The sequence below is a fragment of the Microbispora corallina genome, from assembly GCF_016863035.1.
GTDB classification, from domain to species: domain Bacteria; phylum Actinomycetota; class Actinomycetes; order Streptosporangiales; family Streptosporangiaceae; genus Microbispora; species Microbispora corallina.
The window spans coordinates 1-114,301 of record NZ_BOOC01000023.1; the positions used below are offsets into that span (position 1 = coordinate 1).

Genomic DNA, 114,301 nt, shown 5'->3' on the forward strand with positions numbered 1-114,301 from the left:
AGCCGCGTACCTGGACCGCGAACTGCCGCGGGCGGCGGGCAGCCGGGAGACAACCCGTACGACGACGGGATCGGGCGGGGGGCTGGCGGCGCTGCACCGGCGGATGCACGACACCGGCAAGCACGACGAGGCGGCGCTGCTGCTCGTGGCGGCCTCGCACGCGCGCGGCGGCTTCGGCGCAGCGGAGCGCGACCGGCACGCGCCGGCCCCGGTGACGCTCGCGACCGGGCCGGGACGGGTCTCACTGGTGTGCTTCCCCGCGCTCAGCGCCATCTCTGGGCCGCACGAGTACGCGCGCTTCGGCCAGGCGTTCCGCGACGAGCGCGACGTGCACGTGGTGCCGTCCCCCGGCTTCACCCAAGGGGAGGACGAGGCCCTGCCCGACTCGCTGGAGACGCTGATCCAGATGAACGTCGAAGGCCTGCGGAAGGTGGTCCGGGATGGCCGGCCGTTCGCGGTCGTCGGCCGGTCGATGGGCGGCTGCGTGGCGCACGCGGTCAGCGTGGCGCTGGAGGAGCAGGGGCTTCGCCCTGCCGGGCTCGTCCTGATCGACAGCTATCCGATCGACGCCGCCTCCCGGGAGGACATGGGGTGGTGGCAGGGCGCGATGATCGGCGGGATGCTCGACCGCATCGATCGGTTCGACATGACGCTGCACGACGACAGGCTCACGACGATGGGCGTCTACAACCGGCTGTTCATCGGCTGGCAGCCCAAGCCGGTGGAGACCCCGATCCTGCTGCTGCGGGCGACCGAGCCGCTGCGGGGGACCACGGTCGACCCCGAGGGCCGTACGGACTGGCGGGCGTACTGGCCGGTCGGCCACGAGGCCGTGGACGTCCCGGGCGACCACTTCAGCACGCTGGAGGAGCACTCGGGGAGCACGGCGGAGGCCGTGCGCGCCTGGATCGAGCGGCTGTCCGGGTGACGCGGCCCGCCGTGATCGTCACCGGCGCGGCGGCGGGGATCGGCCGGGCCGCCGCGCTGCTGTTCGCCGAACGCGGGTACGGCGTCGTGGCCGTGGACGAGTCCCCCTCGGTGACGCGGCCGGCCGGCGTCCTCCCTTTGGTGGGCGACGTCTCCGGCCAGGCCGTCAACGAGGCGGCGGTCGCGCTGGCGGTCCGGGAGTTCGGGCGTCTCGACGCGGTGGTGCTCAACGCCGGCATCGGCGGCACCCCTCCGCTGGAGGCGCCGTGGGCCGTCGAACGGTTCGACCGGATGGTGGCCGTCAACCTCCGCGGCCCGGTACTGGGCATCCGCGCCGCCGTCCCCGTCCTGCGGGAAGGGGGCGGCGGGGCGATCGTGGTGACGGCGTCCGTCTCGGGCCTGGCAGGGGACCCGGGCGTCTGGGCCTACAACGCGACGAAGGCCGCCGTCGTCAACCTGGTGCGGGGGACGGCCATCGACCACGCGCGGCACGGCATCCGGATCAACGCCGTGGCGCCTGGCCTGACCGACACCCCTCGTACGGCGGCGCACCGCGACGACCCGGCCCTGGAGGCGGAGCTCACCCGGCGGATCCCGATGGGCCGCTGGGCGCGGCCGCGCGAACAGGCGGAGGCGATCTGGTTCCTCGCCTCGCCGGCGGCCTCGTACATCACCGGAGTGACGCTCCCCGTGGACGGCGGCCTGACCGCGAACACGGGCCTGCTTCCCCCGCCCTGAGACCGGGCAGGCACGACGCGGCGCCCGGGGTCCGCACGGGGAGCCCGGGCGCCGGCCGTACCGGAGGAGTCAGGCGGTGAGCTGCTGGACGATGCCGAGCCGGTCGGGAAGCACGGCGTACTCCACGATCTTGCCGTCCCTGAAGCGGATCGTGCTGATGCTCTGCCCCGTGAACCGGCGGCCGCTCGGCGGCGCGCCGAAGACCTCACCGCGCTGGACTCCTTCGATCGTCCAGTACACGACCACCCGATCCTCCTCGGCGACCGTGTCGGTCACGGTGGCCGTCACGCCCTCGACGGCCGACCGCAGCCAGGTGATGTGCTGGACGAACCCGGCTCGCCCCCGGTTGCCGCCTGCCGGTCCCGCGGCGTCCGTCGCGTCGTCGGCGATGATCTCGTCGAGGACCTCCAGCCGTCCCCGCGTGACGGCCTCCTCGTAGAAGCGCTTGGCCACCGCGCGGTTGGTCTCGGTCGTGCTCATCGGCAGTCCTTTCTCATCACTGGTGGGGAACGGGCGGGTCAGCGGCGGACGGGCGGCAGCGGGAGTATGCCGAGGCTGGCGTCGAGGCCTCCGTCCACGACCAGGGTCGTCCCGGTGACGTACGAGGCGGCGGGCGAGACGAGGAACCACACGGCCTCCGCCTGTTCGCGCGGCTCGGCGAACCGCTGGAGCGGCACCCGGCGCTCGATCTCCGCGGTGAGCACCGGGTCGCTCCGGACCCCGGCGTTGATCCGCGTCCAGGTCAGCCCGGGGGCCAGGGCGTTCACCCGGATTCCGTCCGGGGCGTGGTCGATGGCCGCCGCCCTGACCAGCTGGATCACGGCGCCCTTCGACGCGTTGTAGGCCCAGTTGCCGGGGTCGGCCCGCAGACCGGCGACCGAGGCGGTGACCACGATCGCGCCTCCGCCGGCGGCGCGCAGCGCGGGCGCGGCGGCGCGGATGCCGAGGACGGGACCGCGCAGGTTCACGGCGAGGATCCGGTCGGCGGCCTCGACGGCCCCGGGAGCCTCCCATGGCCGGGTGCCGCCGATGCCGGCGTTGAGCACGACCGAGTCGAGCCGGCCGAACTCCCCGACCGCCCGGGCGACCGCCTCCTGGTTGGTCTCCTCCAGCGACACGTCGCCGGCGAGCGTCACCACGCCGTCGAGCCCGGCGAGCTCCTTGAGGGCGTGCTCGTCGTGGTCCACGGCGAGGACGGCGACGCCGCGCTCGGCGAACAACTCGGCGGTCGCCCGTCCGATGCCCGATCCGGCGCCGGTGACGACGGCGGCGCGGGGGGCGGCGGGCGAGGTGGGTGAGGTCATGTCGGGCCCTTCAGGTCCATGGCGGGTGCGGGGACGGCGGCCCGCCGGCCCGCGTGGAGACGCGGAACGGCGGCGAGCAGCGCGCGGGTGTAGGGGGCGCGGGGGGCGCCGAGGACCGCGGCGACGCCGCCGATCTCGACGAGGGACCCGTCCTTCATCACGGCGACCCGGTCGCACACCTGGCGGACCACTCCCACGTCGTGCGAGATGAACAGCAGCGACACCCCGGACTCGCGGCGCAGACGGGCGAGCAGCGCGAGGATCTGCGCCTGGACCGTGACGTCGAGGGCCGACACCGGCTCGTCGCAGACGATCACCTCGGGCCCCGGGGCGAGCGCGCGGGCGATCGCCACCCGCTGCCGCTGACCGCCGGAGAGCCGGGCGGGCAGCCGGTCCAGGATCTCCGGGCCGAGCCCGACCTCGCCGAGCAGCGCCGCCACGCGTTCGCGCCGGCGGGCGCCGGTCAGGCCGCGGGGCAGCCCCTCGCCCACGACCCGCTCCACAGTGAACCGGGGGTCGAACGAGCTGAGCGGGTCCTGGTCGACGAGCTGGATGCGGGAGCGGCGGGGCCGGCGTTCCCGCTCGCGCACCCCGCTCCACGCCTCGCCGTCCAGCAGCACCTCGCCGGCGTCGGGGGCGATCTCGGCCAGCACGATCCTGGCCGTGGTGCTCTTTCCGGAGCCGGACTCGCCCACGAGCCCGAGCGCCTCCCCCGCGCGCAGCTCGAACGACACGCCGTCCACGGCCCTCCGCCACGACCCGCCAGGCGAGCGGAACCGCTTGGCGATCCCGCGGACCGACACGACCGCGCGCTCGGACGCCACGGTGGACGCTCGGACGGGCACGACGTCGGGCGCGACGTCGGGCACGGCCGGCCGGGCCGTCGGGCGTGGGGCGTCCTCACCGGGATGGAAGCAGCGGACCGTCCGTCCCGGCCCGTACGGCACGGGCGGCGGCAGCTCGCCGCGGCACCGGTCGTCGGCCAGCCCGCACCGGGACGCGTAAGGGCATCCCGACGGGGAGGCCGGCGCGGGACGGACCGCGCGCGGCTCCCGCACCGGGCCGTCCAGGTCCGGCACGGCGGCGAGCAGGTCGGCGGCGTACGGATGGGCGGGTGAGGAGAGGAGGTCCGCCGCGGGGCCCTCCTCCACCACGAGCCCTCCGTACATGATCGTCACCCGGTCGGCCATGCGGGCCACCACGGCCAGGTCGTGGCTGATGAGCAGCACCGCCGTGCCGTCCCGCCTCCTGGCGTCGAGCAGGTCGAGCACCTGGGCCTGAACGGTCACGTCGAGGGCCGTGGTCGGCTCGTCGGCGATCAGCAGCGACGGCCGGGCCGCGATGGCCGAGGCGATCAGGGCGCGTTGCCGGAGGCCGCCCGACAGCTCGTGGGGGTACTGCAGGAACCGGGTCTCCGGGTCGGGGACGCCCGCCTCGGCCAGCAGGGCGACGACCTGGTCGTCCAGGTCGTCCCCGGTCGCCAGGCCGTGCACCTCCAGCGGCTCGGCGACCTCGTCCCCCACCCTGCGGAGCGGGTCGAGGGAGGTCAGCGCGTCCTGCAGGACGTATCCGATCCGCCGGCCGCGCAGCCGCCGCCACTCGCGGGGCGTGAGCGCGCGCAGGTCGCGTCCCTCGAAGCTCAGCGTGTCGGCCCGCACCCGGGCGCCCGGGCCGGCCAGGCCGAGCAGCGTCCGTGCGGTGACGCTCTTGCCCGATCCCGACTCGCCGACGACGGCCAGGCACTCCCCCGCATGCAGGGCGAAGCCGGCGTCGCGGACGGCCCGGACGACGCCGCGGCGGGTGGGGAACTCCACGGAGAGGCCGGCGACCTCGGCGAGCGGGCCGCTCACGCGGCGTCCCTTCCCTCGTAGCGGGCCTGGAGGGCGCGCCCGGCGACGGTGGCGGACATGACGGTGAGGGTGATGGCCGCCCCCGGGAACAGGGCCAGGGTCCAGCTCGCGTCGAGGTAGTCGCGTGCCTGGGCGAGCATCGCGCCCCACTCGGGGTCGGGGGGCTGCGGCCCCAGCCCGAGGAAGCTCAGCGACGCCCCCGCGATGATGGCCGTGCCGACGTTGACCGTGGCCAGGACGAGTAACGGCGCGACGACGTTGGGCACGATGTGCCGCGTCAGGATCCGCACGGGCGGGAGACCGAGGTTGACCGCCGCCCGGACGTACGGCGAGCCGCGCACGACCAGGGCCTGCACGCGGACGACGCGGGCGAAGCCGGGCGCCAGCGCGACGGTGATCGCGAGGACGGCGTTGCGGGTGCCGGGCCCGATGACGGCCACCACGAGGAGGGCCATCAGGATCGCGGGGAACGCCAGCAGCACGTCGGCGGCCCGCATCGCCGCCCCTCCCGCCATCCGGCCGCCGAGCGCCCCGAGGAGGCCCCAGGCCGCTCCGGCGAGCCCGGCCAGCAGCGTGGATCCCGCGCCGACGAGCAGTGAGGGACGCGCGCCGTACACGATCCGGGCCAGCACGTCCCGGCCGAGCTCGTCGGTGCCGAACAGGTGGCCGGCCCCCGGGCCGCGGAGAGCGGCGGCCGGGTCGACCTGGTCGGGCGCGTGGGCGAGCAGGCCGGGGAACGCCGCGGCCGCGCACACCAGCACGAGGAACGCGGCGGCGAGCACCGGCCCCGGCCGGAGCTGACGGCGCGGCGCCCGCGAACGGGCCTCGGCCGCGCGCACCGGGTCGTACGGCGCTGTGGTGGGCGCGGTCATCCGGCAACCCCCCACGGGCTGCGTCCCACCCGGGACGGAAGGGTCGCGCTCATGCCGGCTCCGGGCGCATGCGGGGGTCGACGAGCCGGTAGAGGAGGTCGAGCACGATGTTGATCAGCGAGAACGTCAGTGCCGACAGCACCACCACGCCCGTCACGACGGGGAAGTCCCGGCCCCGGACCGCCGCGACGACGACGTGGCCGAGCCCCTGCCGGGCGAAGACGGTCTCCACGACCACCGCGCCGGCCAGCAGCTCCCCCAGCGCCCAGCCCGAGAGCGTGAGCACCGGCAGCGCGGCGTGCCGCAGCGCGTGGCGCAGCCGTATGCGGTTCTCCGTGGCGCCCCGGGCCCGTGCGGTGACGGCGAAGGGCTGGTCGAGCGCCCGTTCCAGCCCCTCCCTGGTCACCTGGGCCAGCACGCCCGCGATCGGCAGCGCGAGCGCGACCGACGGCAGCACGAGCGAGCGGAGCCCGCCGTCGCCGATCACGGGGAACCAGTGCAGCCGGAACGAGAAGACGGCCAGCAGGAGGACGCCGATCCAGAAGTTCGGCGTCGAGATCGACCCGAACTCCAGCGCCCGCGAGACGGCCCGCCCGTGTGGGCGGCCGGCGGTCACCAGGGCGACCGCGACGGCCAGGGTGAACCCGAGCGCGGCGGCCCCGGCCGCCAGGGCCACGGTGGGTCCGAGCTGGTCGAGGATCACCCCGCTCACGGGCTGGTTGAGCTGGTAGGAGCCGCCGAGGTCGCCGCGCAGGAGCCGCCCGGCGAAGACGCCGTACTGGACGAGGACCGGCTCCCGCAGGCCGTACTGGTCGCGGATCGCGTCGAGCACCTCCGGGGTGGCGTTGGCCTGCACCCCGCCCGCGATGACGCGGGCGGGGTCGCCGGGCACCAGCCGCATCCCGGCGAACGCGAGGGTGGCGGCGCCCCACACGGCGACCAGGGTCAGCGCCAGCCGCCGCAGCAGCCGGCGCGCCAGGGACGGCATCGGGATCAGCCTCCCAGCCACGCGCCGTAGAACACGGGGTAGGTCTGGGCGTCGAAGGCGATGCCGCGCACCTTGGCGGAGAAGGCGGTGAGCTGGACGGGCGTGTAGAGCGGCACGACGTACGCCTGGCGGAGCACCTCCTGCTGGACCGACGAGTAGTCGCGTTCGGCGGTCGCCGGGTCGGAGGTCTCGGCCGCCTCCTCGACCCAGTGGTCGATCTGGGGCGACTTCACCAGGGCGACGTTGCCGCCGGCCTTGGCGTAGGTGTTGCCCGAGGCGAACGCGAACCGCAGCACGTCGGGCGTGGGCCGGGCGAAGCTGACGTCGACGAGGTCGTAGGCGCCGCCGATCAGGTAGGTGCCGACGAACGCCCCGGTGTCCACAGTGGGCCGCTCGATCTTGATGCCGACGAGCTTGGCCTGGGCCTGGATGCCCTGGGCGAGGACGTCGCGCTGCTCCTTGTTGCCCTCCGCCCAGTAGGGCCAGACGAGAGTGAGCGTCTTGCCGTCCTTGACGCGGTAGCCGTTCTCTCCGGTCGTCCAGCCCGCCTCGTCGAGCAGCCGCCTGGCCTCCGCCGGGTCGTAGGAGGCGAACGCGCTCTCGGCGGAGGCGTCGTATGCGGCGGTCGTCCGGCTGAGCGGGTTGCGCGCGACCGGGAACAGCCCGAAATAGATGTTCTTCACGAGCTGGTCGACGTTTATCGACGCCGACAGCGCCCGCCGCACCCGCACGTCGCGCAGCGGCCCGCGGGTCTGGTTCAAATAGAGGTTGTAATTCAGCCCCGGCGTTTCCTGGGCGCTGAAGGAGAAATCCGCCGGCGACTTGAGTTTCGCCGCGTTCACGGGCGGGACGCCGGCGATTCCCTGCGCCTGGCCGCTGGTGAGCGCGCCGTATCGCGTCGCGTCCTCGGAGACGAACTCGAAGACCAGGTCGTCCAGGTAGGGCGCGCCCTGATGGGAGGCTCCGGCCGGCGGCGAGGCGTACCGCGCGTTCTTCCTCAGCGTGACCCGCTTGTCCTTCTCCCACGAGACGAACGAGAACGGCCCGGTCCCCACCGGCCGGTAGTCGGCGACCGGCTTCGCCAGCGCCGCCGGGCTCTGGATGCCCAGGTAGGGCACCGACAGCGCCTGGAGGAACGGGGTGAACGGCCGCGCGAGCGTCACCTCCACCACGTGGTCGTTCACGACCCGCGCCTCCTTGTACGGCGCGATCAGCGAGGCCGCGTACGCCGACTTGGTGGCCGGGTCGACGACGTGGTCGAGCGTGGCCTTGACGGCCTGGGCCGTGAACGGCGTGCCGTCGTGGAAGGTCACCCCCTGGCGCAGGGTGAAGGTGTAGGTCCGGCCGCCGTTCGAGACCTTCCATCCGGTGGCCAGCCAGGGGCCGAAGGTCGCGGGGCCGGTCTGGGCCACGAGCGAGTCGAAGACGTTGCGGTCGATCAGGCCCGTCACGGCGGTGGCCGCAACGGCTGGATCGAGCGACACCTGGGTGCCGGCGACGGCGTAGGTGAGCGAGCCGCCCGCGATGGGCCCGGCGCCCGCCTGGCGCGCCGGCCGGTCGTCGCCGCCTCGAGCCGAGGCGACCAGGACGGCGGCGACGACCGCGACCGCCACGACCGCCGCCGCCACGGCGACGGGGCGTCTGGAGCGCAGGCGGCGCCGCCGCCGGACGGGCCGCTCGCCGGCCCTGGTGGCTGTGTCGTCGCTCAGTGACATGGAGGGACCCTTTTCCTGTCGCACGGGGGAACCGGTGCGGACCCCGACGGCCGGAACCCGGCGCGCCCCGCGACGTGCTCTCCCCTGCGCCGGGACACGCCGGGCCGGAAACGCCCTTCCGGGATTTCCTCCGGGCGGGAACCACGAAAAGCCGATTCCGTTTCTCAGGCGGCCGTCATTCGAATCCGCGCCTCGATCACACCATAAGCAGGTGTGCCCGTCAACGGATTACCCCCCATTTCGGATGGCATTTCCCGGCCACCCGCCGAGCGATTTGTTTCTCTTATGGGTGTCAATTTGAATTCCCGATGGGAATCTGTTCGGCGAGCGGTCCGGGAAAATCGGTGACCGAGGAGAAGAACCGCCGCAACGCCTCCCCCGCTCCCGCCTCGATGGCTGTGTCGAGCCCCTTCCTGCTGACCAGGCGCAGCCCGATCGACCCCTGGGGCGGCAGGTGGCAGAGTTCCTCCAACCCCTGGGGGACGCCGTACGCGGTGGGCAGCAGCGCCACGCCGAGACCCGCACGGGCCGCGCCGAGCACGCCCTCCAGGTTGGTGGCCTCGGTCGTGATCCGGACCGTCCAGCCCAGCCCCTCCAGGGTCCGCACGGCCTGGCGCCGCAGGGCGCAGGGCTCCTGGAACGCCACCAGCGGCACCGGACCGTCCGACGGCGGCATGAACCAGCCGGGCGCCGACAGCCATCGCAGGGGCAGCGTGCCCACCTGGACGCCCCCGATGTCGGGCACGACGCCGAGGATCAGCGCCAGGTCGAGCGTCCCCCGCAGCGTGGCCTCGGCCAGCGCGGTGCTCCGGTCGAGCCGGAACGTCACCTCACGGCCGGGAAGTGCCGCCATCAGCGCGCCGAGGAGGTCGGGCAGGACCTGGTACGCCGCGTGCTCGATGGCCCCCACCGTGAGCACCGCGGGCCGTTCGGCCCCGAGGCGGCACATCGCCTCGTCGTGGACGGCGAGCAGCCGCCGGGCCTCCACCAGCAGGGTCTCCCCCGCCGCCGTGAACCGGGTCGACCTGCCGGTCCGCTCGACGAGCGGCTGTCCGACGACCCGTTCCAGGGCCCTGACGTGCTGGCTCACGGTCGGCTGGCTCGTCCGCAGGGCGGAGGCGGCCCTGCCGAAGCCGCCACACTCGGCGATGGCCACGAAAGTTCGCAGTTGCACGAGGTCGAGCAATGCTCCCATGAGGCGATGATAGCTAAAAACCTACATTACCTACATAGAATTAGGGCTGTGATCCTCGGTCCACCAGCGGACCGCGGCGGTCGCGAGGTCCGGGGGGACCTCGTGGCCGCCGGGGAACTCCTCGTAGGCGACCGGGTAGTCGCCGTCCCGCAGGCTCTTGGCGATGCGCCTGCCGCAGGCGACCGGGAGCACCCGGTCGTCCGCGCCGTGGGAGACGAACAGCCGCGGGCGGCCGTGCCGGAGCATGGGCGCCATGAAGCCCGGGGAGAAGGCGAGCACGGCGCGGAACAGGTCGCCGTTGGCGACCCCGAGCGACAGGGCGTAAGAGGCGCCGTCGGAGAATCCGGCGACCGCCACGCCGTCCAGGTCGACGGCGGCCCGGGCGAACACCTCCTCCAGCGCCCCGTCCAGCCGCGCGACGTCCGGCCCGTAGCCGCCGAGGATGACGTCCCAGGTCGTGGAGACCGACTTCGGCGCGAGCAGGAGGAAGCCGAGATCGTCCGCCTGGGCGGACAGCAGCCCGAGCGCCTGGTCGGCAGAGCCGCCCGCGCCGTGCAGCACGACGGCGATCCGGTGCGGGCCCGGCCCGGCGGACGGCGGCACGTAGAGCAGCGCCTGCCCGTCCAGCCGGTGGATGCCCGCCTCCGGCCCGCGGAGGGGCGGATGCGGTCCTCCGCCCGGGGACGTCGGAAGCGCGACGGGACGGGCGGTGAGACGGCCGTGCCGTACGCCCTCCTCCGGCTGCGGATGGGCCGCGGCCCCTCGCGTCACCGTCATCGGCCTCGCCTCCCGCCGTTCAGGGGGCCGGGCCGGCGCCGGCCCGCGGCGCCCGCCGGGCGGCGGGCGCTTCCCCCACCTGCCCAGTCTCCGCCCGCCCATCGGGCGGCCGGGTCAGGAATCGGCAATCTCAGGCCCTGGCGGCGGCGATGACCTCCGACACCAGCGCGCCCGAGGTGACGCGGCGCACGAACTCCGACTGCCGCAGCTCGCCCCCCATGTACGGGTACGGGTTGCGGTGGACGACCGGGCTCGGCTCGTCGACGAGGGCGGCGAAGTGGATCTCTTTGGCCCCTGTCGCCTCGACGACCCGGCCGGCGTTCCTGGGGGTGATGCCGCCGCCGGGCATGACGACGAGACGGTCGCCGGCCCGCTCGACCAGCGAGGCGATCAGCGGCGCCCCCTCCAGCGCCGTGCTGTCCTGGCCGGAGGTGAGCACCCGGTCGACGCCGAGCGCGACCAGCGTCTCCAGCGCGGCGAAGGGGTCGGCGGCCATGTCGAAGGCCCGGTGGAAGGTGACCGACAGGCCCTCGGCCGCGCCGATGAGCCGCTTGGCCACCTCCTCGTCCACCTCCCCCTGGGGGGTGAGCGCCCCGATGACGACTCCCTGGGCACCCGCCTCGCGCACGGCCGCGACGTCCCGCTCCATGGCCTCGATCTCGTAGCGGTCGAAGACGAAGTCGCCGCCGCGCGGCCGGATGATGACGTGCACCCGGATCGAGGAGACCGCCGCCAGCGTGGCCTCGACCGTGCCGAGGGTCGGCGTGAGGCCGCCCTCGAACAGCGCGGCGCACAGCTCCACCCGCTGCGCCCCGGCCCGCTCGGCCGCCACGGCGCCGGCCGTGCTGTCGATGCAGATCTCGTAGGTCAGACTCATCTCATTCCCCCAAAGCGTGGATCTCGCCGACCGGGACGCCCCCGCCCAGCACCGGTACCGTCGTGAACTCCGCGGCCCCCGTCACGTCGCCGCCGGCCGCGCGGAGCGCGGCGAGCGCGACGGCCGTCGTCGCCCGCGGGCTGCCGTCGATCACCTTCACCGCGGCCGCGTGCCCCGAGGCCAGCGCGACCACGAGCACCCCCTCGGCGCCACCCTTCGCCACGGCTCCCGGCAGCGCCCGCATGAGCCCCGTGTTCACGTGGCCGGTGCCGCCGACGTACTCGGGGTGCGCCCGCATCGCGTCGGCCACGGCCAGCGGGGCCGTCCCGGGGGCCGCCAGCACGAGGGCCTGGACGGCCCGGGCCAGCCCGGCCAGGGACAGCCCGAACAGCGGCGCGCCGCAGCCGTCGACGGCGACGTGGGCGGCCTTCTCCCCTGAAAGGTCCTCGACGACCGACCGGACCCGCTGTTGCACGGGGTGGCCGGGGTCGAGGTACGACTCCGTGGGCAGGCCGGACGCGACCGCCGCGGCCAGCATGGCGGCGTGCTTGCCCGAGCAGTTCATCCGATCGCACGAGGGCCCGAGGCCGGCGCGGATCAGGGCGTGCCTGGCCGGCTCGTCCTCCGGCCAGTCGGGCGGGCAGCCGAGCGCCTCGGTGGTGAGGCCCGCGCCGGCGAGCATCTCGGCCACCAGCCGGACGTGGCGGTCCTCCCCCGTGTGGCTCCCGGCCGCTATGGCCAGGCTGCGGCCCTCCAGAGGGGCGCCGGCGAGCAGGCAGGCGAGCGCCTGGAACGGCTTGGCCGACGACCGGGGCAGCACCGGCGCGGCGACCGCGCCGCGGGCCACGGCCGTGCGGCCGTCCGGCGTCAGCGCGACCGCGCTGCCGTAGTGGACGCTCTCCACGAAGCCGGACCGGACGACTTCGGCGAGCGGGACGAGATCAGCCGGCACCGGCGGTCCTCCTGCGGGGCTGGCGCGCCTCCAGCGCGCGGGCTAGCTTCGACAGCGACGCGTTGACCACCAGGTAGATCAGCGCGACGACGATGTAGGTCTGGATGAGCAGGCCGTTGTAGTTGGCCAGCACCTTGCCGCTGTACAGCAGCTCCGCGTAGCTGACGACGAAGCCGAGCGAGGTGTCCTTGAGCAGCCCGACCGACTGGCTGACGATCGACGGCAGCACGCGGCGCAGGGCCTGCGGCAGCACGACCAGGCGCATCGACTGCCCGTGGGACAGGCCGAGCGCGAGGGCCGCCTCCCCCTGGCCGCGCTCGACCGACAGCACGCCGGCCCGGAAGATCTCGGCGAACGCCGCCGCGTTGGACACCGCCAGCGGCACCACGAGCTTCCAGAACAGCGGCAGGTCGACGCCGTACCGCGGCAGCGCGAACAGCACGAGGTAGACCAGCAGCAGCGCGGGGATCGTCCGCACCACCTCGACGTACGCACCGGCGGGCAGGCGCGCCCAGCGGCGGTGCGACAGCCGTCCGAGCGCGAGCGCGAGCCCGGCCGCCATGGCGAGCGCGGCCGACACCACGGCGGCGAGCGCCGTCGACCAGAGCCCGCCGAGCAGGTAGCGCCACATGGGCCAGGTCGCGTACGGCTGCCAGCGGTCGGCGGCGAGCTGGCCGTTCGCGGCGAACTGACGGACGGCGAGCGCCACCAGGGCGAGCGCGACCAGTGCCCCCACGACGGTCGCCACCCGGATCCTGCGGCGCCCGCGCGGCCCCGGCTCGTCGAACAGGAGCGTGCTCGACGGGGCGCTCGCCCGGCGGCGCCCGGGCGCGGCGGTCACCGGGCCACCGCCAGCCGCCGTTCGAGCCGCCCGGTGACGAACCCCGCCACGGCCGCGACGGCCGCGTACGCGAGGCCGGCGCCCACGAAGATCGGGATCGGCTGGGCCTCCAGCAGGTTGACCCGGTTGGCCGCGGCCGTGAGGTCCACGACGCCGACGGCGGCGACGAGCGAGGTGTTCATGGTGAGCGCGATGAAGATGTTCCCGAGGGGCTGGACGACGGTCCGCAGCGCCTGCGGCAGCACCACGTGGCGCAGCGACTGGCCGAACGTCAGCCCGAGCGCCCGAGCGGCCTCGCCCTGGCCCGCCGAGATCGCGTTGACGCCCGAGCGCAGGGCCTCGGCGATGTAGGCGCCCTCGTACAGGGCGATGACCACCATGGACGTGACGAGCAGGCCGGCCTCGATCCCGATCTCCGGCAGGCCGAAGACGGCGAGCACGAGCAGCACGAGCAGCGGCAGGTTCTGGAAGGCCTCGACGTACGCCGTGCCGGCCGCGCGCAGGACGGGCACCGGGCCGACCCGCATCGCGGTGATCACGACTCCGACGACCGCGGCGCCGGCGAATGACGCCGCGGTCAGCTCGAGCGTCACGACGAGCCCCTGCCAGAACTCCGGCAGGTGATCCAGGATCGCGGACATCAGGAGCCCGGGACCGACCCGATCGCCGGCGGCGTCGGGGCCGCGCCCTGGACGACCGTGCCGAGGGAGTTCTTCCAGATCCGCTGCCACAGGCCCTGGCCCTGGATCTTGGTGAGCCAGTCGTTGACGAACTTCTTGAACTGGTCGTCCCCGTGCTTCAGGCCGATGCCGTACGGGTCGGTGGTGAAGGGGCTGCCCACCACCTGGAGCGACGGGTCCTTCTTCGCGTCGGCGACGAGCAGCGTCTCGTCCTGGACGTACGCGACGCCGCGGTCCTGCTTGAGCGCCTGCACGCACTCGGGGTCGCCGCCGAAGGTGACGATCTTCGCCTGCGGCGCGAGCTTCTGGATGGCCGGGATCGCGGGGGTGTTGGCCCCGGCGATCACGGTCTTGCCGTTGAGGTCCGCCGGCGAGGTGATCCCCGTCGTGCCCTTCTTGACCGCGATGCTCAGGCCCGAGGAGTAGTACGGCCCGGCGAAGGCGACCTGCTGCGCCCGTTCGGGGGTGATCGTGTAGGTCTGGAAGACGACGTCGACCGTGCCGTTGCTCAGCAGGGCCTCCCGGGTCTCGGACGCCGAGTTGACGATCTTCACCTTCGGCTGCCCGATGATGTACTTCGCCAGGGCCTTGCCGAGGTCGGCGTCGAAGCCCTCCACCTCGCCGGTCGACGGGTTCTGCTGGGACAGCAGCGGCGCGTCGAGCGAGCCGCCGACGATGAGCTCGCCGCGCTGCTTGATCTTCTCCATCGTCGAGCCCGGGAGGATGTCGGCGGCCGCGGCGACCGGCGCCGCGGAGAGAAGGTCGCCGCCGCCCTTGGCCGCGCCCGGCACGGCGGAGTCCGCCGAGTCCGTCCCGCCACAGGCAGAAAGGCCCACCAGGCCCGCCATCGACACGGCGGCGACGGCGGCCACCCGCTTCATGGACACCATCGTGCCCACCATCCTTTGCGATCAGTGCGTGAGTACCTTGGCCAGGAAGTCCCTGGCCCGATCGGTCGTGGGAGCGTCGAAGAAGGCGTTCGGCTCCCCGGTCTCGACGATCCGGCCGCCGTCCATGAACACCACACGGTCGGCCGCCCTGCGGGCGAACCCCATCTCGTGGGTGACGACCACCATGGTCATGCCGTCCGCGGCGAGCCGGACCATCACGTCGAGGACCTCGCCGACCATCTCGGGGTCGAGCGCCGAGGTCGGCTCGTCGAACAGCATCACCTTGGGCCGCATGGCCAGCGCCCGGGCGATGGCGGCGCGCTGCTGCTGGCCCCCCGACAGGCGGGCCGGCAGCTTGCCGGCCTGCTCCGCGATTCCCACGCGGGCCAGCAGCTCGCGGGCGTCCCGCTCCGCCTCGGCGCGGCTCACGCCGCGCACCTTCATCGGCGCGAGCACGACGTTCTCCAGCACGGTCTTGTGCTGGAACAGGTTGAAGGACTGGAACACCATGCCCACGTCGGCGCGAAGGCGGGCGAGCGCGCGCCCCTCCGCCGGAACCGGCACGCCGTCGACGAGGATCTCGCCGGCGTCCGCCGTCTCCAGCCGGTTGAGGCAGCGGCACAGCGTGGACTTGCCCGAGCCGGACGGCCCGATCACCACCACCACCTCGCCCCGCGCCACGTCGAGATCGACGTCGTGCAGCACGTGGTGATCACCGAACCATTTGTTCAGTCCTCGTACCTGAATCATCGCCATCTTCCTTCGAAATCGAAGATATGGCGGACCGTAATGGATGATTCTGGCCCAAGTCAACGCACTGGCGCAGAAAGTCAACTCGTGGTATTCCTCTCCTCATGTCAGGCAAAGAGAGGTTGCCGGTGCGGGGGGCCCAGGGCGACCTCCTGCGCCTGGTCGCCGCCGGCCAGGCCGAGTCGCGGGCCGAGCTCGCCCGCATGTCGGGCCTGGCCGCGTCGAGCGTCTCCCTCCGGGTCGAGGAGCTCATCGGCACCGGGCTCCTCGTGGAGGAGGGGGCCGGCACCTCCCGCGGCGGGCGGCGCCCCCGCCGGCTGCGGCTCAGCCCCAGCGCGGGCGTGCTCGCGGTGGCCGACCTGGGGGCGCACCACGCCCGGCTCGGCCTGCTCGACCTGAGCGGCACCCCGCTCGTCGTCGAGGAGCGGCCCTGCGACATCGCGCTCGGGCCCGAGGCCACGATGGACTGGATCGCCGCGTCGTTCGAGGACCTGCTGCTGCGGCACGGGCCGCCCGGGGTTCCCCTGCGCGGCGTGGGCACCGGCATCCCCGGGCCCGTCGACCCCGCGACCGGCCGCGTCGTCGCGCCCTCCCGGATGCCGGGGTGGAACAACTTCCCGGTCGCCGAGCGGCTCGGCTCGCACTTCGACCTGCCGGTCCTCGTCGAGAACGACGCCAACCTGATGGCGGCCGGCGAGGCGCGCTCCTGGCCGGGCCGCGAGACGCTGATGGTGCTCAAGGCCGGCAGCGGCATCGGCTGCGGGGTGATCGTGAACGGCGCCCTGCACCGCGGCCGCGGCGCGGCGGGCGACATCAGCCACGTCCGGGTCCGCAGCGACTCGTCCGTGACCTGCTCCTGCGGCCACCTCGACTGCCTGGAGGCGTACGCCAGCGGCGCCGCCCTGATGGCCGTCCTGGGCGAGCAGGGCATCGCGGTCGAGCGGCCCGGGGACATCGTCGCGCTGGTGGAGGACGGCGTGCCCGAGGCCACGGCGCTGGTCAGGAACGCGGGCCGGCTGATCGGCGAGGTCCTCACCGTGCTGGTGAACTTCCTGAACCCGGACGCCATCGTGGTCGGCGGCGGCCTGTCCTCGGCCGAGCCGCTGATCTCGGCGATCCGGGCCGCCGTCTACGAGCGCTGCCTGCCGCTCGCGACCCGGGACCTGGAGATCGCCGCCAGCCGCTCCGGGCCCGACGCGGCCCTGCTCGGCGCCGGGGCCCTGCTGCTCGACGCCGTGCTCGCCTGACCACCCACCGCGATTGGACAGCCGTACGTGACCCGATACTGCCTCTTCGACCTCGACGGCACCCTGACCGACCCCGAGACCGGCATCGTCGCCTCCATGCGGCACGCGCTTTCCACGGTCGGGATGCCGGAGGTGGAGCACGGGCGGCTCCGCGCCCTGATCGGCCCGCCCCTCCAGGACGGCTTCCTCCGGCTCGGCGTGCCGCCGGAGCGTCTCGATGACGCGATGCGCGCCTACCGGGAGCGCTACACCGCCGGAGGAATGTACGAGAACGAGGTCATCGCGGGAGTCCCCGCCGTGCTGGAGGCTCTCCTCGCCGGCGGCCGGACCCTGGCGGTGGCGACGTCGAAACCGGCCGTCTTAGCGGAGAAGATCCTCGTGCACTTCGGGCTCGACGGCTTCTTCGCGTACGTGGCCGGGGCGACGCTCGACGGGTCCCGGCGGCACAAGGCGGACGTGATCCGGCACGCGCTCGACGTCCTCGGCGCCCCGCCCGAGGACGCCGTCATGATCGGCGACCGCAGGGAGGACGTCGCCGGCGCGGCCGCGTGCGGCGTCCGGAGCGTCGCGGTGACGTGGGGGTTCGGCGAGGCGGCCGAATTCGCCGATCCCGGCCTCATCGCGGTGGTGGACACGCCCGGACGCCTCCTCGATGTGCTGACGCGGACGGCGGGCGCCCCTCCGGCACGCTGAACGCCGGAGCGGCAGGGCTGCGTCGGCAGGAAATTGGTTCAGGCCCGGAAGGCCGAACCTCTACCGTGTACGCCGTGACGACTCAGGTGATCGTGCTCAACGGCGGATCGAGCGCCGGCAAGTCCGAGATCGTCCGGCACCTGCAGGCTGTCCTGCCGCAGCCGTGGCTCGCCTTCGGGGTCGACTCGCTCATCGAGGCGATGCCCCGGGCCATGCAGGCATCGGATGCGGGGATCGAGTTCGCCCCCGACGGCGGAGTGAACGTCGGGCCGGAGTTCATGGCGCTGCAGTCGGCGTGGATGGAGGGCCTCGCCGCGATGGCCCGCGCCGGGGCGCGGGTCGTCATCGACGACGTCTTCCTCGGTGGCGTGGCGACCCAGCAGCGGTGGCGGCGCGTTCTCGGCGGGCTGGACGTCCTGTGGGTCGGCGTCAGGTGTGACAGCGCGGTCGCCGCCGAGCGGGAGAGGGCCAGGGGAGACCGGATCCCGGGAATGGCCGTGACGCAGGCGGCGGTGGTCCACGAAGGCGTGGTCTACGACCTGGAAGTGGACACCACGCACACCGAGTCCTCGAAGTGCGCGGAGACCGTCGCCGCTCACGTCACGTCGTAGCCCCCCACCGCTTCCCTAGGCCACGTGTTGCGCCGGGGCGGCCGCTGCGACCCGTACGGCGTTGGCGGCGTCGTCGTCCCGCTCGCGCTGCGCGGCGAGGTCCGCCTCGACGCCGCGCCGGTAGGCGTCGATCTCGGCGCGGACCCGGTCGTCGTCCCAGCCGAGGACGGGCGCGACCAGCGCCGCCACCTCGGGGGCGGCGGCGAGCCCGCGGTCCCGCTCCTCCATGAACACGCGGGTGCGCCGGACCAGGACGTCCTCGAGGTGCAGCGCGCCCTCGTGCGACGCCGCGTAGACGGCCTCCGCCCTGAGATAGCCCTCGGCCCCCGGGATCGGCTCGCCCAGCCGCGGATCGTCCGCCACCAGAGTGAGAAGCTCCTCGGCGCAGGAGCCGTACCGGCCGAGCAGGTGGTCGACGCGCGCGACGGGCAGCCCCGAGCGCTCGGCGAGCCGCCGCCGGTTGTTCCGCAGCGCCTCGAAACCGGCGGCCCCGAGGACCGGCACCCGCTCGGTCACCGACTCGGGGACGGCCTCCCCGAGACCGGCCACCGCCACGTCGACGGCGTCCTTGGCCATGACCCGGTACGTGGTGTACTTGCCGCCCGCGACGATCACCAGGCCGGGCTCCGGGCGGATGACCGCGTGCTCGCGCGACAGCTTCACGGTCTGCGCGGAGCCCGAGCCGGCGAGCAGCGGGCGCAGGCCGGCGTACACCCCCTCGATGTCGGCGTCGGTGAGCGGCGTCCGGAGGACGGCGTTGACGTGGTCGAGGATGTAGTCGATGTCGGCCCGGGTCGGCGCCGGCTCGACCTTGTCCAGGTTCCACGGGGTGTCGGTCGTGCCCACGATCCAGTGCGGCCCCCAGGGGATGACGAACAGCACGCTCTTCTCGGTCCGCAGGATCAGCCCGGTGTCGAGCCGGATCCGGTCGCGCGGGACCACGAGGTGCACGCCCTTGGACGCCCGCACGGTGACGCCGTGCGACGCCCCCGCGAGCCGCTGGATCTCGTCCGTCCACACGCCCGTGGCGTTGACCACCTGGCGGGCGCGGACCCGGATCTCGGCGTCGTTCTCCAGGTCGCGCACGACGGCGCCGGTGACCCGGCCGCCCTCGCGCAGGAACCCGGTGACGCGGGTGCGGGTGGTGACGCAGGCGCCGTACTGCGCGGCCGTCCTGGCCACCGTCATCGTGAAGCGGGCGTCGTCCACCTGGGCGTCGTAGTACTGGATGGCGCCGACCAGGGCGTCGCTGCGCAGGCCGGGGGCCGTGCGCAGGGCCCTGCTGTGGCTGAGCTGGCGGTGCCGCGGCAGCGCCCGGGCGCCGCCGAGCGTGTCGTACAGCAGCACCCCCGCCCCGACGTAGCCGCGCTCCCAGACGCGGTGACGGAGCGGGAACAGGAACGGCACCGGGCGAACCAGGTGCGGGGCCAGCCGCGTCACCAGCAGGCCCCGCTCCCTGAGCGCCTCGCGAACCAGCTTGAAGTCGAGCTGCTCCAGGTAGCGCAGCCCGCCGTGGATGAGCTTGCTCGACCGGCTGGAGGTCCCGGCCGCGAGGTCGCGGGCCTCCACCAGCGCGACGGAAAGGCCGCGCGAGACCGCGTCGAGCGCGACCCCCGCGCCGACCACGCCGCCGCCGACGACGAGCACGTCGAACTCGTCGTCCGACAGCCTCCGCAGCGCCGCCTCCCGGGCGCTCGGGCCCATGGCTACAGACATGTGGTGTGATCTCCTTTGTGATCGGCGGGGGGCGCGGAGGCGCGGTCAGTCGACGTCGACCCAGTCGAGGGTCCGGGTGACGGCCTTGCGCCAGCCGGCGTAGCCGCGCTCGCGCTGCTCGTCGGTCCACTGGGGCTGCCAGCGGCGGTCCTCGTTCCAGTTCTGCTTGAGGTCGTCGGTGGACTTCCAGAAGCCGACGGCGAGCCCGGCGGCGTACGCGGCGCCGAGGGCGGTGGTCTCGGCCACGACCGGCCGGGACACCGGGACGCCGAGGATGTCGGCTTGGAGCTGCATGCACAGCTCGTTGGCCGTCACGCCGCCGTCCACCCGCAGCACGTCGAGGACGACGCCGGAGTCCTGCTCCATCGCGCCCACGACGTCCTTCGTCTGGTAGCAGATCGACTCGAGCGTGGCCCGGGCCAGGTGGGCGTTGGTGTTGTAGCGGGACAGCCCGACGATCGCGCCGCGGGCGTCCGACCGCCAGTACGGCGCGAACAGGCCGGAGAACGCCGGCACGAAGTAGACGCCGCCGTTGTCCTCGACCTGCCGGGCGAGGGCCTCGCTCTGCGCCGCGCCGGAGATGATGCCGAGCTGGTCGCGCAGCCACTGCACGGCCGACCCGGTGACCGCGATCGAGCCCTCCAGCGCGTACACCGGCTTCGACGAGCCGAACTGGTAGCACACCGTGGTCAGCAGGCCGTTCTGCGAGCGGACCAGCTCGGTGCCGGTGTTGAGCAGCAGGAAGTTGCCGGTGCCGTAGGTGTTCTTGGCCGTGCCGGGCTCGAAGCACACCTGGCCGACGGTCGCGGCCTGCTGGTCGCCGAGGTCGCCCGTGAGGGGCACCTCGCCGCCGAGCGGGCCCCCGGGGCGGGTCGCGCCGTACAGGTCGGGGTTGGAGGAGGGCCGGATCTCGGGGAGCATCCGGCGGGGGATGCCGAAGAACGACAGCAGCTCGTCGTCCCAGTCGAGCGTCTCCAGGTCCATCAGCATGGTGCGGCTGGCGTTGGTCGGGTCGGTCACGTGGACGCCGCCGTCGGTGCCGCCCGTGAGGTTCCACAGCAGCCAGGTGTCGGTGTTGCCGAAGATCGCGTCGCCGCGCTCGGCGGCCTCGCGGACCCCGTCGACGTTCTCCAGGATCCACTGGATCTTGCCGCCGGAGAAGTACGTGGCCGGGGGCAGCCCGGCCTTGCGGCGGATCACCTCGCCCTTGCCCTCCCGCTCCAGCGCGGAGGCGATGCGGTCGGTGCGGGTGTCCTGCCAGACGATCGCGTTGTAGTACGGACGGCCGGTGCGGCGGTCCCACACGACCGCGGTCTCCCGCTGGTTGGTGATGCCGAGCGCGGCCAGGTCGGACGCGGTGAGGCCCGCCGTCCGCATCGCGGTCTCGATGACCGCCCGGGTGCGCTCCCAGATCTCGGTGGGGTTGTGCTCGACCCATCCCGCCTGCGGCAGGATCTGCTGGTGCTCCAGCTGGTGGCGGGCGATCTCGTTGCCGCCGTGGTCGAAGATCATGAAGCGGGTGCTGGTCGTCCCCTGGTCGACCGCTCCGACGTAGTCAGCCATTCTCGCGTGCCTCTCGTCTCGTGTGGGTGCCGGGCTCCGGCGCGGCGTCCGCCCCGGTGGCGGCCGCCGCTGGGCTCAGCCGGCCTGGCCGGCGGCGGGCTCGTACGTCGCGGGCTCCGGGGTGCGGCCGGGCTCGGGAGCATCCTCGCGCGGCAGGAAGCGGGCGACCAGGACCTGGTAGAGGCCCGCCCCGATCAGGCCGCCGATCAGCGGGCCGACGATCGGCACCCAGAAGTACAGCCCGCCGTACTGGTCGCGGAACGCCGTGCCGTACCCGGTGATGAAGGACGCCAGGCGGGGGCCGAAGTCGCGGGCCGGGTTGATGGCGTAGCCGGCGTCGGTGCCCCACGCCATGCCGATGGCCACGACGAGCAGGCCGACGATGAACGGCGCGAGGTTGGCCAGCGGGGCGGAGTTGCGCTCGTCGGAGATGGCGAAGATCAGGAAGAGCAGGATCGCGGTGCCGATGATCTGGTCGCGCAGGGCGCCCCACTGCGTGACGGGCAGCGTCCCGTTGCCCGGCAGGGTGGAGAACACGCCCTGCGTCTTGACCGTGTGGCCGGGGTCGACCTTGGCCAGGACCTCGCTGTAGTTCCAGCGGACCAGCAGGGCCGCGACGAACGCGCCCGCCGTCTGCGCCAGCGAGTACGGCAGGACCTTCCGCCAGGAGAAGCCCTTGAAGGCGGCCAGGGCGACGGTGACCGCAGGGTTGAGGTGGGCGCCGCTCAGCCGGGCGGCCGTGTAGACGCCGAGGACCACGCCCAGCCCCCAGGCCCAGGCGATGCTGTCGTGGTCCCCGATGCCGCCCGCCACCACCTGGGCCACCACACCCACGCCGAACAGGATGAGGACCGCCGTCCCCGCGAACTCGGCCGCCAGCTCGCCGAGCAGTTCTCTGCGTCCTTGCGCCATCTCTCCTCCTTCGTCCTCGCCCGTCCTCGCCCGTCCTCGCCCGTCCTCGCCGTCCCCGCACAGGCGGGACCCGTTCGCTGTGAACTCTCCGGGCTGTCCGGACGCTAAATCCGGTTTCGGATGACGTCAACGAATGCCTGTCGGCATTGTCGAACACTGGCCACGTTCGGCGGGCCGTACTAGGCTCGCGCATGTGACGCAGGCCACTACTTTCCGCTACGAATCCCCTGTTTTACGGACGATCTTCGCGCGGCGGCCGAGGGCCCGGTCGGTGGAGTGTCGGCATTGTCGAACACCTTCCGGCGCCGCTAGGATCCCGGTCGTGCCGGGTTCCGTCCAGTCCATCGAGCGTGCGGCCGCTATCCTGCGGCTGCTCGCGCAGGGGTCCGGGCGGCTCGGGCTCAGTGAGATCGCCAACTCCCTCGGGCTGGCCCGCGGCACCGCGCACGGCATCCTGCGCACGCTCCAGCTCGTCGGCTTCGTCGAGCAGGACGACGCGACCGGCAAGTACCAGCTCGGGGCCGCCCTGCTGCACCTGGGCACCAGCTACCTCGACGTCAACGAGCTGCGCTCACGGGCGATCAACTGGGCCGACGCGCTCGCGGCCCGCAGCGGCGAGGCCGTGCGGATCGGCACCCACCTGCAGGGGAAGGTCCTCGTCGTCCACCACGTCTTCCGGCCGGACGACAGCCTCCAGACCCTCGACGTCGGCGTGCTCCTGCCCATGCACGCCACCGCTCTCGGCAAGGTCCTGCTCGCCTACGACGCCAACGCGGCCGCCGCCGTCCAGGACGGCGAGCTGGAGCAGTTCACCCGCCGCACGATCCGTACGGCCAAGGAGATGGGCCGCGCCCTCGCCGGCGTCCGCGACTGCGGGTGGGCGGCCGACGTCGACGAGATCGGCATGGGCGAGGCGGGGGTGGCCGCCCCCATCCGCGGGTACGGAGGGCTCGTGGTGGGCGCGATGGGCATCTCCGGCGCCGCCGAACGCATCTGCGACGCCCCCGGACGCCCTCGCCCCGACCTCGTGGGCTATGTGCGCGACGCCGCGCGGGCGGTGTCCCGCGACCTCGGCGCCTCCCGCTGGTAGCCCCCTCCCCCCGTCCGCCCGCATGGAGGTAGGCCACCGTGGCTGAACGCTATGTGATGTCCATCGACCAGGGAACCACCTCGACCCGGTGCATCCTGTTCGACCACCACGGCCGCCTCGTGTCGGTCACGCAGCGTGAGCACAAGCAGCATTTCCCCCGCCCGGGGTGGGTGGAGCACGACGCCGTCGAGATCTGGCGCAACCTGGAGCGGATCGGGCCCGAGGCGCTCGCCCAGGCGGGCATCGGCCCGGGCGAGGTGGCGGCCGTGGGCATCGCCAACCAGCGCGAGACCACCGTCCTGTGGGACCGCCGCACCGGCCTGCCCGTCACCCCGGCCGTCGTCTGGCAGGACACCCGCACCGACACGCTGGTCGACGAGCTGTCCCGGCGCCCGGACGCCCACGTGGTGCGGGAGCGCTGCGGCCTGCCCCTGGCGACCTACTTCTCCGCGCCCACCATCCGATGGCTGCTCGACCACACCCCCGGGCTGCGCGAGCGGGCCGAGCGCGGCGAGGTCCTGTTCGGGACCATGGAGAGCTGGCTCATCTGGAACCTCACCGGCGGCCCGGACGGCGGCGTCCACGTCACCGACGTGACCAACGCCAGCCGGACGCTCCTGATGGACCTGCGCGCCCTCGCCTGGGACGACACGCTGCTCGACTTCTTCGGCGTGCCCCGGGCCATGCTCCCCGAGATCCGCCCGTCCAGCGAGACGTACGGCGTGGCCCGGCGGGTGGTGCCCGGCGTGCGGATCGCCGCCGCACTCGGCGACCAGCAGGCGGCGCTGTTCGGGCAGACCTGCTTCCACCGCGGCGAGGCCAAGTGCACGTACGGCACCGGCGCGTTCCTCCTGCTCAACACCGGCGACGAGCCGGTCTCCTCGACCCACGGCCTGCTCACGACCGTCGGCTACCAGATCGGCGACCAGCCCGCGGTGTACGCGCTGGAGGGGTCGATCGCGATCACCGGGGCCCTCGTCCAGTGGTTCCGCGACCGGCTCGGCATCATCAGCACCGCCCCCGAGATCGAGACCCTGGCCCGGACCGTCGAGGACAACGGCGGCTGCTACATCGTGCCCGCGTTCTCCGGGCTCTTCGCGCCCCACTGGCGCAGCGAGGCCCGGGGCATCATCGTCGGCCTGACCTCCTACATCACCAAGGGGCACCTCGCCCGGGCGGTGCTGGAGGCCACCGGCTGGCAGACCCGCGAGGTGGTCGACGCGATGAACGCCGACGCCGGCATCGCGCTCACCACGCTCAAGGTCGACGGGGGCATGACGGCCGACAACCTGCTCATGCAGTTCGTCGCCGACGTGCTCGACGTGCCCGTGGTGCGGCCGATGGTCGCGGAGACCGTCTCCCTCGGCGCGGCGTACGCGGCCGGGCTGGCCGTGGGCTACTGGCCCGACCTGGAGGGCCTCCGGAGCAACTGGCACCGGGCGGCGCAGTGGCTGCCGTCCATGGACGCCGGGCGGCGCGAGGAGGAGTACGACAACTGGCGCCGCGCGGTCGAGCGCACCTTCGACTGGATCAAGCCGCCCGCCACCTGACCACGCCGGTCGCGGGCGGCCGTGTCACGAGGTGGGTCCGACGCCCGGCTCCGGCTCCGGCATGCCCGACTCGTCGTCGGGAGTCTCGACGTCGGACGGGCCGCCCAGCAACCCGGGCAGCGCCGTCGCCCCCTTCGCCGGGCCGCCGGCCGGCTCCGGCGTCTCCGGCGCCGGCGTCTCCACGTCCCCGGGACCGCCGACCAGGCCGTCGTCGGGCTGGGGAGTGCGCGGTAGGTGCCCGCCTCCGCCGGCCGTTCCGCCGCCCGCGCCGGACCTGCGGCTCACCGCGTCGCTCTCGCCCCGTACGGCGCCCTCGTCGTCCTGGCCCGCCGGCTCGCGCTCGATCTCGTTCATCACCGTCACCTGCCCCGACGCCCGGCGTCCATCCATCCTCGCAGAGGACTCCCGGGGCGTCCGCGTGCGGGCCGCCGCCCTCGGGGTAGACGACAGATGACCCCGCGGGGCGCGGCGGCCGTCCGATGCCGGGGACCCCCGGCCGTCCCGGACCGGTGACCGCGGTCGTGGTCGCGGCTTCCGGTCGCGTGAGGAGCGGGTTGGACCACAGCGCGAGCCAGATGAGAGGGGACCGATGAGCCTCGTCCGCGGACCCGGCCGGAGGCCGGCGTGAACCGGCGGCGGCGCGACCTGCTCGACCGCGACCTGGAGTGCGCCGCGGCCGACCTGATCGCCCACGACTCTCGGCTGCGCCCTCTCGACGTGCGGGTGCGCTTCGACGGAGGCGTGGCCCACGTGGACGGCGAGGTGGCGGACGAGCGCGACCTCCCGCTGTTGCGCGAGACGCTCGGACGGCTGGGCGGGGTGCTCGCGGTGTGGGACCGGGTGCGCGTGGGCGGCGCCGAACCCCGGGTGGTGGACATCGGCTGCGGCGACGTCAAGCAGCACCCCGGCAACATCGGCGTCGACGTGCGCCCGACGCCCTCGGTCGACGTGGTGGCCGACCTGGTCGACGGCGTCCCGCTGGCCGACGAGTCGCTGGACCAGGTCTTCGCGGTCCACGTCCTGGAGCACCTGCTCGACTTCCTGCCGCTGCTGCGGGAGTGCCACCGCATCCTGCGTCCCGGCGGCGTCCTGCACGTGCTGGCGCCCTGGTGGGGCCACGTCAACGCGGTCGCCGACCCCACCCACGTCCGGCTGGTCGACGTGCAGACCTTCAAGCACCTGTGCCGGCCCGACCGGGAGGGGCTGTGCTGGTACCCCCTGCTGGTCACCCGGGACGAGTCGACCGTCTTCGCCGACATGATCCCGGTCAAGGGCCCCTGGACGCCGGCCGACGACCGGCGGCTGGCCCGCTTCTTCGACTGACGTCCCGCGTTGGTGAGAGGCTGCCGACGGCCGGGCGTCCGGGACCGCCCGGGAAGCGGAGACGGACGGGGGCGCCATGGGCGAGATCGGCGACGAGGGCCACCGGAGGGCCGCCTGGCGGCTGGCCGAGACGCATCTGGAGAAGGGCGACCCGCTCGGCTGGTTCGAGCCCCTCTACTCGGCGGCCGGGCGCGGGGAGGCGCTCGTGCCCTGGGCGCACGGCGTGCCCGACCCGCACCTCGTGGAGTGGCTCGGCCTCCTCAGGGGCGACGGCCGCTCCGCCGTGGTGGTGGGATGCGGGCTGGGGGACGACGCGGAGTTCCTTGCCGGGCGCGGCAGCGGTGCGCCAGGCGGCACGTGTGCTCTTCTTCTGGAGGCCGTCTCAGCCGGTCACCGGTTCACGGGGGGCGAGGGCGGCCGTGATCATGTGTCCGGTGGCGCCGAGCAGCGTCGGGTCGCCTTCGGCGCGCCGGGCCGCGTCCAGCAGCGCCGTCCGCCGTTCCGGGTCGTCCAGCCACGCGTCCAGGGTCTCGTACCAGGCGAAGACCCCCTCCAGCGCGTACCGTCGGGGGCCGGGCAGCCCCGCGTCGGCGAACTCGCCGAGGATCTCGTCCGGGTGGTGGAAGTAGGCGGTGGTGAACCCGCTGCCCGGGTGCGAGCGCAGAAGCCCGTCTCCGGCGACGTCGTCGGCCACCCCGCGCACCGCCTCGTCGGCGTAGGCGCCCTTGCGCACCAGGTCGTGAACGGCCGCCCACCTGCTGATGGTCGCCGCCGCCACGACCCCGCCCGGCCGTACGGCACGGCGGGCCTCGGCCAGCGCGCGGACCCGGTCGGCCCGATCGGGCAGGTGGTAGAGCGGGCCGAGCAGCAGCACGGCGTCGGCCGTCGCGTCGCCGGCGTCGAGTGCCCGGGCGTCCCCAAGCGCCGCCGTCACCCCCGGCAGCCCGGACGCCCGCTCGACGTGGGCGGGGACGGGGTCGACCAGCTCGACGGCGTACCCGTCGGCGGCCAGCCATTCCGCGTGCACCCCGGTGCCGCCGCCGACGTCGAGGACGCGGGCGGGCGGGGGCGGGAGCAGGCGGCGCAGGACGTCCTGTGTCCGCCACAGTTCCAGCCGGCCCCGGCCTGACCGGAGCCGGGCGTCCTCGCCTCCCCCGAGGTAGTACTCGAGGATCTCCGACGCGAGCTCAGGCGGTTTCCCCATGATCAGAGGGTGCCGAACCCGCCGCGCCGCGATCAACCGGATTAGGCGGCGCAACCGCTCGGCGAGTACCGAACGTATCCGAAATAGCGTCTGCCTCTCGTCACGCCGTGGCGTAATGGTGGAGGATCGTAGGTGGCGACAGCCCTCCGAGGAACGGGGGTGGCCATGCGTGGGCGGGAAGCACCGAACGAGACCGGCGGCGGTCTGCTGCGGACCCTGACCGAGCTTCTCGAGACCAGTCACCGGGCGGCGGTCGAGGACCTTCCGGCCATGGTGGGGGCGAGCGCCCGGCAGGCCGGGCTGGGCGACGTCGAGATCTACCTCATCGACCTGCAGCAGAACGTCCTGCGACGCCTGCGGGGGCGTCACTTCGGCGGAGAAGCCCCCCTCGAGACGGCCGACGCGATCCGCGCCTTGGGGGCCGACGCCGAGCAGGACGAGATCCGCGTCGACACCACCCTGGCGGGCAGAGCCTTCCAGGAGGTCCGGACCCTGGCGAAGACCGGCCCCGGCAACCGTCCCGAGCACTGGTGGGTGCCGCTGGTCGACGGCAGCGAGCGCATCGGCGTCATGCGCGTCGCCCCGGCCGGGGACGACGAGGGGGCGATCGAGGCGATGCGGCACCTCGCCTCCCTCCTGTCGCTGCTCCTGGTCAGCAAGGGCAGCTTCAGCGACACCTACGCCAGGATCGTCCGCAGCCGGCCGATGAACGTGGCCGCGGAGCTGCAATGGAACCTCATGCCGCCGCTGACGTTCAGCGACAGCGTGGTGACGATCGCCGGCATGCTCGAGCCCGCGTACGAGATCGGCGGGGACGCGTTCGACTACTCGATCGCCGGCACGGTCGCCCACCTCGCGATCTTCGATGCGATGGGCCACGACGTGTCGGCCGGGCTGACGGCCAACCTCGCGGTGGCCGCGTGCCGCAACAACCGGCGGCAGGGCATCGGCCTGCCGGACAACAGCGAGCGGATCGAGCAGGTCCTGATCGACGAGTTCGGCAAGGCCAACCGGTTCGTGACCGCCATCCTCGCCGACCTGGACACCACCACGGGGACCCTCACCTGGGTCAACCGGGGGCACCATCCGCCGGTCGTCATCCGGCGGGGCCGCTGGATCGCCACCTTGCAGTGCCCGCCGGCCCATCCGATGGGTCTCGGGCTCGGCCTGCCCGTGACACTCTGCCGCGAGCAGCTCGAACCGGGCGACCGCGTGCTCCTCTACACCGACGGCATCACGGAGCTGCGCACGCCGGGCGGGACGGAGTTCGGGCTGCCGCGGTTCGTCGACTTCGTGATCCGGCAGGAGGCGGCCGGGCTGCCCGTGCCCGAGACCCTCCGCCGGCTGACCCGCGCCGTCCTCGACTACCACGACCACCGGCTGGACGACGACGCCACGGTCCTGTTCGTGGAGTGGCACGGCCCGCCGCAGCGTCTCGACGACGAGGCCTGACCGGCATCGTTCCCGCGGCTGGGCCGCAGGCCGGCAGCGGGACGGGCGGTGCGCCGGCGCCGACCCCAGGCCGGCGAGGGGACGAGCGCCGTTCCGAATCCGGTTCGGGCGAGGTGAGCGACGCGGGGGTCAGGCCGGCGAGGGGGTCTGCGCCGGGCCGACCGTGCTCTCGCGCACGACGAGGCGGTGGCTCGCCCGCACCTCCCGCGGCGGGCCGCCGGGGCCCCCGTCGACACGCCGCCGCAGCAACTCGACCGCCGTACGGGCGAGCTCGGCCTTGTCGGGCGCGACCGTGGTCAGCGTCGGCGTGCTGAACCGGCCGTCCTCGATGTCGTCGACGCCCGCCAGGGCCACGTCCTCGGGCACCCGCAGCCCCGACGACAGGACGGTCCGCATCGCGCCCAGCGCGAGCAGGTCGTTGAAGCAGAAGACGGCGTCCGGAGGCTCGGGCTCCGCCAGCAGCCGGGCCATCGCGGCGGCGCCCTCCGCCCTGCTGTAGCGCTCCACGGCGGCGGTCAGCCGCGGCAGCCCATGGGCGGCCACCGCCTCGGCGTACCCGGCCAGCCGCAGGGCTGCCGTCCCGGTCGCCGGGTCGTCCTGGACGCCGAGGGCGGCGACCCTCCGCCGGCCCAGCCCGGCCAGGTGCTCGGTGACCTCGCGGGCCGCCCGCACGTTGTCGATCGCCACGTGGTCGGCGGGGCCGTCGTAGATCCGCTCGCCGAGCAGCACGAGTGCGGTGTCGTCGATGCGCGCGGCGAGCTCCTCGGCGCCGATGGCCACCGGGCTGAGGATCACGCCGTCGACGCGGTGGTCCCGTACGCCGTCGAGGACCTGGCGCTCCCGCTCCAGGCTTCCGTCGGTCTGCTCGATCACGACGATCCACCGGTGCCCGGCCGCGGCGTGGATGACGAACCGCGACAACTCGGCGAAGTAGGGCGGGTCGAGCTCGGGCAACGCCAGCGCGATCACACCCGTCCGCCCGAGCCGGAGGTTGCGGGCCGACAGGTTGGGACGGTAGTCGAGCTGGGAGAGCGCGTACTCGACCTTGGCCCGGGTGGCCGCCGACACGTGCGCGTAGCCGTTCACCACGTTGGAGACCGTCTTCACCGACACGCCCGCCAGCAGCGCGACGTCGCGCAGACTCACTCCCATCGAGTTCAGCCCTTCGATGCCGGACGGCGTCCCCCGCCGTACCGGATCCGATCGTAACGCCGGTCGCCGACGCCCCTCTCGGCTCTCGCACCACCCTCGTACGGTCTGGGAACGAAACGGCGTGGCTCTCACCGAGGCGGGCGGCGAAGATGGGGCGATGGCGATCTCCCCCCTCGTGCTGCTGGACGTGGACGGGGTGCTCAACCCGTCGCGCCGCTCGTCCCCGCGCTTCCGGCGGCACACGTACGTCCTCGACGGCCGGCCCCACCCGCTGCTCCTCGACCCCTCCCACGGCCGGGCGCTGCTTGCGCTGGCCCGCGATACGGGCGCGGAGCTCGCCTGGGCCACGACGTGGAGCGAGGACGCCAACCGGGAGATCGGGCCGCGTATCGGGCTGCCCCTCCTCCCGGTCGTCCCGCTGGACGCCGACACCCCTGTCCCGGCGGAGGTGCACCCCAAGACGGTCCACGTGGCGGAGTACGTGCGGGGACGGCCGTTCGTGTGGTTCGACGACAACCATGGCGAGGCGGACCGGGAGTACCTGCGTGCGCACGCTGACGTCGGCGACTTCCTCCTCGTCGACGTGGACTCCCGGAACGGCCTGGGGGCCGGCCATCTGGACACGGCGCGGGACTGGCTCACCGCCCGGGCGTCCATGGGCGCCTGACACGGTCGGTCGCGGCTCAGCCCTCGGGAAGCTCGGACTCCAGTGCGCCCTCGGGCGAGACGGGACGGCGGGGCTCGCGGACGCCGCCGGGATCGCCGGGGTCGTGGCGGACCCACACCGTGACGGTCGCCCAGCGGTGGAGACGGGTGCCGGGAGGCGGGGCCTGCGAGACGACGACGCCGTGCATCACGGGGTCCGGTCCGTCGGGGTCGGGCCCCTGGAGAAGCAGCCCATGGTCGTGACCGGCGAGCCAGGCGTTCAGCGCCTGCATGCCGCGGAAGTCCGGAACGACGATCTCGTCGGAATGGTCCAGCTCAGGTCACCCGCAGCCCAGGGTACGGCCGCCGGCCCGGCCCGGACAAGGCCGCCGTGTCTGCTTGGGTCAGATCGCCACGCCTGCGCGTGCGACGGGTTCACGGAAGTGATCACGCGGGGACCAGCACGAATGGAACTGTATGCTGTAGGCGGTCGACGAGAAACCGTGAGGTCTCCACCGTGACAACGCCCCGGCCGAGTGCGGCCGCGAAGATCCCCCGCCCCGTCCCGCTGCGGGAGAGCGTCTTCGAGGCCCTGCTCGAACTCATCATCTCCACCCAGCTCAAGCCGGGCCAGCACCTGGTCGAGAACGAGCTCGCCGAGCTGCTGGGCGTGTCCCGCCAGCCGGTGCGGGAGGCCCTGCAGCTGCTCAGCGGCGAGGGCTGGGTCGACCTCCACCCGGGCCAGGGCGCGTTCGTCCACTCCCCCAGCGCCGAGGAGGCCGACCAGTTGCTCGCCGTACGGGCGCTGCTGGAGACGGAGTCGGCCCGGCTGGCGGCGCGCAACGCGGACGAGAAGGGCGTCGCCCGCCTCCGCGACCTGTGCGCACAGGGCCTGGCGGCGGTCGAGGCCGACGACGTCGACACCGCGGTCACTCTGAACTCCAAGCTGCACGCCACCGTGGTGGAGCTGTCCGGGAACGCGGTGCTGGGCGACCTCGCCGCCCAGGTGTCCCGGCGCGTCCGGTGGTACCACACGCCTGTGGCCCGGCGGCGGGGCCGGACGTCCTGGGAGGAGCACGAGGCGCTGATCGACGCCATCGCCGCCCACGACGCCGACCGGGCGGCCGAGCTCATGAAGCGCCACACCGAGCAGACCCGCGACCTGTACCTGAACCAGCTCGGGGAGGAGCACCCGCCGCAGCCGCTGCCCGCCCGGCGCAGGCGCCGCTCCTCGGCCTCCTTCGGCAGTTGACACGGATGTCACCTGCCGCTCGCGTCGGTGAAACACATCCACCCGACGATGGAGTCGGGTGGATCGACCGCACGACGTCCGGCGACGCGCCGGCCTTCCGAGGACAGGGGATGCCTCACCGGGCCGGTCGCGTCGCCGAACGCCCCCGTCGTCTCCCTTGGCGGACGCGCTTCTGTGCCGCGTCGCCGGGGCGTCCGGGGCGACGTGCCGGGACGCCTGGCTAGATCACCCCGTTCGTCTTGAGCTCAGCCAGCTCGCCGGGCGGGACGCCGAGGGCCGCGTAGATCTCCTGGTTGTGCTCACCGAGCAGCGGCGACGTGGTGACCTCCACCGGCGACGCCGACAGCTGCAGCGGGCTGCCGACCGTCACGAACGAGCCGCGCTCGGGGTGCTCGACGCTGACCACCACACCCTCCTCGCGGAGGCTCTCGTCCTCTAACAGCTCGCGGGCGGACAGGATCGGCCCGCAGGGGATGTTCTCCACGTTGAGCCGGTCGAGCACGGCCCATTTGTCCTGGCGGATGCTCCACTCCTCGATGAGCTGGAACAGCTTGTCCAGCTTGGACAGGCGCGCCTCGGGCGTCGCCCACTCGGGGTCGTCGGCCAGCTCGGGACGCCCGATGATCGCGGCGAGGGCTCTCCAGCCCACCGGCTGGACGATGACGTAGACGTAGTCGTTGGGCCCGCCCGGCGCGCAGCGCACGGCCCAGCCGGGCTGGCCCCCACCGGAGGCGTTGCCCGACCGCGGCACCTCGTCGCCGAACGTCCGGTTCGGGTACTCGCGGAGCGGCCCGTGGGCCAGCCGCTGCTGGTCGCGCAGCTTCACCCGGCACAGGTTGAGGACGGCGTGCTGCATGGCCACCTGGACCCGCTGGCCGCGACCGGTCCGCGTCCGCTGGTAGAGAGCGGCCAGGATGCCGGCGGCGGCGTGCACCCCGGTGCCGGAGTCGCCGATCTGGGCGCCCGTGGCCAGCGGCGGGCCGTCCTCGAAGCCGGTGGTGCTCATCGAGCCGCCCATCGCCTGGGCGATCACCTCGTACGCCTTGAAGCCGGCGTAGCGGCCGGGCCCGAAGCCCTTGATCGAGGCGTAGACGAGGCGGGGGTTGAGCTCGCTGAGCCGGTCCCAGGTGAAGCCCATGCGGTCGACCGCTCCGGGCCCGAAGTTCTCCACCAGGACGTCCGCCGACTTCACGAGTTCCGTGAACAGCTCTCTGCCCCGCTCGCTCTTCATGTTGAGCGTGATGCTCCGCTTGTTGCAGTTCAACATGGTGAAGTAGAGGCTGTCCACGTCCGGGACGTCGCGCAGCTGCCGGCGCGTGATGTCGCCGGTCGGGGCCTCCAGCTTGACCACGTCGGCACCGAGCCAGGCCAGGAGCTGGGTGCACGAGGGACCCGACTGCACGTGGGTCATGTCGAGGACGCGGACGCCGTCCAATGCCTTCATCGCCCCTCCTACCTGTACATGGTCTGGTTCATGGTCCCGGGGGCGTAGACCTCCGGATCGACCCACACGTTGATCAGTGACGGCTTGCCCGACGCGCGTGCCCGTTCCAGCGCCGGCCGGATCTCGGCGGGGTCGCGCACCTCCTCGCCGTGGCCGCCGAGAAGCTTCGCGAAGTCGCCGTACCGGATGTCGCCGAGCGTGTTGCCGACCCTGGCCCGCTCCTCGCCGTATTTGGCGGCCTGGCCGTACCGGATCTGGTTCATCGAGGAGTTGTTGCCGACGACGCCGACGAACGGCAGGCCGAAGCGGACCATCGTCTCGAAGTCCCAGCCGGTGAGGCTGAACGCGCCGTCGCCGAACAGCGCGACGACCTCCTTGTCGGGCCGGGCGTACTTCGCGGCCATCGCGAAGGCGACGCCGACCCCGAGGGTGCCGAGCGGCCCCGGGTCCATCCAGTGGCCGGGCGACTTCGGCTGGACGACCTGCCCGGAGAAGGTGACGATGTCGCCGCCGTCGCCGATGTAGATCGAGTCCTCCGTGAGGAACTCGTTGATCTCGTGGACCAGGCGGTAGGGGTCGATCGGCCGGGAGTCCGACAGCTGCCGGGGCAGGCGCTTCTCGTAGGCCCTGGTCTCGACCGCCCGCAGTTCCTCGATCCACTCCTTGCGCCGGGCCGCGCCGCCGTCGATCCGGCCGGAGGCCGCCTGGGCCGCCGCGCTCAGGATCAGCCCGGCGTCACCGACGATGCCGAGGTCGATGTCGCGGTTCTTCCCGACCGTCCGGTAGTCGAGGTCGATCTGGACCACGGTGGCCGTGGGCGACAGCCGCTCGCCGTACCCCATCCGGAAGTCGAACGGCGTGCCGACGATGATGATCAGGTCGGCCTCGGTGAACGCGTACCGCCGCGACAGCTGGAAGTGCAGCGGGTCGCCCGGCGGCAGCGTGCCGCGGCCGGAGCCGTTCATGTACGCCGGGACGTTGAGCGCCCGGACGAAGTCGACCGCGGCGTCGGTGGCGCGGCAGGCCCACACCTGGCTGCCGAGCAGCACACAGGGCTTCTCGCTGTGCGCGAGCAGGCAGGCGAGCCGCTCGACCGCCTCCGGGTCGCCCGCCTGGCGCGTGGAGGCGCGGTAGCGGCCCGCCCGCGGGATCCGGGCGCGCTCGAGCGGAACCCTGGCGTCGAGCACGTCACGCGGGATCTCCAGGAACGACGGGCCGGGGGCGCCGTGGTAGCACTCGCGGAAGGCCATGGACACGATGTCGGCGACCCGCTCGGTGGACGGCACGGTCGCGGCGAACTTGGTGATCGGCGTCATCAGGTCGACGTGCGGCAGGTCCTGCAGCGAGCCCATCTTGTGCCGGCTGAGGGCGCCCTGCCCGCCGATGAGCAGCATGGGGCTCTCCGCGCGGAACGCGTTGGCGACCCCGGTGACCGCGTCGGTCGTGCCGGGTCCCGCGGTGACGACCGCGCAGCCGGGCTTGCCGGTGATGCGCGAGTAGCCGTCCGCCGCGTGCGCGGCCACCTGCTCGTGCCGCACGTCGATGACATCGATGCCCTCGTCGACGCAGCCGTCGTAGATGTCGATGATGTGACCCCCGCAGAGCGTGAAGATCACGTCAACACCCTCGGCCTTGAGGGCCCTGGCCACAAGGTGACCGCCAGAGATCGTTTCCGGCTCGGACATCGTGCCGTCCTCTCGGAGATGCGTCTACTCCATACTGTATACCGCATGCAGCACTCGTCACGCGTCATGGCCTGGCTCTACAGTGGACGGCGGACCTTGATTTCGTCGATGGCCCGGGCGCGCCGCTGAAAGCGCCCTTCTCATGCACGTCGCCGGAGCCGCCCGTCCCCTCTCGTGAGCGGGCCCGCCGTACGCGTCCGGACACCCAGAGACCTGCGGGGCGAACGACGCCGCCGTCCTCTGCGCTGCCCGGATCATCTCGTCGCCGCGCCGCTGTGGCCCATGCACGGCGCGAACCTCGGAACCCTGCTGCGCACCTGTGATGCCGTGGGCGCCTGTCTCGCCGTACCTCGCCTGCCGTGGGTGCCGGAGGCGCTGGCACGCGGGAACACGCTGCGCCGTCCCGCCTGCGTGCACTGGACCGGCGACCCGCTGACCTGGCTGGCGCGGCAGCGGGCGGGCGGCCGGCGGGTGCTCGGCGTCGAGCTCGCCGAGGAGGCCGTGCGCCTCGCCGACCTGCCGATGGCCCGCACGCCGACGGTCGCCGTGCTCGGCCACGAGCGCGAGGGCATCCCGCCGGAGGCTCTTGACCTGCTCGACGCGGTCGTGGAGATCCCCATGATCGGCGTCGGGGCGAGCCTGAACGTCGCCGTGGCCGGGTCGCTCGTCCTCTACAAGCTCGCCGGCTTCGCCTGAACGAACCTCCGTCAGGCGGCACGGAGGGCGGCCAGCCGTGCCGCCAGGTCGTCCACCTCGGCGTCCTCGGGAAACCACACGCGATCCCACCACACCGGCCCGCCCTGCCCGGGGGGCGCCGCCGAGCACCCCGCCGACGATGGCGGCGACGGTGTCGGTGTCCCCGCCGAGCGTCACCGCGTACGTCTGCGCCTCGACCAGGTCGGTGGACCGGCGGACGACGTGGGTGACGGCGGCGAGGGTCTGGACGGCGTCGATCGTGACGCCTCCGGGGGGCGGCCTCCAGTCCCCCTCGGCGGCCCGCCGCACCTCGTCGAACTCCGGCCGGCCGAGCCATTCGGCCTCGGAGACGGCGGCGTCGAGGATTCCGTCCGTTCCGCCCAGCCCGCGGCTCGCCATGGCGGCGACCAGGCAGGCCGCGCCGATCGCGAGCGGGCTGGGGTGGGTCCCCCGCGCCAGCTCGGCCGCGAGGTCGCGGCGGCGGTGCGGATCGGACGCGGGGACGGCCCAGCCGACCGGCGCCATCCGCATGGCCGCGCCGTTGGTCGCGCCGGTACGGGGGTCTCCGGGCGGCGGCGGAAGCAGGCCGGTCGCGGCGAAGTGCCGCAGCGCCGCCCGCGTCGTCGGGCCCGTCCCGCGGATCCGGTCGGCCTCGGCGCTGAGCCGGAGCATGAAATCCTCCGCGGTGGGCCGTCCGCCGGTGTCGGCGATGAGCCGGGCCACCAGCATCATCTGCGCGGTGTCGTCGGAGGTGGCCCCTCTCGGCCAGCCCCGCGAGGCCGGGACGTCGAACAGCCGCCCCCGGTCGACATCCCCGGGCGGGGCGCCCTCCCACGGGACGCCGAGCGCGTCCCGGGCGACGAACGCCCGCATCGCGGCGGCGACGGCGCGGCGACCCCCCGGGTCTCCCGATGGCGTGGCGGAGTGGGACACCGCTCGATGCTAGCCCGGACCCCCGCGAAGGCCCCGCGTCCCTCCCGTGTGGGCTTGCCGCCGGCGTCAGACGAAGGCGGGGTTGAGGGCGGCGACGGCGATCCGGGACGGCCTGCCGGTCCCGTCGGCCGGGACCGACCACAGGTCGTCGCCGAAGTCGCCGGCCAGGCCGTAGAGCACGGTGTTCCCGCCGGCCCACACGACCTGGTCGTCCACGCTGCGCGTCTCGGCCAGCGGCGTCTCCCGCATGGTCCGCAGGTCCAGCGCGTACAGCCGCCACGGCGCGTCCGGGCTGAGGCCGGGCACGCGCTTCTTGAACACCAGGCGGGTCCCGTCCGGCGACAGCGACGGGCACTCGACGTTGGGGCGCAGCGTGGTCACCGTGCGGGCGGCGACGTCTCCGCGGACGAGGTACGTCCGGCCCCCCGTCGCCAGCGTGGCGTAGAAGTGCCCGTCGTCGGAGAAGGTGACGCCCCACAGGTTCACGTCGGCGGCGTGGTAGGGCCGGCCGTCCTTCACGATCGCGTACGCCTCCAGGCTGGGCGTGAGCGTCCACGTCCGGGTGTCGAGGATCGAGGTCCGGGTGGAGAAGGAGCCACCGGCGTAGGAGTCGCCGCCCACGAAGACCGTCCAGGCGGCCATGCGGCCGGAGGGCGACACCCGGGTGCGCGACGGGATGCCGGCGAGCGGGAACTCGCGCAGCGTCCGCAGGCGGGAGTCGAGGACGCTCGCCAGGTAGCTCTCCCCCACCGCCGTCTCCTCCTTGCGCAGGCACACGCCGGTCCCGGCGGCGGCGTGGAAGCGCAGGCACCGGACCGGCGCCGCCGTGCGCGGCCCGCCGGGGTCGCCGGCCGGCACCGAGACCAGGTCGTCGCGGTACGGCCCCCAGGCCATGTTGCGGAACACCATCCGCCGTCCGCCGCCGTCGAGGGTCACGGCGCCGCCCGCGACCGACGGCCCGCCCTGGTGCGGGCGGTCACGCCGCTCCGCCCGGTCGGCGGCGCGCAGCACGGAGGCGGCGCCGATCGACCCCAGCAGCGCCACCGCGGCCAGCAGCGTGACGACGCGGGCCCGGCGGCGGGTGAGGTGCGGCGTCATCGGGTCTCCGGGCCGCGCAGCGCGTACGCCGCCCACCCGGCGCAGATCGCGAGCCCGCCCGCGGCCAGGGCGAGCGCGGCCCGGTCGCCGATGACGGTCCACGCCGCCCCCACCGCCAGCGAGCAGCAGAAGCGGGCCAGCGCCTGGCCCGTCCCGATCAGCGCGAGGCCGCTCGCCCGCAGGCCGGGCGGCACGGCCCCGGCCGCGGCAGCCGGCAGCACCCCGTCGGTGGCGGCGTAGAAGGCGCCGTGCAGCGCGAGCACCACGACCGGCAGCCATCCGCTCTGCGCGGGCACGAGCAGCAGGCCGTACGCGAACAGCAGCGCGACGTGGCCGCCCAGGAACACCCGGCGGCGCCCGACGCGGTCGGCCAGCATCCCGAGGGGCAGCGCGAGCAGCAGGAAGGCGCCCGCCGTGCCGAGCGGCAGAAGCGGGAACCAGCGCTCGGCGATGCCGAGGCGATGCTGCAGCAGCAGGTAGACGAACGCGTCGCTGACCGTGGTGAGCCCGAGCAGCGTCGCGCAGACGGCGAGCCGCCGCACCTCGGGGCGGCGGAGCAGCGCGAGCGCCGACCGCACGGTGACGGGCTCGGCCTGGGCCTCGTCCGCCTGGGCTGCCTGCCCGGGGACGGCTCGGCCGCTCGGGACGAACAGGAGCAGGACGAGCACGCCGAGGGCGGCCACGCAGAAGCTCAGTGTGAAGACCGCGTCGTACCCGTCCGCGGCCACGCCGAGCACGAGGAACGCGACGAGGGGGCCGAGGAGCGCGCCGCCGGTGTCCATGGCGCGGTGCACGCCGAACGCCCGCCCTCGGTTCTCCGGCGTCGAGTTCAGCGAGATGAGCGCGTCGCGCGGGGCCGTGCGGATGCCCTTGCCCGTACGGTCGAGGGCCAGCACCGCGCCGATGGCCGGAAGCGTCTGCGCGAGCAGCAGGAGCGGCTTGCACAGGGCGGACAGGCCGTACCCGGCGACCGCGACGGCCTTGTGCCGCCGCCCCCGGTCGGCCAGATGGCCCCCGAACAGCCGGACCAGCCCGCTGACCCCGTTGTAGACGCCGTCCAGCACGCCGAACCCGAGGGGGCTCAGCCCCAGCCCGGCCACCACGTAGAGCGGCAGCACGGCGGTGACCATCTCCGAGGAGACGTCGGTGATGAGGCTCACCGCCCCGAGAGCGACGACGGTTCCGGAGATCGCCCGGGTGGTCCGGCCCGGCTGAGCGGCCCGGGCCTCCCGGCCGGCGGGCGCCTCCTCGGACTCGTCGGCGGGAGCCGGGCCGCGTTCAGCCAGGTACAAGCTCAGCTCCAGATTCCGGTGATGTCGGAGGCGGAGGCCGCGTTGCCCGCGTGGGTCGTCAGGCCGGCCATGTCCTCCAGCGTGCGGAGCAGGCTGTAGTGGTTGTAGGTGGTGGACGACGAGCTGCCCGCCTTCACCGGCTGGCCGTACACCACGGCGGCGATGCGGTTGCCGGCGAGCTTGTTGTCCTCGTCGAAGGTGACGACCAGCAGGCTGTTGTTCGACTTCGCCCAGGTCGCGTACGCGCCGAGCTTGTTCTTCAGCCACGTGTCGCCGGTCGAGACCGAGCAGTCGTGCATGTCGTTGCACAGGTTCGGCACCACGAAGGAGACCTTCGGGAGCTTCGTGTAGTCGGTGGGGAACTGCGCGAACGTGTACGCCGTGGAGGTCGGCACGTTGCCGAAGCCGAACCACGGGTTGTGCTTCTGGGCGTACTTGTTCGAGCTGTTGCTGCAGACGGTCGAGCCCTGGCTGGGCAGGCCCTCGTTGTAGCTCGCCCACGTCTTGCCGGCGGCGATCAGCTCGGAGCCGAGGTTGGCCGCGGAGCTGAAGCCGATCTTCACGCAGCTGTCGTCGGTGATGCCCTGCGTGCTGCCGGAGAACATGGCGTAGTAGTTGGGCTGGCTCGGGTGGGTCTCGGCGTAGAACTGGGTGAGGTTCGCGCCGCCCGTCGCCAGCGAGTTGATGTACGGGGCGCTGGAGCTGCCGATGACCTGGGAGTAGGCGTGGTTCTCGAGGACGACGACCACCACGTGGGCGGGCGTGGGGACCGTGGCGGCGGACCCGGCCTCGGCGCCGAGGCCGATCGCGGCGGTCAGACCGAGGGCGGATGCGATCGCGACAGAGGTCCTGCGGGAGCGTGCTTTTCCAGCGGATACGACCATGACCGTCCTTCTTAGGGGGGTTGAGAAGCGATGTCAGAGTAGGTCCGCTTGATCGACAAGCCAGGTGAGAAACGGTTAACAGCGCCCGAACAGTAAGATCGGGATCATGACGAGCACCGTCACCCGCACCACCGCCCGCGTCCTGCTGGCGGACGCCCGGGACCGGATCCTGCTGTTCCGCTTCCGGGCGCCGGAGCACTGGACGGCCGCCCACTTCTGGGTGACCCCGGGCGGCGGCGTCGACGACGGGGAGAGCCTCCCGGCCGCGGCCGCGCGTGAGCTGGGCGAGGAGATCGGACTCGACGTGCCCGAGGACCTTCTCGGCCCGGTCGTCGCCTGGACCTCGGGCCCGGCCGACCTCGGCGAGGACCTCGTCGAGGCCGTCGACTGGTTCTTCTTCCTGCGGGTGGAGGCGCACACGGTCGACGGCTCCCGCCAGGAGGAGCTCGAACGGTCGCAGATCTCGGCCCACCGGTGGTGGACGCTCGACGAACTGGCCCGGACGGACGAGGAGATCTTCCCCGTGGACCTGCCGCGCCTGCTGCCCGGCCTGTTCGCCGGCGACCTGCCCGCCGAGCCCCTACGGCTCCCCTGGCGCCGCGGCGGGTGACGCGGCCCCCGGCGTACCTCGAAAGTGGGTCGACGCGGCGCCGGGCCGCGTGTCACGCTCGTGATGTGTTCGAGACGTCGGAAGTCCTGCGGGTCATGGCCCTGCTGCGCGGCGCGGGCTGCGAGGTGTGGATCGGCGGGGGCTGGGGCGTGGACGCCCTCCTCGGCCGGGTCACCCGGGAGCACCACGACCTCGACCTCGCCCACCGCGCCGACCAGGAGGCCGTGGTCGTCGCGACGCTGGAGCGGGCCGGGTACGCCGAGACGGGCGACGCCCTCCCCGGGCGGCCCGTCCGCTTCGTCATGCGCGATTCCTACGGCCGCGAGATCGACCTCCACCCGATCACGTTCGGCCCTGACGGCTCCGGCGTGCAGCCGGCCGACGAGTCAGGCGGCGTCTTCGCCTACCCCGCCGACTGCTTCGTGGTCGGGGCCGTCGGCGGGGCGCGGGTCCCCTGCCTGTCGGCGGACCAGCAGGCGCGGTTCCACCAGGGGTACGAGCCGCGCGAGCGGGACCTGCACGACATGGCCCGGCTGAGCGAGGCCTACGGCGTGGCCGCGGCCTTCTGACTCGCACCCACCCCTATCGGAGGAGGGACATGGCCATGCGGCGGTACGCGTGGCGGCGGCCGCGGATCGCGACGCTGTAGGCGAGGATGTTCTCCGGGACCGTGATGCCGAAGTAGCCGCAGTCGCCCAGGTGGTGGATGTCGGTCCCGGTCATCTTGGCCATCAGCGCGAGCCGCCGGATCGTGTCGGCGTCCGCGCCCTCCTGCGACGTGCCGATCGTCGTCATCGTGAGCGCCCCGGCGGCGTGGGCGGCCGCCACCCATTCCCGTACCTGCGCCTCGTGGCAGCCCGGGACAGTGCCCGGCGCGGGCACCAGCACGACGTCGGCCCCGGCCGCGACGAAGCCCTCGACGGCGGCGGCGTCCACGATGCCGGCCCCGGCCTCCGTCGCGCTGCCGGCGGCGTGCATCTTGCCGGCCATGACGATCAGGTCGTCGCCCGCGGCGTCCCTGGCCGCGGCCACCGCCCTGGTAAGCGACGCGTTGGTCACGCCCATCCCCGGGTTGCCGGTGAGCACGACGGCGTCGGCGCCGAGGGCGGCCAGGGCGGCGATGTTCTCCGGCGTCGCGAGCCGTCCCGCCTTCTCCCCCGGCCCGAAGTCGTCGTCGGTCACCCGCGGTGCCTCAGGGTCGACCGGTTCGAGGTTGACGGCCACGATCCGCCCGGTCAGCCGCTTGACCTCACGCACCACGTCCTTCGGGGCCGCGTCCACCGCGAAGACCACCGGCTCGCGTACGTCGAGCAGGTTGAGGACGACGATGTCCGCCCCCATCCCGGCGGCGAGCTCGGGGTTGCTCACGTCGTAGACGGCGGCCATGACCGGCGCCATCACCTCCGCCGCCACCGTCCGCCCCTCGCTGCCGCGGATGGCCGCCAGCATCTCGGCCCGGCCGTACCCGGCCAGCTCCCGCGCGGTCGTGTCCAGCAGGCGTCTGACCATCGCGCTCTCCCGCCCTTCCGGTGATCCCCGCCAGGCTAGCCGTCGGCCTCGCCGCGCCGGCCGGTCAGTCCGTAGCGAAGAAGATCACGAGGCCGATCGCGAGCATGGCGACGGCCGCATCTCATGCGCCGGCGGGCCGCGGGTGGCCGCGACGCCGGCCGGCCGGACGAGCGTCAGGTCGGCTGCGACGTCAACGCGTCCAGTGCCGTCTGGAGGAAGAGCCGTACCGCCGCCGTCTCGCGCTCGTCGAAGCCGGGCAGTACGGACACGGTTTTGTCGATGAGCGGGCCGAAGTAGCTCCACCCCAGGTCCTTGGCATGGTCCTCCACCTTCAGCAGGACCCGGCGCCGGTCGTGGACGTCGCGGACCCGGCTGACCAGGCCGAGCCGTTCGAGGCGGTCGATGACCGCCGTGGTGCCCGCCGAGTTGAGGCCCAGCCCGGCGCCGAGGAAGCCGGCGGTGGCGTCGATCCCGGCCCGCTCGGCGTCCAGCAGGCGGATGAGCGCGCGCACATCGGTGACGTGCATGCCGTGCTCGGCCGCGAACGCGGCCTGGCGCAGGCCGTACTCCACCGCGACCGCGCGCAGCAGATGGAAGATCTCCAGATCGGGATCGTCGTGCTTCCGCCTCGACCGTGCCGCCGTCACAGCGTCTCTCCTCACGTATTATCTCGCTGAGCGATATTATCGCTTAGCGAGCTACTTTTGGGAGGCGGGCGTGACGACCACCGACGACGCGTTTCTCACGGCCTACGACGCCGTCATGGCGGCGCACTGGCCGGCGTCCACCGAGCAGGCCGAGATCCGCACCCCCTTCGGCACGACCCACGTCAACACCGTCGGCCCGCCCGACGCGCCTCCCGTGGTCCTCCTGCACGGCGGCGGGACCACCTCGACCGTCTGGTACGGCACGGCGACGGCCCTCGGGTCGGCGCACCGGGTGCACGCGGTCGACCTCGTGGGCGACCCGGGGCGCAGCGTCGCCGGCGAGCGCGGCATCCGGCGACTGGGCGACCTGATGGCCTGGCTCGACGCCGTGCTCGACGGTCTCGGCGCGGAGTCGGCGTCCCTGTGCGGCCACTCGTACGGAGGATGGACTGCCCTGCACTACGCGGCGCACGCGCCCGGCAGGGTTCGGGCACTGGTCCTGGTCGACCCGACGAACTGCTTCACCGGGTTCTCCCGCCGCTACCTGCTGCGCGCCCTGCCGATGCTGCTGCGCCCGACCGTGCGGCGGCGCCGTGCGTTCCTCGCCTGGGAGACCCGGCGGGCGGCGCTCGACGAGACGTGGCTGCGCCTGTTCGACCAGGCCGCCGGCTTCCCCGCCGCCCGCCCGCTGACCGGCCCGCGGCCCGCCCCCGAGGCCCTGCGGGCGCTCCGGACCCCGGCGTTGCTGCTTTTGGCCGAACTCAGCCGGGCCCACGACGTCGGCCGCGTCGCCGCCTCGGCCGCAACGCTACTGCCCCGCCTGGAGACGGCCGTACTGCCCGGCGCCACCCACCACACCCTGCCCCTGGCGGGGCCTCCGGAGATGAACGCACGGATCGAGAAGTTCCTCGCCGCCCACGGCGGCTGACCGAGTCATTGCGGATGGTGTAACGGCGCTGGGCCGCGTCATGCCCGGTCGCCGTTTCGTTGTGCCTGCGAAAGCCGGCGACCGTGGCGCCGCCGCTCCCCTGCTTCGGTCGCCCAGCGGTATAGACCAGTTGCGGGTCCACCGCCCTCTTCGACACAAATCTCGTACGGGACGGTATAGACCAAATCGTTTTGGTCTGTTTAAGTTAGTCCAAGATCCCGCATAAAGGATCCATCCGCCGTCCTGATCACCAATCGGTACAGACCAGTCACCCCCTCGCACGAACAAGGAGGCGGTAATCGAGACGCGCGAGAGGAACGCCGGGACGGTCGCCCTCCAGACCGCGTGACCCCCAGCATCGATCGACACCCGTACGGGCGCTCCCCTGCCGTGCGGGTGGCTCGGGCATGCCATTGATGCCCGAATTCGACCTGTGCTGGAGGAATGCGGCACCCTCATGTAAGGAGTCACGTGAAGTTCGCATTCTTATCGAAGCGCGAGCAGAGGCATGGCGGAGGCCGTCGGTCTCAGCCCCGCGTCTTCTCCGCTTTGACTATCGGTGCGCTGCTGGCCACATCACTCACCGGCGTCCTGGCGAACAGCGCCGCCAACGCCGACACTGCACCGGCCGTCCCCGTCTCCGACTCCCTCACGGATCCCTCTGCTTCCGACAGCGTCAACCTGGCCCTCCTGCCGGGTGCGGTCGCCTCCGCCAAGTCCCAGCGCATGACGGCGCCCGCCGCGACGTACGCGCCCGCCAACGCCACGGACGTCTTCGTCCACAACGGCTGGACCTCGAACTACGCCTCGGTCGGGAACGGCTATGACCCGACGCAGGACTGGTTCCAGGTCAAGCTGGCCCAGCCCGCCCCGGTCCACGAGGTGTTCACCCTCTGGACGTCGCCGGCGAAGCCGACGGAGTACGACCTGCAGGTCGCCACGGACGCCGACTGCCAGACGTGGTCGACGGTCGCCCACGTGGTGAATCCGAGCGACAAGGACTCCCAGGTCATCGATCGGACGGACCCGATCTCCTGCGTCCGGATGCAGGCTCTGGCCACGAGTTCCACGGTTGGATACACGATCAACGAGTTCGAGCTGTGGTCCGGACCGAAGCCGGCGACCGTCACGGGTCAGATCATTCCCGTGCCGGTGCGGCAGACGCCCGGCACCGGTCAGCCCTGGCAGCTCACGGCCAGGTCCCGGATCGTGGTCTCCGACAGCGGCCTCGCCGCCACAGGCGAGGTTCTCGCGGGCTACCTGCGGCCGGCCACCGGGTACGAGCTCCCCGTGGTGACGGGTTCCGCCACCGCGGCCGACATCGCCCTCGGCCTCGCGCCGGTGCCCGGCCTTCCCCAGGGGAACGAGGTCGCCGCGGCCGAAGGCTACTCCCTCACGGTGTCGAGCGCGGGCGTGAAGATCGTGGCCCCGAAGGCGCACGGTCTGTTCAACGGCTTCCAGACCCTTCGGCAGTTGCTGCCGGCCGCGAGCTACTCGCCTTCGGTCGGCGTGGGGCCCTGGACGGCACAGCCCATAACGGTCGTCGACTACCCGCGATACGAGCATCGCGGTCTCCAGCTCGACCCTGCCCGCAACTTCCTGACCGTGGCCGAGATCAAGTCGATGATCGACCAGCTGGCGGCGTTGAAGGGCGACCGGCTGCACCTGCACCTGAGCGACAGCCAGTCCTGGCGCCTTGAGATCAAGGGCTACCCGGCGCTGGACGGCACCGGGTGCAACGGAGCGAACTGTCTCGCGGGCTTCTACACGCAGGAGGACTTCAAGGGCCTGGTCGCGTACGCGGCCGACCGGTTCATCGAGATCGTCCCCGAACTGGAGGGCCCGGCCCATGCCACGGCGGCGGTGACAGCCCTGGGCGGCCGCGCGATCATGGGTTGCCAGGGCCAGACCCAGACCGACCGGTTCTGCACCAACCCGAACGACCCGGCCAGCGCGCGGGCCCTCGCGTTCTGGAAGGACGCGATCGCACAGCTCGCCGCGATCTCTCCCGCATCGATCATCCACATCGGCGGCGACGAGGCCATCGGGATGCCCCACGAGGACTACAAGTGGTGGATCGGCCAGATGGAGAAGATCGTCAACGACAACGGCAAGCGGATGATGGGCTGGAACCCCGCGCTGGAAGGGTACGCACCGGGTTCCACCTCCATCAACCATTACTGGTCCGACTACACGGGCGGTGGGCCCGCTCTCATCAAGCCCGAGTGGTTCAACCAGGGCCGGGACGTGATCACGACACCGGAATGGAACGCCTATCTCGACTTCGCGTACGACGGATCCCCCGGCAGGACACCGGCGACGGAACTCCTCAAGTCCTACTCCTGGGACCCGGAATGGGTGTACGAGAAGTATCGGTCGGTCTGGGCGCAACCGGCCTACGGCGGGCCGAAGGCCGAGGACATCATCGGTATCGAGGCGCCCATCTGGGGCGAGCAGATGCGCGGGCTGGCCACGAACGAGTACATGGTCTTCCCGCGGCTGGCCGGAATCCTCGAGAAGGCCTGGTCCCCCAAGGTGCTCACCCAGGACTACGACGCGTATCGGGAGCGGCTCAGCGCGGCCGGACCCCGCTGGGCGTTCGCGAACGTGAACTACGGGACCATATCCCAGGTCACCTGGGACACGGCGGCGATGGGGACGTTCACCCGTCTGGGCGCGGACAAGACCCTGAGCAACGTCACCCTGGCACGGATGACCGCCGGCTCGGTGCCGCCCGGTCAGTTCACGGCCGTGATCGACTGGGGCGACGGATCCGCGGCGGAGCCGGCCGGCATCGCGGCACGCGACTACGTGGCGAGCCAGCGGCAGGGCAGAAGCCTGATGTCGGTCAGCGGGAGCCACACCTATCCGACGGACGAGGTGTACCACGGCACCGTCACCTACAGCCGGCAGGACCAGACCTGGGTCGTGCCGTTCACCGCGACCGGCGTCCCGGCCTGCACGAAGACGATCACCGGGTCGCGCTCCGGCCCGTTGACCGTCACCTCGGGCGTCACGTGCCTCGATGACGCGACGGTCACCGGACCCGTGACCGTGCGTACAGGTGCCGGGCTCTACGCGTCCGGTTCCGAGGTACGCGGCCCGCTGACGACGTCCGGGGCCGTCGACGTCCTGTTGTGCGGCACCACGGTGTCCGGGCCGGCGACCCTGACCGGTGGGGCGCGGGTCTGGGTCGGCGATCACAAGGGCGACTGCGCAGCGGCGACGATCAAGGGCCCGCTGACGGTCACCGGCACGACGCGTCAGGTCACGATCGACGGCTCGACGGTCAACGGCCCGCTCGTCCTGCAGAACAACACGGCGGCGACGATCGTCTCCGGCAACCACATCGGCGGACCACTGTCGTGCTCGGGGAACTCCCCCGCGCCGACCAACGCCGGCCAGCCCAACACCACGTCCGGCCCGAAGCCAGGGCAGTGCGCAGGGCTGTAGCCGGAGGAAAATGACCGGCCGAGGGCTTGAGGCCCAGTAGGTGAACGCCGGTCACGGCGGCCCTCCTGCATCCACGAGATCGGGAGGGCCGCCCTGGCCGATCGGGCCCAGACAGCCGTTCAGGTACGGGGTGGCCGCATACCCGACATGCCTCGGTCGAGGGGCATCAAAGACGACCTCCCAGGCCCGTGCTTTCCTTCGATTCACGTGTACGGGAGGCCAGGGAGTGCAGCAACCAGCAGAACCCTGCCCCGACCGCGTACCAGAACAGGTCGGGCGCGTTGAACGTGGAGCCGAGCACGAGGCGCGCGACGAAGCTGCGCCGGGACAGCTCGGCGGGAACCGGGGTGAGTTGGAAGAACTCCACGGCCCAGCTGAGACCCAGCGCTATGGAGGCCACAGTGACGGGCCGCGCCTTGGGCGCGAGGACGACGAGCAGGGCGTAGATCAGGACCGTGTAGAGGGCGTCGCCGACGTACTTGGCGAGGTCTCCCTGTACGACGACCCGCAGCGCCACCCCCGCGATCAACGTCCCCGCGACGGCTGCGGACGCCGCCACACGGGTCCTCGTGACCAGCCTCCCAAGATCGGCCATGACCGGCATCCTATGGCGAAGCCGTATCGCAAGACCCCGGGACGAAAGGATGCGAAGGCCCTGCGATAACTCACTCAGCAGGCCAAAGCAATAGCTCGCTGGTAAGGCGTCAACCCCTCATGATGACGTGCGGTCGCGGATCAGCGGACGGGGAGGCCGGTGACGGCGCGGCCGATGATGAGGCGCTGGATCTCCGAGGTGCCTTCGAAGATGGTGTAGATCTTGGCGTCCCGGTGGAAGCGCTCGACCGGGTGCTCGCGGGTGTAGCCGGCGCCGCCGAGGATCTGGATGGCCTGCTCGCTCACCCACACCGCCGTCTCGCTGGCGACCAGCTTGCTCATCGAGCCCTCGGCCTGGTCGAACCGCCGGCCGTGCCGGGCCATCCAGGCGGCCCGCCAGGTCATGAGGCGGGCGACGTCCACCCGGGTGGCCATGTCGGCCAGGAGGAACGCGACGGCCTGGTTCTCCCCGATCTTGCGCCCGAACTGCTCCCGCTCGCGCGCGTAGTCCCTGGCGTACTCGTACGCGGCGCGGGCGATGCCGACGGCCATGGCGGCGACGGAGGGGCGGGTGGTCTCGAACGTCCGCATGGCGGCCTGCTCGCCACTGCGCGCCCCCGAGCGGACGCGGGCGAGCCGCTCGTCGAGCTTCTCCTTGCCGCCCAGCAGGCAGCGGCCGGGAACGCGGACGCCGTCCAGGACGACCTCGGCGGTGTGCGAGGCGCGGATGCCGTGCTTGCGGAACTTCTGGCCCTGGGAGAGGCCCGGGGTGCCCGGCGGCACCACGAACGACGCCTGGCCGCGGGTGCCGAGCGACGGGTCGACGGCGGCGACGATCACGTGGACGTTCGCGATTCCGCCGTTGGTGGCCCAGGTCTTCACGCCGTTCAGGACCCATTCGTCCTTCGCCTCGTCGTAGACGGCGCGGGTGCGGATGGAGCCGACGTCGCTGCCCGCGTCGGGCTCGGAAGCGCAGAACGCGCCGAGCTTGACGTCGTCCGGCGTCCCGAACATCTGGGGCAGCCACTCCCCCATCTGCTCCGGCGTGCCGTTCGCGGCGAGCGCGGCCGCGGCCAGGCCCGTGCCGACGATCGACAGCCCGATGCCCGCGTCGCCCCAGAACAGCTCCTCGAACGCCACAGGCAGCCCGAGCCCCGACTCCTCGAACCACTGCTGCGCGAAGAAGTCCAGCGAGTAGAGCCCGATCTTGGCGGCCTCCTGGATGACGGGCCAGGGCGTCTCCTCGCGCTCGTCCCACTCCGCTCCCGCCGGGCGGATCACGTCCCGGGCGAACTCGTGGACCCAGTCGCGCACCTCACGGACGTCGTCGCTCATCTCGGGGCAGAACGTCATCAGGCTCTCCTCTCTAGTGTTACCAACGGTAACACTTCTCTCAGGGGAGCCGCGTCGCGTACTGCGGCACGCTGAGCATCGGCGGCCGTTCGGCCACCGCGATCTCCCGCTCGACCGGGAGGTGCCCGTCGAGCCCGCGCTGGAACTGCGTGAGGCGCGGCGACGGGTCGTGCAGCGGGATCACCCTGCCCTGGCGTTCGAGCCGCGACCAGGCGGTGTGCATGATCTGCCCGGCCATGCCGCCGAGGGCCTCGGTCGACTGGTGGGAGTGCACCCGGCGGCCCAGGTCGACCTGGGCGAGCGCGTCGAGGCCGGCCAGCTCCAGCAGGTCGATGAGCAGCCCCAGCTCCACGCCGTACCCGGTCACGAACGGGACGCGCTCCAGGGCGGACCGGCGGCCGGCGTACTCCCCGGCCAGCGGCTGGACGAACCCGGCGAGCAGCGGCCAGTGCATGTTCAGCAGCGGCCGCGCGACCAGCTCGGTGACCCGCCCGCCGGCCGTGGCCGCGTCGGGCCCGTCCGGGCCGGTCGTCCCCGGCGCCCCGAGCAGCGGCCGGTCGTAGCACCCCTTGACGTACGCCACGGCGGGGTCGGCCAGCAGCGGCCCGAGCAGGCCGGTCACGAACGACGTTCGGAACTCCTGTAAGTCGGCGTCGACGAACACCACCAGGTCGCCGGTGGTCACCGCGAGGGACTTCCACAGCGCCTCGCCCTTGCCGTCGTACGCCGGGCCGTCGAGCTCGGGGAGGATCTCGTCCTGGGCGAAGACCTTCGCGCCCGCCTGGACGGCGCGGGCGGCGGTGTCGTCGGTGGACCGGGAGTCGATGACCACCAGCTCGTCCACGAGAGGGACGGCCTCGACGAGGTCGCGCCGGATGGCCGAGACGATGTCCCCCACGGTCGCGGCCTCGTCGCGCGCGGGCAGGACCACGCTGACGGTCCCTCTCTTCGCGGACAGCAGCGCGCGGGCGGACCAGTCGGACGAGGTCGTGGTGCGGCGACCGAGCCAGGCCTCCACCTCAGGCAGCACGCGCGCTCTCCCCCGTGTCGGCGATGTCCACACGCATCACCTTATGTGGCGCAGGAGATTCAGCTCTGGGCGGCGTGGCGCTCCAGGAAGGAGTAGACGTCGGCCTCGTCGACCCCGGGGAAGGACCCGGGCGGCAGCACGGTCAGCACGTGGGAGTTCGCCCGGGCGGACGGCCAGGCGTACCCCTCCCAGCGCTGGGCCAGCTCGGCGGGCGGGCGGCGGCAGCACTCGCCGCTCGGGCAGTTGGACTTGGTCCGGTTCGTCGTCTCGCGGCCGCGGAACCAGCGCGACTCCCGGTACGGCACGCCGAGCGTGACCGCGAAGTCCTTCTCCAGCGAGGGGTCCACGTGGGCGATGCAGAAGTACGTGCCGGTCGGCGAGTCGGAGTACTGGTAGAAGAGGGAGAACCGGTCGGGCGACTGGAACACCTGCCGGCCCGACCACTGCTGGCACATCCGCTGCCCCTCGATCGCCCCCTGCTCGTCGGCCGGGAAGACGATCCCGTCGTTCTCGTACGCCTTGTAGATGATGCCGCCCGCGTCGTTGCGGACGAAGTGGCAGACCAGGTCGAGGTGCTGGGTGGCCAGGTTGGTGAAGCGGTGGGCCGCCATCTCGTAGGACACGGCGAACACGTCGCGCAGGTCCTCCACCGACAACGCCTTGTCCTGCTTCGCCTCCCGCAGGTACGGCACGGCGGCCGCCTCCGGCACCAGGACCGCGGCGGCGAAGTAGTTGGCCTCGACCCGCTGGCGCAGGAAGTCGGCGAAGTCGCGCGGCTTGTGGTGCTGGAGCGCGAAGTGCCCGAGCGTCTGCAGCAGCACGGTGCGCGGGGTGTGCATGCCGAGCTGCTCGCGCTTGAGGTAGATGCGCCGGTTGCGCAGGTCGGTGACCGAGCGGGCGGAACGCGGCAGGTCGGGCGCCGTGTGCACGGTGAACCCGTAGTGGGACACGATCGCCTGGACCGTGCTCTCCGACAGCGCGCCGGTGCGGTAGCCCACGGCGGCGAGGGCCTCGGCGGCCGCCTTCTCGATCTCCTCGAAGTAGTTGCCCAGCTCGCGCTGCTTGCGCCGCAGCTCCGCGTTGGCCGCCCGGGCCTCCTCGGGGGTCGCGGTGCCCTTGGCCTGCCGGGCCTTGAGCTCCTCGTACAGGCCGAGGATGTGCTCCAGCACGTCGTTCGGGACCCGCGCGGACACCTTCAGCCTGCTCAGCCCGAGGCTCTGGTACAGCGGGTCGCGCTGGGCCTCCTCCAGGGCGATCTCCAGCTGGGCCCGCCGGTTGGGCGCCTGCCGGCGCAGCAGCTCCTCGACCGGCACGTTCAGGGCGGCGGCCAGCGACTTCAGCAGGGACAGCTTCGGCTCGCGCTTGCCGTTCTCCAGGAGGGACAGCTGGCTGGGCGCGCGTCCCACGCGGTCGCCGAGCTCGGAGAGCGTGAGGCCGCGCTGCTTGCGCAGGTGCTTGAGCCGCTGGCCGAACGCCAGCAGGTCGAGCTCCTGCGTCAAAGACAGCGGTTCTTCGCCAAGGACGGTGGGCATGGCTCATCCTAGGCGGAAAATCAGGCATTCTTCCACCCGAGAGTGATCCACACCACACGCATTGGTCTAGTCCATAGCGAAAACTCGACGTTTCTTCACTGTCAAATACCGGCGAGTATTCGCTGTAACAGAAATTCTTCCTATCTTGCCTCACGGCCCTCCTTGTTGATCTCTTGATATCGACACAAACTCGGAAGCAAGCCCCAGGTGACGACATCGCACGCAACAAGGGAGTGACCAACATGTCGGAGCGTCTTACCGCCGCCGCCGAGGAGCTGCGGCGCGACTGGGAGACCAACCCCCGGTGGAAGAACGTCGAGCGGACCTACACCGCGGAGGACGTGATCCGGCTGCGCGGCTCCGTGCAGGAGGAGCACACCCTGGCCCGGCTCGGCGCGGAGCGGCTGTGGGAGCTCCTGACCACCGAGGACTACGTCCACGCGCTCGGCGCGCTCACCGGCAACCAGGCCGTCCAGCAGGTGAAGGCCGGCCTCAAGGCCGTCTACCTGTCCGGCTGGCAGGTCGCCGCCGACGCGAACCTGGGCGGCCAGACCTACCCCGACCAGAGCCTCTATCCGGCCAACTCGGTGCCGGCCGTGGTGCGGCGCATCAACAACGCGCTGCTGCGGGCCGACCAGATCACCTGGTCGGAGGGCGACGAGCGGGCGCCGTACTGGCTGGCGCCGATCGTGGCCGACGCCGAAGCCGGCTTCGGTGGCGTGCTCAACGCGTTCGAGCTGATGAAGGGCATGATCGCGGCGGGCGCCGCGGGCGTCCACTGGGAGGACCAGCTCGCCTCCGAGAAGAAGTGCGGCCACCTGGGCGGCAAGGTCCTGATCCCGACCGGCCAGCACATCAAGACGCTCAACGCGGCCCGCCTCGCGGCGGACGTGGCGGGCGTGCCGACCCTGGTCATCGCGCGGACCGACGCCCAGGCCGCGACGCTGCTGACCAGCGACGTCGACCCCCGCGACCGCGTCTTCACCACCGGCGACCGGACGGCCGAGGGCTTCTACCGGGTGCGCAACGGCGTCGACGCCTGCATCGCCCGCGGCCTGGCCTACGCGCCGCACTCGGACCTGCTCTGGATGGAGACGTCCACGCCGGACCTCGCCGTGGCGCGGGAGTTCGCCGAGGCGATCAAGGCCCGGTACCCCGACCAGATGCTCGCCTACAACTGCTCGCCGTCGTTCAACTGGAGAAAGCACCTGGACGACTCGACGATCGCCAAGTTCCAGCGCGAGCTCGGCCACATGGGGTACAAGTTCCAGTTCATCACGCTGGCCGGCTTCCACTCGCTGAACTACTCGATGTTCGACCTGGCCCAGGGGTACGCCGAGGAGGGCATGGCGGCCTACGTCGAGCTCCAGGAGGCCGAGTTCGCGGCCGAGCGCCGCGGCTACACCGCCACCCGCCACCAGCGCGAGGTCGGCACCGGATACTTCGACCTGGTCAGCACGGCCGTCGCGCCGGACTCCTCGACCACGGCCCTGAAGGGCTCCACCGAGGAGTCGCAGTTCGCCGAGGCTCACTAACCGTCGCGGACAGCACAGGTCGAACGACGGGCCCCGCCGTGGCGCCGCAGGTCACCCCCGGATCTGACGGCCATCGGCGGGGCCTTCCGCGTGCGATGCCTTCCGCGTGGGGGCCGCTAGCGGGAGGCGCGGGCGTACCAGCGGCCGTCCGCGTGGTCGAGGCGCAGGCGGCGGCCGAAGCAGTCCGACAGGGCGGCCCCGGTCAGCACCTCGTGGACCGGCCCGGCCGCGAGGATCCGGGTGTCCCGCATCAGCAGGGCGTGGGTCGTGGAGCCGGGGACCTCCTCCAGGTGGTGCGTGACCAGCACGGTCGTCAGCGCCGGCCGGCTCGCGGCCAGGTCCTCCAGGGCCTCGATCAGGTCCTCCCGGGCGGGCAGGTCGAGCCCGGCGAACGGCTCGTCGAGCAGGAGGATCGCGGGGTCGGCCATCAGCGCCCTGGCCACCCGGACGCGCGCCCGCTCGCCCTGGGAGCACACCTGGAAGGGCCGGTCGGCCAGGTCCTTGCACCCGAGGTCGGCCAGCAGCCCGAGGGCCCGCTCCCGTTCGGCGTCGCCGTACCGGTCCCACAGCGGGGCGCTCGTGCCGGTGTGCCCGGTGAGGACGACGGTCAGCGCGGTGGCGGCCTCCTCCTCCAGCAGCGCCTCGTCCACCAGCCGCTGGCTGGCCGCGACCAGCCCGATCTCGCGTCGCAGCTCACGCAGGTCGACCCGGCCGAGCCGCCGTCCGAGGACGGTGGCGGTCCCGGAGCTGGGATGCCGCACCGCGGCGGCCACCGACAGCATCGTGGTCTTCCCCGCGCCGTTCGGGCCGAGGATCACCCAGTGCTGCCCGCGATCCACGCGCCAGTCGGCGCCCGAGACGAGGGTGCGGCCCACCACCCGGACGGTCACGTCGGTCAGCTCAAGCGCAGCGTCCATGGTGACCAAGGATGCACGATCGCCGGGCCGCGCGCGGCTCAGGGGGTGGCCGGCGATGCGGCCGTCCCGGGCGGGCTGCCGGCGGGGCTCGACGACGACGGGCTCGGGCTCGGCTGGGGCGACTCGCCGTCGCCCCACTGCGGCTCGGTGCTGATCCCGGACGACGGCACCGGCGACTGGGTGTGTCCCGGCGGGCAGTTCTTCGGCTTCCCCTTCCGGGTGAAGCACTGGTCGGCGGGCGGGGGCACGGCGGTGGGCGGCGCCCCCGGCGGCGGCGGGGACGGCTCCTGCGGGCTCCCCGGGCCCTGCGGGGTGGACACGCGCGGCGGCAGGGTGCGGGTGGCGGTGACGGTCACGGGCGGCCGCGGCACGTGGGCGCCCACCGTCGTGGACGGCCGGGACGGCCTCGACGCGGGAGCGGGCGGCAGCGTGCTGTCCTCGCCGGGGATCACCACCGGGACGGCGGGCGGCGGCTCGGCCGTCCCCTGCATGCGGGCCGCGCCCGTCCCCGCGGCCACGACCGTCATGGCGGCGATCGTGACGGTGGCGAGCGCGGCGAAACCGGCGTGCGAGGCGTGCCCGCCCGCCCTGGCCGACCTGCGGCGCGCGGACCTGCCCTCCTCCTCGGCCAGCCGGACCCGGCCTCCCCCCGCCGGGTACGGCACGGGCTGCCAGATCTCGTCGAGCACGGCGGCCACGGCCCGCCGCGGGTCGCCCGGCTCCCGGATGCCGCCCGCTGCCAGAAGGGAGGTCAGCAGGGCGGCCGCGTCCGGCCGGTCGGCCGGGTCCTTGGCGAGCGCGCCGGCGACGCTGTCCCACAGCATCTTGGGCACCGCGGAGATCCTCGGCTCCTCCACGAGGATGCGCCGCGTGAGCACGTCGAGCTCGCCCGTGCCGAACGGGTGGAGGCCGGTGGACGCGAAGGCCACGAGGCAGCCCCACGAGAAGACGTCCGAGGCGGGCAGGGCGTGCCCGCCGGTGAGCCGCTCGGGGGCGACCCAGCCGGGGCTGCCCATGATCTGGCCCGCCTGGGTGTGCGCCACCGCCACGTCCACCTCGACGTCGCGGGCGATGCCGAAGTCGATCACGAACGGCCCGCGCGGGGACAGCAGCACGTTGGCGGGCTTGAGATCCCGGTGCACCAGGCCGGCCTCGTGGGTGGCGACGAGGGCGGCGGCGGCGCCCAGGGCCACGCCGTACGCGAGGTCGGGGGTGAGCGGCCCCCGGGCGGCGACCACCTGGGAGAGCGCGGGGCCGGGGATGTACTCGGTCACGAGGTAGGGCCGGTCGCGGTCGAGGCCGTCCTCGATCACGGCGGCCGTGCAGAAGGGCGTCACGCGGCGGGAGAACGCCACCTCCTCGGCGAACCGGGCCCGCAGCGTGGGGTCGGACAGGTGCACGGGATGCGGCGTCTTCAGCGCGACGCACCCGCCCTGCGGGTGTTCGGCGAGGTAGACGACGCCCATGCCGCCGGTGCCGAGCCTGCCCAGCAGCAGGTAGCGCCCGATGATGACCGGATCGCCCACGGTCAGCGGGCGCACGCCGGGGGGCATGCCGTTGTGGGGGCCTGTTCCGCCGCGTGCCATACGGAAGCTACCTCTCTCACGGAAGTGCCGCACTGCACACTGTCGCCGTTTGGAACGGGCCACGCGGCCAAGTAGCACCAAGCGGCATGACAGGTAAGGCCAATGGCACCTAGAGGTAAGAGAGGGCGGCGAACGCCCAGGTCACAGGCTTCTCATACGTCACATGAGGCTACTTCAGGCCGCTTCCACCCCCGACGTGGCGGATCGGGCGCCCACGGCGCCGAGGAAGCGGGAGATGTGCCGGAACAGCAGCCTCGCCTCGGGCAGCACGTCCGCCAGGATGGCGAACACGTGGGGCATCCGGTTCCACTCCTCGTACGTCACCGGGACGCCGTTCCGGCGGGCGCTCAGGGCCACCCGGCGGCCCTCGTCCCGCAGCAGCTCGGTCGAGCCGGTCACGATCATCAGCGGGGGAAGACCGGTGAAGTCGCCGTACACGGGGGAGACGAGGGGGTCGCGGCAGTCGAGGCCGTCGGTCCAGCGGCGGGCGAGCCAGTCGACACGGCCGGCGGGGAGCATGGGGTCCATCCAGCCCCTCACCCGGCGGCGGGTGGTGCTGAGGTCGGTCCAGGGGGACAGGCAGACGGCGGCCGCGGGCAGGGGCAGGTCCCGGTCGCGCAGGGAGAGCAGGGTGGCGAGGGTGAGGTGGCCGCCGGCGGAGTCCCCGGCGAGGATGATGTCGGCCGGCCGGTAGCCGCGGTCGAGCAGGCAGCGGTACGCGTCGAGGGCGTCCGACAGCGACTCGGCCAGCGAGTGCACCGGCCCCTGGCGGTAGTCGAGGGAGAACACCGGCCGCCGGGCGGTCATGGACAGTCGCCACGTGATGGGGCGGTGGGTGGCCGGGGAGCAGACGAAGTACGCGCCGCCGTGGAAGTAGAGGACCGCCTTGCCCTCGTCCAGGTCGTCGCCGCCCCGCACCCACTCGCCGGGACACGGGCCGGACCGGTCTGCCACGATGGACACGTGCTTGGGCAGGATGCCGGGCACGCGCTCCCCCAGGCACATCAGACGGCTCGCCACCGCCATACCCGCCGTGTTGCGCAGGAGGATGGTCGACATGGGCTTCATGGTCCCGCGCAGGACGCCGTTCAGCGCGGCGGCCTGCCAGCTGACCGGATATTCCGGGCGAATGTCCACATTTAGCTCATCGTTCATGTAAACCTCCTAAAAGGGACATCCCCCGGTAGTAAACGGTTCTACCGGGTGCTTTGTTTCACCCCCCTTACAGTCGCGTTACAGATGGGTAACGACCGGAGGTCATGCGAACCCCCATGCCTGGATATTCGGGAACCCCGCTGCCCCGGAAGCTGGGCGTCAGGCCAGGACACCGTGTGCTCCTGGTCAACGCCCCGCAAAGCCTCCCCCTCGACGGCGACGCGCACGACGACGGCCGCCCCGAGCCGTACGACGTGATCATGCTGTTCTGCCCCGACGGGGCGTCGCTGCGGGAGGGGTTCGCGCCGGCCCGTGAGCGCCTGGCCCGCGACGGCGGCCTGTGGGTGTGCTGGCCGAAGCGGTCGAGCGGGGTGGCCACCGACCTGTCGGAGAACCCGGTCCGCGACCACGGCCTGGCGCAGGGCCTGGTCGACAACAAGGTCTGCGCCGTGGATGAGACCTGGTCCGGACTGCGGTTCGTCTACCGCCTGCGCGACCGATGAACTACGATCACCGGGTCCCCGAGTTCGGAGGTGCGCGGCCTTCTCCCTCTACCTGCGGCTGGTCCGGTACGGCTTCCGCAAGCACGCGGCCTACTGGGGCGCGGCGGTGGCCGGCGCGTTCACCAACACCGTGTTCGGGGTGCTGCGCGCCTACGTGCTGATCGCCCTGTGGCGGTCCCGCCCGCACCTCGGGGGGTACGACCTTCCCGACGCGGTCGCCTTCTGCTTCCTCACCCAGGCGTTCATCGGCCCGATGCAGGTCTTCGGCGGCGGGCTCGACCTGACCGAGCGGATCCGCAGCGGCGACGTCGCCCTCGACCTGGTCCGGCCGGCGTCGCTGCAGCTGTGGCACCTGTCGGAGGACCTCGGCCGCGCCGCGTACCTCTTCCTCGTCCGCAGCGTGCCCCCGACCGTCGCCGGGGCCCTGCTGTTCGGCATCGTGCCGCCGGCCGACGCGCCCGCCTACCTGGTGAGCTTCGTCCTCGGGGTGGTGGTCAGCTTCGGCTGGCGCTACCTGGTCGCGCTGGCCGCCTTCTGGATCCTCGACGACCGGGGCCTCGCGGTGGCGTCGCTGGTGCTGACCACGTTCTTCAGCGGCCTCATGCTGCCTCTGGTGATCTTCCCGGGGTGGCTCGGGGCGCTGGCCCGGGCGCTGCCGTGGGCCGCCATGGTCCAGGTGCCGGCCGACGTCTACCTCGGCACGACCGGCCCGGGGCCCGCCCTCGCCTTCCAGGCCCTGTGGGCCGCCGTGCTGCTGGGCCTGGGCGCGCTCGCCACCTCCGTCGCCCGCAGGAGGGTCGTGATCCAGGGTGGGTGATCGCCGTGGTTAGGACCTACGCGCTGCTCGCCTGGGCCTGGACCCGGGCCGCCGCGCAGTACCCCCTCTCGTTCGCCGTGATGACGGTCGCCGGGTTCGTGACCAGCGGCCTCGACGCGGCCGTCATCTGGGTCATCTTCGCCAACACCAGGTCGCTGGCCGGCTTCGGCGTCGCGGAGGTCATGTTCCTGTACGGCGCCTCGTCGCTGGCGTTCACGGTCGCCGACCTGCTGTTCGGCAACGTCGACCGGATCAGCAGGCACATCAGGGCGGGCACCCTGGACGTGTTCCTGATCCGGCCGGCCAGCCCGTTCGTCCAGGTGGCGGTCGACCAGTTCGTCCCGCACCGGGTCGGCCGGGTCGTCCAGAGGGCCGTGATGCTCGGCCTGGCCCTGTCCCGCCTCGGCGTGCCCCCCGGGCGGGCCTGGATGATCCCCGTCATGGTCGCGTCGGGCATCGTGATCTTCGCCGCGCTCTTCGCGCTCAGCGGAGCCGTGCAGTTCCTGCTCACCGGCGCGCCCGAGGTGGCCAACGCCTTCACGTACGGCGGGGCGCAGCTCACCCAGTACCCGCTGAACGTGTACGGCGCCGACCTCGTGCGGGGCGTGACCTACGTGCTGCCTCTGGCGTTCGTCAACTGGCAGCCCGGGCTCTACGTGCTCGGCCGGGAGGACCCGCTCGGCCTGCCGCCGCTGCTGCGCTTTCTGTCCCCGGTCGCCGCGCTGGCGCTGGCGGGCGCCGCCGCGCTCGCCTGGCGCGCCGGGATCCGCCGCTACCGATCGACGGGGAGCTGAATGATCGAGGCAACGGCCGTGGGCCGGACGTTCAGAGTGCGCGGCTCGGTCGTGCACGCCGTGCGGGACCTGTCGTTCCGGATCGAGGCCGGGGAGTTCGTGGGGTGCCTCGGGCCGAACGGCGCGGGCAAGTCGACCACGATCAAGATGCTCACCGGCATCCTCGCGCCCACGTCGGGACGGGTGACCGTGGCCGGGCTCGACCCGTCACGCCGCCGTACGGGTCTCGCCCGCCGCATCGGCGTGGTGTTCGGCCAGCGGACGACGCTGTGGTGGGACCTGCCGCTCAAGGACAGCTTCGAACTGGTCCGGCTCCTGTACAAAGTAGATCGCGAGGTGTTCCGCCGGCGGCTCGGCGAGCTCGCCGAGCTGCTCGACCTGGGCGGGTTCCTCGCGACGCCGGTGCGGCAGCTCAGCCTCGGCCAGCGGATGCGGGGCGACATCGCCGCCGCCCTGCTCCACGACCCGGCCCTGCTCGTGCTGGACGAGCCGACGATCGGGCTCGACGTGGTGAGCAAGGCGGGCGTGCGCGACTTCCTGCGGCGGCTCAACGCCGAGCGCGGCACGACCGTCCTGCTGACCACGCACGACCTGGGCGACGTCGAACGGCTCTGCCGGCGGGTGCTGCTGATCGACCACGGCCGGCTCGCCTTCGACGGCACGGTGGACGACCTGCGGGCGCTGGTGCCCGGCGAGACGTCGATCGAGGACGTCGTCGCCCACCTCTACCTCAATAGCCCAGCGTCTCCTCGTACTCCTCCGGCTCCTCGTCCCTCGGGCGACCCGCCCAGCGTGACGGCATGAGCACGGGAACGAACAGGGCGATCCCCAGCAGGCCGTACACGCCGGTGGACAGGAGGGTGAGCATGCCGCGCCCGGCCTCGGCGAGGTCCTGCTGCACGGCCGTCCCGGTCGGCGCGAGGCTCGCCGCCCGGGACACGTCGAGGACGTAGACGACCGTCCACGCCAGCAGGGCCATCGACGGGAGGAACGTCGCCAGCGGGGAGACCCGGGTGACCAGGACGAGCCCCACCAGCAGGCCCACCACGGCCATGACGCCGATGGCGATCAGCATCCGCGTGTCCTTGGCCGGATCGACGTTCAGGGCGGCCCCCCTGACCGCCTCCTGGGAGGCCCATCCCCCGCCGAGGAGGACGGCCGCGCCGACCACAACGCCCAGGAGCAGCCCGAAGAAGTGCCGCATGCACACCGCCTACGTGAGAGGTCCGCGGCAACATTAGCGACAAAGACCGTCAAGTGGCACCACTTATGCCGTGATGTCCTTCGAGGTGAACCGCGACCAGGCGATCGACCCGAAGATCACGATGTACGCCAGGAAGGCCAGGAGGCCGCGTCCCATCTCGTCGGTCGCCATCGGATCCCGCAGCAGGCCGTCGAACGAACTCCACCACGACGTCAGCAGGAACGGCCGGACCACCGCGATCTGCGGGATCGCCCCGAGGACCTGGCTGACCACCACGAGCACCACGCTCGCCGCGACCGCGCCGATCGCCGCCTCGGTCAGGGTGGAGACGGCCAGCGCGACCGCGCCGAGGGCGGCCATGCCGGCCGCCGAGTACAGCGCCACCAGACCCACCCGGACGAGCCCCTCGGCCGCGGAGACCGTGGTGCCGGACAGCAGCGTGACCGGGCCCACCGGGAACAGCGCCACCCCCACGGCCAGCGCCGACAGCGCGACCAGGGCGCACGCCGCGAGGCAGAACACCACCACGTCGGCGTACTTGACCGCGAGCAGCCGGGTCCGGCCCGCGGGCGCCACGAGCAGGTAGCGCAGCGTGCCCTGCCCGGCCTCGCCCGCGACGGCGTCGCCCGCCACCACCGCGACCGCCAGCGGCAGCACGAGCGGCAGCATGACGAGGAACGCGGCGAACGTCAGCACCAGCCCGTTGCCCGCGACCTGCCCGATCAGCGACCCGCCGTCGCCGCGGGACGCGATCCGCACGGCCACCCCGATCAGCACGGGCACGGCCGCGAGCACGCCGAGCATGGCGAGGTTGCGGGGCCGCCGGAACGTCAGCCCGATCTCGGAGGCCAGCAGCCGCGCCGTATGGGCGGCCGGGTGCGCGGCCGTGTGCACGGCCGTGTGCACGGCCGTCGCGGTGTTCCGGCGGGAACGGCCGGAGCCGGACGTGTCGTCCGCCGCTCGCGTCGCCGCGTTCTGCTCGGTACGGTTGGCCGCGTCGTCCGCCACTCGCATCACGGTCTCCTCCGTCAACGTCTCACGCGCCGACATCGAACCCCTCCCCCGTCAGGCCGACGAAGACGTCCTCCAGGCTGGGCCGGACCACCCCGAACCCGCGCACCCGCACGCCCTCGGTCACCAGCAGGGCGCACAGGCGTTCCGGCACGGCGTCGCCGAGGTCGGCGGTCACCTCGCCGATCCCGTCGGGATGCACCGCCGCCGAGACTCCGGTCAGGCCGGCCGCCTCCAGCAGCGCCGCCGCCTCGGCCGCGTCCGCCGTCTCCACGCGCAGGCGCGGCCCGCCGCCGTCCGCCCGGAGGTCGGCGAGCGGGCCCTGGGCGACCAGCCGCCCGGACCGCATCACGCCCACGTGGGTGCACATCTGCTCGACCTCGGCGAGCAGATGGGAGGAGACGAACACCGTGGTGTCCTCCGCGGCGATCTCCTTGATGAGCGTCCGCACCTCCCGCGTACCCTGCGGGTCGAGCCCGTTGGTCGGCTCGTCCAGCACGAGCAGGTCCCGGGGCGCGAGCAGCGCGGCGGCGATGGCGAGACGCTGGCGCATGCCGAGCGAGTAGGCCCGGTAGCGCTTGCCCGCGGCGGCCGCCAGCCCCACCCGCTCCAGCGCCTCCCCCACCCGACGCCGCACGGTCCGGCCGTCGGCCGCCGGGTCGGCCGCGTCGAAGCGGCGCAGGTTGGCCTCCCCCGACAGGTACGGGTAGAACGCCGGCCCCTCCACCACGGCCCCCACTCTCGGCAGGGACCGGGCGAGCCCGGCGGGCATGGCCTCCCCCAGGAGCGACCATTCGCCGGACGTCGGCGCGACCAGACCGAGCAGCATGCGGATCGTGGTCGTCTTGCCCGACCCGTTCGGGCCCAGGAAGCCGTACACCGAGCCGCGCGGCACCGCCAGGCCGACGGCGTCGACGGCGACCTGGCCCCCGCGGAAACGCTTGGTGAGGCCGGTCGTGACGATGGCGTGCCCACCGCGGATGTCGGATCCTGCGGGCGGGTCGCCGGGGAGGGGCGGGGGCGCCCCGAGGAGCGCCCCCGCCGCGTTCACCGCGCCCACGGGTCCCCGCCCGCGGGCTCGCCGGGGCACGCCGTCGCGCCCCCGCTCGTCGCCAGACCGGTCATCGCGCCGCACCCGCCGCCTGATAGAGGGCCTCAGGTGTGACCGCCCCGGCGACCAGGCGGCCGTCGTCGGTCAGGAGGACCGACAGGAGCTTGGTCCGCAGCAGACGGCCGCTCCCCCACGGGCCGCTGACGCGCGTGGCCGACCGCAAAGCGGTGTCGAGCAGGTTCGCCGGGTTCGCCCCGTTCGCGCTCGCCCCGTTCGCGCTCGCCCCGTTCCCGCTCGCACCGTTCCCGCTCGCACCGTTCGCCGCGCTCGCGCCGCTCCCGCCCTTCGCGTCGGTCGCCGGCAGCGAGGTGACCAGGACGCTGTCCCAGCCCGACCCGGCGATCCGGGTGCCGTCGGCGGCGTCCCTCACCTTGCCGGCCTCGTGCCCGGCCGCCGCGGGGGCCCGGCCCTCCTCGACCTTGGCCCCCGCCGGCGGGGTGAACGTGAAGTTCTCCGGAGCCGGGGCCGAGAACGTGACCGAGTCGAAGCCCACCTCGAACGCGGGCTCGGCGGCCCCCTTGGCGTACACCTGGACGCGCAGCGGGATCAGCGTCTCCCCGTCGATCGCCACGCGGACGTCCCGCACCAGGGAGGTCGCGGTCTTCGGGGTGAGGACGACCTGGTAGGCGGCCCGGCCCGCGACGGTGACGTCGTCGGCCACGGTGATCCGGGTGTCGCCGCCGGCCGCCCTGAGGGCCTCCTGCGCCGCGTGCTGCGGCGTGAGCGCCGTCGGCAGCGGCGAGGCCGCGGACGGCAGCGGCACGGGCGAGCCGGTCGCCGCCCCCGGGTGACCGGTGAAGTGGGTGGCGGTGTTGGCGGCGCTGTCCCACAGCCACATCTGCCCGCCGTTGACGATCAGGTCGGTCTCGCTCATCTCGCCCGGCAGCATCAGCCGCACCCGGTCCTCGTCGCCGTACCAGACCTTGAGCTGGTGGGAGCCGGACAGCAGCGACAGGGCGCTCGCGCCGCCGCCGGAGAGGCCCGGCAGCGCCGGGAGCCCGAGGGACGCCGTCTCGACGACGGTGCCGGACATCGCGGGGACCTTGCGGGAGCTCCACGAGCCCGCCATGTCGGCGAGCAGCTGCTGGGCGGTGCGGTCCGGCAGGGACGGGTCGCCCTGCACAGCCGCGATCACCGGGCCGGTCCCGACGGCGGCCGCGACCACGGCGACCGCGGCGACCGGCACTCCCCACCTCACGGCGCGTGCTCTCTTGGACATCTCACATCTCCATCATGTGCGGCGGACTGACATTCCCGAGCCTGCTGGGCCGGTCCTGTGCCGACGCTGAGACGTCCTGAGAGCCCTCTCAGGCACCGGTGCCGGAATGGGTCCACTATGGGGCGATGCGGGTTCTGGTGGTGGAGGACGAACGGCGGATGGCGGCGGCCCTCAAGCGGGGGCTGCAGGCCGAGGGGTTCGCCGTGGACCTCGCGCACGACGGCGTCGAGGGCCTGCACCTGGCACGCGTCGGAGAGTACGACATCGTCGTGCTCGACATCATGCTGCCGCGGCTGTCCGGCTACAACGTGTGCAAGCAACTGCGCGCCGAGGAGAACTGGGTGCCGGTGCTCATGCTCTCCGCCAAGGACGGCGAGTACGACATGGCCGACGGGCTCGACCTCGGCGCCGACGACTACCTGACCAAGCCGTTCTCGTACGTCGTGCTGGTGGCGCGGCTGCGCGCCCTGCTGCGGCGCGGCGGCGGCCGCCGACCGGCCGTCCTGCGGGCCGGCGACCTGTCGCTCGACCCGGCCCGGCGGCAGGTGACCCGGGGCGACGCCTCGATCGAGCTGACGCCGCGCGAGTTCGCCCTCCTGGAGTACCTGATGCGGCGGCACGACGAGGTCGTGTCGAAGACCGAGATCCTCGAACACGTGTGGGACACCTACGACACCGACCCCAACGTGGTCGAGGTCTACGTCGGGTACCTCCGCCGCAAGATCGACGTGCCGTTCGGGCGCAGCGCGCTGCAGACCGTCCGGGGGGCCGGCTACCGGCTGGTGAGCGATGGCGGCTGACCCCCTCGGCTGGTGGCGGAGGCAGAGCCTGCGCTTCCGGCTGACGACGGTCTCGACCGCCGTGCTGGCCCTCGCGCTGGCCCTGTCGGCGTACGTCTTCGTGGGCGTGCTGGGCCGGGCCCTGATGCGGACCATCGACGACGAGGTCTACCAGCGGGCGAGGGAGGTCTCCGCCCTGTCCGACGCCGGGCGCCTGCCCGACCCGGTCGTCTCGGTCGACAACACGATCGTGCAGGTCATCGGGCCGGACGGGCGGATCGTGGACGCCACCCCGAACACCGACAGGCTCGTCCCGCTGCTCGGCGCCCGCGAGCGCGCCGAGGCCGTCCGCTCGGGGTCGGCCCGCTTCCTCGACGGCCGGCCGTACGCGATCCCGGGGCCGCTGCGGGTGCGGGCGCTCAGCGGGGACCACGGCGTGACGGTCATCGCCGCGCGGTCGTTCGCCGAGGTGGAGGGCGGCCTCACCACCACGGGGCACGTGCTGCTGGTCGGGATGCCGCTGCTGCTCGCGCTGCTCGCGGGGGCGTCGTGGCTGGTGATCGGCAGGACGCTGCGCCCGATCGCGCTGCTGCGCCGCGGAGCGGCCGAGATCAGCGGGACGGCGCGGTCCCGGCGGCTGCCCGTCCCCGAGGCCCGCGACGAGGTCCACTCCTTGGCCACCACGCTCAACGACATGCTGGGACGCCTGGAGGACGCCGACGCCCGCCAGCGCGCCCTCGTCTCCGACGCCGCGCACGAGCTGCGCAGCCCGCTGGCGAGCATCCGTCTCCAACTGGAGGTCGCGCTCAGCCACCCCGAGGGGCAGGACTGGAAGGAGACCGCGGAAGGCGTGCTGGAGGACACGCTCCGGCTGTCCCGCCTGGCCGAGGACCTGCTGGCCCTCGCCCGGCTCGACGAGGGCCGCCCCGGGCGGCGCGAGCCGGTCGACCTCGCCGCGCTGGCCCGGGGCACGGCAGAGCGGTACGGCCTGGCCCTCGACGCCGCCTCCCCCGCCGTCGTGCTGGGCGACGGCCTCGACCTGCGGCGGGTGCTCACCAACCTGGTCGACAACGCCCTCAGGCACGCGGCGTCCGCCGTGTCGGTCGCGGTCCGGACGGACCGTGGCACGGCGGAGCTGACGGTCGCCGACGACGGCCCGGGCATCCCGGCCGAGGACCGGGAGCGGGTCTTCGACCGCTTCACCCGCCTCGACAGCGCCCGCAGCCGGGACGACGGGGGCGCCGGGCTCGGGCTGGCCATCGTGCGGACGACGGTGGAGGCCCACGGCGGTACGGTCCACCTGGAGGACGCCGCCCCCGGCCTGCGCGCCGTCGTGCGGCTCCCCCTGGCAGACCGCCCCACGCACCACGCCTGAGGAGACCCATTTGCTTCCCGAGTACGGCAGGCCCGTCAACGACCTGCTCGCCGAGCTGACCGCGCTCAAGGCCGCCGACCTGCCGGTCCGGGGCGGCACGGTCACCGCGTACGTCTACGACACCGGACGGCCTGAGGTGCACGACGCCGCCCACCGGGCGTACGCGGAGATGCTCGAGGTGAACATGCTCGACCCGACGGCGTTCCCCAGCATGGTGGCGCTGGAGCGGCAGGTCGTGGCGGCCGCCGCCGAGCTGCTGGGGCGGCCGGGCGCGCCGGGGATCTTCACGAGCGGCGGCACCGAGTCGATCATGCTGGCCGTGAAGGCCGCCAGGGACGCGCGGCCCGGCGCGACCCGCGTGGTGCTGCCGGTCACCGCGCACCCGGCGTTCCACAAGGCCGCCCACTACCTCGGCATGGAGATCGTGCCGGTGCCGGTGGACCCCGTGACGTTCCGCGCCTCGGTGCCGGCCGTCGAGGCGGCCGTCGACCACCGCACGGCGCTGGTGGTCGCCTCGGCCCCGTCGTACCCCCAGGGCGTGGTCGACCCGGTCGAGGAGATCGCCGCGATCGCGGCCTCCCGCGGGGTGCTGTGCCATGTGGACGCCTGCGTGGGCGGGTGGCTGCTGCCGTGGCTGCGGGAGGCGGGGGCGGCCGTGCCGCCATTCGACCTGAGTGTCCCCGGCGTCACCTCGATCTCGTGCGACCTGCACAAGTACGGCTACGCGCCGAAGGGCGCCTCGGTGCTGCTGTTCCGGGACGCCGGGCTGCGCCGCCGGGCCTACTTCGCCTCGGCGGCCTGGCCGGGCTACACGATCATCAACGCCACCGTGCAGAGCTCGCGCTCGGCCGGGCCGCTGGCGGGGGCGTGGGCGACCCTGCAGTCCCTCGGCCGGGAGGGCTACCGGGAGCTGGGCCGCAGCACCCTGGAGGCCACCCGCCGGCTGGCCGAGGGCATCCGCGCGATCCCCGGCCTGCGGGTGCTCGGCGAGCCGGAGACATCGCTCGTCGCCGTCGCCGGGTCGCCCGAGGTCGACGTGTTCGTGCTCGCCGACGAGGCGCGCAGGCTCGGCTGGTTCCTCCAGCCGCAGCTCTCGTACGCCGGCATTCCCGCCAACCTGCACATCACGGTGACCGGCGTGACGCTGTCGGGGGTGGACGCCATGCTCGACGTCATCGCCCGGTCGGCGGAGGCGGCGCGGGCCAAGGGCCCGGCGGCGGTGCCGGACGGGCTGCCCGAGCTGATCGCCTCGCTCGACCTCGACGCCCTCGACGACGCCACGTTCGCCCAGCTCGCCGCCTCGGTCGGCATCGACCTCGGCCCCTCCCCCGTAGGTGACGCCGGACCGGGAGACCGCGGCGTCGACGGGACGAACGGCACCGGCTCTGGTGACGGGGGCGGCATGGCCGCGGTCAACGCGGTGCTCGACGCCCTGCCGGCCGAGACCCGGGAGGCGATCCTGGTCCGCTTCCTGTCCGTCATGTACGCCTGACGGCCGGCGCGCGCGGCCCACCGGTACGGGACGGGCGGGCGACAGGGGCGACGCGCGGCCGACCGCGAGGGGACGCGACCGCGGGGGCGCGCGGGCGACCGCTCAGCCGGCGGCGAGGCGGGCGACGACGGCGAGGGTCCTCCGGGCGCTCGCGGCGTCGTGGACCCGGAACACGCGGGCGCCCTGGAGGGCCGACACGGCCAGCGTGGCCAGCGTGCCCGCGTGCCGTTCCCCGACCGGGAGCCCGCCGAGCGCCTCGCCCACGAAGTCTTTGTTGGACACCGCCACCAGGACCGGCCATCCGGTGGCGGTCATCTCGCCGAGCCGGCGGCTCACCTCCAGCGAGTGCCAGGTGTTCTTGCCGAAGTCGTGCGCGGGGTCGATGAGGACGGCGTCCCTGCGCACGCCCGCCGCGACGGCCCGCTCGGCGAGATCGGTGGTGTAGGCGACCACGTCGGCGACCACGTCGTCGTACGCGATGCGATGCGGCCGGGTGCGCGGCTCGACGCGGCCGGCGTGGGCGCAGACCAGCCCGATGCCGTGGGCCGCCGCGACCTCGGCCAGCCCGGGGTCGACCCCGCCCCACGTGTCGTTGAGGAGGTCGGCGCCCGCCTCGGCCACGACCTTCGCCACTTCTGAGCGCCAGGTGTCCACACTGATGACCACGTCGGGGTGGCGGTCGCGCACGGCGGCGACGACCTCGGCGACCCGGCGGATCTCCTCGTCCGGGTCGACCTCGGCGCCGGGGCCGGCCTTCACACCGCCGATGTCCACGATGTCGGCGCCCTCGTCGATCAGCCGGGAGGCGGCGTCCACGGCCGCCCTGAAGGCGAACGTCGAGCCCCTGTCGTAGAACGAGTCGGGGGTGCGGTTGACCACGGCCATGACCGCGAAGTCGCCGGGCCCGAAGGCGCGGCCGCGCAGGCGGAGGACGGACGGCTGGTCGGACGTCGGACTAGGCATCGGCGCCAGCCTACTCGCCGGCGCCGACGCCCCTTGCCTGCCGCCGTGGACATGCGTTTGGAACGCTCCAATGAAATTGCAAAGAAAATCACGCCGCGGATCCGCCTTCGGCGAGGGCGAGGAAGTCCTGCGCCATCGCGGGGAGCCTGCGCCGGGCGTGGACCACGGCGATGATCTTCCTGAGCGAGGGGTCGAGCGAGCGGACCACCAGGCCGGCGCGGGCCGCCTGGTCGGCCATGCCCCGATACCAGAGCAGGGACGCCCGCCCCTCGCGCACCGCCCGCAGCCAGCCGCGGCGCTCGTCCGACTCCACCGCGGGGATCGGGCGGACGCCGTACGTCACGAAGATGTGGTCGAACTCCCTGCGGCGGGGGCTGCCGGGGGCGGGCAGGACCAGGCGCATGCCGTCCAGCCGCGCCATCGGCACGGGATCGGGCAGGTCGGTGCCGGGAGGGGAGATGAGCACGATCTCCTGGCGTTCCAGCGGGTGGCTGACCAGGTCGGTCGGGACCGGAAGGTCGGTGAGGCCGAGGTCGGCCCGCTGCTCGCGGACCGCGCTGACCACCGCCTCCCGGCCGTCGCACCGCACGATGTGCACCCGGATGCCCGGGTGCTCCGCCGCGTACGCGGGCAGCAGGCGCCCGGCCAGACCGGGCTCCAGGCTCGGGGTCGAGGCGATGCGCAGTTCGGCGCCGGGCGTGCTGCCCTGCGTCGCCAGCGCCTCGATCTCCGCGACGGCGTCGAGCGCCTCCCGGGCGAGCTTGACGACGCGGCGGCCCTGCGCGGTCACGACGACCCCTCGCCCCGAACGCGCGAACAGCGTCATGCCGAGCTCGCGTTCCAAATCGCGAATCGCGCGGGACAGGGCAGGTTGCGCGATATAGAGCGATCTGGCCGCGTCGGTCATGGTGCGGTGCTCCGCGGTGGCGACCACGTAACGGAGCTGCTGCAGATTCATGCGAAAAACGCTAGGGCAGACGAGCCCGGCGATTCCGGAACATCGCAGAGATCACCTCGGATGATTACGGAATGTACCTGACATCTGCTACATCCGTGACCCCTGGGAAATCAGTATTCTTTTGCCCCAAATCGACGAAGGGGGCGATGTCTTGGCGCCGCAGTACCCTCCGCCGCCACCACGGGGCCGTCCTCCGTATTCGTCCGGGCCGAATTCCCCTGAACCATTCGGACAGGGTCCGGACAGGGACAATTCGGATGACCAGGAATCCCTTTCCGGGAGTCCTCCCTGGCCGGGCACCCTGCCCCCGGACGCCCACTGGCCCCGTTCCCAGGATCTCGGCCACACCCCCGGCGTCCCGGCGCCGCCGCCCCCTCCCGGGTGGCCGCAGTACCCCGACCCCGGCCCGCAGCAGCAGGGTTCGTACCAACCGGGCGAGACGTACCAACCCGCCGGGCCCCAGCATCCGGGCGGGCCGTACCGGCCGGGCCAGTACCAGCAGGGCGGGCCGTACCAGCCACGTGAGGCGTACCAGCCGGCCGGGCCCCAGCAGCCGGGCCAGTACCAGCCAGGCCCGCAGCAGCAGGGCGGGCCGTACCAGCAGGGCGGGGAGCGGCAGGGGCCGGGCGGATACCCGCGGCAGCCGGACCCCCAGGCGTTCCGGGACCCCGGGCCGCGGCCCCGCCCGTGGCCAGGCAGTCCGGACCTCGCGCAGCCCGGACCCCGCAACGTCCCGCCGCCCCCGAACACGCCACCGGCCCCGAACCTGCCGCCGCCGAGCGTCCCCCCGCCGCCATACGCACCGCCGTACCCGCCGCAGTCCCCGGGCCAGCCCTCGGGTCGGCCGGGGTACCCGCGGCCGCCCGTCCCGCCGGTACCGTACGGCCCGCCCGGGTACGCCCCCGGGTGGCGTCCGCCCAAGCGCAGATCCGGGGCGGGGGCGCTGATCGGCGGCCTCGTCGGCGCGGTCGCGGTCGTCTTCGTCCTGCTCGCCGTCGCGGGCGCGCTGCTGCGCTCCGCCCACCGGTCCGAGCCCGTGTCGCCGGTCGCGATCCCGACGTACGGGGTCCCGACACTGCCGACCTACGAGCCGACGTCCGAGCCCACCTCGGGTACGACCCGGCGGCCGACGTCGCCGCCGACCGCGGCCCCCACGAAGCCCCCGACCCCGCGTGTGCTCAACCGGAGCCTGAAGAACAACACGGTCTACCGGGCCGGCGGGCTGCCCAGGACGAACTGCCCGGCGGGCGGCGCGAGCATCTACAACCACACCCAGTTCAAGGCGCTCATCCTGAAGACCGGCACCTGCATGGGCAAGGCGTGGGCTCCGGCGCTGCGCAAGGTCGGGATCGCCTGGACACCACCGAGCTACATGATCGCGCGGACCAGGGGACGGGGGGCCTGCGGCGACTACCCCGCACCCGGGAGCAACGTGCCGTACTACTGTCCCAGCAACCGCACGATCTACGCCTCCACCAGCGCCATGACCCGGGAGTACGGCTCGCTGGGCTCGTGGAACGGGATCATCATCAGCATGATGGCCCACGAGTACGGCCATCACATCCAGAACCTGTCCGGCATCTCGGACTCCTGGTGGGAGCGGACGCTCGACGCCCACTCCCAGAGCGAGCGGATGGGTCTCAGCCGCCGGCACGAACTCCAGGCGACCTGCTTCGGCGGGATGTTCATGCGCTCGGTCGCGGCCAGCTACCCGATCACCACGGCCCAGCGGAACACGCTCCTGTGGGCGTACACCCATCTGGGCGACCCGCCGGGCGGCCCGCGCGACCACGGGACGACGCGGAGCAACGCCGCCTGGTTCCGGCAGGGGTACACGCGCCCCCTCGCGTACCAGTGCAACACCTGGGCCGTCGGCGCGGCCTCGGTGTCGTAACGGTAGGCCGCAAAGCTGGGTTTACGTCGGCATTGTCCGGATATGGGGGTTAGACTCCCTAGCCAACGTTCGCAGAGGAGAGTGCGGTGAACCATGGGCGACGGGGGTCCCGCTGAGCAGACCGGGCGTCCCCCGGACGGGCAGAGCTCTGAGGGGCAGGACGGGCAGGCGCCCGAGCGGCGGGACGTCCGCCCGCGGAAGGGCCGGGAGCCTCGCTACGCCAAGCCGCTGACCACCGCCTCGCTCATCGGCTGGACGGCCCTGTCGGCCGTCGTCCCCGGCGCGGCGCACCTGCGGGCCGGCAACCGCCGCATCGGGTTCGCCCTGCTCGGCGTGTTCGGAGCGGGCCTGGTGGCCGTGGTCGTCTTCGCCCTGCGCCTCGTGGGCGACGCCGGAGCCGCCGTGCGCGGCAGCACGCTGACGGCCATCATGATCGGCGCCGGCGTGTGCGCGGTGGCCTGGTTCGCGCTCGTCGCCCTGTCGTTCGTCGCCCTGCGGCCGCAGCGCCTGCCCCAGGGCGGCCAGATCGTGTCGGGCATCGTCGCCGGGGTGCTGTGCGTGTCCGTGATGGCGCCGTTCGCCGTCACCGCGGGGTACGTCAGGACCGCGAGCCAGACGCTCGACGCGGTGACGGCGCCCGAGCCCGGCGTGACGGTGTCCCAGATCAGGGCCGAGGACCCCTGGAACGGCCGCAAGCGGGTCAACTTCCTGCTCATCGGCGGCGACGCCGCCGGCAATCGCATCGGCGTGCGCACCGACTCCATGACCGTCGCGAGCGTGAACATCGCCACCGGCAACACCGTGCTGCTGAGCCTGCCGCGCAACCTCCAGTACGTCCGCTTCCCGCCGACCAGCCCGCTGCACCGGCTGTTCCCCGACGGCTTCAACGCCGAGGGGCAGGGCCTGCTCAACTCGGTCTGGTACTACGCGGACAACAACCCGCAGGTCATGGGCGGCAAGAACCGGGGCGCCCAGGCGCTCAAGGACGCCATCGGCTACACCCTCGGCCTGCACATCGACTACTACGCCATGGTCGACATGTTCGGCTTCGCCGCGCTGATCGACGCGGTCGGCGGCCTCAAGATCCGGGTCGAGCGGGACGTCAAGTGGGGCGGCCACTTCGGCACCGCCGGCACGATCAAGGCGGGCTACCGGACGCTGAACGGCGAGGAGGTGCTCTGGTACGGCCGCTCCCGGGTGGACAGCGACGACTTCTCCCGGATGGCCCGGCAGCGCTGCGTCATCGGCGCCCTCGCGCACCAGGTCACCCCGGCCACCGTCCTCGCGAACTTCACCAAGATCGCCGCTGCCGCCCGCCACATGTTCCGCACGGACATCCCCCGCGACCTGCTGGAGCACCTGGTGCCGCTCGGCATGAAGGTGCGGAACGCCAAGATCACCAGCCTGCAGTTCGTGCCTCCGGTGATCTACCCCGGCAACCCCGACTGGGTGAAGATCCGGAACCTGACCCGTGAGGCCGTCCGCGAGTCGATGGCCGACCAGGTGACGGCGGCGACCGGGCCGAGCCCGGCCGCGTCCGCGCTCGCCTCCGGAGCGCGCCCCACGCCGTCCGTCTCGGCGTCGCCCTCGTCCACGCCGTCGCCGCGCGTCTCGACGCCCGGGCAGACCCCGACGCCGAACGATCAGGCGGCCAAGAGCCTGTCGGAGCTCTGCGGGTTCTGACACTCCGGGGCCTCTCGTCCCCACGAGAGGCCCAGGAACCCTGCGAAAACGGTGGACTCCGCCGCCCGGATGACGCATCGTTGTGACGCGACGTAATCGTCTAGTCACGGAGTGAAACCGGTGCGCGTACTGATCCAGCTGCGTCCCTCCCCCGATCTGGTCGCCGCGGTCGCCGGCCGCACGGCCACGGCGACGGCCGCCGACGTGGCCGACGGCCTGCCGGGCGTGGTGCTCGACCGGTCCTACGGCCCGGTGGCGGTGCCCCGCCCGATGCCGGCGGTCCCGGGCGGCGACCCCCTGTCGCTGAACCAGCCGCTGGCGTTCTCGATGGCGCCGCACGAGGCGTCCGTCGTGGTGCGCGGGGAGATCGGCGACGACGAGATCTCCACCCGGGTCTCGCTGCTGCCCGCGACCCGGCGGGACGTGGTCGCGGTGTACGCTGACCCGGTCATCGAGAGCACGCCCACCTGCGGCGGCGACGGGCCTGTGGGCGACTGGCACGACGTGGAGCGGCTGCTGCGGGTGACCGACCTCGCCGCGGAGGGCCTCGACGGCTCCGGCGTGCCCCTGGCGATCACCGACACCGGGATCAACGCCGGTCACGTGTCGGCGGCCCTGGGCCGGGCGGTCACGGTGGACCGGGAGCGCAGCTGGAACCCCGCCGGCGTGTCCGGCCGGGCCGGGGAGTTCGCCGTGGACCACGGCACGATGTGCGCGTTCGACACGCTCGTCGCCGCCCCGAAGGCCTCGCTCGTCGACCTCCCCGTCCTGCTGTCGCGCCGGTCGGGCGGGACGACGATGGACGGCCTGCTGTCCGACGCCCTCGCGGCGTACGCCCACCTGCGGACCGTGCTGGAGGCCCAGCCGGCGGCCTCCCGGTCTCTCGTGATCAGCAACAGCTGGGGGTCGTTCTCCCCGCGGTGGGACTTCCCACCGGGCCATCCCGGCAACTACTCGGACAACCCGGCGCACCCGTTCAACCTGATCGTCGGCAGCCTGGCCGAGGCGGGCGCCGACATCCTGTTCGCCGCCGGCAACTGCGGGCGGCAGTGCCCCGACAGCCGGTGCGCCTATCCCGACCGGTCCATCGTCGGGGCCAACTCGCACCCGCGTGTGCTGTCGATCGGCGGGGTCGACACGAAAGGCGAGCGGGTCGGCTACTCCTCCCAGGGGCCGGGCCGGCTCGCCCCGCGCAAGCCCGACCTCTGCTCCTACACCCACTTCGCCGGGTCGGGCGCCTTCGGGGCCGACGAGCCCGACTCGGGGACGTCGGCCGCCTGCCCGGTCGCCGCCGGGCTGGTCGCGGCCGTCCGCACCCGCTGGCCCTCCGCCGCGCTGTCGCCGGCCCAGCTGCGTACCCTCCTCCGCAGGACGGCCGATGATCGCAGCGACGTAGGCTATGACTACGACTACGGGTACGGCGTCGTGGACGTCGCCGGGATCCTCGCCGCCCTGCGCAGGAGGGCGGCGCGGGCGGCCTGAGCCAAGGGGGCGCGACGTGGCGAGGGTCCTCATCACCGTGCGGCTCCCGGAGGGCGCGAGCCTGGAGTCCGCCATGAGCGCCCTGGGCCTGGAGGAGGACGAGGTGGACACCGGCTACGGCCTGGTCCCCGTCGACCCCGGCGGCGGCCTGTACGCCCTGCGGGTGAGCGAGAGCGCCGGCCGCAGAGTGGGCGGGGACGGCGCGGCCGGGCCGCACGCAGACCCGCCCATCGAGCCGTTCGGCCCACCCCGATGAGCCCCCCGTCGTGGGTGGTCTCCGGGCCGCCGGGGGCGGGCAAGTCCACCGTCTGCGCGCTCCTGCTGGCCCGTCTGCGGCCCGTGCCCGCCCTGCTCGACAAGGACACGATGTACGGCCGCTTCGTCGAGGCCACGCTCGCCGCGTACGGCAGGCGCCCGGACGAGCGCGAGGGCCCCTGGTACGACGAGTACGTCAAGAGCCACGAGTACGACGGCATGACGGCGACCGCACGGGAGATCCGCTCGCACGGCTGCCCGGTCATGCTGGGCGGCCCGTTCACCTCGCAGGTGCACGACGCGGCGCTGTGGGAGCGGTGGGTCGAGGACCTGGGCGGCCCGGACGTCCGGCTGGTGTGGGTGCGGTCCGACGGCCCCACCCTGCGGGAGCGGCTGGTCCGGCGCGGGCTCGCGAGGGACGGCCGGAAGCTGGAGCGCTTCGCCGACTACCTGCGGGCCATCCGGGTGGACGAGCCGCCGGCGGTGCCCCACCACGAGATCGACAACCGGCTCGGCGCCCCGCCCCTGGCCGCCCAGGTCGACGCGCTCCTGGCCCGGGCCTGACAGTCGCGCGACCGAGGGGCGACCGCGTGCCGATCCGGCGGCTCAGACCGCGGCGGAGTCGACGGCGTCGGCGGAGAGCACGTGGTCGAGCACCATCAGCGCGCAGCCGGTGATGCCGGCGCCCGGTCCGAGGCGGCTGCGCTCGATCCGCAGGCTGCGGGTGGCGAGCTGGGTGGACCTGCGGTAGATCACTTCGCGGACGCCGGAGACGAGCGGCTGGAACATCTCGGCCACGTCGCCGCCGAGCACGACGACGGCCGGGTTGAGCAGGTTGACGGCCCCGGAGATGACCTCGCCCAGCCAGCGCCCGGCCTGCCGTACGACGGCCATCGTCTCGGCGTCGCCCGCGCGGACCAGCGCGGTCACGTCGGCGAGCGAGACCACGTCGCGGCCCTTGGCCCGCAGGTCGCGCAGGATCGCGGTGCCGCTCGCGACGGAGTCGACGCAGTCGAGGTTGCCGCAGCGGCACAGCACGCCGCCGCCGTCCCGCACCGGGATGTGGCCGATCTCGCCGGCGGCGCCGAGCGCGCCGCGCAGGATGCTCCCGCCGGAGATCACGCCGGCGCCGATCCTGGTCGAGACCTTCACGAACAGCAGGTCGTCGAGCTCGGAGGCGTAGGCCAGGCGGTGCTCCCCCATCGCGATGACGTTCACGTCGTTGTCGACGAGCACGGGCACGGCGAACCGCTCCGCGATGATCGGCGGGATCACCACGCCGGTCCAGCTGGCCATCACGCGGGCGCTCTCGGTGCGCCCCGCGGCGAACTCCACCGTGGCGGGCACGCCGAGGCCGACGCCCACGACGGGGGCCTGCCCGTCGAGCAGCTTCTCCCAGGTGTCCATGAGCAGCGGCAGCACCACGTCGGGGCCCTCCTCGACGTCGATGTCGAGGTCGGTGCGCAGCAGCACCTGGCCGGCGAGGTCGCAGAGGGCGATCTGGGTGCGGCTCGCGCCGAGCGAGGCGACGAGGACGACGCCGCCCGCCTGGTCGAACCGGAGCCGGACCGGGGGGCGCCCGCCGGTCGACGGGCCTTCGGCGTCCTCGATGATGAGCCCGCGCCGGCGCAGCTCGGTGATCCGGTGGGCGACGGCCGGGCGCGACAGGCCCGTGATGCGGCCGATGTCGGCACGCGTGACCGCCTCCCCGCTCCGGATGAGCTGGAGGACCTCGCCGGTGGTCGCAAGTCGTGACATTAACGAGAAGTGAAGCACAGATGCTTACCGAAGTTCAATGACTTATTCATCCCAAGTTACAAAAGTCGGCTTGAAAAGTCACATATCTTCCCGCTACTGTCCCCCTCATGCCCGACCTTTCGAACGGCACGGCCCGGCCCGCCGACCTGATCATCTTTGGCGGCACCGGTGACCTGGCGATGCGCAAGCTCCTGCCTGCGCTGTACCACAGCCACCGCGACGGACGGCTCCACGCCGACAGCCGCGTCATCGCGCTGTCGCGCGGCGGGCTGGACGACGCGGACTACCGGGGGAAGGTCGACGCGGAGGTCCGCCCCGCCCTGAGCGGGGGCGAGGGCTGGGACGGATTCCTCCGCAGGCTGCACCACCGGACGGTCGACATCGCGGCGCCCGAGGGCTGGCAAGGGGTCGCCGGGCTCCTGGACGGCCACGAGGACCGCGACCGGATCTTCTACCTCGCCAGCCCGCCCATGACGTTCGGCGCGTTCTGCCGGGGAGCCCGGGAGGCCGGGCTGGTCACGCCGCTGTCGCGGGTGGTGCTGGAGAAGCCCCTCGGCCGCGACCTGGCGAGCGCCCAGGCGATCAACGACGAGGTCGGCGCGATCTTCGACGAGTCGCAGATCTTCCGGATCGACCACTACCTGGGCAAGGAGACGGTCCAGAACCTGCTCGTGCTCCGGTTCGCCAACGCGTTCCTCGAGCCGATCTGGAACTCGCTCTGGATCGACCACGTCCAGATCACGGTGGCGGAGACGGTCGGCACGCCGGGCCGCCGGGGTTACTACGACCAGGCCGGCGCGCTGCGCGACATGGTGCAGAACCACCTCCTCCAGTTGCTGTGCCTGGTGGCCATGGAGCCGCCGTCCCGCAACGACCGGGAGGCCGTCCGCGACGAGAAGGTCAAGGTGCTGCAGTCGCTGCGGCCGATCGTGGGCTCCGAGGTCGACCGGTTCACGGTCCGCGGGCAGTACACGGCGGGCCGGGCGGACGGCGCCGAGGTCCCGGGGTACCTGGACGAGCCCGACAAGAACCAGCCGACGGCCGAGTCCCTGCGGGTCGAGACGTTCGCCGCCGTACGCGCCGAGGTGCGCAACTGGCGCTGGGCCGGCGTGCCCTTCTACCTGCGCAGCGGCAAACGCCTGCCGGCCCGGCGGTCGGAGATCGTGGTGCAGTTCAAGGACGTGCCGCACGCCATCTTCCCCGGCGCCTCGCCCAACCGGCTGGTGCTGCGGCTCCAGCCGAGCGAGGGCATCCACCTGCGGCTCATGGCGAAGGAGCCGGGCGCGGGCGAGGTCGTGCTGCGGCCGGTGCCGCTGAGCCTGAGCTTCGCCGACACCTTCAGCGCCCGCGTCCCCGACGCGTACGAGCGACTGCTCATGGACGTGATGTCCGGCAATCCCACGCTGTTCATGCGGCGCGACGAGGTCGAGGCCGCCTGGCGCTGGATCGATCCGATCATGGACCACTGGAACGGCTCGGGGATGCTGCCCGAGCCGTACCCCGCCGGGACCGCCGGGCCGGCCGGGGCCCACGAGCTGCTGGCCCGCAGCGACCGTGCCTGGCACGAGGAGGACCTGCCGTGACGAACCGTGTGATCGCCGAGGTCACCGAGCGGGTCCGCGCGCGCAGCCGCGACCGCCGCCGGGCCTACCTCGACCGGATCGGCCGGGCCGGCCAGGAGCTGCGCGAGCGGGGCCCGGCCCGCGGCCGTCTCGGCTGCGCCAACCTCGCGCACGGCTTCGCCGCCGCGCCCGCCGAGGACAAGATCGACCTGCGCGGGTCGGCCAAGCCCGGCGTCGCCATCGTCACCTCGTACAACGACATGCTCTCTGCCCACCAGCCGTACGAGACCTACCCGCCGGAGCTGAAGCGGGCGGTCCGGACGGCGGGCGGCGTCGCGCAGGTGGCGGGCGGCGTGCCGGCCATGTGCGACGGCATCACCCAGGGCCGCGCCGGGATGCAGCTGTCGCTCTACAGCCGCGACGTGATCGCCATGGCGACGGCGATCGCGCTGTCGCACGACATGTTCGACGCCGCGCTCCTGCTGGGCGTGTGCGACAAGATCGTCCCCGGCCTGCTCATCGGCGCCCTGCGGTTCGGCCACCTGCCGGCGATCTTCGTCCCGGCCGGGCCGATGACCTCCGGCCTGCCGAACAAGGTCAAGGCGCGGGCGCGGCAGCGCTTCGCCGAGGGCGCGATCACCCGGCTGGAGATGCTGGACGCCGAGGCGGCGTCCTACCACTCCCCCGGCACCTGCACCTTCTACGGCACGGCGAACTCGAACCAGCTGCTCATGGAGGTCATGGGCCTCCACCTGCCGGGCGCGACGTTCGTCAACCCGCACACCGAGTTGCGGCACGCGCTGACCGCGGCGGCGGGCCGCCGGGCCGTCGAGATCTCCCCGCACGGCGCGGAGTACACGCCCGTGGGCGAGGTCGTCGACGAGAAGGCGATCGTCAACGCGGTGGTGGCCCTGCTCGCCTCCGGCGGCTCGACCAACCACACGATGCACCTGGTCGCGATGGCGGCCGCCGCCGGGATCGAGCTGACCTGGGATGACATGGCCGACCTGTCCAAGGTCGTGCCGCTGCTCACCCGGATGTACCCGAACGGCCAGGCCGACGTGAACCACTTCCAGGCCGCGGGCGGCATGCCGGTCTTCATCGGGGACCTGCTCGACGCGGGACTCCTGCACGCCGACGTGCTCACGGTGGCCGGGCGCGGCCTCGGCTTCTACCGGACCGAGCCCGCGCTCAAGGAGGGCGTCCTGGTGTGGGAGGAGCGGGCCGAGGGCAGCGGCGACCTCGACGTGCTGCGGCCGGTCGCCGACCCGTTCTCCGCCGACGGCGGCATCCACATCCTGGACGGCAACCTGGGCCGGGCAGTGTCGAAGGTGTCGGCGGTCAAGCCGGAGCACCTGGTGATCGAGGCCCCGGCCAAGGTGTTCGACGACCAGCTCGACCTGCTGCGGGCGTTCGAGGCCGGTGAGCTGGACGACCAGGACTTCGTCGCGGTCGTCCGCTACCAGGGCCCGCGGGCCAACGGCATGCCGGAGCTGCACAAGCTCACGCCGCCGCTGGCGGTCTTACTCGACCGCGGCCGGAAGGTGGCGATCGTCACCGACGGCCGCATGTCGGGCGCGTCGGGCAAGGTCCCGGCCGCCATCCACCTGTCCCCCGAGGCGGCCGACGGGGGGCCGATCGCGCTGGTGCGCGACGGCGACGTGATCCGTCTCGACTCGGCCGCCGGGACCCTGACCGTCCTCGCCGACCTGTCCGCGCGCACTCCGGAGGGCGCTCCCCTGCCCGACGAGCTGTGGGCGGGGACGGGCCGTGAGCTGTTCGCCTCCTTCCGCCGCACCGTCGGCCCCGCCGAGCGGGGGGCGAGTGTGTTCGGGGACGTTGCGTGAACCTCCCGTGGCTCGTCGCCGACATCGGCGGCACCAACGCCCGGTTCGGTTTGGTGACCAGGCCCGCCGGGCAGCCGGAGGCGGTAGCCGTACTGAACGTGTCCCAGCATCACGGCCTTGCCGATGCCGTAGCCGCCTATCTCGCAGACCATGCGGGCGGAGTTCGGCCGGAGGCCGCGTGTCTGGCGATCGCCGGTCCTGTCGACAGGGACCGGTACCGGCTGACGAACGCGGCATGGGCCGGGTCCGTCCTCGACCTGGGCATCCCCCGCGCGGTGCTGCTCAACGACTTCGAGGCGCTCGCGATCTCGCTGCCGCATCTCGCGGGAGACGACCTCGTGCCGCTCGGCGGCCCCCCGCCGTCGGCCCGGCTGGCCAAGGCCGTGCTCGGGCCCGGGACGGGCCTCGGGGTCGGCGGCCTGGTGCCCGTGCCCGGCGGTTGGGCGCCGGTGCCCGGGGAGGGCGGGCACGTCGCCGCCCCCGCCGTGACCGACCTGGAGATGGAGATCGTCCGTGCGCTGCGCGCGGACGGCCTGCCGTACGTGGACGCCGAGCACCTGCTGTCCGGCCCCGGGCTGGCCCGCCTCCACCGGGGGCTCGCGCTGGTCCGCGGCGTGGCGCCGGTCGCGGGCACGGCGGCCGAGGTCACCGCGTCGGCCGACCCGCTCTGCCTGGAGACCGTCGAGGTGTTCCTGGCGATGCTCGGCGGCTTCGCCGGCGGGGTGGCGCTGACGCTGGGCGCGCGCGGCGGGGTCTACCTCGGCGGCGGCGTGCTGCCCCGCCTGGCGGACCGGATCGGTGGCGGCGCCTTCCGCGCCCGGTTCGAGACGGCGGCCCCCGCGCTGGCGCCCTACCTCTCGGCCGTCGCCACCTCGCTGATCGTCGCGGAGCACCCCGCGCTCACCGGGGCGGCCGCCTGGCTCGCCCAGGTTTCCTCTAATGTGGAGCTGGTATGAGCCTTCTCGATCTCGCCCCCGTGGTGCCCGTCGTGGTCGTCGACGACGCGGAGACCGCCGTCCCCCTCGCCCGCGCGCTGGTCACGGGCGGGCTGCCGATGATCGAGATCACGCTGCGCACCCCGGCCGCGCTGGAGGCGGTCCGCCGGGTGGCCGCCGAGGTGCCCGAGGCCGTGGTGGGCGCCGGCACGGTCCGCACCCCGGACGACGTCGAGGCGGCCGTCGAGGCGGGCGCCCGCTTCCTCGTCTCCCCCGGCACCACACCGGCCCTGCTCGCCGCGCTGCTCGGCTCCGGCGTGCTGTTCCTCCCGGGCGCGGCGACCGCCACCGAGGCGATGACCCTGGCCGAGCGCGGCATCAAGGAGATGAAGTTCTTCCCCGCGGAGGCCGCGGGCGGCGTCGCCTACCTCAAGTCGCTGGGCGGGCCGCTGCCCGACGTCCGCTTCTGCCCGACCGGCGGCGTCACGCCGCGGAACGCGCCGTCCTATCTGGCGCTGCCGAACGTCGGCTGCGTCGGCGGAAGCTGGCTGACCCCCGCCGACGCCCTGGCCTCCGGCGACTTCGGGCGGATCGAGAAGCTGGCGGCGGAGGCGGCCACGCTGCGCCCCTGACCGGCACACCCTCCAGACCTCGCCGGCCGAGCCACCCTCCCTCGGCGGAGCCGGCGGCCATGCTCGTGGCCGCGACCCGGCACCACGTTCATGGATTTCGGGCCCGCGACCGTCTCACCCGCCGGTCGCGGGCCCTTTCCACGGGTCCTCGTGGGTGCCCTCGACCGTGCACGCGTGCGCCCCGGCGAGCCCGCCCAGCCGTACGCACTCCTCCAGTGGGCGGCCGGAGAGCCTGCCGTACAGGAAGCCGGAGACGAACGCGTCGCCCGCGCCGTTGGTGTCGGCCACCGGGCCGGGCAGCGGTTGCGCCGGGAAGTGCCGGATCTCGCCGCTCTCGCCGAGCACGTGGCATCCCCGGGCGCCGTCCGTGCACACCACGGTCGAGGCCCGGCCGCGGTCCGCGATCGAGCGCATGACCGCGTCCCGGCGGGCGCCGAGCGCGGCCGCGGACAGGAACACCAGGTCGGAGTTGCCGGCGAAGTCACGGTGGTGGTCGTTCTCGCCGTCCCAGTCGTGCAGGTCGGTGGAGGTCGGCGTGCCGGGCGGGATGTCCGCGTAGACGTGCCGGCAGAAGTCGGTGATCGACACGTGCACGTGCCGCGCCTCACGGAGGGCGGGCAGGTAGAGGTCGCGCGGCAGCCGCTCACCCGGCGACGGCCGCGGGTCGAACAGCGACAGCCGCCGTCCCGCCGGGTCGACGAGCAGGACACTGCGCCGCGTGCCCGCCTCCGCCCGCGCGAAGGCGAAGCCGACGCCGCGCGACGACAGGTGCGCCCGGATCAGCGCGCCCTGCGGGTCGTCGCCGACGAGGTCGACCAGGAGCACCCGCAGGCCGAGGGCGTGGCAGCCGAGCGCCACCCCCGCGCCGGTGTTGCCGATGCGGTCCAGGACGGGCGGGACGGCGTAGGTGTCGGCGTACGGCAGGGGCAGCGCGGGAACCCGGACGGTGGTGTCGACGCCGGAGCCCCCGACGACGAGGACGTCCACGGTCACCGGTTGACGAGCGGGCCCGAGCTGGTGGACCCGCGGACCACCAGCTCCGGCTGGTAGATCAGCTCGACGTGCTTGGAAGGGGTGCCGCCGATCTCCTCCAGCAGGGTCTCGACGGCGGCCGCGGCCATCGCGCCGATCGGCTTGCGCACCGTGGTCAGCGGCGGGTCGGTGAACGCCATCAGCGGCGAGTCGTCGAAGCCGACCACCGACACGTCGCCCGGGACCGACAGCCCGCGCTCCCGGGCCGCGCGGATCGCGCCGAGGGCCATGAGGTCGCTGGCGCAGAAGATCCCGGTGCAGCCGCGGTCGATGAGCGCCCCGGCGGCCGCCTGGCCGCCCTCGACCGAGAACAGCGAGTGCTGGATCAGCTCGTCGACGCCGGACAACCCGAGGAGCTGGGCCATCGTCTGGCGGAAGCCCTCGATCTTGCGGATGACCGGGACGAAGCGGCGCTGGCCCAGGGCGAGCCCGACCCGCTCGTGCCCGAGGTCGACCAGGTGCTGGACGGCGAGACGGGCCGCGAGCCGGTCGTCGGGCGAGATGAACGGCGCGGGGATGCCCTCGTTGTACCCGTCCACCAGCACGATCGGCAGGCCCCGGTCGGTGAGCCGGGTGTAGCGGTCCATCCGGGCGGTGGTGTCGGCGTGCAGGCCCGACACGAACACGATGCCGGAGACGCCGCGGTCGAGCAGCATCTCGGTGAACTCGTCCTCGGGGGCGCCGCCGGGTTCCTGGGTGCACAGGATCGGGGTGTAGCCGTGCTGGGTGAGCGCCTTCTCCACCGCCTGCGCGAAGGCCGGGAAGATCGGGTTGCCCAGCTCGGGGATGACCAGGCCGATCAGGCCGTTGCTGCGCTGGCGCAGCCGCTGCGGGCGTTCGTACCCCATCAGGTCGAGCGCGGTCAGCACGGCCTGGCGGGTGGAGGCCGACACCCCCGCCTTGCCGTTCAGCACCCGGCTCACCGTCGCCTCGCTGACTCCCGCCTGAGCCGCGATGTCCGCGAGCCGCGTGTTGTTCATGAGCATCACTTTAGGTCGTGCCCCTCAGATCTTCTGCCGTTGCGGTTCTCCCGCGGGCCCTCACCGATCCGTCCCGGCCGCCCACCAGGTGGCCGAGTCGGGCGCGAGCCTGACGACGCCGCCGGCCGTGTCCGGCCCGCCGCTGGCCAGCAGCAGCTCGCCGGGGGCCGGCCCGATCTCGACCCACTCCGGCGTCATGTTCATCAGGAACGTGAACCCGTGCCCGCGGGTGAAGGCGAGCGTGCCGCGCGGCCCGTCCAGCCACGTCAGCGTGCCGTCGCCGAGGCCCGGGTGTTCGCGCCGCATCGTCAGGGCCGCCCGGTAGAGGGCGAGGGTGGAGGCGCCGTCGCGCTGCTGGGCCTCGACGCTGAGGTCCCGCCACCCCGGAGGCACCGGGAGCCAGCTCTCGTAGATGCCGGGAGGGGCGAAGCCGAGCGTGGGGTCGCCGGCGGCCGTCCACGGCAGCGGCACCCGGCAGCCGTCGCGCCCGCTGTCGGGGTCGCGCAGCCGCTGCGGGTCGCGCAGGTAGTGCTCGGGCAGGTCGAGCACCTCCGGCAGCCCGAGCTCCTCGCCCTGGTAGACGTACGCCGAGCCGGGCAGCGCGAACATCAGCAGCGCGGCGGCCCTGGCCCGGCGCAGGCCGCGCTCCCCTCCGCCGTACCGGGTGACGTGGCGCTTCACGTCGTGGTTGGACAGCACCCACGTCGAGGGGGCGCCGACCAGGGCGGCCGTGCGCAGCGACTCGTCGACCACCGCGCGGAAGCGGGTCGCGTCCCACGGGGTCTTCAGGAAGTGGAAGTTGAACGCCTGGTGCAGCTCGTCGGGCCGGACGTAGTTGGCCAGCCGCTCGGGGGAGGGCGCCCACGCCTCGGCGACGCCGATCCGCTCCCCGTCGTAGGAGTCGAGGATCCGGCGCCACGACCGGTGGATCTCGTGCACGCCGTCCTGGTCGAAGAACGGCACGACCTGGGCGCCGATCAGCTCGGCCTGGCCGAGCCGCCCGACGTCCGGCAGGCCGGGCGCCTTGACCATGCCGTGGGCCACGTCGATCCGGAAGCCGTCCACCCCGAGGTCGAGCCAGAACCGCAGCACGTCGGCGAACTCGGCGTGCACCTCGGGGTGCTCCCAGTTCAGGTCGGGCTGCTCGGGCGCGAACAGGTGGAGGTACCACTGGCCGTCGGGAACCCTGGTCCAGGCGGGGCCGCCGAAGATGGACTCCCAGTCGTTCGGCGGGAGCGCGCCGTCCGGGCCCTTGCCGTCCCGGAAGATGTAGCGCTCCCGCTCCCGGCCGCCCGGTCCGGCGGCCAGGGCGGCCGCGAACCAGGGGTGCCGGTCGGAGGTGTGGTTCGGCACGACGTCCACGATGATCCGCAGGCCCAGCGCGTGGGCCTCCTCGATCAGCGCCGTGGCGTCGGCGAGCGACCCGAAGATCGGGTCGACGTCGCGGTAGTCCGCCACGTCGTACCCGAAGTCGGCCATGGGCGAGGGGTAGAACGGGGTCAGCCAGACGGCGTCCGCACCGAGCTCGGCCAGGTACGGCAGGCGGCTGCGCACCCCCGGGAGGTCCCCCACGCCGTCGCCGTTGCCGTCCGCGAAGCTGCGCACGTACACCTGGTAGATCACGGCGTCGCGCCACCATCGGGTGGCGACCACCGGCGGCTGGACGGCGACTTCGGTCATGGGGATCCCCCGATTCTCATATAGGGTCACGCCTTCGTGGCGCCGGACGTGAGGCCGGTCACGAGATGGCGCTGGACGAGCAGGAAGACGGCGGCCGCCGGGATCGCGATCAGCACGGACGCGGCCGTGAGCAGCCCCCACTCCGCCTTGTGCTGGCCGACGAACTGGCTGAGGCCGACCGCGAGCGTGTACTTGTCGTCGCCGGTCATGAACGCCGTGGCGTACGCGACCTCGGCCCAGGCGGTGAGGAACGAGTAGAACGCGGCGACCGCCAGCCCCGGTTTGGCCAGCGGCAGGATCAGCCGCCAGAACGTGCCGAACGGGGTCAGGCCGTCCACCCGTCCCGCCTCGTCGATCGACGCCGGGACCGTGTCGAAGTAGCCCTTCATCATCCACGCGCAGAACGGGATGGTCGTGGTGAGGTAGGTGATGACCAGCGAGGGCAACTGGTTGATCAGCCCGAGGCCGGCCATGAGGTTGTAGATCGGCACGATCAGGATGGCCACCGGGAACATCTGGATCACCAGCAGCATCCACATGACCGAGCGGAACCCGGGGAAGCGGAACCGGCTCACGGCGTACCCGGTGCTGGCCGACAGCAGGACGCTGATCACCGCGGTGGCCAGCGAGACGACGACCGAGTTGCCGGCCCAGGTGAGGAACCGGGTCTCGCCGAGCACCTGCGCGTAGTTGGCGAACGTGGGCTGCTCGATCGGCGAGACCGAGGCCGTCTCGATGACGGCCCGCGGCTTGAGCGAGGTCAGCACCAGCCAGGCGACCGGGAAGACCGACACGATGCTCGCCGCGATCAGCGTGAGGTGCAGGGCGGCCGACTTCAGCGGCGTGCGGGAGTCCCGTCCCCCGGCCTTGGCGCGCGTGGCGGGCGGGGCCGCGGCCGGGCTCACCACGCCTCCCCCTGCTGACGGAGGGCCCGGCGGTAGACCGTGGCCATGACCACGAGCAGGGCGAGGATGACCAGGCCCCACGCCGCGGAGCCGGCGTAGTCCCTGATGCCCTCGAAGGCCTGCCGGTAGGCGTACGTCACGAGGATCTCCGTGGATCCGGCCGGCCCTCCGCGGGTGAGCAGGAAGATGACCGGGAACTGGTTGAACGTCCAGATCGTGCCGAGCAGCACCACCGTGCTCAGGACGGGGCGCAGCCCGGGGACCGTGATGTGCCGGAACCGCTGCCAGGCCGAGGCGCCGTCCACCTCGGCGGCCTCGTACAGCTCGCGCGGGATCCCCTGCAGCCCGCCGAGCAGGGCGAGCATCATGAACGGCACGCCGAGCCAGACGTTGCACGCGATGACCGAGACCTTGGCCCAGAACGGGTCGTCGAGCCAGCTGATCCCGGCGAACCCGGCGGCCCTGAGCATCGCGTTGACCACGCCGAACTCGCCGTTCAGCAGGTAGCGCCAGATGAACGCGGACACGAACGCCGGGACGGCCCACGGCAGCACGAGCAGCATGCGGTACAGCGCCCGCAGCCGCATCGGCCGGTTCAGCAGCAGCGCGAGGCCGAGCCCGATGCCCACGTGCAGGGCGACGCACACGAGGGTCCAGACGACGGTCCACGCCAGCCGGCCGAGGAACGTGGACGACGTCAGGATGTCGGCGTAGTTCCGCAGCCCCACGAACTCGTACGTCGCGGGGATCACGTTCATCCCGATCGTGCGGCCCATGGTGGCCTCGGTCGCGTCGGTGAGCGACAGGTAGACGCCGCGGACGAGGGGGTAGCCGACCAGCACCAGCGTCACGATGACGACCGGCGCGACCATCGCCCAGGCGTACCAGTGGCGCGACAGGAGACGCCGCGCCCCGGAGCGGGGCGCGGCCCTCCTCGCCGCGACGACGTCAGCCGCCATCGGTCACAGGCTCCAGCCCTTGAGGATGCCCTGGTAGGCGGTGGCGACGTCCTTCAGCATGGGCTCGGTGGCCGTCTGCCCGGCGGCCAGCTTCTGGTAGCCGTCGACCAGCGGCTGGAACAGGGAGGCCGCCTCCGGGATCCACGGGCGCTCGACGGCCGACTCCATCGGCTTCTGCCACTGGGCGATCTTCGGGTTGGCCGTGGCCTCCGGCGAGCTGTAGGCCGGCTGGCGGGTGGGCAGCAGGCCCAGCTTGCCGGCGATCTTGGCCTGGTTCTCGGCCGAGTCCATGAACGCCACGAACAGGTAGGACGCCGCGAGGTTCTTCGAGCCGGCGTAGACGGTGTAGTCGTGCCCGCCGACCGGCGCGCCCGACTTCACCGACCCGGCCGGGACCGGAGCCACGCCGAAGTTGTCCGGGTTGTCCTTGAAGACCTTGCCGCCAAGGTTGTCGGAGTTCGACCACGGCCCGTTGAAGATCATGGCGACCTTGCCGTCCTTGAAGGCGGTCTCCGCGTTCGTGTAGCTGTCCTGCAGGGCCGGCTTGGCCGTCGCGCCGGACGTGATCAGGTCCTCGACGATCTTCACCCCCGCGACGGACTGCGGCGAGGAGATGGTGATCTTCTTGTTCGGCACGTCCACGAAGTCGCCGCCCTCGCCGTAGATGAACGGCAGCAGGAAGTAGGCGTCCACGTTCAGCGCGAGACCGTCGGCCCCCGTCTTGGACTTGACGTCGAGGGCGACCTTCTTCAGGTCGGCCATGGTGGCCGGAGGGGCGTCGTAGCCCGCCTTCTTCAGTAGCTCCTTGTTGTACAGGAGGCCCAGGGTGTCGGTCACCTGCGGCACGCCGTACGTCTTGCCGTTGAACTTGCCGCTGGCGGCGGGCGAGGCGAGGAACTCCTCGGGCTTGACCAGCGCGGGGGTGCCGTCCAGCGGCGCGAGGTAGCCCAGCGAGGCGAACTCCGAGACCCAGCCGACGTCGGTCCGCAGCACGTCGGGCGCCCCGGCCCCCGACTGCGCGGCCGTCTTGAACTTGTCGCGCGCGTTGGCGAACGGCACGTTGACGTAGTTCACCTTGATCTTCGGGTACTTGGCCTCGAAGTCCTTGATCAGGTCCTGGAAGGCCGGCGCCTCGTTGGTGGCGTCGGAGGTGTCCCACCAGGTGACCTGGCCCGAGACCTGGTCCGGGGCGACGCTCGTGGCCGGGGCGGAACTCGTGTCGGAACTGCTGCCGCAGGCGGAGACCGCCAGGGCGAGCGCCGCGGCGACCGCCGCGGCAGGGATGACTCGCCGCATGTGTGGTGCACTCCTTGCTCAGGGGGATTTATGGCGGAACGTACAGCCGGGCGCGTCACCGTGAAAGCCCTTACAGAAACTTTCAGCAAATTCGTTACCTTTGACGGCCTGCCGGGCGCATCCCGAAGGTCATGAGCAGGCCCTGACAAAAGACTTTCAAATAGGGAAAGTTTGCAGTAACCGTAAGTTGCGAGCAGATGCCGGATTCTTCACGACACGTATGGACACGGGTGCCCGCAACGCGATGTACTACCTCATCAATCACACCGAAGGCTGGGGATCCGGGCGTGCCTGCCCGGGAGGAACGAGCTTGCATGAGCACCGTCGTCCTCGACAATGTGACAAAGGTCTACCCGGGGGGTTACCTCGCCGTGGACCGTATGAACCTCCGGGCCGAAGAGGGGGAGTTCCTCGTCCTGCTCGGGCCGTCGGGCTGCGGTAAGTCCACGCTGCTCCGCATGATCGCCGGCTTGGAGGAGATCACGGCCGGCGACCTCTGGCTCGGAGGCAAGCTCGCCAACCATCTCGCGCCCCGGGACCGGGACGTGGCGATGGTCTTCCAGAACGGGGCGCTCTACCCCCACCGGACCGTCCGCGGGAACCTGTCCTTCCCGCTGGAGATCGCCAAGGCCGACCCGGCGTTGGTCAAGGAGCGGGTGGTCGAGCTGTCGCGGGCGCTGCACATCGACGAGACGCTGGACCGGCGGCCGGGGACGCTGTCCGGCGGCCAGCGCCAGCGGGTCGCGATGGGCCGCGCCATCGTGCGCCAGCCGTCCCTGTTCCTGATGGACGAGCCGCTGTCGAACCTCGACGCGGGCATGCGCACCGAGCTGCGGATGGAGATCTCCTCCCTCGTCCGCGCCCTCGGCGTCACCACCATCTACGTGACGCACGACCAGGTCGAGGCGCTCACGCTGGCGGACCGCATCGCCATCATGAACCGCGGCGTGCTGCAGGACATCGGGACGCCGGCGCAGGTCTACAACGACCCGGCGACGGCGTTCACGGCGGCGTTCCTCAGCTCGCAGCAGCTCAACCTGCTGGCGGCCACGGTCCGCACGCCCCAGAACCAGTTCATCCTGCTCGACTTCGGCACGCACCAGATCACCATGCCCTGGACCGATCCACGTGCTTACGCTGTGTCACAGCACACCGGCATGCAGATCATCGTCGGCATCCGCCCGGACGCGCTGATGCCGGTGCCGGAGAGGACCGAGGGGCCGACGTTCTTCGGCCGGGTGCGCACGCTGGAGTACCACGGGCACGAGTGGCTGGCCTACCTCGAGGCCGGCATCCCCGCCGTCCACGTGCCGGAGCCGCCGGACCGGCGCCGCGGCCACGTCAACGGGAGCCAGGCCGGGATGAACGGCAAGGCCCGCTCGATGATGCGCCGGCTGCTGAGCTCCTCCGCCGCAGAGGAAGAGGAGGTGGCGGGTCCCGCGCCGTCCGCGGCGTCCGGCACGCACCGCCGGGCCGACCTGATCGTCCGGCTGGGCAGCCGCCCCGTCTGGCGGGCCGGCGAGCACGGGCGGGTCGCCGTCGACGTCTCCCGCCTCATGCTGTTCACCCAGACCGGCGCCCGGATCGACCCGCCGCGGCGCTAGTCCTCGCCGTCCGGGCGATTGTTCACGCCGTACGGCTCACCCCCGCCCGGGCGAGCACGCAGACGATCTCGACGAGGCGGACGACCTTGTCCACCTCGGCCCGGTGGAACGCGGGCCCCTGTGACCGCGCCACCACCAGATGCACGCCGTCCATCGGCACGCTGACGAGATGAAGGCCGCCCTCGCTGAACGAGGCCGGCCGCAGGGGGGTGAGGTCGGCGGCGGGCACGGTCTCCGGCGCCTGCCAGCTGCCGTGCACGACCTCCCCGGTGGAGCTGTCGACCGCGACCGCCCACTCCGCGCTGACGAGATCGGGGACGGCGTCCACGAGCGCGAGATACGCCCGGTCGGGCTCCCCCGCCACGTGCCCGAGCAGGTCGTAGTCGGGGCTGGTGCCGGGCGCCTCGCGGGTCGGCCACACGGCCTCGACCCGCGTGCCGGGGACGACGCCGATCCGCTCGCGCAGCTCGCCGGGCTCGAACAGCCCCGACCAGGAGACCGTGAAGTCGTCCACCGCCCGGCCCGACTGCCGTTCGAGCACCGTCACCTGCAGGATGTCGGCTCCCATCACCCCGAACGCGCGCGCCACCTGGCCGAGCACTCCGGGCCGGTCGGGGAGCGAGACGCGCAGCCGCAGCAACATCCCCCATCACCTCCACCTTGTGCGACACCAACAGTGTCGGACACAGGTTTCGAGCCTGTTACGGCGGTGGGTCACGGAACGGCTGCAATGTTTCTGGAACTTTCAGCAAAACCTTGCACGAGGTGGGGCTCGCCAGTACGTTCCGGGCATGGTGCCCCCCCAGCTCCCGCGTGCGCGCGTCCCGCTCGCCGCTGCCGCCGCCCTCGCACTTCTCGCGTCCCCGCTGGTCACGACCGCGCCCGCGCAGGCGGCGCCGCCCGCCGCCGTCCCCGCCCACAGGGCCGCGGGCGCGCAGACCCCCGTCGCCGCCGGCCCCGCCGCGGCGCCGTCCCCGGCCGGCGGCGCGCCCGCCGACGCCGACCTGGCCAGGGACGCCCTCCGTACGGGCCTGACCCGGGAGCGCCTCTACTTCGTCATGACCGACCGCTTCGCCGACGGCGACCCGTCCAACGACCGGGGCGGCCTGTCCGGCGACCGGACGACCACCGGCTTCGACCCCACCGACAAGGGCTTCTACCAGGGCGGCGACCTCGCCGGCCTGATCGGGAGGCTCGACTACGTCAAGGGGCTCGGCAGCACGGCGATCTGGCTCACGCCGTCGTTCGAGAACCGGCCGGTGCAGGGCACGGGGGCGAACGCCAGCGCCGGCTACCACGGCTACTGGATCACCGACTTCACCAGGATCGACCCGCATCTCGGCACGAACGCGCAGATGAAGACCCTCGTGAAAGAGGCGCACAAGCGCGGCATGAAGGTGTTCTTCGACATCATCACCAACCACACCGCCGACCTGATCGACTACGCCGAGAAGACGTACGGCTATCGCTCCAAGGCGGCCTACCCGTACGTCGACGCGTCGGGCAGGGCCTTCGACGACCGCGACTACGCCCTGCGGGACGACTTCCCCAAGGTCACGACCGCGTCGTTCCCCTACACGCCGGTGGTCACGGCGAATACGAAGGTCCCGGCCTGGCTGAACGACCCGACGATGTACCACAACCGGGGCGACTCGACCTTCTCCGGCGAGAGCTCCGAGTACGGCGACTTCTCCGGCCTCGACGACCTGTGGACCGAGCGGCCCGAGGTCGTAAAGGGCATGACCGACATCTACGAGACGTGGGTGAAGGAGACCGGGATCGACGGGTTCCGGATCGACACGGCCAAGCACGTGGACATGGCCTTCTGGCAGCGCTTCGCGCCCGCGCTGCACGGGTACGCCGCCAGGCTCGGCGACCGGCGGTTCTTCATGTTCGGCGAGGTCTACAGCAGCGACCCGGCCTTCGAGAGCCGCTACTCCACGACGGGCGGCCTCGACGCGACCCTCGACTTCGGCTTCCAGGAGGCGGCCCGGTCCTACGCGAGCGGCGGCGACGCGCGGAGCCTGTCCGCCCTGTACGCGGGCGACGACTACTTCACCGACGCCGACTCGAACGCGGCGTCGCTGCCGACGTTCCTCGGCAACCACGACATGGGCCGCATCGGGCACTTCCTGGAGCAGGACGACCCCTCGGCCGACGACGCCACCCTCCTCGCCCGCGACCGCCTGGCCCATCAGCTCATGTACCTGACCCGCGGCCAGCCGGTCGTCTACTACGGCGACGAGCAGGGGTTCACCGGCGCGGGCGGCGACAAGGACGCCCGGCAGAGCATGTTCGCCTCCAGGACTCCCGACTACCTCGACGACGACCTCATCGGCACCACCGCCACCCACGCGACCGCCAACTTCGTCACCACCCATCCCCTCTACACCTCGATCGCCGAGCTGGCGCGGCTGCGCGACCGCTATCCGGCGCTCGCCGACGGCGCACAGGTCGAGCGGCTGGCCTCCGGCGGGCTGTACGCCTTCTCCCGGATCGACGCCCGGGAGAAGGTCGAGTTCGTCGTCGCGCTCAACAACCGCGGGACGGCCGGGGCCGCCGACATCCCCACCTCCTCCCCCGGCACGTCCTTCACCCAGGTGTACGGCGGCGCGGGGCGGGCGACGGCCGGCGCCGACGGGCGCCTGTCCGTCACCGTGCCGCCGCTCTCGGCCGTGGTCTACCGGGCCGACGTGCGGCTGGCGGCGCCGGCCGCACAGCCGGCGATCACGCTGTCCCTCCCCGGGACCGAGCTGCGCGGCCCGGCCGGCGACGGCCGGGTGGCGATCACGGCCCAGGTGCCGGGGACGGGCTTCGACCAGGTGACATTCGCGGTCAAGGCGGGCGACGCGCCCTGGCGGGTGCTCGGCACCGACGACGCCCCCACCGGCCGCGTCTTCCGCGTATTTCATGACCTGAGCGGGCTGCCGGCGGGGACACCCCTGACGTACAAGGCCGTGGTGAAGGACTCGGCCGGACGGTACGCGAGCGCGACGGCCACGGCCGTGGCCGGCCCCGAGCCGGTCGAGGAGACGCCGGGGACCGTGAACCGCGACTACCTGGTGGTCCACTACCAGCGGAAGGCCCGCGACTACGACGGCTGGGGCCTGCACGCCTGGGGGGACGTCGACCAGGCCGTCGACTGGGCCTCGCCCGTCGCGCTGGACGGCGAGGACTCCTTCGGCCGGTTCGCCTGGATCAGGCTCAAGCCCGGCGCGCGGGAGGTCAGCCTGATCACGCACCGCGGCGACACCAAGGACCAGGGCGACCGCATGGTCGATCCGTCCAAGACGGGCGAGGTGTGGCTCGTCGAGGGCGACCCGGCCGTCCACCCCTCCCGGGCCGAGGCCCAGGGATACGCGACCGTCCACTACCACCGGCCCGACGGCGCGTACGACGGGTGGGGGCTGCACCTGTGGGGCGACGCGATCGCCGACGGCGTGGGCACCGACTGGGCGAGCCCCAGGAAGCCCGACGGGACCGACGCGTCCGGGGCGTTCTGGCGGGTGCCGCTGAAGGACCCGGCGGCGCCGCTGAACTTCATCGTGCACCGGGGCGACGCCAAGGACCCGGGGCCCGACCTGTCGTTCGTCCCGGCCCGGCAGCCCGAGGCGTACGTGGACTCGGGCGAGGCGGCCGTGCACGCGAGCGCGGCCGCGGCCCGGCACGTGGCGGTGCTGCACTACCACCGGCCGGACGGCGACTACGAGGGCTGGGGCCTCCACTACTGGGGCGACGCGGAAGGGTCGGTCGAGTGGGGCAGCCCGCTCGCGCCGGCCGGGACCGACGCGTTCGGCGTGTACTTCGAGGTGCCGCTCAAGGAGGGCGCCCGCACCCTCGGGTGGATCGTCCACAAGGGCGACCAGAAGGACCAGCAGGCCGACCAGTCCCTGGATCTCGCCGTGAACGGCAACGAGGTGTGGAAACTGTCAGGTGTGGACGGATACCTGCTGCCCCAGCCGGCGGCCTCCGGCGCCGACGCCGACCTGTCGAAGGCGACGGCCCAGTGGATCGACCGCGACACGGTGGCCTGGAAGGGCCGGACGGCCGATGCGCGCCACTACGCGCTCGCCTACTCCCCCACCGGCGGCATCGCCTACGCCAAGGGCGACCTGACCGGCGACGTCCACCTGATCCGGCTGACCCCCGGCACGCTCACCGACGCCCAGAAGGCAGCCTGGCCGCACCTGGCGTCGTACGCGGCGCTGAAGGTGGACCCCCGCGACGCCGGGCTGGCGCGGGCCGCGCTGCGCGGGCAGGTCGTGGCCGTCGAACGCGATCCCGCGGGCGCGCTGCTGACCGCGACCGGCGTGCAGATCCCCGGCGTGCTCGACGACCTGTACGCCGGGGCGGCCTCGGCCGCGCTCGGGCCCACCGGGGGCGGCGGGCTCGCCGTGTGGGCGCCGACCGCGCAGAAGGTCGAACTGGCCCTCTACGACGGGCCCGCGGGCGGCCGGCGGACGGTCCACCCGATGCGCCGCGACGACGCCACCGGCGTGTGGTCGGCGGACGGCCCGTCGTCCTGGCGGGGCAGCTACTACACCTACCTCGTCACCGTCTACGCCCCCGCCGCGGGCAAGGTCGTGACCAACGAGGTGACCGACCCCTACAGCCTCATGGTCTCTGCGGGCTCGGGCCGCAGCCGGATCGTGGACCTGTCGGACCGGTCCCTGACGCCGGCGGGGTGGGCCACGCTGAAGAAGCCGGCCCCCGTCCGGCAGGACCGGGCGTCGATCTACGAGCTGCACGTCCGCGACTTCTCGGCCTCGGACGCGACCGTCCCGGCGGCCGAGCGCGGCACGTACAAGGCGTTCACCGAGACCGGGAGCGCGGGCATGACCGAGCTGCGGAGCCTGGCGAAGGACGGGCTGACCCACGTCCACCTGCTGCCGGTGTTCGACTTCGCGACCGTGCCCGACCGGAGGGCCGACCGCACCGAGCCGGCCTGCGACCTGGCCGCGCTCCCGCCGGACTCCGACCGGCAGCAGGCGTGCGTCGCCGCCGCCGCGGCGTCCGACTCCTTCAACTGGGGGTACGACCCGCTGCACTACACGGTGCCCGAGGGGTCGTACGCCACCGACCCGGACGACCGGATCCGCCAGTTCCGCGAGATGGTCGAGGGGCTGAACGGCGCCGGGCTGCGGGTCGTGATGGACGTGGTCTACAACCACACCCACGCCGCCGGTCAGGACCCGCAGAGCGTGCTCGACCGGATCGTGCCGGGCTACTACCAGCGGCTTCTCGACGACGGATCCCTCGCCACGTCGACCTGCTGCGCCAACACCGCCCCCGAGCACGCGATGATGGGCAAGCTCGTCGTGGACTCGATCGTGACCTGGGCCAAGGAGTACAAGGTCGACGGGTTCCGGTTCGACCTGATGGGCCACCACCCGAAGGCGAACATCCTGGCCGTGCGCAGGGCCCTCGACGCGCTCACCCCCGCCAAGGACGGCGTGGACGGCAGGTCGATCATCCTGTACGGCGAGGGCTGGAACTTCGGCGAGGTGGCGGACGACGCCCGGTTCGTCCAGGCCACCCAGGCCAACATGGCCGGCACCGGCATCGGCACGTTCAACGACCGGCTGCGCGACGCGGTGCGGGGCGGCTCGCCGTTCGACGCCGACCCGGGCGTGCGCGGCTTCGGCTCCGGCCTCGCCGACGAGCCCGGCGACCGGCTCGCGGGGTACGAGGACCTGATCAGGCTGGGCCTCGCGGGCAACCTGCGCGACTTCACGTTCACCGGGTCGTCGGGCAGGCCGGTCAAGGGGTCGGAGGTCGGCTACAACGGCGGCCCGGCCGGGTACACCGCGGCCCCCGGCGAGGCCGTCACCTACGTGGACGCCCACGACAACGAGACCCTCTACGACGCCCTCGCCTACAAGCTGCCCCGGCCGGCGTCCATGGCCGACCGGGTGCGGATGCAGACGCTGTCGCTGGCCACGGTTCTGCTCGGGCAGGGCACGGCGTTCGTGCACGCGGGCAGCGAGCGGCTGCGCTCCAAGTCGCTCGACCGCAACTCCTACGACTCCGGCGACTGGTTCAACCGGCTGCTGTGGGACTGCCGGGAGGGCAACGGGTTCGGCGCGGGCCTGCCCCCGGAGAAGGACAACGGCTCCCGGTGGCCGTACGCCCGGCCGCTGCTGGCCGACCCCGCGCTGCGGCCGGACTGCGGGGCGATCACGGCGGCCAGGACCGGCTTCGGCGAGCTGCTGCGGATCCGCTCCTCCTCCCCCGCGTTCTCGCTCGGCACGGCCGCGGAGATCCAGAAGCGGGTGTCGTTCCCGCCGTCCGGCGTCCCGGGGGTGATCGTCATGCGGATCGACGCGAACGGCGTGGACCCCGCGTACCGGTCGCTGACCGTGGTGTTCAACGCGACCGGGACGGCGGCGGCCCCCGTGGTGCCCGAGCTCAAGGGGGCGCGGGCCGCCCTGCATCCGGTGCAGGCGGCGTCGGCCGACCCGGTGGTGCGGCAGGCGTCCGCCGACCCGGCGACCGGCGCCCTGCACGTCCCGGCCCGTACGGTCGCCGTGTTCGTCCAGACCGGCTGATCGCCGTCCGTCGCCCGGTGCGGCCATGCTCGTTAGGGCGACCGTATGGCCAAAGGCCGCCGTCAGGTAGATAGTGAGCCCGAACCGGAAATTTCCGGATTTGGCGATCTATCTGGTGGCGGCCATGGCTGTTGTCGGCACGTGGAACCTGGAGAACCTCTACCGGCCGGGCGGCGAGTACGGCCCACGCGACATGGCGGCCTACGAGGCCAAGCTCAAGGCGCTGAGCACCACGATCACGCAGATCGCGCCCGACGTGCTCGGCGTCGAGGAGGTCGGCGACCCGGAGGCGCTGGCCGACCTGGCCGCCCTGCTCGACGGGGACTGGCACGTCGCGCTGTCGGCCCACCCCGACGTCCGGGGCATCCGCGTCGGGGTGCTCAGCAGGCTCCCGATCACCGTGCTGGAGGACGTGAGCGCGTTCCCGCCGCCCCTCGGGCCGATCCAGGCCGACGACCACGGCGGGACCGGGTCCGCGACCGGCCGCGGCGTCCTCGCCGTACGGGTGGAGCCCGTCCCCGGCACGAGCCTGGACCTGGTCGTCTGCCACCTCAAGTCGAAGCTGCTGAGCTTCCCCGGCGGGCGGTTCCAGCCGCACGACGAGGGCGAGCGGGCCCGGTTCGGGGCGTACGCCCTCTACCGGCGGGCCGCCGAGGCGGTCACCGTGCGCGCCCTGGCCGACCGGCTGCTCGACGGGCACGGGCGGGACAGGAACGTCGTCGTGGTCGGCGACTTCAACGACGAGCCCGAGGCCGCCACCTCACAGATCCTGCTCGGGCCGCCCGGCTCGGCGATCGGGACCGCGGGCGAGCGGGTCCCGGACAAGGGCGACGCGTGGCGCCTGTGGAACCTCGCGCCGCTGATCCCGGAGGCCGAGCGGTACTCCCGGGTCTTCCACGACGGCCGGGAGCTCATCGACCACATCCTGGTCAGCCGGGCCCTGCTCGACCGGGTGGCGTCGGTCCGCTCGTTCACGGGTCACGGGCTGCCGTCCGTGGGCGACCAGCCGTCGGCCCGCCGCGACGCCGCAGACTCCGACCACGCGCCGGTCGTCGCCACGCTGTCGCTCTGACACGCGGAGCGATCGCGACATCACCCGCCCTTTGGAGACTTTGGGTAACTTTGGGGACAGCTTTTCGATGTCGCGAAGTTTCCGCGAGATGACCTTGAGTAACCTCGGGTAATGCTCCTCCCCAGGCTGCGTTCCCCGTCGCTCCGTGCGCGATTGACCCTGATCGCGACCGGTGCCGCGGTGTTCGTTCTCATACCTCTCGCGATCGCGGTGAACGTGGTCGTGCGGCACGCCGTGGCCGACCGGATATGGGACCAGAGCCTGGACGCCGCCACCCGCGTCGCCGCCCAGGTGCGCGACGGACGCCTGCCGAATCCCGTCCCCGCCGACCCCACCGGCGTCGATCTGATCGAGGTCGTCGGCCCGGGCGGCCGGCTGGAGGCGAGCAGCGTGCCCGCGCGCGGCCTGCACCGCCTGAGCATGCTGCAGCCCGACTCCGACACCCGGGTCACCCAGACCACGTCGTGCTCGATGCCCCACCGCGACTGCCTGCTCGTGACCGCCGTCCGGGTCTCCGACAGCCCCGCCTCGGAGATCGTGTACGCCGGGCGGTCGGCCCCGACCATCCTCACCACCCCGTTACCCGAGGTGGAGATGATGCTCGTGGCGGTCGTGCTCGCCTTCCTCACCGGCTGGGTGGCGTGGAAGGCCACCGGCCGGGCCCTGCGGCCGGTGGAGGCGATCCGGTCGGAGCTGGCCGAGATCACCCCGCAGACGATCGACTCCCGCGTGCCGGAGCCCCCCGGCGACGACGAGATCGCCCGGCTGGCGCGCACCGCGAACGACGCCCTCGAACGGCTCGACCGGTCGATCCAGATGCAGCGCCAGTTCGCGGCCGACGCCTCGCACGAGCTGCTGACCCCGATCGCGGGCATCCGCGCCCAGCTGGAGGGCGCGCGGCTGCACCCCCAGGACACGGCCGAGGCCGTCGACGCGGCCCTGCGCGACACCGAGCGGCTGGAGTCGATCGTGGCCGACCTGCTGCTGCTCGCCCGGGTGCGCACCGTCCCCGAGGCGGCCCGGGAGGACGTCGACCTCGGCGCCCTGGTCGCCGCGGAGGTGGCGCACCGCTCGGAGCGGCTCCCCACGCGCCTGCGCACCGCGCCAGGCGTGACCGTGCGGGCCCTGCGCGGCCAGCTGTGCCGGGTGGTGGCCAACCTGCTCGACAACGCCGAGCGGCACGCGCTGACCAAGGTGTGCGTGGAGGTCGCCCAGACCGGCGACGAGGCCGTCCTGTGCGTCATCAACGACGGCGACCCGATCCCGGCCGAGGACCGCGAGCGGATCTTCGAGCGCTTCTACCGCAGGGACGCCGCCCGCAGCCGGATCCACGGCGGGACCGGCCTCGGGCTGGCGATCGCCCGGGAGGTGGTGGAGGCGCACGCGGGCACGATCCGGGTGGAGGACGGCGAGCCCGGCGTGCGGTTCGTCATCCGGCTCCCGCTGGTTCACGACGAGGTCGCCGCGCAGCCGCAGGCCCGCTGAGGTCGTCCGGAGGCGCGCCCGGCCCATGGCGACCGATCCGGGCGCGGCGCCCCTACGCGGTGGGCATCGGGTTCGCCGAGGGCCCGGGACGCCAGGAGCCGGCCAGCGTCGGCAGTGCCCTGTCCAACTCCCTCTCCCAGTAGGGCCAGGTGTGGGTGCCGGGGCCGTAGAAGTCGGTCGTCACCGGCACCCCCGCCGCCCGGGCGGCCGCGACGAAGCGCCGGTTGCGCACCAGGATGGCGCGCTCCCCCCGGTCGAGCGCGGCTCCCGCCCCGTCCAGCGGGCCGGGCTCGCCGTCGCCGCACGACACGAACAGCCGCACCCCCTTCAGCCGCGCGGCCAGGTCTACGGGGTTGTGCTCGCGCCACGTCCCCGCCGGCGGCGTCCCCCACAGGTCGGCCGGGTCCACGCCGAATGAGCGCATCAGCTCCTCCAGCCCCGGCCGGTCGTAGGAGGTGTCGAGCACGCCGGAGAACGACGCCGCGGCCTGGAACACCCCCGGGTGGCGGGCGGCGTAGGCGAGGGCGCCGAGGCCGCCCATGGACAGCCCGGCGACCGCCCGCCGGTCGCCCACGCCGTAGCGCCGCTCCACGACGCCGCGCACCTCGGTCATGTGGAAGGTCTCCCAGGCGGGGCCGCGCAGCCAGTCGGAGTACCAGCCCATCGGGCCGCCCTCCGGGACGATCACGACCGCGTCGAGGTCCCCGGTGAGGCGCTCGGCGCCGCCCTCGGCGAGCCAGGAGTCCGCCCGGCTCTCGCAGCATCCGTGCAGCAGGTACAGCGCCGGCCACCCGGTGGAGCCGGGCCGCCAGCCGCGCGGCCTGACGACCCACACCGACGCCTTGCGGCCGAGCGCGGGAGAGTCGACGGTCAGCAGATCGACCCGCCCGCCGAGGTCCTCCACCGACACCAGACGCGGCCCCGGGGAGGCGCCGGACGGCCGTACGGCGGCCCCGTCATGGCGGGCACAGGCCCCCACCAGCACAAGGACGGTCAGAGCGGCGACGAGCCGGCGCATGGGGGACCTCCGGGTCTCCTCGGGATGTCGACCGCTCCGGCGACACCCAAAGTTAAGACCGGCGCCCCTGGCCGTTCAACGGACCAACCCCCTGAAGGACATCCCTGTGGCTAGTTTCAGGACACCCCACCCCAGGGGTACCCGTTGTCGCAGGTAAGAGGAGTCACTCGTGCGAGTGCTGGCTGTTGTCCCCGCCCGTGGAGGTTCGGTGGGCGTCCCGCTGAAGAACCTGGAGAAGGTGGGCGGCATCCCGCTGGTGGCGCGAGCGGTCGGCGCCTGCCTGCGCGCCGAGCTCGTCGACGACGTGATCGTGAGCACCGACCACGACCGCATCGCCGAGGTGGCCGTGGACGCGGGCGCGCGGGTCGTGCGCCGCCCGGCCGACCTGAGCGGCCCCACCGCCTCCAGCGAGTCCGCCGTCCTGCACGCCCTCTCGGAGGGCGTGGACGAGGACCCGGAGATCGTCGTCCTCGTGCAGTGCACCAGCGCGTTCATCGACCCGGCCGACCTCGACGCGGCGATCGCCAAGGTGCTGAACGGCGAGGCCGACTCGGTCTTCTCCGGCATCGAGACCTTCGAGTTCGTCTGGACCGGCGCCGGCCAGGGCGTCAACCACGACCCGGCCGTGCGTCCCCGCCGGCAGGACCGCGAGCCCAACTACCGCGAGACCGGCGCGTTCTACGTCATGCGCACGTCGGGGCTGCGCGAGCGGGAGCACCGCTTCTTCGGCGCCGTGGCGGTCCAGCCCGTGCCCGGCACCCACGCGGTCGAGGTGGACACCCCCGAGGACCTGGAGATCGTCCGGGCGCTCGCGCCGTTCGTCGACGAGCCGCTGCCGATCGACGTGGACGCCGTGGTCACCGACTTCGACGGCGTGCACACCGACGACCGGGCGTTCGTCGACTCCGAGGGCCGCGAGATCGTGGCCGTGAGCCGCTCTGACGGCATGGGCGTCGCCCTGCTCAAGCGGGCCGGGGTCAAGGTGCTCGTCCTGTCGTCCGAGCGCAACCCCGTCGTCGCCGCCCGCGCCGCCAAGCTCGGCGTGCCCGTCCTGCAGGGCCTGGCCGCCAAGGACGGCGCGCTGCGCGAGTGGCTGGCCGCCCAGGGCCTCGACCCGCAGCGGGTGGCCTACGTCGGCAACGACGTCAACGACCTGGCCTGCATGAGCCTCGTGGGCTGGCCGGTGGCCGTGCCCGAGGCCCACCCGCGGGTCCGCGCCGCCGCGCGCGTGGTGCTGTCGACCCCGGGCGGGTCCGGCGCCGTCCGCGAGCTGTCCGACCGCGTGCTGGCCGCCCGGCCGCCGCTCGGCGACGCCGTCCCGATCGCCGAGGCGCCCGCCCCCATCTCGTCGTACCGCGTGCAGCCCCGGCCCGTGCGGATCGGCAGGTCGCTCGTCGGCCCCGGCCAGCCCGTGTACGTGATCGGCGAGATCGGCATCAACCACAACGGCGACGTCGACATCGCCCGCAAGCTCATCGACGTGGCCGCCGACGCGGGCTGTCAGGCCGTGAAGTTCCAGAAGCGCACGCCCGAGATCTGCGTGCCGCTGGAGCAGCGCGACCAGATCCGGCAGACGCCGTGGGGCGAGATGACCTACATGGAGTACAAGATCCGCACCGAGTTCGGCGTGGACGAGTACAACCACATCGCGAAGTACTGCGAGGAGCGCGGCGTCGACTGGTTCGCCTCCCCATGGGACGTCCCCTCGGTCGAGTTCCTGGAGCAGATGGACGTCGTCGCCCACAAGGTGGCCTCGGCCTCGGTGACCGACCACGAGCTGCTGCGCGCGCTGGCCGCCACCGGCAAGCCGCTCATCCTGTCCACGGGCATGTCGACGATCGACGAGATCGACCGGGCCGTGGAGATCCTCGGCACCGAGCGGCTCGTGATGATGCACGCCACCTCGACGTACCCCCTCCCGCCGGAGGAGGCCAACCTCAAGATGATCCACACCCTCCAGGAGCGGTACGGCGTGCCGGTGGGCTACTCGGGCCACGAGCGCGGCCTGCAGATCTCGCTGGCGGCGGTGACGCTGGGCGCGGTGACGGTGGAGCGGCACATCACCCTCGACCGCACGATGTGGGGCTCCGACCACGCCGCCTCGCTGGAGCCGAGCGGGCTGGAGCACCTGGTGCGGGACATCCGCATCATCGAGAGCGCCCTCGGCGACGGCGTGAAGCGCGTCTACCCCGGCGAGGAGGCCCCCCGGGCCCGCCTGCGCCGCACCACGGCCTGACGCCGGAGCGACGGTGATCACCCTCTCCGTGGTCGTGCCCGTCCGGGACGGCGAGCCGTACCTGGCGGACGCCCTGACGTCGCTGGCCCGCAACCGCACGCGGGACTTCGAGACCGAGGTCGTCGTCGTCGACGACGGCTCCGTGGACGCGACGCCGGACGTGATCGAGGACTTCCGGCAGGACCTGCCGGGGCTCACGGTCGCCCGCAACCCGGTGCCGGTGGGGCTGGCCGACGCCCGCAACGTCGGGCTGAAGCTGGCCTCCGGCCGGTACGTCACGTTCCTCGACGGCGACGACTGGCTCGCGCCCGGCTACCTGCCCCGGCTGGTCGCCGCCATCGAGGGACTGGGCTGCGACTTCGTCCGGGTGGACCACGTGCAGGTCGAGGGACGCAGGCGGGAGACGCACCGGGCCCCGCAGGCCCGGCGCGGCGTCGTGCTCGACCCGAGAGAGGCGATCCTGCCCGCCGGGCAGAAGACCATGGTCGACTACCCCTACGCCTGGGCCGGGATCTACCGGCGCGAGCTGGGCGACCTGATCGCGTTCCCGGGCGGGCTGCACACGGCGGAGGACCGGCCGTGGATCTGGCGGCTGCACCGCAGGGCGCGCTCGTTCGCGGTGGTGTCGCTGGCCGGGCTGTTCTACCGGCGCGGGCTGCCCGCCTCGCTCACGCAGATCGGCGACGAGCGGCAGCTCCACTTCTTCGACGCCTACGACATCGTGCTCGACGAGGTGGAGCCGCAGTTCCTGCCCAAGGCGGCGCGCAACCTGTGCGCGCTGCTCGCCCACCACGTCGAGCTGGGCGACCGCTACACGCCGGAGCTGCGGGCCCGGTTCGACGACCGGGCCAGGGCCGCCCTCGCGCGGCTCCCCCGTCCGGTGCTCGACGAGTCGGTGGCGAGCATGGAGCCGGAGCGCGGGGCGCTGCTCGCGCCGTACCTCCCGGGAGGCGCGGGTGCCTGAGACGACACGGCTGTTCTACGCCTCGACGCTGTTCGGGGCCATGACGCTGGCCGCCGCGATCGACGAGGGACGGTTCAGGCCGGGCCGCCGGGTGCTGCTGGTGTCGAACAACGCGGCGATCCCCGAGATCACGCCGTCCCTCGACGAGGCCCCCGGCTTCGCGGCGCTGCGCGGCCGCTTCGACCGGATCGTCTCCTGGAACGACGTCATCGCCCCGATGCACCCCTCCGACTGGAAGGCCCGCGCCATCGAGGTGCCGATGCTCGGACGGCTGCTGGGCGACGTGCTCGGTGACCCCGACGAGCTGGTCCTGGAGTCGATCGCGGTGCCGCCCGCCCGCACGCTGGCCGGGCTCGTCAAGGAGTGCCCGATCACCGTCTACTCCGACGGGCTGATGAGCTACGGGCCCACCCGCGACCCGCTCCCCCAGGAGATCGCCGGCCGGATCACCCGCCTGCTCCACCTCGACCTGGTCCCGGGCCTGTCGCCGCTGCTGCTGTCCGAGTACGGCGTGCCGGCCGAGGCCCTCGCCGACGGCTCGTTCACCGAGGTCGTGGGCCAGGTCGCCGCGGCCGGCGGGAGCGCGGCGCCGCCCGCCGAGGCCGTGATCCTCGGCCAGTACCTGTCCTCGCTCGGCATCGTCACGGCCCAGGAGGAGGCGGGGCTGCACGAGCGGATGCTCCGCGCTCTGGCCGCCCGGGGAGTCCGCCGGGTGCTGTTCAAGCCGCACCCGGCGGCGGGCCGGCGGCACGCCAGGGAGCTGCGGCCGGTCGCCGCGGAACTGGGCGTCGAACTGTCGGTGGCCCCGGAGACGACCCCCGCCGAGACGTACTTCTCCGGAGCCCGCCCCGGCCTGGTGGTGGGCTGCTTCTCCACCGCCCTCCTGACGGCCCGCCGCCTGTTCGGCGTCCCGGTGGCCGCCGCCGGAGGCGACCTGGTGCTGGAACGGCTCGCGCCGTACGAGAACAGCAACCGGATACCGGCGACGATCGTGGACGCGACGTCGCCGCGCCTCCAGGACGACGGCTCGGTACAGGAGCCGCCGGCCGTCGACCTGGAGGCCCTCGTCCGGGCCGTGGGCTACTGCATGCAGAGCGAGGCGCACCCGGGCCTGCGCGAGGACGCGGCCCGCTACCTGCGGGAGAACGGGCCGGCCCGCTACTTCAAGAAGCGCCGGCTGGAGTCGCTGGACCTGCTGGACAGGCCGCCGGCGGCCCCGCCGCGCCAGGAGTCCCGCCTGCGCCGCCTGCTGTCCCGCTGACCCTGCCCTGGCGCCGCTCCAGCCGTCCCTGTCGCACGCGTCGTGACGCGAAGTCATGACGTCACGCACAGGGTGACGGGCTGCGGGTGGGCGCCGGTGTCAGTACGTGTAAGGGCTCAGTTTTGTCCAGAGGCGTGACGGATGGCTGTCGCAGTAGTACTGGACGGCGGGAGCATTGGCTGCTTTGCCACCACCGGCGATGGTCAGACACAGCCCGCTGTTCTTGTTCCTGAATTTGTAGAAGCCTCCGCTCTGGTACAGAAAGGTCCAGAGGCGTGACGGATGGCTGTCGCAGTAATACTGGACGGCGGGAGCATTGGCTGCTTTGCCACCACCGGCGATGGTGAGACAGAGCCGGCTGTTGTAGTTCTTCATGTAGTAGGCAGTCCCCGCCAGCGCGGGCGGCGCGGTCAGCACTGCGCCGGCTGTTGCTGCAGCGACCAAAACCGCTGCGGCCCGGCGTGTAGCTTTTGCCAACTCCCCTACCAACCTCTCTCTCGAAACGCATGCACACAAGCCGCACGCGGGCACGTCTAAATGAACGCCGTATCAGATGAATTTCTCAGCGCATTGGCGAAGCGTGATACGCCCTCGTTCCGGAGGGCTGGGTCACATGGGAGGCGGGCCGAGGATCTGGTGGCCGTACCGGTTGCCGGCCTCGATCAGGCGGGGGATGTCGGGCGGGGTGGGGGCGGGCAGGCCGGGGTGTTCGGCGGGGCGGCCGAGTTCGGCGATGAACTGCTCGAATCCCGACGGTGTGGTGATCTGCAGGCCGCGTACGGGCCCGTCGCTGACGATGAAGGAGTGGGGGATGCGGCGGGGCAGGAAGGCGAAGTCGCCGGGCCCGGCGGTCCAGTGGTGGTCGCCGCAGTCGATGGTGATCTTTCCCTCGAGGACGTAGAACGCCTCGTCCTCGCGGTCGTGGATGTGCTGCGGCGGCCCGAAGCCGACGGGGGCGGACCACTCGATGAGGGTGAAGGCGTTGCCGGTCTGGTCCGCGCCGGCCTTCACGGTCATGCGGGTGTCCAGGAACCACAGGTGGGGGCCGTCATCGGGGGTGAGCAGGTAGCCGGTGGGGTCGAAGGTCATCGGGCGTCCTCGAGGTCGTCCTGGGCTGGGTGGTAGAAGCGGATCTCGATGCCGTCGGGATCGTGCAGGCCGACCAGCACCTCGCCGACGTGCCCTGTGACGATGCCGCCGTGCGGCTCGGCCAGGTCGTCCAGTCGCTGCTGCCAGGCCTTCAGGTCACGCAGGGTGGGCACGCACAGGGCCATCGGGTCGAATCCGGCCATCGCGGCGGCCCGGACCGGATCTTGACGCAGGGCCACGTCGACGGCGTTGTTCGCATCGCGGAGGGCGACGCCCATGAGCGTGCCGTCTTCGACGAACTCGATGAAGACGCGCAGGCCCAACACGCGCTCGTACCAGTCCCGGCTGCGCGCCACGTCCGTCACCGGCAGTTTGACGTGGTGGAAGCCGTTGAGTGTCGCATCCATGGGGGACCTCCGGGGGGGTCTCACTAGAGTTGTCTCTAGTGAGTTTCTCTGTAGTAGGCTCTAGCGAATGAGCGATCCTGTCAAGAGCACGACCGGGCAGGGCACCCGCCGAGCCGCCCAGGCGCGCGCCACCCGGAGACGGATCACCGACGTCGCGCGGGACCTGTTCCTGCGGCAGGGGTACGCCTCGACCACCCTGGATCAGATCGCCGCGGGGGCCGGGGTCGCGGTGCAGACGGTGTACTTCCACTTCGGCAACAAGGCCACGGTTCTCAAAGAGATCGTCGACGTGCTGTCGGTCGGCGACGACGAGCCGATACCGATGCTGGACCGGCCCTGGGTGAAGCAGGTACGCGACGAACCCGACGGCCGCCGGGCGCTGGCGATCTGGCTGGGCAACAGCCGCCTCATCTACGGCCGGGTGGGGCCGATCATGAAGATCGTCCGCGACGCCGCCGGCGCCGACGCCGAGATGGCCGCGCAGTGGGAGACCAATCAGAACCAGCGCTTCCTCGCCCATCACAGCCTCGCGCGGCAGCTCGCCGACAAGCGGGCCCTGCGCCCGGACCTGTCGACCGAGGAGGCGGCCGACGTCATCTTCACCTTGGTCAGCTTCGAGGTCTACCTCCTGCTCACCGGCGTACGCGGGTGGACGCCCGACGAGTGGGAACGCTGGATCAACACGATCCTCGCCGCCGCGATCCTGCGATGACCGCGGCACGGGTACGGGAGCGGGCGGGCGACCGCACATCCGCCGAACGGGCCAGGCGCTCACGGTGGCCGGCGGTGGCTCGGCGTGCCGGTCCCGGCCGCCCGGGGGCTGGTCCCAGTGAGCGCCAAGCCGGTGCCCAGTGAGCGCCAAGAGCCCGCTCGCATGCTCGTCGCCGTAACCCACCGCCGCCCGTCCGGGCGGCCCGGCGACGAGGTGAGCCATGGCCAAGCGAATCGTCCGTACGGCGGCGACGACACCCACCGGGCACTCGCCCACGCGACACGCCGTCGTCGTCGGAGCGGGGATGGGCGGGCTGCTCGCGGCCCGCGTGCTCACGGAGACGTACGACCGCGTCACGGTGATCGACCGCGACGCGCTCCCCGGCGGGAGCGCCCCCCGGCGGGGCGTGCCGCAGGGACATCACGCGCACGGCCTGCTGTCGCGCGGGCGCGAGATCCTGGAGGACCTCTTCCCCGGGCTGACCGCGGACCTGGTCGAGGCGGGCGCCGTCCCGTGCGACCTCCAGAACGACGTCCGCTGGTACAACGACGGACGGCGGCTCCACCCGGCGCCGTCCGGGCTGCGCGGCCTGACCGTGAGCCGCCCCCTGCTCGAAGGCCAGGTGCGGTCCCGGGTCGCGGCCCTTCCCGGCGTCGTGATCCACGAACGCTGCGAGGCGGTCGAGCCCGTCGCCGCCGTGGACCACGGGAGGGCCGGCGCGGTCACCGGGGTGCGCCTGCTGCGTGCCGGCCACGGACCCGAGGACGTGGCGGCCGACCTCGTGGTGAACGCCACGGGCCGGGGCAACCGCGGCACCGAGTGGCTGCGCAGGCTGGGGTACGAGCCCGCGCCGGAGGAGCGCGTCGACTCGCGGCTGGTGTACGTCTCGCGCGAGTACCGGCGCCGGCCGGGGGACGCCGACTTCACGGCCGTCATCGTCGGGCACGGCGTGGCCGTCCCGAGGGGCGGCGTCGCGCTCAGCGCCGAGGGGGACCGCTGGCTCGTCACGCTGTTCGGCATGGGCGACGACGTCCCCCCAGTCGACCCGGACGGGTACCACCGGTTCGCCGAGCGGCTTCCGGTCCCGGACCTGCACCGCCTCCTGGAGCGCGCCGAACCGCTCGGGGCGCCCCGCCTGATGCGCATCCCGGTGAGCGTGCGCCGCCGCTACGAGCGGCCGGCCCGGTTCCCCGAGGGCTACCTGGTGTTCGGCGACGCCCTGTGCCAGTTCAACCCCAGCTACGGCCAGGGCATGACGGTGGCCGCCTGCGAGGCCGTCGCCCTGCGGGAGTGCCTGGCGGACGGCGTCCGAGGCGACCTGGCCCGCCGCTTCTTCGAGCGCGCCGCCCGGATCATCGATGTGCCGTGGGACATCTCCGCCTGCGGCGACCTGCGGTTCCCGTCGGTCGAGGGCCCTCGCCCCGCGCGGGTGCGGCTGCTCAACCGCTACCTCGGACGCCTCCACGCGGCAGCCGAATCGGACCCCGTGGTCGGGCACGCCTTCCTGAGCGTGGCCAACCTCGAGGCCCCTCCGCAGCACCTCCTGTCGCCCGGGGTCCTGGCCCGTGTGCTGCGGCCGCGGTCCGGCGGCGCCCCCTCCCCGTACGAGGTCGCGGTCCCGGAGGCGAGCCCGGCGGCCCGGTGACGAGACCGGATGCGATGCGGCTTTGCCCCACAGACCGTATGCGGACTTATCACCATTAATCGGTGTGAAATGATCGGCTGTGGGCAGCAGGGGACGCGTGCCCGACGACAATCCCCTAGGCAGCGGCATCACCAGCGTCTTCCCCTCCCTCCCCTCCGGGGCGACGCCGGAGACCGCCGTCACTCCCCCGCCCGGCGCCCCTGACAACAGCCCTGACAACGGTGCTGACACGGGCCCCGGCACCGGTCCCGGCGGCGCTTCCGACGGCGCGTCCGGCACCGGGGAGACGGCGGCGCCCGGCGACCGCGACATGCCGTTCGGGCGGCCCGGCCGCCCGCTGCGGAGCAACCCGTTCATGTTCGGGCTCACCGGGGCGCTCGGCGTGCTCACCGCCTGGCTGCTGGTCCAGGCGATCGCGAGCGCCGGGTCCGCCCTGGTGCTGATCGTCGTCTCGCTGTTCCTGGCCATCGGGCTCAACCCGGCCGTCGAGGCGCTGCAGCGGCGCAACATGTCCCGCCGCGTCGCGATCGCGATCGTGTTCGGGTCGGTCATCGCGTTCTTCGTCGCCTTCGGGCTGGCCATCGTGCCGCCGCTGACCGAGCAGACGACCGGCTTCGTGCAGCACCTGCCCGAGTACGTCCAGCAACTGCAGAACCACCCGCTGATCCGGTCGGTCGACCAGCGGTACCAGATCCTGGACAAGATCCAGCAGTACGTGACGAGCGGGAACCTCGCCACCCAGATGTTCGGCGGCCTGCTCGGCGTGGCCGGTGTCGTGATCAGCGCGCTGTTCAGCGCGTTCACGATCCTGGTGCTGACGCTGTACTTCCTCGGGTCGCTCCGGTCGATCAAGGAGACGGCCTACCGGTTCGTGCCGCGCTCCCGCCGCACCCGGGTGTCGCTGCTCGGCGACGAGATCGTCAACCAGATCGGCGGCTACGTCGCGGGCAACCTGATCATCTCGCTGATCGCGGGCGTGGTGACGTTCCTGTTCCTCGCGATGCTCAAGGTCCCGTACGCGCTGGCGCTGGCCATCTTCGTCGCCGTCACCGACCTGATCCCGCTGGTGGGGGCCGTCCTCGGCGCGGTGGTCGCCTCCGGCGTGGGCTTCCTGACGTCGTTTCAGGTGGGCGTCGCCTGCGTGGTCTTCTTCGTCGTCTACCAGCAGGTCGAGAACTACGTGATCTCGCCGCGGGTGTTCAAGTCGTCGGTCGACGTGCCGCCGATCGCCACCATCGTGGGCGCCCTGCTCGGCGGCGCCCTGCTCGGCATCGTCGGGGCGCTGCTCGGCATCCCGCTCGCGGCGGCGCTGATGCTCCTGGCCAGGGAGGTCGTGCTCCCCCGCCAGGAGCGGCTGTGACGTGCGCGAACGGCGTGCGCGTCAGAACGCCTTGAGGTAGCGGCGCATCCGCCGCTTGGCGCGGTAGCCGTACCGCAGGACCTTGGGCGGCACCTCAAGCCGGAGGCGGGCGCGGCGGCGGGCGGCGGCGTGCTCGGGCCCGTCGAGCAGGGAGCGGGCCGGGACCAGGCGGCCCGCCCGAGCGTCGTCCACCAGGGCGGCGACGCGGCCTGCCCAGTCGGTGGCCGAGGAGTCGTGGAAGTAGTTGGCCTGGCACCAGTCGGCGGCCGGGGTGCGGAAGTCGGCCTTGGCCAGGTCCTCCAGCGTGCCGAGGCAGCCGCTGCCCTCGAAGACCAGGTTGATCATCTCCGCGCTGACGCCGAAGTCGGACAGCACGAGCAGGGGCACGTTCTGGGCGATGGCCTCCAGGGCGGCGGTCGAGCTGACCGTGACGAACCCGGCGGCGTGCGTGAGGTGCTCGTGCATCGGCCCCGCGGCGAAGCGGACCGCGTCCTGGCGCACCCGGCCCGCGGCGGCCATCTCCCGCCAGAGCCGCTCGTAGTGGTGGCGCTCGTTGTGCGTCTGCCGCTCGTCGTCGCGGGCGCGCAGCTTGACGACCACGTCGAGGTCGGGCCGGGCCTCCGCCAGCGCGGCCAGCGCGAGCAGGACCGACTCCCGCTCCTCGCGCCGCCGCGGCACCTTCGCCTGGGTCGCGAAGATCACCCGGTCGCGCTCCCCCACCGGAGGCGCCCCGAGGTCGAGGTACGGCAGGCGGGCCAGCGCCACCCCGCCTCCGCCGCCGAGCTCGCGGCCGATGGCGGAGAACTCGGCGACCTCCCGGCCGCTGTGCACCACGAACAGGTCGCAGCCGCTGCGGAACAGCCAGGCCTTCTCCGTGGCGGGCACCGAGATGCCGGGCAGCCCGGACACCAGCACCGGGCGCGGGGTCAGCCCGGCCAGGATCTCGGCCGCGAGCGCGTCGACCACGGGACCGGTGCAGGCCAGGAGGATCGCGTCGGGCCGGAACCGCTCGGCGGCGCGGCGCAACTGCCGCGCGGTCAACACGGGCGGCGCGACGTCTCCCCCCGGGCCGGCGCTCCTGGTTCCGCTCACCGCCGCCGCGATCTGGCCGTCCGAGGGGGTGATCGGCGTGCGGACGACGGCGAGATCGGTGGTCCACCCCTCCGGGAGCGCGTCGAGCAGGCCTGCGGCCCACTTGAGGTACGAGTCGGAGTCGGCCACGGCGAGCAGACGGGTCAAGGAGCGACCTTTCGGGGAGCGTTCGCGGAGGGGTCGTGAGCGAAGATCTGGAGGTGGGAGCGGAGCGACGGCCCGGCCGAGGCCGTCCACCAGTCGTCGGGGACGTCGACGCTCTCGACCGACACGCCGCGCGCCGACAGCAGGACGCGCAGGGAGGTCACCGCCGTGGACGGCAGGCTGAGCACGCGCTGGTCGGGCCGCAGGTCGCGCAGGGTCATCTCGGCGGGCACGCCGGCGTCGTACACCGTCAGGCCCTCGATCCTGCGGACCCGGTCGAGGTCGCGGGGGTCCTCCCTGCGGTGGGGGTAGTAGGCGACCGGCTCCTCCAGCCGTTCGAGCCAGCGCAGGTAGCGGTCGCGGTGGATGAGCCCGTTGCGGACCAGCGAGGTGCCGAGCACGACGGTCCGCTCGTCCGGCGGCCGGTCGGCGGGCTGGGAGCGCAGCCAGGCGAAGTCGTGCCGCACCAGCCGGGCCCCCCGGGACCGCACCGCCTCGGCCAGGTCGTCGGGGACCGGGAGCGCGGTGAAGACCGTCGGCTTGCGGGTGCGCAGCCGGACGGCGGCGGCGGCGCCGAGCAGCACGCGCCCCGGGGTCGCCCTGGCCCGCGCGCGCAGCAGCGGACGACGGGCGACCAGCAGCTCCAGCAGGCGGATCGTGGCGAGGCCGTCGTCGACGAGGATCGTGCGGCCGGGCTGCGCCGTGGCCAGCGCGAGCTGGACGCGCCCGGAGAACGCGTCGCCCACGGCCCAGGTGCGGGAGGGCCGCGGCATGCGGTCGGACGGCTCGGCGAACTCCAGACCCTCGGGCAGGCCGAGGCGCTTGAGCTCACGGCGGGTCATCCGCAGGGCGGGCAGACCGGCCCTCGGCACCACGCGCGTGGACGGGCCCAGGACGCCGGCATGATGCGCCTCGACCACGCACAACAGCTGCAGCGGGGACTCCACCCACGCGACAGCCGACCCCTGTTCACCGGCGTGGCGCCGACCCTCGTTCTCCACGCGGCGTAATGACACGTTCACGACGCGCTCACACTAGCGCGCGAACACGACATGAGCGGGAACTCGGGGTGAACAGACCCCAACGGGATCCACGCGTTCACCTGCGAGAGCATGGTGCGCATGGATCTCATCACGTTGAACAACGGTGTCGTCATGCCGCGGCTGGGGCTCGGCGTATGGCAGGTGAGCGACGGCGAGGCCGAGAAGGCCGTCCTCACCGCGCTCGAGCAGGGCTACCGCGGCGTCGACACCGCGAAGCTGTACCACAACGAGCGCGGGGTCGGCCGGGCCGTCCACGCCTCGGGACTCCCCCGCGACGAGCTGTTCGTCACCACGAAGCTGTGGAACGACGAGCACGACTCCGACAAGGCGCTGCGGGCCTTCGACGCGAGCATGGACCGGCTCGGCCTCGACGTGCTGGACCTCTACCTGATCCACTGGCCGGCCCCCCGCCAGGGGAAGTACGTCCAGGCGTGGCGGGCCCTGGAGAAGCTGTACGCCGAGGGACGGGTGCGGGCGATCGGGGTGTCCAACTTCACGGTGGAGGCACTGCGGCGCCTGCTCGACGAGACGGACGTCGTGCCCGCCGTCAACCAGATCGAGCTGCACCCCTGGCTGCCGCAGCGTGAGCTGCGCGCCTTCCACGCCGAGCACGGCATCGCGACCGAGGCGTGGAGCCCGCTGGGCCAGGGCAGGGGCCTGCTCGACCTTCCCGTCCTGGCCGAAATCGGCGCCCGCCACGGGAAGACGGCCGCCCAGGTGGTGCTGCGCTGGCACCTCCAGCTCGGCAACGTGGTCATCCCGAAGTCGGTGACGCCGTCGCGGATCGCCGAGAACATCGACGTGTTCGACTTCGAGCTGAGCCCCGAGGAGATGGCGGCCGTCGACGCGCTCGACGCGGGACGCCGCCTCGGGCCGAACCCGGCGACCTTCGGATAAGAGGCCATCGGGAGCGTACACCGCGTGTCGCCTCGAACACGGCGCGCACGTTTCCGCTGATGGGCCGGTGGCAAGGAAAAGGGCCATGCCCCTGCCGAAAGGATCCGGGCGACGGTGGCTCGCCCTCGCGCTCGCGCTCGTCGCGTGCCTCGCCCTCACCGGCGCGGCGCGCGGCGTGCCGGACCCGCCGGGCCGCCCCAACATCGTGCTGATCCTGACCGACGACCTTGACACGTCCGATCTGCAGCACTTCCCCAACATCGCGAACCTGCTGGTCCGGCAGGGCGCCTCGTTCTCCCGTTTCTTCGTCACCAACCCCTGGTGCTGCCCGTCGCGCTCGTCGCTGCTGCGCTCCCAGTACGTCCACAGCCATCACGTGGAGAGCAACCGGGCGCCTACTGGCGGCTTCCCCAGGTTCCGGGGCATGGAGGGGTCGACCGTCGGCACCTGGATGCACGACGCCGGCTACCGCACCGGCCTCATGGGCAAGTACCTCAACCAGTATCCGAAGGGCGCGCCGCGGACGTACGTGCCGCCCGGCTGGGACGAGTGGGACGTCCCGGTGACGCGGCTCTACCAGGAGTACGGCTACGCGCTCAACGAGAACGGCGCGGTCCGCCAGTACGGCCACGCGCCCGGCGACTACCTGGAGGACGTGCTCGGCGCGAAGGCCGGCCAGTTCGTCTCCGGTCCCGGCCCCTTCTTCCTCTACCTCGCCCCCATCGCGCCGCACCTGCCGGCCCACTACGCGCCCCGCCACGCGGACGCCTTCTCGGGCGAGCGCGCGCCGCGCACGGCCTCGTTCGACCAGGCCGACCTGTCGGCGGAGCCGCGGTGGCTGCGCGAGCGGCCGCCGCTGTCGGCCAGGGAGACCGCCCGGATCGACCGGGTGCACCAGGACAGGCTCAGGGCGATGCTCGGCGTGGACGACATGGTCGGCGCGCTCGTCTCCGCGCTGGCGAGGGCGGGCCGGCTCGACGACACCTACATCTTCTTCACCTCCGACAACGGCTTCCACCTCGGGCAGCACCGGCTCCGGCCCGGCAAGACCACGCCCTTCGAGGAGGACATCCGGGTGCCGATGGTGGTGAGGGGGCCGGGCGTCGCGCCGGGCGCCACGCTGACCCCCCTCGCCTCGACCGTCGACCTCGCGCCGACGTTCGCCGAGCTCGGCGGGGCCGCCGTGCCGTGGTGGGCGGAGGGACGCTCGCTGGTCCCGCTGCTGCGCGGCGCCGACGTCCCCTGGCGGGACGCGCTGCTGGTGGAGTTCTCCCACGCCGCGTACTCGCCGTTCTCGCCGCCCTCGTACGCCGTTCTGCGCACCGGCCGGTACGCCTACGTGCAGTACGCCACGGGAGAGCGGCAGTTGTACGACCTCTGGTTCGATCCGGCGGAGATGCACAACCTCGCGTCGGCCGCCGGCCCCGGACTGCTGGCGCAGCTGTCGGCCCGGCTGGCGCTGCTGCGGATCTGCACGGGAATGGGGTGCCGGATCGTGGACGGCCTGGGCGGTCTGGACGCGTTCGGCGTGGAGGGCCCGCGGGCGCCGCCCCCGCGGACCCGATAGGGGGATTGCGGCCATCACCTCACGGGTGGTGGCCGCTCATCCTTTCCTCCCCGTATGTATTTGGGAGCGCTCCCAAGCCCGCTATGTCCGGTAATGTACGGTTCACCGGTCCTAACCACCCCCGGAGTAACAGTTAGGTTTCAGCATATTGACGCCCGCGTTGCTCATAGAGGACCCTTCGTGGGAGCGCTCCCAACAGTGCCCACGCACATTGAACACCCATCGATCACGGGCCGTGAAGTCGGGGACCGGCCTGGGATGCACCTCCCACGAGATTCGGGATACCACCTGAGAGGGGTCCGGAATGATTGACAACGCGCGCCGGGGCAGGATGCTGGCGATCGCCGCAGTGGCGACGCTGGCGCTCGGCGTAACCGCCGCCTG

Annotated in this window: 101 protein-coding genes and 1 pseudogene (1 of these 102 cut by a window edge); 46 read left to right on the top strand and 56 right to left on the bottom strand. The window is 73.0% G+C overall.

The window, feature by feature from the left end:
• Nucleotides 1-928, top strand: a 928-nt coding sequence (locus Mco01_RS22545) for an alpha/beta fold hydrolase (RefSeq protein ID WP_204058895.1), incomplete at its 5' end; no start/stop codon positions are given.
• On the top strand, nt 925-1,665 hold the full coding sequence (locus Mco01_RS22550) for an SDR family NAD(P)-dependent oxidoreductase (RefSeq protein ID WP_204058896.1): 741 nt from the start codon (nt 925-927) through the stop codon (nt 1,663-1,665). The genes Mco01_RS22545 and Mco01_RS22550, both read left to right, overlap by 4 nt.
• 69 nt (nt 1,666-1,734) lie before the next feature.
• On the opposite strand, the gene Mco01_RS22555 is transcribed toward Mco01_RS22550, so the two are convergent.
• The 14 genes from Mco01_RS22555 to Mco01_RS22625 all read right to left on the bottom strand — a co-directional run bounded on the left by Mco01_RS22555 (nt 1,735) and on the right by Mco01_RS22625 (nt 15,356).
• Nucleotides 1,735-2,145 carry an ester cyclase gene (locus Mco01_RS22555; protein ID WP_204058897.1) on the bottom strand — a complete coding sequence of 137 codons (411 nt, stop codon included), beginning with the start codon at nt 2,143-2,145 and terminating at the stop codon, nt 1,735-1,737.
• A 38-nt stretch (nt 2,146-2,183) separates the two neighbouring features.
• A complete protein-coding gene (locus Mco01_RS22560) occupies nt 2,184-2,969 on the bottom strand; it encodes an SDR family NAD(P)-dependent oxidoreductase (protein WP_204058898.1) in 786 nt (261 codons plus the stop codon).
• Nucleotides 2,966-4,819: an ABC transporter ATP-binding protein gene (locus Mco01_RS39215; protein ID WP_239103831.1), complete on the bottom strand. Its 1,854-nt coding sequence runs from the start codon at nt 4,817-4,819 to the stop codon at nt 2,966-2,968. Before Mco01_RS39215 ends, Mco01_RS22560 begins: the two co-directional genes overlap by 4 nt.
• Complete coding sequence (locus tag Mco01_RS22575) at nt 4,816-5,691, bottom strand: ABC transporter permease (RefSeq protein ID WP_204058899.1); 876 nt, start codon at nt 5,689-5,691, stop codon at nt 4,816-4,818. The genes Mco01_RS39215 and Mco01_RS22575 overlap by 4 nt, the downstream gene beginning before the upstream one ends.
• A 49-nt stretch (nt 5,692-5,740) precedes the next feature.
• Nucleotides 5,741-6,700: an ABC transporter permease gene (locus Mco01_RS22580; protein WP_239103832.1), complete on the bottom strand. Its 960-nt coding sequence runs from the start codon at nt 6,698-6,700 to the stop codon at nt 5,741-5,743.
• The gene (locus tag Mco01_RS22585; RefSeq protein WP_204058900.1) at nt 6,685-8,394 is read right to left on the bottom strand and encodes an ABC transporter substrate-binding protein; all 1,710 of its coding nucleotides are present in this window, start codon (nt 8,392-8,394) and stop codon (nt 6,685-6,687) included. The genes Mco01_RS22580 and Mco01_RS22585 overlap by 16 nt, the downstream gene beginning before the upstream one ends.
• 292 nt (nt 8,395-8,686) lie before the next feature.
• Nucleotides 8,687-9,589, bottom strand: coding sequence for a LysR family transcriptional regulator (locus Mco01_RS22590; RefSeq protein WP_204058901.1), 903 nt, complete (start codon nt 9,587-9,589; stop codon nt 8,687-8,689).
• Nucleotides 9,590-9,619: 30 nt separating this feature from the next.
• A complete protein-coding gene (locus Mco01_RS22595; protein ID WP_204058902.1) occupies nt 9,620-10,366 on the bottom strand; it encodes an alpha/beta hydrolase in 747 nt (248 codons plus the stop codon).
• 130 nt (nt 10,367-10,496) lie between these two features.
• On the bottom strand, nt 10,497-11,243 hold the full coding sequence (locus tag Mco01_RS22600; RefSeq protein WP_204058903.1) for a copper homeostasis protein CutC: 747 nt from the start codon (nt 11,241-11,243) through the stop codon (nt 10,497-10,499).
• Between the two features lies 1 nt (nt 11,244).
• The gene (locus Mco01_RS22605; protein WP_204058904.1) at nt 11,245-12,195 is read right to left on the bottom strand and encodes an asparaginase; all 951 of its coding nucleotides are present in this window, start codon (nt 12,193-12,195) and stop codon (nt 11,245-11,247) included.
• A complete protein-coding gene (locus tag Mco01_RS22610) occupies nt 12,185-13,036 on the bottom strand; it encodes an amino acid ABC transporter permease (RefSeq protein WP_204058905.1) in 852 nt (283 codons plus the stop codon). The genes Mco01_RS22605 and Mco01_RS22610 overlap by 11 nt, the downstream gene beginning before the upstream one ends.
• On the bottom strand, nt 13,033-13,677 hold the full coding sequence (locus tag Mco01_RS22615; RefSeq protein WP_204058906.1) for an amino acid ABC transporter permease: 645 nt from the start codon (nt 13,675-13,677) through the stop codon (nt 13,033-13,035). Before Mco01_RS22615 ends, Mco01_RS22610 begins: the two co-directional genes overlap by 4 nt.
• The gene (locus tag Mco01_RS22620; RefSeq protein WP_204058907.1) at nt 13,677-14,606 is read right to left on the bottom strand and encodes a glutamate ABC transporter substrate-binding protein; all 930 of its coding nucleotides are present in this window, start codon (nt 14,604-14,606) and stop codon (nt 13,677-13,679) included. The genes Mco01_RS22615 and Mco01_RS22620 overlap by 1 nt, the downstream gene beginning before the upstream one ends.
• Before the next feature lie 21 nt (nt 14,607-14,627).
• The gene (locus Mco01_RS22625; RefSeq protein WP_204058908.1) at nt 14,628-15,356 is read right to left on the bottom strand and encodes an amino acid ABC transporter ATP-binding protein; all 729 of its coding nucleotides are present in this window, start codon (nt 15,354-15,356) and stop codon (nt 14,628-14,630) included.
• 104 nt (nt 15,357-15,460) lie between these two features.
• Here Mco01_RS22625 and Mco01_RS22630 point away from each other — a divergent pair, with 104 nt between their 5' ends.
• From Mco01_RS22630 to cpt, 3 genes are all read left to right on the top strand, one after another.
• The gene (locus Mco01_RS22630) at nt 15,461-16,603 is read left to right on the top strand and encodes an ROK family protein (RefSeq protein WP_239103833.1); all 1,143 of its coding nucleotides are present in this window, start codon (nt 15,461-15,463) and stop codon (nt 16,601-16,603) included.
• A gap of 27 nt (nt 16,604-16,630) precedes the next feature.
• Complete coding sequence (locus Mco01_RS22635; protein ID WP_204058909.1) at nt 16,631-17,296, top strand: HAD hydrolase-like protein; 666 nt, start codon at nt 16,631-16,633, stop codon at nt 17,294-17,296.
• A 74-nt stretch (nt 17,297-17,370) separates the two neighbouring features.
• On the top strand, nt 17,371-17,907 hold the full coding sequence (cpt, locus tag Mco01_RS22640) for a chloramphenicol phosphotransferase CPT (protein WP_239103834.1): 537 nt from the start codon (nt 17,371-17,373) through the stop codon (nt 17,905-17,907).
• A 15-nt stretch (nt 17,908-17,922) separates the two neighbouring features.
• On the opposite strand, the gene Mco01_RS22645 is transcribed toward cpt, so the two are convergent.
• The 3 genes from Mco01_RS22645 to Mco01_RS22655 all read right to left on the bottom strand — a co-directional run bounded on the left by Mco01_RS22645 (nt 17,923) and on the right by Mco01_RS22655 (nt 22,098).
• On the bottom strand, nt 17,923-19,623 hold the full coding sequence (locus Mco01_RS22645) for a glycerol-3-phosphate dehydrogenase/oxidase (RefSeq protein WP_204058910.1): 1,701 nt from the start codon (nt 19,621-19,623) through the stop codon (nt 17,923-17,925).
• Between the two features lie 45 nt (nt 19,624-19,668).
• Entirely contained in the window at nt 19,669-21,186 is a 1,518-nt protein-coding gene (glpK, locus tag Mco01_RS22650; protein WP_204058911.1) for a glycerol kinase GlpK, read from the bottom strand.
• Nucleotides 21,187-21,261: 75 nt separating this feature from the next.
• Nucleotides 21,262-22,098, bottom strand: coding sequence for an MIP/aquaporin family protein (locus Mco01_RS22655; protein ID WP_204058912.1), 837 nt, complete (start codon nt 22,096-22,098; stop codon nt 21,262-21,264).
• 322 nt (nt 22,099-22,420) lie between these two features.
• On the opposite strand from Mco01_RS22655, the gene Mco01_RS22660 reads away from it, so the two are divergent.
• On the top strand, nt 22,421-23,188 hold the full coding sequence (locus Mco01_RS22660; protein ID WP_204058913.1) for an IclR family transcriptional regulator: 768 nt from the start codon (nt 22,421-22,423) through the stop codon (nt 23,186-23,188).
• Between the two features lie 38 nt (nt 23,189-23,226).
• Complete coding sequence (gene glpK / locus Mco01_RS22665; RefSeq protein ID WP_204058914.1) at nt 23,227-24,738, top strand: glycerol kinase GlpK; 1,512 nt, start codon at nt 23,227-23,229, stop codon at nt 24,736-24,738.
• Between the two features lie 24 nt (nt 24,739-24,762).
• Here glpK (Mco01_RS22665) and Mco01_RS22670 read toward each other — a convergent pair whose 3' ends face one another.
• Nucleotides 24,763-25,092, bottom strand: a complete 330-nt coding sequence (locus Mco01_RS22670) for a hypothetical protein (RefSeq protein ID WP_204058915.1) — start codon at nt 25,090-25,092, stop codon at nt 24,763-24,765.
• A 270-nt stretch (nt 25,093-25,362) separates the two neighbouring features.
• Here Mco01_RS22670 and Mco01_RS22675 point away from each other — a divergent pair, with 270 nt between their 5' ends.
• A complete protein-coding gene (locus Mco01_RS22675; RefSeq protein ID WP_204058916.1) occupies nt 25,363-26,061 on the top strand; it encodes a methyltransferase domain-containing protein in 699 nt (232 codons plus the stop codon).
• Nucleotides 26,062-26,443: 382 nt separating this feature from the next.
• On the opposite strand, the gene Mco01_RS22680 is transcribed toward Mco01_RS22675, so the two are convergent.
• Nucleotides 26,444-27,265 carry a class I SAM-dependent methyltransferase gene (locus Mco01_RS22680; RefSeq protein ID WP_204058917.1) on the bottom strand — a complete coding sequence of 274 codons (822 nt, stop codon included), beginning with the start codon at nt 27,263-27,265 and terminating at the stop codon, nt 26,444-26,446.
• A 132-nt stretch (nt 27,266-27,397) separates the two neighbouring features.
• Here Mco01_RS22680 and Mco01_RS22685 point away from each other — a divergent pair, with 132 nt between their 5' ends.
• Entirely contained in the window at nt 27,398-28,717 is a 1,320-nt protein-coding gene (locus Mco01_RS22685; protein ID WP_239103835.1) for a PP2C family protein-serine/threonine phosphatase, read from the top strand.
• 129 nt (nt 28,718-28,846) lie between these two features.
• Here the strand turns inward: Mco01_RS22685 and Mco01_RS22690 are convergent, their stop codons facing one another.
• Nucleotides 28,847-29,869 (bottom strand): LacI family DNA-binding transcriptional regulator, encoded by a 1,023-nt coding sequence (locus tag Mco01_RS22690; protein ID WP_204058918.1) that lies wholly within the window; start codon nt 29,867-29,869, stop codon nt 28,847-28,849.
• A gap of 157 nt (nt 29,870-30,026) precedes the next feature.
• Between Mco01_RS22690 and Mco01_RS22695 the strand changes: the two genes are divergently transcribed.
• Entirely contained in the window at nt 30,027-30,536 is a 510-nt protein-coding gene (locus Mco01_RS22695; protein WP_204058919.1) for an HAD domain-containing protein, read from the top strand.
• Nucleotides 30,537-30,552: 16 nt separating this feature from the next.
• Here Mco01_RS22695 and Mco01_RS22700 read toward each other — a convergent pair whose 3' ends face one another.
• The gene (locus Mco01_RS22700; protein WP_204058920.1) at nt 30,553-30,807 is read right to left on the bottom strand and encodes a PASTA domain-containing protein; all 255 of its coding nucleotides are present in this window, start codon (nt 30,805-30,807) and stop codon (nt 30,553-30,555) included.
• A 224-nt stretch (nt 30,808-31,031) separates the two neighbouring features.
• Between Mco01_RS22700 and Mco01_RS22705 the strand changes: the two genes are divergently transcribed.
• The gene (locus Mco01_RS22705; protein WP_204058921.1) at nt 31,032-31,766 is read left to right on the top strand and encodes a GntR family transcriptional regulator; all 735 of its coding nucleotides are present in this window, start codon (nt 31,032-31,034) and stop codon (nt 31,764-31,766) included.
• A gap of 220 nt (nt 31,767-31,986) precedes the next feature.
• Here the strand turns inward: Mco01_RS22705 and frc are convergent, their stop codons facing one another.
• Both frc and Mco01_RS22715 read right to left on the bottom strand, forming a co-directional pair.
• Entirely contained in the window at nt 31,987-33,210 is a 1,224-nt protein-coding gene (gene frc, locus Mco01_RS22710; RefSeq protein ID WP_204058922.1) for a formyl-CoA transferase, read from the bottom strand.
• A gap of 8 nt (nt 33,211-33,218) precedes the next feature.
• Nucleotides 33,219-34,895, bottom strand: coding sequence for a thiamine pyrophosphate-binding protein (locus Mco01_RS22715; RefSeq protein ID WP_204058923.1), 1,677 nt, complete (start codon nt 34,893-34,895; stop codon nt 33,219-33,221).
• 282 nt (nt 34,896-35,177) lie between these two features.
• Here Mco01_RS22715 and Mco01_RS22720 point away from each other — a divergent pair, with 282 nt between their 5' ends.
• Nucleotides 35,178-35,591 carry a TrmH family RNA methyltransferase gene (locus tag Mco01_RS22720; RefSeq protein WP_239103836.1) on the top strand — a complete coding sequence of 138 codons (414 nt, stop codon included), beginning with the start codon at nt 35,178-35,180 and terminating at the stop codon, nt 35,589-35,591.
• Between the two features lie 180 nt (nt 35,592-35,771).
• Here Mco01_RS22720 and Mco01_RS40250 read toward each other — a convergent pair.
• From Mco01_RS40250 to Mco01_RS22740, 4 genes and pseudogenes are all read right to left on the bottom strand, one after another.
• Nucleotides 35,772-36,464: pseudogene (locus Mco01_RS40250) on the bottom strand (ADP-ribosylglycohydrolase family protein); the annotation flags it as partial.
• A 126-nt stretch (nt 36,465-36,590) separates the two neighbouring features.
• Complete coding sequence (locus Mco01_RS22730) at nt 36,591-37,622, bottom strand: TolB-like translocation protein (RefSeq protein WP_204058925.1); 1,032 nt, start codon at nt 37,620-37,622, stop codon at nt 36,591-36,593.
• Nucleotides 37,619-38,914 (bottom strand): MFS transporter, encoded by a 1,296-nt coding sequence (locus Mco01_RS22735; RefSeq protein ID WP_239103838.1) that lies wholly within the window; start codon nt 38,912-38,914, stop codon nt 37,619-37,621. The genes Mco01_RS22730 and Mco01_RS22735 overlap by 4 nt, the downstream gene beginning before the upstream one ends.
• A gap of 2 nt (nt 38,915-38,916) precedes the next feature.
• Nucleotides 38,917-39,798 carry an alkaline phosphatase family protein gene (locus Mco01_RS22740; protein ID WP_204058926.1) on the bottom strand — a complete coding sequence of 294 codons (882 nt, stop codon included), beginning with the start codon at nt 39,796-39,798 and terminating at the stop codon, nt 38,917-38,919.
• 106 nt (nt 39,799-39,904) lie between these two features.
• Between Mco01_RS22740 and Mco01_RS22745 the strand changes: the two genes are divergently transcribed.
• Both Mco01_RS22745 and Mco01_RS22750 read left to right on the top strand, forming a co-directional pair.
• On the top strand, nt 39,905-40,408 hold the full coding sequence (locus Mco01_RS22745; protein ID WP_204058927.1) for an NUDIX hydrolase: 504 nt from the start codon (nt 39,905-39,907) through the stop codon (nt 40,406-40,408).
• Nucleotides 40,409-40,473: 65 nt separating this feature from the next.
• Nucleotides 40,474-40,977 carry a nucleotidyltransferase domain-containing protein gene (locus Mco01_RS22750; protein ID WP_204058928.1) on the top strand — a complete coding sequence of 168 codons (504 nt, stop codon included), beginning with the start codon at nt 40,474-40,476 and terminating at the stop codon, nt 40,975-40,977.
• A 13-nt stretch (nt 40,978-40,990) separates the two neighbouring features.
• Here the strand turns inward: Mco01_RS22750 and Mco01_RS22755 are convergent, their stop codons facing one another.
• Together Mco01_RS22755 and Mco01_RS22760 are read right to left on the bottom strand one after the other, a co-directional pair.
• Nucleotides 40,991-41,917, bottom strand: coding sequence for a DUF7916 family protein (locus Mco01_RS22755; RefSeq protein WP_204058929.1), 927 nt, complete (start codon nt 41,915-41,917; stop codon nt 40,991-40,993).
• Nucleotides 41,918-42,090: 173 nt separating this feature from the next.
• Nucleotides 42,091-42,564: a MarR family transcriptional regulator gene (locus Mco01_RS22760; RefSeq protein ID WP_204058930.1), complete on the bottom strand. Its 474-nt coding sequence runs from the start codon at nt 42,562-42,564 to the stop codon at nt 42,091-42,093.
• Between the two features lie 70 nt (nt 42,565-42,634).
• Between Mco01_RS22760 and Mco01_RS22765 the strand changes: the two genes are divergently transcribed.
• Together Mco01_RS22765 and Mco01_RS22770 are read left to right on the top strand one after the other, a co-directional pair.
• Nucleotides 42,635-43,492, top strand: a complete 858-nt coding sequence (locus tag Mco01_RS22765; protein ID WP_204058931.1) for an alpha/beta fold hydrolase — start codon at nt 42,635-42,637, stop codon at nt 43,490-43,492.
• 549 nt (nt 43,493-44,041) lie between these two features.
• A complete protein-coding gene (locus tag Mco01_RS22770) occupies nt 44,042-46,945 on the top strand; it encodes a beta-N-acetylhexosaminidase (RefSeq protein WP_204058932.1) in 2,904 nt (967 codons plus the stop codon).
• Nucleotides 46,946-47,111: 166 nt separating this feature from the next.
• Here Mco01_RS22770 and Mco01_RS22775 read toward each other — a convergent pair whose 3' ends face one another.
• From Mco01_RS22775 to Mco01_RS22790, 4 genes are all read right to left on the bottom strand, one after another.
• A complete protein-coding gene (locus Mco01_RS22775) occupies nt 47,112-47,540 on the bottom strand; it encodes a ribosomal maturation YjgA family protein (protein WP_204058933.1) in 429 nt (142 codons plus the stop codon).
• Nucleotides 47,541-47,680: 140 nt separating this feature from the next.
• Nucleotides 47,681-48,892, bottom strand: coding sequence for an acyl-CoA dehydrogenase family protein (locus tag Mco01_RS22780; protein WP_204058934.1), 1,212 nt, complete (start codon nt 48,890-48,892; stop codon nt 47,681-47,683).
• Between the two features lie 40 nt (nt 48,893-48,932).
• The gene (locus tag Mco01_RS22785) at nt 48,933-49,922 is read right to left on the bottom strand and encodes a glucosyl-3-phosphoglycerate synthase (RefSeq protein WP_036320002.1); all 990 of its coding nucleotides are present in this window, start codon (nt 49,920-49,922) and stop codon (nt 48,933-48,935) included.
• 59 nt (nt 49,923-49,981) lie between these two features.
• Nucleotides 49,982-51,454 carry a helix-turn-helix domain-containing protein gene (locus Mco01_RS22790; RefSeq protein ID WP_239103839.1) on the bottom strand — a complete coding sequence of 491 codons (1,473 nt, stop codon included), beginning with the start codon at nt 51,452-51,454 and terminating at the stop codon, nt 49,982-49,984.
• A gap of 242 nt (nt 51,455-51,696) precedes the next feature.
• On the opposite strand from Mco01_RS22790, the gene aceA reads away from it, so the two are divergent.
• Entirely contained in the window at nt 51,697-52,989 is a 1,293-nt protein-coding gene (gene aceA, locus Mco01_RS22795) for an isocitrate lyase (protein ID WP_204058935.1), read from the top strand.
• Between the two features lie 116 nt (nt 52,990-53,105).
• On the opposite strand, the gene Mco01_RS22800 is transcribed toward aceA, so the two are convergent.
• From Mco01_RS22800 to Mco01_RS22810, 3 genes are all read right to left on the bottom strand, one after another.
• On the bottom strand, nt 53,106-53,906 hold the full coding sequence (locus tag Mco01_RS22800) for an ABC transporter ATP-binding protein (RefSeq protein WP_204058936.1): 801 nt from the start codon (nt 53,904-53,906) through the stop codon (nt 53,106-53,108).
• Nucleotides 53,907-53,944: 38 nt separating this feature from the next.
• A complete protein-coding gene (locus tag Mco01_RS22805; RefSeq protein ID WP_204058937.1) occupies nt 53,945-55,492 on the bottom strand; it encodes a serine/threonine-protein kinase in 1,548 nt (515 codons plus the stop codon).
• A 174-nt stretch (nt 55,493-55,666) separates the two neighbouring features.
• Nucleotides 55,667-56,647, bottom strand: coding sequence for an alpha/beta hydrolase (locus Mco01_RS22810; RefSeq protein ID WP_204058938.1), 981 nt, complete (start codon nt 56,645-56,647; stop codon nt 55,667-55,669).
• A gap of 176 nt (nt 56,648-56,823) precedes the next feature.
• Here Mco01_RS22810 and Mco01_RS22815 point away from each other — a divergent pair, with 176 nt between their 5' ends.
• From Mco01_RS22815 to Mco01_RS22830, 4 genes are read left to right on the top strand one after another with little or no spacing between them, the layout of a single operon-like run.
• The gene (locus Mco01_RS22815; RefSeq protein WP_204058939.1) at nt 56,824-57,150 is read left to right on the top strand and encodes a DUF3052 family protein; all 327 of its coding nucleotides are present in this window, start codon (nt 56,824-56,826) and stop codon (nt 57,148-57,150) included.
• A complete protein-coding gene (locus Mco01_RS22820; RefSeq protein WP_204058940.1) occupies nt 57,101-57,967 on the top strand; it encodes an ABC transporter permease in 867 nt (288 codons plus the stop codon). Before Mco01_RS22815 ends, Mco01_RS22820 begins: the two co-directional genes overlap by 50 nt.
• Before the next feature lie 5 nt (nt 57,968-57,972).
• On the top strand, nt 57,973-58,761 hold the full coding sequence (locus tag Mco01_RS22825; protein WP_204058941.1) for an ABC transporter permease: 789 nt from the start codon (nt 57,973-57,975) through the stop codon (nt 58,759-58,761).
• On the top strand, nt 58,762-59,565 hold the full coding sequence (locus Mco01_RS22830; RefSeq protein WP_204058942.1) for an ABC transporter ATP-binding protein: 804 nt from the start codon (nt 58,762-58,764) through the stop codon (nt 59,563-59,565).
• Here Mco01_RS22830 and Mco01_RS22835 read toward each other — a convergent pair.
• The 4 genes from Mco01_RS22835 to Mco01_RS22850 form a co-directional block, all read right to left on the bottom strand.
• A complete protein-coding gene (locus tag Mco01_RS22835) occupies nt 59,492-59,965 on the bottom strand; it encodes a hypothetical protein (protein WP_204058943.1) in 474 nt (157 codons plus the stop codon). The genes Mco01_RS22830 and Mco01_RS22835 overlap by 74 nt on opposite strands.
• A gap of 63 nt (nt 59,966-60,028) precedes the next feature.
• The gene (locus tag Mco01_RS22840) at nt 60,029-60,979 is read right to left on the bottom strand and encodes a DUF2705 family protein (protein ID WP_204058944.1); all 951 of its coding nucleotides are present in this window, start codon (nt 60,977-60,979) and stop codon (nt 60,029-60,031) included.
• Nucleotides 60,980-61,001: 22 nt separating this feature from the next.
• Nucleotides 61,002-62,111: an ABC transporter ATP-binding protein gene (locus tag Mco01_RS22845; protein ID WP_239103840.1), complete on the bottom strand. Its 1,110-nt coding sequence runs from the start codon at nt 62,109-62,111 to the stop codon at nt 61,002-61,004.
• Nucleotides 62,098-63,306 (bottom strand): LolA family protein, encoded by a 1,209-nt coding sequence (locus Mco01_RS22850; RefSeq protein ID WP_204058945.1) that lies wholly within the window; start codon nt 63,304-63,306, stop codon nt 62,098-62,100. Before Mco01_RS22850 ends, Mco01_RS22845 begins: the two co-directional genes overlap by 14 nt.
• Nucleotides 63,307-63,431: 125 nt before the next feature.
• Here Mco01_RS22850 and Mco01_RS22855 point away from each other — a divergent pair, with 125 nt between their 5' ends.
• From Mco01_RS22855 to Mco01_RS22865, 3 genes are read left to right on the top strand one after another with little or no spacing between them, the layout of a single operon-like run.
• A complete protein-coding gene (locus Mco01_RS22855; RefSeq protein ID WP_204058946.1) occupies nt 63,432-64,106 on the top strand; it encodes a response regulator transcription factor in 675 nt (224 codons plus the stop codon).
• Nucleotides 64,096-65,460 (top strand): sensor histidine kinase, encoded by a 1,365-nt coding sequence (locus tag Mco01_RS22860; protein WP_204058947.1) that lies wholly within the window; start codon nt 64,096-64,098, stop codon nt 65,458-65,460. The genes Mco01_RS22855 and Mco01_RS22860 overlap by 11 nt, the downstream gene beginning before the upstream one ends.
• 10 nt (nt 65,461-65,470) lie before the next feature.
• Nucleotides 65,471-66,952 (top strand): pyridoxal phosphate-dependent decarboxylase family protein, encoded by a 1,482-nt coding sequence (locus tag Mco01_RS22865; RefSeq protein ID WP_204058948.1) that lies wholly within the window; start codon nt 65,471-65,473, stop codon nt 66,950-66,952.
• Between the two features lie 102 nt (nt 66,953-67,054).
• Here Mco01_RS22865 and folP read toward each other — a convergent pair whose 3' ends face one another.
• Both folP and Mco01_RS22875 read right to left on the bottom strand, forming a co-directional pair.
• On the bottom strand, nt 67,055-67,915 hold the full coding sequence (gene folP / locus Mco01_RS22870) for a dihydropteroate synthase (protein ID WP_204058949.1): 861 nt from the start codon (nt 67,913-67,915) through the stop codon (nt 67,055-67,057).
• 88 nt (nt 67,916-68,003) lie between these two features.
• Nucleotides 68,004-68,873, bottom strand: coding sequence for a LysR family transcriptional regulator (locus Mco01_RS22875; RefSeq protein WP_036320026.1), 870 nt, complete (start codon nt 68,871-68,873; stop codon nt 68,004-68,006).
• A 151-nt stretch (nt 68,874-69,024) separates the two neighbouring features.
• Between Mco01_RS22875 and Mco01_RS39225 the strand changes: the two genes are divergently transcribed.
• The 5 genes from Mco01_RS39225 to Mco01_RS22900 all read left to right on the top strand — a co-directional run bounded on the left by Mco01_RS39225 (nt 69,025) and on the right by Mco01_RS22900 (nt 74,751).
• The gene (locus tag Mco01_RS39225) at nt 69,025-70,767 is read left to right on the top strand and encodes a neutral zinc metallopeptidase (RefSeq protein WP_239103841.1); all 1,743 of its coding nucleotides are present in this window, start codon (nt 69,025-69,027) and stop codon (nt 70,765-70,767) included.
• 93 nt (nt 70,768-70,860) lie between these two features.
• Entirely contained in the window at nt 70,861-72,450 is a 1,590-nt protein-coding gene (locus tag Mco01_RS22885; RefSeq protein ID WP_204058950.1) for an LCP family glycopolymer transferase, read from the top strand.
• A gap of 120 nt (nt 72,451-72,570) precedes the next feature.
• Nucleotides 72,571-73,932: a S8 family serine peptidase gene (locus Mco01_RS22890; protein ID WP_204058951.1), complete on the top strand. Its 1,362-nt coding sequence runs from the start codon at nt 72,571-72,573 to the stop codon at nt 73,930-73,932.
• Nucleotides 73,933-73,948: 16 nt separating this feature from the next.
• The gene (locus Mco01_RS22895; RefSeq protein WP_036320031.1) at nt 73,949-74,188 is read left to right on the top strand and encodes a hypothetical protein; all 240 of its coding nucleotides are present in this window, start codon (nt 73,949-73,951) and stop codon (nt 74,186-74,188) included.
• The gene (locus Mco01_RS22900; RefSeq protein ID WP_204058952.1) at nt 74,185-74,751 is read left to right on the top strand and encodes a P-loop nucleotide/nucleoside kinase family protein; all 567 of its coding nucleotides are present in this window, start codon (nt 74,185-74,187) and stop codon (nt 74,749-74,751) included. The genes Mco01_RS22895 and Mco01_RS22900 overlap by 4 nt, the downstream gene beginning before the upstream one ends.
• A gap of 42 nt (nt 74,752-74,793) precedes the next feature.
• Here Mco01_RS22900 and Mco01_RS22905 read toward each other — a convergent pair whose 3' ends face one another.
• On the bottom strand, nt 74,794-75,945 hold the full coding sequence (locus Mco01_RS22905) for an ROK family transcriptional regulator (protein ID WP_204058953.1): 1,152 nt from the start codon (nt 75,943-75,945) through the stop codon (nt 74,794-74,796).
• 107 nt (nt 75,946-76,052) lie between these two features.
• Between Mco01_RS22905 and zwf the strand changes: the two genes are divergently transcribed.
• The 4 genes from zwf to eda are packed head-to-tail and all read left to right on the top strand — an operon-like array spanning nt 76,053 to nt 80,921.
• Nucleotides 76,053-77,528, top strand: coding sequence for a glucose-6-phosphate dehydrogenase (gene zwf / locus Mco01_RS22910; RefSeq protein ID WP_204058954.1), 1,476 nt, complete (start codon nt 76,053-76,055; stop codon nt 77,526-77,528).
• Nucleotides 77,525-79,354, top strand: a complete 1,830-nt coding sequence (gene edd / locus Mco01_RS22915) for a phosphogluconate dehydratase (protein WP_239103842.1) — start codon at nt 77,525-77,527, stop codon at nt 79,352-79,354. The genes zwf and edd overlap by 4 nt, the downstream gene beginning before the upstream one ends.
• A complete protein-coding gene (locus Mco01_RS22920; protein WP_204058955.1) occupies nt 79,351-80,310 on the top strand; it encodes a glucokinase in 960 nt (319 codons plus the stop codon). The genes edd and Mco01_RS22920 overlap by 4 nt, the downstream gene beginning before the upstream one ends.
• Nucleotides 80,307-80,921 (top strand): bifunctional 4-hydroxy-2-oxoglutarate aldolase/2-dehydro-3-deoxy-phosphogluconate aldolase, encoded by a 615-nt coding sequence (gene eda, locus Mco01_RS22925; protein WP_204058956.1) that lies wholly within the window; start codon nt 80,307-80,309, stop codon nt 80,919-80,921. The genes Mco01_RS22920 and eda overlap by 4 nt, the downstream gene beginning before the upstream one ends.
• Nucleotides 80,922-81,035: 114 nt before the next feature.
• Here the strand turns inward: eda and Mco01_RS22930 are convergent, their stop codons facing one another.
• Genes Mco01_RS22930 through Mco01_RS22955 form a run of 6 tightly spaced genes read right to left on the bottom strand, consistent with a single transcriptional unit; the run spans nt 81,036 to nt 87,773 of the window.
• Nucleotides 81,036-81,914 (bottom strand): carbohydrate kinase family protein, encoded by an 879-nt coding sequence (locus Mco01_RS22930; RefSeq protein ID WP_204058957.1) that lies wholly within the window; start codon nt 81,912-81,914, stop codon nt 81,036-81,038.
• Nucleotides 81,911-82,933, bottom strand: coding sequence for a LacI family DNA-binding transcriptional regulator (locus Mco01_RS22935; RefSeq protein ID WP_204058958.1), 1,023 nt, complete (start codon nt 82,931-82,933; stop codon nt 81,911-81,913). The genes Mco01_RS22930 and Mco01_RS22935 overlap by 4 nt, the downstream gene beginning before the upstream one ends.
• A gap of 60 nt (nt 82,934-82,993) precedes the next feature.
• Nucleotides 82,994-84,613: a glycoside hydrolase family 13 protein gene (locus Mco01_RS22940; RefSeq protein ID WP_204058959.1), complete on the bottom strand. Its 1,620-nt coding sequence runs from the start codon at nt 84,611-84,613 to the stop codon at nt 82,994-82,996.
• A gap of 26 nt (nt 84,614-84,639) precedes the next feature.
• Complete coding sequence (locus Mco01_RS22945) at nt 84,640-85,518, bottom strand: sugar ABC transporter permease (protein WP_036320045.1); 879 nt, start codon at nt 85,516-85,518, stop codon at nt 84,640-84,642.
• Nucleotides 85,515-86,477, bottom strand: coding sequence for a carbohydrate ABC transporter permease (locus Mco01_RS22950; protein WP_036320047.1), 963 nt, complete (start codon nt 86,475-86,477; stop codon nt 85,515-85,517). Before Mco01_RS22950 ends, Mco01_RS22945 begins: the two co-directional genes overlap by 4 nt.
• Nucleotides 86,478-86,480: 3 nt before the next feature.
• Nucleotides 86,481-87,773 carry an extracellular solute-binding protein gene (locus Mco01_RS22955; protein ID WP_204058960.1) on the bottom strand — a complete coding sequence of 431 codons (1,293 nt, stop codon included), beginning with the start codon at nt 87,771-87,773 and terminating at the stop codon, nt 86,481-86,483.
• Between the two features lie 314 nt (nt 87,774-88,087).
• On the opposite strand from Mco01_RS22955, the gene Mco01_RS22960 reads away from it, so the two are divergent.
• Nucleotides 88,088-89,377, top strand: a complete 1,290-nt coding sequence (locus tag Mco01_RS22960; RefSeq protein WP_204058961.1) for an ABC transporter ATP-binding protein — start codon at nt 88,088-88,090, stop codon at nt 89,375-89,377.
• A 22-nt stretch (nt 89,378-89,399) separates the two neighbouring features.
• Here the strand turns inward: Mco01_RS22960 and Mco01_RS22965 are convergent, their stop codons facing one another.
• On the bottom strand, nt 89,400-90,020 hold the full coding sequence (locus tag Mco01_RS22965) for an ACT domain-containing protein (protein WP_204058962.1): 621 nt from the start codon (nt 90,018-90,020) through the stop codon (nt 89,400-89,402).
• A gap of 148 nt (nt 90,021-90,168) precedes the next feature.
• Here Mco01_RS22965 and pulA point away from each other — a divergent pair, with 148 nt between their 5' ends.
• From pulA to Mco01_RS22980, 3 genes are all read left to right on the top strand, one after another.
• Nucleotides 90,169-95,925 (top strand): pullulanase-type alpha-1,6-glucosidase, encoded by a 5,757-nt coding sequence (pulA, locus tag Mco01_RS22970; RefSeq protein WP_204058963.1) that lies wholly within the window; start codon nt 90,169-90,171, stop codon nt 95,923-95,925.
• A 100-nt stretch (nt 95,926-96,025) separates the two neighbouring features.
• Nucleotides 96,026-96,997 carry an endonuclease/exonuclease/phosphatase family protein gene (locus Mco01_RS22975; RefSeq protein WP_204058964.1) on the top strand — a complete coding sequence of 324 codons (972 nt, stop codon included), beginning with the start codon at nt 96,026-96,028 and terminating at the stop codon, nt 96,995-96,997.
• A 180-nt stretch (nt 96,998-97,177) separates the two neighbouring features.
• The gene (locus Mco01_RS22980; RefSeq protein ID WP_239103843.1) at nt 97,178-98,482 is read left to right on the top strand and encodes a sensor histidine kinase; all 1,305 of its coding nucleotides are present in this window, start codon (nt 97,178-97,180) and stop codon (nt 98,480-98,482) included.
• Nucleotides 98,483-98,534: 52 nt separating this feature from the next.
• Here the strand turns inward: Mco01_RS22980 and Mco01_RS22985 are convergent, their stop codons facing one another.
• Nucleotides 98,535-99,500 carry an alpha/beta hydrolase gene (locus tag Mco01_RS22985; protein WP_204058966.1) on the bottom strand — a complete coding sequence of 322 codons (966 nt, stop codon included), beginning with the start codon at nt 99,498-99,500 and terminating at the stop codon, nt 98,535-98,537.
• A gap of 175 nt (nt 99,501-99,675) precedes the next feature.
• Between Mco01_RS22985 and Mco01_RS22990 the strand changes: the two genes are divergently transcribed.
• From Mco01_RS22990 to Mco01_RS23000, 3 genes are read left to right on the top strand one after another with little or no spacing between them, the layout of a single operon-like run.
• A complete protein-coding gene (locus Mco01_RS22990; protein ID WP_275410549.1) occupies nt 99,676-101,736 on the top strand; it encodes an N-acetylneuraminate synthase family protein in 2,061 nt (686 codons plus the stop codon).
• A 13-nt stretch (nt 101,737-101,749) separates the two neighbouring features.
• Complete coding sequence (locus Mco01_RS22995) at nt 101,750-102,700, top strand: glycosyltransferase family 2 protein (protein ID WP_204058968.1); 951 nt, start codon at nt 101,750-101,752, stop codon at nt 102,698-102,700.
• Entirely contained in the window at nt 102,693-103,961 is a 1,269-nt protein-coding gene (locus Mco01_RS23000) for a polysialyltransferase family glycosyltransferase (protein WP_239103845.1), read from the top strand. The genes Mco01_RS22995 and Mco01_RS23000 overlap by 8 nt, the downstream gene beginning before the upstream one ends.
• Before the next feature lie 99 nt (nt 103,962-104,060).
• Here Mco01_RS23000 and Mco01_RS23005 read toward each other — a convergent pair whose 3' ends face one another.
• The 3 genes from Mco01_RS23005 to Mco01_RS23015 form a co-directional block, all read right to left on the bottom strand.
• The gene (locus Mco01_RS23005; protein ID WP_204058969.1) at nt 104,061-104,378 is read right to left on the bottom strand and encodes an RICIN domain-containing protein; all 318 of its coding nucleotides are present in this window, start codon (nt 104,376-104,378) and stop codon (nt 104,061-104,063) included.
• 192 nt (nt 104,379-104,570) lie between these two features.
• Nucleotides 104,571-105,050: a quercetin 2,3-dioxygenase gene (locus Mco01_RS23010; RefSeq protein WP_204058970.1), complete on the bottom strand. Its 480-nt coding sequence runs from the start codon at nt 105,048-105,050 to the stop codon at nt 104,571-104,573.
• Complete coding sequence (locus Mco01_RS23015; RefSeq protein WP_204058971.1) at nt 105,047-105,457, bottom strand: VOC family protein; 411 nt, start codon at nt 105,455-105,457, stop codon at nt 105,047-105,049. Before Mco01_RS23015 ends, Mco01_RS23010 begins: the two co-directional genes overlap by 4 nt.
• Nucleotides 105,458-105,524: 67 nt before the next feature.
• On the opposite strand from Mco01_RS23015, the gene Mco01_RS39855 reads away from it, so the two are divergent.
• The 3 genes from Mco01_RS39855 (at nt 105,525) to Mco01_RS23030 (ending at nt 109,174) form a co-directional block, all read left to right on the top strand.
• A complete protein-coding gene (locus Mco01_RS39855) occupies nt 105,525-106,169 on the top strand; it encodes a TetR/AcrR family transcriptional regulator (RefSeq protein ID WP_204058972.1) in 645 nt (214 codons plus the stop codon).
• Between the two features lie 220 nt (nt 106,170-106,389).
• Nucleotides 106,390-107,814: an NAD(P)/FAD-dependent oxidoreductase gene (locus Mco01_RS23025; protein ID WP_204058973.1), complete on the top strand. Its 1,425-nt coding sequence runs from the start codon at nt 106,390-106,392 to the stop codon at nt 107,812-107,814.
• Nucleotides 107,815-107,893: 79 nt separating this feature from the next.
• Nucleotides 107,894-109,174, top strand: coding sequence for an AI-2E family transporter (locus Mco01_RS23030; RefSeq protein ID WP_239103846.1), 1,281 nt, complete (start codon nt 107,894-107,896; stop codon nt 109,172-109,174).
• A gap of 21 nt (nt 109,175-109,195) precedes the next feature.
• Here the strand turns inward: Mco01_RS23030 and Mco01_RS23035 are convergent, their stop codons facing one another.
• Nucleotides 109,196-110,413 (bottom strand): DUF6716 putative glycosyltransferase, encoded by a 1,218-nt coding sequence (locus tag Mco01_RS23035; protein ID WP_204058974.1) that lies wholly within the window; start codon nt 110,411-110,413, stop codon nt 109,196-109,198.
• A complete protein-coding gene (locus Mco01_RS23040) occupies nt 110,410-111,411 on the bottom strand; it encodes a hypothetical protein (protein WP_239103847.1) in 1,002 nt (333 codons plus the stop codon). Before Mco01_RS23040 ends, Mco01_RS23035 begins: the two co-directional genes overlap by 4 nt.
• A 120-nt stretch (nt 111,412-111,531) precedes the next feature.
• Between Mco01_RS23040 and Mco01_RS23045 the strand changes: the two genes are divergently transcribed.
• The 3 genes from Mco01_RS23045 to Mco01_RS23055 all read left to right on the top strand — a co-directional run.
• Nucleotides 111,532-112,350 (top strand): aldo/keto reductase, encoded by an 819-nt coding sequence (locus tag Mco01_RS23045; protein ID WP_204058975.1) that lies wholly within the window; start codon nt 111,532-111,534, stop codon nt 112,348-112,350.
• An 85-nt stretch (nt 112,351-112,435) separates the two neighbouring features.
• The gene (locus Mco01_RS23050; RefSeq protein ID WP_204058976.1) at nt 112,436-113,917 is read left to right on the top strand and encodes a sulfatase family protein; all 1,482 of its coding nucleotides are present in this window, start codon (nt 112,436-112,438) and stop codon (nt 113,915-113,917) included.
• 304 nt (nt 113,918-114,221) lie between these two features.
• On the top strand, nt 114,222-114,301 hold the 5' end (the start) of the coding sequence (locus Mco01_RS23055; RefSeq protein ID WP_204058977.1) for an ABC transporter substrate-binding protein. The gene runs 1,273 nt beyond the window's last position; 80 of the gene's 1,353 nt are visible here — the first part of the coding sequence; it begins with the start codon at nt 114,222-114,224; the stop codon falls past the right edge of the window.

Bases quoted from the DNA above. Each gene is read 5' to 3' on its own strand.
- Mco01_RS22555 (WP_204058897.1), bottom strand. From the start codon at position 2,145: ATGAGCACGACCGAGACCAACCGCGCGGTGGCCAAGCGCTTCTACGAG.
- Mco01_RS22560 (WP_204058898.1), bottom strand. From the start codon at position 2,969: ATGACCTCACCCACCTCGCCCGCCGCCCCCCGCGCCGCCGTCGTCACC.
- Mco01_RS22575 (WP_204058899.1), bottom strand. From the start codon at position 5,691: ATGACCGCGCCCACCACAGCGCCGTACGACCCGGTGCGCGCGGCCGAG.
- Mco01_RS22585 (WP_204058900.1), bottom strand. From the start codon at position 8,394: ATGTCACTGAGCGACGACACAGCCACCAGGGCCGGCGAGCGGCCCGTC.
- Mco01_RS22590 (WP_204058901.1), bottom strand. From the start codon at position 9,589: ATGGGAGCATTGCTCGACCTCGTGCAACTGCGAACTTTCGTGGCCATC.
- Mco01_RS22595 (WP_204058902.1), bottom strand. From the start codon at position 10,366: ATGACGGTGACGCGAGGGGCCGCGGCCCATCCGCAGCCGGAGGAGGGC.
- Mco01_RS22600 (WP_204058903.1), bottom strand. From the start codon at position 11,243: ATGAGTCTGACCTACGAGATCTGCATCGACAGCACGGCCGGCGCCGTG.
- Mco01_RS22615 (WP_204058906.1), bottom strand. From the start codon at position 13,677: ATGTCCGCGATCCTGGATCACCTGCCGGAGTTCTGGCAGGGGCTCGTC.
- Mco01_RS22620 (WP_204058907.1), bottom strand. From the start codon at position 14,606: ATGGTGTCCATGAAGCGGGTGGCCGCCGTCGCCGCCGTGTCGATGGCG.
- Mco01_RS22625 (WP_204058908.1), bottom strand. From the start codon at position 15,356: ATGATTCAGGTACGAGGACTGAACAAATGGTTCGGTGATCACCACGTG.
- Mco01_RS22630 (WP_239103833.1), top strand. From the start codon at position 15,461: ATGTCAGGCAAAGAGAGGTTGCCGGTGCGGGGGGCCCAGGGCGACCTC.
- Mco01_RS22645 (WP_204058910.1), bottom strand. From the start codon at position 19,623: ATGTCTGTAGCCATGGGCCCGAGCGCCCGGGAGGCGGCGCTGCGGAGG.
- glpK (WP_204058911.1), bottom strand. From the start codon at position 21,186: ATGGCTGACTACGTCGGAGCGGTCGACCAGGGGACGACCAGCACCCGC.
- Mco01_RS22655 (WP_204058912.1), bottom strand. From the start codon at position 22,098: ATGGCGCAAGGACGCAGAGAACTGCTCGGCGAGCTGGCGGCCGAGTTC.
- Mco01_RS22670 (WP_204058915.1), bottom strand. From the start codon at position 25,092: ATGAACGAGATCGAGCGCGAGCCGGCGGGCCAGGACGACGAGGGCGCC.
- Mco01_RS22680 (WP_204058917.1), bottom strand. From the start codon at position 27,265: ATGGGGAAACCGCCTGAGCTCGCGTCGGAGATCCTCGAGTACTACCTC.
- Mco01_RS22690 (WP_204058918.1), bottom strand. From the start codon at position 29,869: ATGGGAGTGAGTCTGCGCGACGTCGCGCTGCTGGCGGGCGTGTCGGTG.
- Mco01_RS22695 (WP_204058919.1), top strand. From the start codon at position 30,027: ATGGCGATCTCCCCCCTCGTGCTGCTGGACGTGGACGGGGTGCTCAAC.
- Mco01_RS22700 (WP_204058920.1), bottom strand. From the start codon at position 30,807: ATGCAGGCGCTGAACGCCTGGCTCGCCGGTCACGACCATGGGCTGCTT.
- frc (WP_204058922.1), bottom strand. From the start codon at position 33,210: ATGAAGGCATTGGACGGCGTCCGCGTCCTCGACATGACCCACGTGCAG.
- Mco01_RS22715 (WP_204058923.1), bottom strand. From the start codon at position 34,895: ATGTCCGAGCCGGAAACGATCTCTGGCGGTCACCTTGTGGCCAGGGCC.
- Mco01_RS22720 (WP_239103836.1), top strand. From the start codon at position 35,178: ATGCACGGCGCGAACCTCGGAACCCTGCTGCGCACCTGTGATGCCGTG.
- Mco01_RS22730 (WP_204058925.1), bottom strand. From the start codon at position 37,622: ATGACGCCGCACCTCACCCGCCGCCGGGCCCGCGTCGTCACGCTGCTG.
- Mco01_RS22740 (WP_204058926.1), bottom strand. From the start codon at position 39,798: ATGGTCGTATCCGCTGGAAAAGCACGCTCCCGCAGGACCTCTGTCGCG.
- Mco01_RS22745 (WP_204058927.1), top strand. From the start codon at position 39,905: ATGACGAGCACCGTCACCCGCACCACCGCCCGCGTCCTGCTGGCGGAC.
- Mco01_RS22755 (WP_204058929.1), bottom strand. From the start codon at position 41,917: ATGGTCAGACGCCTGCTGGACACGACCGCGCGGGAGCTGGCCGGGTAC.
- Mco01_RS22775 (WP_204058933.1), bottom strand. From the start codon at position 47,540: ATGGCCGATCTTGGGAGGCTGGTCACGAGGACCCGTGTGGCGGCGTCC.
- Mco01_RS22780 (WP_204058934.1), bottom strand. From the start codon at position 48,892: ATGACGTTCTGCCCCGAGATGAGCGACGACGTCCGTGAGGTGCGCGAC.
- Mco01_RS22790 (WP_239103839.1), bottom strand. From the start codon at position 51,454: ATGCCCACCGTCCTTGGCGAAGAACCGCTGTCTTTGACGCAGGAGCTC.
- aceA (WP_204058935.1), top strand. From the start codon at position 51,697: ATGTCGGAGCGTCTTACCGCCGCCGCCGAGGAGCTGCGGCGCGACTGG.
- Mco01_RS22800 (WP_204058936.1), bottom strand. From the start codon at position 53,906: ATGGACGCTGCGCTTGAGCTGACCGACGTGACCGTCCGGGTGGTGGGC.
- Mco01_RS22805 (WP_204058937.1), bottom strand. From the start codon at position 55,492: ATGGCACGCGGCGGAACAGGCCCCCACAACGGCATGCCCCCCGGCGTG.
- Mco01_RS22810 (WP_204058938.1), bottom strand. From the start codon at position 56,647: ATGAACGATGAGCTAAATGTGGACATTCGCCCGGAATATCCGGTCAGC.
- Mco01_RS22820 (WP_204058940.1), top strand. From the start codon at position 57,101: ATGAGACCTGGTCCGGACTGCGGTTCGTCTACCGCCTGCGCGACCGAT.
- Mco01_RS22830 (WP_204058942.1), top strand. From the start codon at position 58,762: ATGATCGAGGCAACGGCCGTGGGCCGGACGTTCAGAGTGCGCGGCTCG.
- Mco01_RS22835 (WP_204058943.1), bottom strand. From the start codon at position 59,965: ATGCGGCACTTCTTCGGGCTGCTCCTGGGCGTTGTGGTCGGCGCGGCC.
- Mco01_RS22840 (WP_204058944.1), bottom strand. From the start codon at position 60,979: ATGCGAGTGGCGGACGACGCGGCCAACCGTACCGAGCAGAACGCGGCG.
- Mco01_RS22850 (WP_204058945.1), bottom strand. From the start codon at position 63,306: ATGTCCAAGAGAGCACGCGCCGTGAGGTGGGGAGTGCCGGTCGCCGCG.
- Mco01_RS22855 (WP_204058946.1), top strand. From the start codon at position 63,432: ATGCGGGTTCTGGTGGTGGAGGACGAACGGCGGATGGCGGCGGCCCTC.
- Mco01_RS22860 (WP_204058947.1), top strand. From the start codon at position 64,096: ATGGCGGCTGACCCCCTCGGCTGGTGGCGGAGGCAGAGCCTGCGCTTC.
- folP (WP_204058949.1), bottom strand. From the start codon at position 67,915: ATGCCTAGTCCGACGTCCGACCAGCCGTCCGTCCTCCGCCTGCGCGGC.
- Mco01_RS22875 (WP_036320026.1), bottom strand. From the start codon at position 68,873: ATGAATCTGCAGCAGCTCCGTTACGTGGTCGCCACCGCGGAGCACCGC.
- Mco01_RS22885 (WP_204058950.1), top strand. From the start codon at position 70,861: ATGGGCGACGGGGGTCCCGCTGAGCAGACCGGGCGTCCCCCGGACGGG.
- Mco01_RS22900 (WP_204058952.1), top strand. From the start codon at position 74,185: ATGAGCCCCCCGTCGTGGGTGGTCTCCGGGCCGCCGGGGGCGGGCAAG.
- Mco01_RS22905 (WP_204058953.1), bottom strand. From the start codon at position 75,945: ATGTCACGACTTGCGACCACCGGCGAGGTCCTCCAGCTCATCCGGAGC.
- zwf (WP_204058954.1), top strand. From the start codon at position 76,053: ATGCCCGACCTTTCGAACGGCACGGCCCGGCCCGCCGACCTGATCATC.
- eda (WP_204058956.1), top strand. From the start codon at position 80,307: ATGAGCCTTCTCGATCTCGCCCCCGTGGTGCCCGTCGTGGTCGTCGAC.
- Mco01_RS22935 (WP_204058958.1), bottom strand. From the start codon at position 82,933: ATGAACAACACGCGGCTCGCGGACATCGCGGCTCAGGCGGGAGTCAGC.
- Mco01_RS22940 (WP_204058959.1), bottom strand. From the start codon at position 84,613: ATGACCGAAGTCGCCGTCCAGCCGCCGGTGGTCGCCACCCGATGGTGG.
- Mco01_RS22950 (WP_036320047.1), bottom strand. From the start codon at position 86,477: ATGGCGGCTGACGTCGTCGCGGCGAGGAGGGCCGCGCCCCGCTCCGGG.
- Mco01_RS22955 (WP_204058960.1), bottom strand. From the start codon at position 87,773: ATGCGGCGAGTCATCCCTGCCGCGGCGGTCGCCGCGGCGCTCGCCCTG.
- Mco01_RS22960 (WP_204058961.1), top strand. From the start codon at position 88,088: ATGAGCACCGTCGTCCTCGACAATGTGACAAAGGTCTACCCGGGGGGT.
- Mco01_RS22965 (WP_204058962.1), bottom strand. From the start codon at position 90,020: ATGTTGCTGCGGCTGCGCGTCTCGCTCCCCGACCGGCCCGGAGTGCTC.
- pulA (WP_204058963.1), top strand. From the start codon at position 90,169: ATGGTGCCCCCCCAGCTCCCGCGTGCGCGCGTCCCGCTCGCCGCTGCC.
- Mco01_RS22985 (WP_204058966.1), bottom strand. From the start codon at position 99,500: ATGCGCCGGCTCGTCGCCGCTCTGACCGTCCTTGTGCTGGTGGGGGCC.
- Mco01_RS23010 (WP_204058970.1), bottom strand. From the start codon at position 105,050: ATGACCTTCGACCCCACCGGCTACCTGCTCACCCCCGATGACGGCCCC.
- Mco01_RS23015 (WP_204058971.1), bottom strand. From the start codon at position 105,457: ATGGATGCGACACTCAACGGCTTCCACCACGTCAAACTGCCGGTGACG.
- Mco01_RS39855 (WP_204058972.1), top strand. From the start codon at position 105,525: ATGAGCGATCCTGTCAAGAGCACGACCGGGCAGGGCACCCGCCGAGCC.
- Mco01_RS23025 (WP_204058973.1), top strand. From the start codon at position 106,390: ATGGCCAAGCGAATCGTCCGTACGGCGGCGACGACACCCACCGGGCAC.
- Mco01_RS23045 (WP_204058975.1), top strand. From the start codon at position 111,532: ATGGATCTCATCACGTTGAACAACGGTGTCGTCATGCCGCGGCTGGGG.
- Mco01_RS23050 (WP_204058976.1), top strand. From the start codon at position 112,436: ATGCCCCTGCCGAAAGGATCCGGGCGACGGTGGCTCGCCCTCGCGCTC.